Source organism: Pseudomonas protegens (assembly GCF_003363755.1).
Taxonomy (GTDB): Bacteria; Pseudomonadota; Gammaproteobacteria; order Pseudomonadales; family Pseudomonadaceae; genus Aquipseudomonas; species Aquipseudomonas danubii.
This window is the reverse complement of the sequence record NZ_CP031396.1, coordinates 3553649-3660000: the sequence shown is the minus strand read 5'-3', so window position 1 is coordinate 3660000 and position 106352 is coordinate 3553649. Positions and strand designations below refer to the sequence as shown.

At 62.7% G+C, this 106352-nt stretch carries 106 protein-coding genes (2 of these 106 running past the window's edge); 56 read left to right on the top strand and 50 right to left on the bottom strand.

What is annotated here, in order from left to right; all coding sequences use genetic code 11:
* Positions 1-699, bottom strand: partial view of an acyl-CoA dehydrogenase gene (locus DWF74_RS16580; RefSeq protein WP_077933165.1) — the 5' portion only. Its footprint begins 483 nt before the window's first position; the window shows 699 of its 1182 coding nt (coding positions 1-699); its start codon is at positions 697-699; its stop codon lies beyond the left edge, outside the window.
* A gap of 158 nt (positions 700-857) precedes the next feature.
* Between DWF74_RS16580 and DWF74_RS16575 the strand changes: the two genes are divergently transcribed.
* The 10 genes from DWF74_RS16575 (at position 858) to DWF74_RS16530 (ending at position 10818) form a co-directional block, all read left to right on the top strand.
* On the top strand, positions 858-1757 hold the full coding sequence (locus DWF74_RS16575; RefSeq protein WP_115581320.1) for a LysR family transcriptional regulator: 900 nt from the start codon (positions 858-860) through the stop codon (positions 1755-1757).
* A gap of 451 nt (positions 1758-2208) precedes the next feature.
* Entirely contained in the window at positions 2209-3330 is a 1122-nt protein-coding gene (locus DWF74_RS16570) for a Re/Si-specific NAD(P)(+) transhydrogenase subunit alpha (RefSeq protein ID WP_115581319.1), read from the top strand.
* Between the two features lie 15 nt (positions 3331-3345).
* Entirely contained in the window at positions 3346-3669 is a 324-nt protein-coding gene (locus tag DWF74_RS16565; protein ID WP_005783507.1) for an NAD(P) transhydrogenase subunit alpha, read from the top strand.
* Complete coding sequence (locus DWF74_RS16560) at positions 3669-5105, top strand: NAD(P)(+) transhydrogenase (Re/Si-specific) subunit beta (RefSeq protein WP_016963710.1); 1437 nt, start codon at positions 3669-3671, stop codon at positions 5103-5105. Before DWF74_RS16565 ends, DWF74_RS16560 begins: the two co-directional genes overlap by 1 nt.
* Positions 5106-5284: 179 nt before the next feature.
* Complete coding sequence (locus DWF74_RS16555) at positions 5285-6778, top strand: acetyl-CoA hydrolase/transferase family protein (protein WP_102862521.1); 1494 nt, start codon at positions 5285-5287, stop codon at positions 6776-6778.
* Between the two features lie 319 nt (positions 6779-7097).
* Positions 7098-7313 carry a DUF1127 domain-containing protein gene (locus DWF74_RS16550; protein ID WP_011058498.1) on the top strand — a complete coding sequence of 72 codons (216 nt, stop codon included), beginning with the start codon at positions 7098-7100 and terminating at the stop codon, positions 7311-7313.
* A 472-nt stretch (positions 7314-7785) separates the two neighbouring features.
* Entirely contained in the window at positions 7786-8103 is a 318-nt protein-coding gene (locus tag DWF74_RS16545; protein WP_115581318.1) for a DUF2388 domain-containing protein, read from the top strand.
* A gap of 115 nt (positions 8104-8218) precedes the next feature.
* Positions 8219-8512, top strand: a complete 294-nt coding sequence (locus tag DWF74_RS16540) for a DUF2388 domain-containing protein (RefSeq protein WP_430757472.1) — start codon at positions 8219-8221, stop codon at positions 8510-8512.
* 27 nt (positions 8513-8539) lie between these two features.
* Positions 8540-8860, top strand: coding sequence for a DUF2388 domain-containing protein (locus DWF74_RS16535; protein WP_115581316.1), 321 nt, complete (start codon positions 8540-8542; stop codon positions 8858-8860).
* Positions 8857-10818, top strand: a complete 1962-nt coding sequence (locus DWF74_RS16530) for a DUF4105 domain-containing protein (RefSeq protein ID WP_115581315.1) — start codon at positions 8857-8859, stop codon at positions 10816-10818. Before DWF74_RS16535 ends, DWF74_RS16530 begins: the two co-directional genes overlap by 4 nt.
* Before the next feature lie 23 nt (positions 10819-10841).
* On the opposite strand, the gene DWF74_RS16525 is transcribed toward DWF74_RS16530, so the two are convergent.
* Positions 10842-11243 carry a GFA family protein gene (locus DWF74_RS16525; RefSeq protein ID WP_102862516.1) on the bottom strand — a complete coding sequence of 134 codons (402 nt, stop codon included), beginning with the start codon at positions 11241-11243 and terminating at the stop codon, positions 10842-10844.
* 319 nt (positions 11244-11562) lie between these two features.
* Between DWF74_RS16525 and DWF74_RS16520 the strand changes: the two genes are divergently transcribed.
* From DWF74_RS16520 to DWF74_RS16480, 9 genes are all read left to right on the top strand, one after another.
* Positions 11563-12870, top strand: coding sequence for a CitMHS family transporter (locus tag DWF74_RS16520; protein ID WP_115581314.1), 1308 nt, complete (start codon positions 11563-11565; stop codon positions 12868-12870).
* A gap of 67 nt (positions 12871-12937) precedes the next feature.
* Entirely contained in the window at positions 12938-13705 is a 768-nt protein-coding gene (locus DWF74_RS16515; RefSeq protein WP_102862514.1) for a TerC family protein, read from the top strand.
* A gap of 216 nt (positions 13706-13921) precedes the next feature.
* Complete coding sequence (locus DWF74_RS16510) at positions 13922-15580, top strand: Na/Pi cotransporter family protein (RefSeq protein ID WP_102881460.1); 1659 nt, start codon at positions 13922-13924, stop codon at positions 15578-15580.
* 56 nt (positions 15581-15636) lie between these two features.
* Positions 15637-17022 carry a M16 family metallopeptidase gene (locus tag DWF74_RS16505; RefSeq protein ID WP_115581313.1) on the top strand — a complete coding sequence of 462 codons (1386 nt, stop codon included), beginning with the start codon at positions 15637-15639 and terminating at the stop codon, positions 17020-17022.
* Between the two features lie 94 nt (positions 17023-17116).
* On the top strand, positions 17117-18160 hold the full coding sequence (locus DWF74_RS16500) for a DUF5924 family protein (RefSeq protein ID WP_102862511.1): 1044 nt from the start codon (positions 17117-17119) through the stop codon (positions 18158-18160).
* Between the two features lie 54 nt (positions 18161-18214).
* Positions 18215-19363, top strand: a complete 1149-nt coding sequence (locus tag DWF74_RS16495) for an ABC transporter permease (protein WP_102862510.1) — start codon at positions 18215-18217, stop codon at positions 19361-19363.
* Complete coding sequence (locus DWF74_RS16490; RefSeq protein WP_115581312.1) at positions 19360-20163, top strand: ABC transporter ATP-binding protein; 804 nt, start codon at positions 19360-19362, stop codon at positions 20161-20163. Before DWF74_RS16495 ends, DWF74_RS16490 begins: the two co-directional genes overlap by 4 nt.
* Position 20164: 1 nt before the next feature.
* On the top strand, positions 20165-21103 hold the full coding sequence (locus tag DWF74_RS16485) for an MlaD family protein (RefSeq protein ID WP_102862508.1): 939 nt from the start codon (positions 20165-20167) through the stop codon (positions 21101-21103).
* The gene (locus DWF74_RS16480; RefSeq protein ID WP_115581311.1) at positions 21100-21729 is read left to right on the top strand and encodes an ABC-type transport auxiliary lipoprotein family protein; all 630 of its coding nucleotides are present in this window, start codon (positions 21100-21102) and stop codon (positions 21727-21729) included. Before DWF74_RS16485 ends, DWF74_RS16480 begins: the two co-directional genes overlap by 4 nt.
* A 64-nt stretch (positions 21730-21793) precedes the next feature.
* On the opposite strand, the gene DWF74_RS16475 is transcribed toward DWF74_RS16480, so the two are convergent.
* The 5 genes from DWF74_RS16475 to DWF74_RS16455 all read right to left on the bottom strand — a co-directional run bounded on the left by DWF74_RS16475 (position 21794) and on the right by DWF74_RS16455 (position 26287).
* Entirely contained in the window at positions 21794-23023 is a 1230-nt protein-coding gene (locus tag DWF74_RS16475) for a nucleoside recognition domain-containing protein (protein WP_102862506.1), read from the bottom strand.
* A 176-nt stretch (positions 23024-23199) separates the two neighbouring features.
* A complete protein-coding gene (gltP, locus tag DWF74_RS16470) occupies positions 23200-24531 on the bottom strand; it encodes a glutamate/aspartate:proton symporter GltP (protein ID WP_102862505.1) in 1332 nt (443 codons plus the stop codon).
* Positions 24532-25275: 744 nt separating this feature from the next.
* Positions 25276-25743, bottom strand: coding sequence for an inhibitor of vertebrate lysozyme family protein (locus tag DWF74_RS16465; protein WP_102862504.1), 468 nt, complete (start codon positions 25741-25743; stop codon positions 25276-25278).
* 2 nt (positions 25744-25745) lie between these two features.
* Positions 25746-25910 (bottom strand): DUF1328 domain-containing protein, encoded by a 165-nt coding sequence (locus tag DWF74_RS16460; RefSeq protein ID WP_003170804.1) that lies wholly within the window; start codon positions 25908-25910, stop codon positions 25746-25748.
* Between the two features lie 92 nt (positions 25911-26002).
* Positions 26003-26287 (bottom strand): hypothetical protein, encoded by a 285-nt coding sequence (locus DWF74_RS16455; RefSeq protein WP_102862503.1) that lies wholly within the window; start codon positions 26285-26287, stop codon positions 26003-26005.
* 440 nt (positions 26288-26727) lie between these two features.
* On the opposite strand from DWF74_RS16455, the gene algB reads away from it, so the two are divergent.
* Both algB and DWF74_RS16445 read left to right on the top strand, forming a co-directional pair.
* Complete coding sequence (gene algB, locus DWF74_RS16450) at positions 26728-28074, top strand: sigma-54-dependent response regulator transcription factor AlgB (protein WP_102862502.1); 1347 nt, start codon at positions 26728-26730, stop codon at positions 28072-28074.
* 10 nt (positions 28075-28084) lie between these two features.
* Entirely contained in the window at positions 28085-29869 is a 1785-nt protein-coding gene (locus DWF74_RS16445) for a KinB sensor domain-containing domain (protein WP_115581310.1), read from the top strand.
* A 4-nt stretch (positions 29870-29873) separates the two neighbouring features.
* Here the strand turns inward: DWF74_RS16445 and DWF74_RS16440 are convergent, their stop codons facing one another.
* The 7 genes from DWF74_RS16440 to DWF74_RS16410 form a co-directional block, all read right to left on the bottom strand.
* Positions 29874-31493, bottom strand: a complete 1620-nt coding sequence (locus tag DWF74_RS16440) for an EAL domain-containing protein (RefSeq protein WP_115582452.1) — start codon at positions 31491-31493, stop codon at positions 29874-29876.
* A gap of 76 nt (positions 31494-31569) precedes the next feature.
* Complete coding sequence (locus tag DWF74_RS16435) at positions 31570-32349, bottom strand: N-acetylmuramoyl-L-alanine amidase (RefSeq protein WP_102862500.1); 780 nt, start codon at positions 32347-32349, stop codon at positions 31570-31572.
* A 101-nt stretch (positions 32350-32450) separates the two neighbouring features.
* On the bottom strand, positions 32451-34658 hold the full coding sequence (locus DWF74_RS16430; RefSeq protein ID WP_115581309.1) for a GGDEF domain-containing protein: 2208 nt from the start codon (positions 34656-34658) through the stop codon (positions 32451-32453).
* Positions 34655-35533: an endonuclease/exonuclease/phosphatase family protein gene (locus DWF74_RS16425; protein ID WP_115581308.1), complete on the bottom strand. Its 879-nt coding sequence runs from the start codon at positions 35531-35533 to the stop codon at positions 34655-34657. Before DWF74_RS16425 ends, DWF74_RS16430 begins: the two co-directional genes overlap by 4 nt.
* Positions 35534-35544: 11 nt before the next feature.
* Complete coding sequence (locus DWF74_RS16420) at positions 35545-36174, bottom strand: thiol:disulfide interchange protein DsbA/DsbL (RefSeq protein ID WP_102862497.1); 630 nt, start codon at positions 36172-36174, stop codon at positions 35545-35547.
* Positions 36175-36370: 196 nt separating this feature from the next.
* Complete coding sequence (locus DWF74_RS16415) at positions 36371-36976, bottom strand: c-type cytochrome (RefSeq protein ID WP_102862496.1); 606 nt, start codon at positions 36974-36976, stop codon at positions 36371-36373.
* 45 nt (positions 36977-37021) lie between these two features.
* Entirely contained in the window at positions 37022-37312 is a 291-nt protein-coding gene (locus DWF74_RS16410) for a c-type cytochrome (RefSeq protein WP_016963939.1), read from the bottom strand.
* Between the two features lie 191 nt (positions 37313-37503).
* On the opposite strand from DWF74_RS16410, the gene yihA reads away from it, so the two are divergent.
* Positions 37504-38145, top strand: a complete 642-nt coding sequence (gene yihA / locus DWF74_RS16405) for a ribosome biogenesis GTP-binding protein YihA/YsxC (RefSeq protein WP_060836883.1) — start codon at positions 37504-37506, stop codon at positions 38143-38145.
* Positions 38146-38556: 411 nt separating this feature from the next.
* Here the strand turns inward: yihA and polA are convergent, their stop codons facing one another.
* Complete coding sequence (gene polA / locus DWF74_RS16400; protein WP_102862494.1) at positions 38557-41349, bottom strand: DNA polymerase I; 2793 nt, start codon at positions 41347-41349, stop codon at positions 38557-38559.
* A 74-nt stretch (positions 41350-41423) separates the two neighbouring features.
* On the opposite strand from polA, the gene DWF74_RS16395 reads away from it, so the two are divergent.
* Complete coding sequence (locus DWF74_RS16395) at positions 41424-41711, top strand: DUF2782 domain-containing protein (RefSeq protein WP_102862493.1); 288 nt, start codon at positions 41424-41426, stop codon at positions 41709-41711.
* 65 nt (positions 41712-41776) lie between these two features.
* Positions 41777-42727, top strand: coding sequence for a homoserine kinase (locus DWF74_RS16390; RefSeq protein WP_115581307.1), 951 nt, complete (start codon positions 41777-41779; stop codon positions 42725-42727).
* 85 nt (positions 42728-42812) lie between these two features.
* On the opposite strand, the gene DWF74_RS16385 is transcribed toward DWF74_RS16390, so the two are convergent.
* Positions 42813-43742, bottom strand: coding sequence for a zinc ABC transporter substrate-binding protein ZnuA (locus DWF74_RS16385; protein WP_102862491.1), 930 nt, complete (start codon positions 43740-43742; stop codon positions 42813-42815).
* A gap of 57 nt (positions 43743-43799) precedes the next feature.
* On the opposite strand from DWF74_RS16385, the gene zur reads away from it, so the two are divergent.
* From zur to DWF74_RS16365, 4 genes are read left to right on the top strand one after another with little or no spacing between them, the layout of a single operon-like run.
* Positions 43800-44282 carry a zinc uptake transcriptional repressor Zur gene (gene zur, locus DWF74_RS16380; RefSeq protein ID WP_060836879.1) on the top strand — a complete coding sequence of 161 codons (483 nt, stop codon included), beginning with the start codon at positions 43800-43802 and terminating at the stop codon, positions 44280-44282.
* A complete protein-coding gene (gene znuC, locus DWF74_RS16375; RefSeq protein WP_102862490.1) occupies positions 44282-45067 on the top strand; it encodes a zinc ABC transporter ATP-binding protein ZnuC in 786 nt (261 codons plus the stop codon). Before zur ends, znuC begins: the two co-directional genes overlap by 1 nt.
* Complete coding sequence (gene znuB / locus DWF74_RS16370) at positions 45060-45848, top strand: zinc ABC transporter permease subunit ZnuB (protein WP_102862489.1); 789 nt, start codon at positions 45060-45062, stop codon at positions 45846-45848. The genes znuC and znuB overlap by 8 nt, the downstream gene beginning before the upstream one ends.
* Positions 45849-45885: 37 nt before the next feature.
* Positions 45886-46605 (top strand): PA5502 family lipoprotein, encoded by a 720-nt coding sequence (locus DWF74_RS16365; RefSeq protein ID WP_102881442.1) that lies wholly within the window; start codon positions 45886-45888, stop codon positions 46603-46605.
* Between the two features lie 56 nt (positions 46606-46661).
* On the opposite strand, the gene katE is transcribed toward DWF74_RS16365, so the two are convergent.
* Positions 46662-48800 (bottom strand): catalase HPII, encoded by a 2139-nt coding sequence (gene katE, locus DWF74_RS16360; protein WP_115581306.1) that lies wholly within the window; start codon positions 48798-48800, stop codon positions 46662-46664.
* A gap of 270 nt (positions 48801-49070) precedes the next feature.
* On the opposite strand from katE, the gene DWF74_RS16355 reads away from it, so the two are divergent.
* The 3 genes from DWF74_RS16355 to DWF74_RS16345 all read left to right on the top strand — a co-directional run bounded on the left by DWF74_RS16355 (position 49071) and on the right by DWF74_RS16345 (position 51589).
* Positions 49071-50078, top strand: coding sequence for a methionine ABC transporter ATP-binding protein (locus DWF74_RS16355; protein ID WP_102862486.1), 1008 nt, complete (start codon positions 49071-49073; stop codon positions 50076-50078).
* Positions 50078-50752 (top strand): methionine ABC transporter permease, encoded by a 675-nt coding sequence (locus DWF74_RS16350; RefSeq protein ID WP_102862485.1) that lies wholly within the window; start codon positions 50078-50080, stop codon positions 50750-50752. The genes DWF74_RS16355 and DWF74_RS16350 overlap by 1 nt, the downstream gene beginning before the upstream one ends.
* Positions 50753-50815: 63 nt before the next feature.
* Complete coding sequence (locus DWF74_RS16345) at positions 50816-51589, top strand: MetQ/NlpA family ABC transporter substrate-binding protein (RefSeq protein ID WP_102862484.1); 774 nt, start codon at positions 50816-50818, stop codon at positions 51587-51589.
* Positions 51590-51756: 167 nt separating this feature from the next.
* On the opposite strand, the gene DWF74_RS16340 is transcribed toward DWF74_RS16345, so the two are convergent.
* Genes DWF74_RS16340 through DWF74_RS16320 form a run of 5 tightly spaced genes read right to left on the bottom strand, consistent with a single transcriptional unit; the run spans position 51757 to position 55665 of the window.
* Entirely contained in the window at positions 51757-52392 is a 636-nt protein-coding gene (locus DWF74_RS16340; RefSeq protein ID WP_102862483.1) for an SCO family protein, read from the bottom strand.
* On the bottom strand, positions 52389-53291 hold the full coding sequence (cyoE, locus tag DWF74_RS16335; RefSeq protein ID WP_102862482.1) for a heme o synthase: 903 nt from the start codon (positions 53289-53291) through the stop codon (positions 52389-52391). Before cyoE ends, DWF74_RS16340 begins: the two co-directional genes overlap by 4 nt.
* A complete protein-coding gene (locus DWF74_RS16330; protein ID WP_115581305.1) occupies positions 53279-54358 on the bottom strand; it encodes a COX15/CtaA family protein in 1080 nt (359 codons plus the stop codon). The genes cyoE and DWF74_RS16330 overlap by 13 nt, the downstream gene beginning before the upstream one ends.
* A gap of 10 nt (positions 54359-54368) precedes the next feature.
* Positions 54369-54959, bottom strand: coding sequence for a hypothetical protein (locus DWF74_RS16325; RefSeq protein ID WP_102862539.1), 591 nt, complete (start codon positions 54957-54959; stop codon positions 54369-54371).
* Positions 54925-55665 (bottom strand): SURF1 family protein, encoded by a 741-nt coding sequence (locus DWF74_RS16320; protein ID WP_102862480.1) that lies wholly within the window; start codon positions 55663-55665, stop codon positions 54925-54927. Before DWF74_RS16320 ends, DWF74_RS16325 begins: the two co-directional genes overlap by 35 nt.
* Before the next feature lie 70 nt (positions 55666-55735).
* On the opposite strand from DWF74_RS16320, the gene DWF74_RS16315 reads away from it, so the two are divergent.
* Positions 55736-55939 carry a twin transmembrane helix small protein gene (locus DWF74_RS16315; RefSeq protein ID WP_016967712.1) on the top strand — a complete coding sequence of 68 codons (204 nt, stop codon included), beginning with the start codon at positions 55736-55738 and terminating at the stop codon, positions 55937-55939.
* A 14-nt stretch (positions 55940-55953) separates the two neighbouring features.
* Here the strand turns inward: DWF74_RS16315 and DWF74_RS16310 are convergent, their stop codons facing one another.
* The 4 genes from DWF74_RS16310 to coxB form a co-directional block, all read right to left on the bottom strand.
* Entirely contained in the window at positions 55954-56841 is an 888-nt protein-coding gene (locus DWF74_RS16310) for a cytochrome c oxidase subunit 3 (protein ID WP_102862479.1), read from the bottom strand.
* A gap of 33 nt (positions 56842-56874) precedes the next feature.
* A complete protein-coding gene (locus DWF74_RS16305) occupies positions 56875-57432 on the bottom strand; it encodes a cytochrome c oxidase assembly protein (protein WP_102862478.1) in 558 nt (185 codons plus the stop codon).
* A gap of 99 nt (positions 57433-57531) precedes the next feature.
* A complete protein-coding gene (gene ctaD / locus DWF74_RS16300; protein WP_115581304.1) occupies positions 57532-59127 on the bottom strand; it encodes a cytochrome c oxidase subunit I in 1596 nt (531 codons plus the stop codon).
* An 82-nt stretch (positions 59128-59209) separates the two neighbouring features.
* Positions 59210-60337 carry a cytochrome c oxidase subunit II gene (gene coxB / locus DWF74_RS16295; RefSeq protein WP_102862476.1) on the bottom strand — a complete coding sequence of 376 codons (1128 nt, stop codon included), beginning with the start codon at positions 60335-60337 and terminating at the stop codon, positions 59210-59212.
* A gap of 369 nt (positions 60338-60706) precedes the next feature.
* Here coxB and DWF74_RS16290 point away from each other — a divergent pair, with 369 nt between their 5' ends.
* The gene (locus DWF74_RS16290) at positions 60707-61357 is read left to right on the top strand and encodes a hypothetical protein (RefSeq protein ID WP_102862475.1); all 651 of its coding nucleotides are present in this window, start codon (positions 60707-60709) and stop codon (positions 61355-61357) included.
* 65 nt (positions 61358-61422) lie between these two features.
* Here the strand turns inward: DWF74_RS16290 and DWF74_RS16285 are convergent, their stop codons facing one another.
* The 3 genes from DWF74_RS16285 to DWF74_RS16275 form a co-directional block, all read right to left on the bottom strand.
* Positions 61423-62958, bottom strand: a complete 1536-nt coding sequence (locus DWF74_RS16285) for a SulP family inorganic anion transporter (RefSeq protein WP_110652528.1) — start codon at positions 62956-62958, stop codon at positions 61423-61425.
* A gap of 91 nt (positions 62959-63049) precedes the next feature.
* A complete protein-coding gene (locus tag DWF74_RS16280; RefSeq protein WP_102862473.1) occupies positions 63050-63784 on the bottom strand; it encodes a carbonic anhydrase in 735 nt (244 codons plus the stop codon).
* Between the two features lie 242 nt (positions 63785-64026).
* Complete coding sequence (locus tag DWF74_RS16275; protein WP_115581303.1) at positions 64027-65085, bottom strand: PA0069 family radical SAM protein; 1059 nt, start codon at positions 65083-65085, stop codon at positions 64027-64029.
* A 193-nt stretch (positions 65086-65278) separates the two neighbouring features.
* Between DWF74_RS16275 and DWF74_RS16270 the strand changes: the two genes are divergently transcribed.
* A complete protein-coding gene (locus tag DWF74_RS16270) occupies positions 65279-65635 on the top strand; it encodes a hypothetical protein (protein WP_102862471.1) in 357 nt (118 codons plus the stop codon).
* A gap of 46 nt (positions 65636-65681) precedes the next feature.
* On the opposite strand, the gene DWF74_RS16265 is transcribed toward DWF74_RS16270, so the two are convergent.
* The 5 genes from DWF74_RS16265 to prlC all read right to left on the bottom strand — a co-directional run bounded on the left by DWF74_RS16265 (position 65682) and on the right by prlC (position 72321).
* A complete protein-coding gene (locus tag DWF74_RS16265) occupies positions 65682-66986 on the bottom strand; it encodes a c-type cytochrome (RefSeq protein WP_115581302.1) in 1305 nt (434 codons plus the stop codon).
* 12 nt (positions 66987-66998) lie between these two features.
* Positions 66999-68783 carry a GMC family oxidoreductase gene (locus DWF74_RS16260; protein ID WP_115581301.1) on the bottom strand — a complete coding sequence of 595 codons (1785 nt, stop codon included), beginning with the start codon at positions 68781-68783 and terminating at the stop codon, positions 66999-67001.
* Positions 68784-68785: 2 nt separating this feature from the next.
* Positions 68786-69538 carry a gluconate 2-dehydrogenase subunit 3 family protein gene (locus DWF74_RS16255; protein WP_102862468.1) on the bottom strand — a complete coding sequence of 251 codons (753 nt, stop codon included), beginning with the start codon at positions 69536-69538 and terminating at the stop codon, positions 68786-68788.
* A 429-nt stretch (positions 69539-69967) separates the two neighbouring features.
* On the bottom strand, positions 69968-70246 hold the full coding sequence (locus DWF74_RS16245; protein ID WP_047290196.1) for a YheV family putative zinc ribbon protein: 279 nt from the start codon (positions 70244-70246) through the stop codon (positions 69968-69970).
* Entirely contained in the window at positions 70243-72321 is a 2079-nt protein-coding gene (prlC, locus tag DWF74_RS16240) for an oligopeptidase A (protein WP_162884101.1), read from the bottom strand. Before prlC ends, DWF74_RS16245 begins: the two co-directional genes overlap by 4 nt.
* 87 nt (positions 72322-72408) lie before the next feature.
* Here prlC and DWF74_RS16235 point away from each other — a divergent pair, with 87 nt between their 5' ends.
* A complete protein-coding gene (locus DWF74_RS16235) occupies positions 72409-72954 on the top strand; it encodes a gamma carbonic anhydrase family protein (protein WP_047306753.1) in 546 nt (181 codons plus the stop codon).
* A 27-nt stretch (positions 72955-72981) separates the two neighbouring features.
* Positions 72982-73632, top strand: a complete 651-nt coding sequence (locus tag DWF74_RS16230) for an HAD family hydrolase (protein WP_115581300.1) — start codon at positions 72982-72984, stop codon at positions 73630-73632.
* 27 nt (positions 73633-73659) lie between these two features.
* Here DWF74_RS16230 and DWF74_RS16225 read toward each other — a convergent pair whose 3' ends face one another.
* On the bottom strand, positions 73660-74769 hold the full coding sequence (locus tag DWF74_RS16225; protein ID WP_115581299.1) for an aminopeptidase: 1110 nt from the start codon (positions 74767-74769) through the stop codon (positions 73660-73662).
* Positions 74770-75037: 268 nt separating this feature from the next.
* Between DWF74_RS16225 and DWF74_RS16220 the strand changes: the two genes are divergently transcribed.
* Positions 75038-75457 carry a hypothetical protein gene (locus tag DWF74_RS16220; RefSeq protein ID WP_102862464.1) on the top strand — a complete coding sequence of 140 codons (420 nt, stop codon included), beginning with the start codon at positions 75038-75040 and terminating at the stop codon, positions 75455-75457.
* Between the two features lie 6 nt (positions 75458-75463).
* Here the strand turns inward: DWF74_RS16220 and DWF74_RS16215 are convergent, their stop codons facing one another.
* Together DWF74_RS16215 and DWF74_RS16210 are read right to left on the bottom strand one after the other, a co-directional pair.
* Positions 75464-75697, bottom strand: a complete 234-nt coding sequence (locus DWF74_RS16215) for a DUF1161 domain-containing protein (protein WP_102862463.1) — start codon at positions 75695-75697, stop codon at positions 75464-75466.
* Positions 75698-75848: 151 nt separating this feature from the next.
* Positions 75849-76280 (bottom strand): OsmC family protein, encoded by a 432-nt coding sequence (locus tag DWF74_RS16210; RefSeq protein ID WP_102862462.1) that lies wholly within the window; start codon positions 76278-76280, stop codon positions 75849-75851.
* Between the two features lie 240 nt (positions 76281-76520).
* Between DWF74_RS16210 and DWF74_RS16205 the strand changes: the two genes are divergently transcribed.
* Positions 76521-77522, top strand: a complete 1002-nt coding sequence (locus DWF74_RS16205) for an LLM class flavin-dependent oxidoreductase (protein ID WP_102862461.1) — start codon at positions 76521-76523, stop codon at positions 77520-77522.
* A 66-nt stretch (positions 77523-77588) separates the two neighbouring features.
* Here the strand turns inward: DWF74_RS16205 and DWF74_RS16200 are convergent, their stop codons facing one another.
* Both DWF74_RS16200 and DWF74_RS16195 read right to left on the bottom strand, forming a co-directional pair.
* Positions 77589-77813, bottom strand: coding sequence for a DUF1161 domain-containing protein (locus DWF74_RS16200; RefSeq protein WP_102862460.1), 225 nt, complete (start codon positions 77811-77813; stop codon positions 77589-77591).
* Positions 77814-77947: 134 nt separating this feature from the next.
* Positions 77948-78163, bottom strand: coding sequence for a dodecin (locus tag DWF74_RS16195; protein WP_016965134.1), 216 nt, complete (start codon positions 78161-78163; stop codon positions 77948-77950).
* A gap of 158 nt (positions 78164-78321) precedes the next feature.
* Here DWF74_RS16195 and DWF74_RS16190 point away from each other — a divergent pair, with 158 nt between their 5' ends.
* The gene (locus DWF74_RS16190) at positions 78322-78648 is read left to right on the top strand and encodes a DUF883 family protein (protein ID WP_102862459.1); all 327 of its coding nucleotides are present in this window, start codon (positions 78322-78324) and stop codon (positions 78646-78648) included.
* Here the strand turns inward: DWF74_RS16190 and DWF74_RS16185 are convergent.
* Positions 78645-79538, bottom strand: coding sequence for a LysR family transcriptional regulator (locus DWF74_RS16185; RefSeq protein WP_102881425.1), 894 nt, complete (start codon positions 79536-79538; stop codon positions 78645-78647). The two genes, DWF74_RS16190 and DWF74_RS16185, sit on opposite strands and share 4 nt — an antisense overlap.
* Before the next feature lie 130 nt (positions 79539-79668).
* On the opposite strand from DWF74_RS16185, the gene trpB reads away from it, so the two are divergent.
* Positions 79669-80889 carry a tryptophan synthase subunit beta gene (trpB, locus tag DWF74_RS16180; RefSeq protein ID WP_102862457.1) on the top strand — a complete coding sequence of 407 codons (1221 nt, stop codon included), beginning with the start codon at positions 79669-79671 and terminating at the stop codon, positions 80887-80889.
* Complete coding sequence (gene trpA / locus DWF74_RS16175) at positions 80889-81701, top strand: tryptophan synthase subunit alpha (protein WP_102862456.1); 813 nt, start codon at positions 80889-80891, stop codon at positions 81699-81701. Before trpB ends, trpA begins: the two co-directional genes overlap by 1 nt.
* A gap of 89 nt (positions 81702-81790) precedes the next feature.
* On the opposite strand, the gene DWF74_RS16170 is transcribed toward trpA, so the two are convergent.
* Together DWF74_RS16170 and DWF74_RS16165 are read right to left on the bottom strand one after the other, a co-directional pair.
* Positions 81791-82117 carry a DOPA 4,5-dioxygenase family protein gene (locus DWF74_RS16170; RefSeq protein WP_115581298.1) on the bottom strand — a complete coding sequence of 109 codons (327 nt, stop codon included), beginning with the start codon at positions 82115-82117 and terminating at the stop codon, positions 81791-81793.
* 105 nt (positions 82118-82222) lie between these two features.
* The gene (locus DWF74_RS16165) at positions 82223-83221 is read right to left on the bottom strand and encodes a LysR family transcriptional regulator (RefSeq protein WP_102862454.1); all 999 of its coding nucleotides are present in this window, start codon (positions 83219-83221) and stop codon (positions 82223-82225) included.
* Positions 83222-83453: 232 nt separating this feature from the next.
* Here DWF74_RS16165 and ubiA point away from each other — a divergent pair, with 232 nt between their 5' ends.
* Positions 83454-84362, top strand: a complete 909-nt coding sequence (ubiA, locus tag DWF74_RS16160; RefSeq protein ID WP_115581297.1) for a 4-hydroxybenzoate octaprenyltransferase — start codon at positions 83454-83456, stop codon at positions 84360-84362.
* A gap of 53 nt (positions 84363-84415) precedes the next feature.
* Positions 84416-84877, top strand: a complete 462-nt coding sequence (locus tag DWF74_RS16155; protein WP_102862452.1) for a DoxX family protein — start codon at positions 84416-84418, stop codon at positions 84875-84877.
* On the opposite strand, the gene DWF74_RS16150 is transcribed toward DWF74_RS16155, so the two are convergent.
* Entirely contained in the window at positions 84843-85793 is a 951-nt protein-coding gene (locus tag DWF74_RS16150; protein ID WP_115581296.1) for a choline sulfate utilization transcriptional regulator, read from the bottom strand. The two genes, DWF74_RS16155 and DWF74_RS16150, sit on opposite strands and share 35 nt — an antisense overlap.
* A 114-nt stretch (positions 85794-85907) precedes the next feature.
* Here DWF74_RS16150 and betC point away from each other — a divergent pair, with 114 nt between their 5' ends.
* The 3 genes from betC to DWF74_RS16135 all read left to right on the top strand — a co-directional run bounded on the left by betC (position 85908) and on the right by DWF74_RS16135 (position 90052).
* Positions 85908-87422: a choline-sulfatase gene (gene betC / locus DWF74_RS16145; protein ID WP_115581295.1), complete on the top strand. Its 1515-nt coding sequence runs from the start codon at positions 85908-85910 to the stop codon at positions 87420-87422.
* A gap of 15 nt (positions 87423-87437) precedes the next feature.
* Complete coding sequence (gene choX / locus DWF74_RS16140; protein WP_102862449.1) at positions 87438-88355, top strand: choline ABC transporter substrate-binding protein; 918 nt, start codon at positions 87438-87440, stop codon at positions 88353-88355.
* A gap of 128 nt (positions 88356-88483) precedes the next feature.
* Positions 88484-90052 (top strand): SulP family inorganic anion transporter, encoded by a 1569-nt coding sequence (locus DWF74_RS16135; protein WP_115581294.1) that lies wholly within the window; start codon positions 88484-88486, stop codon positions 90050-90052.
* A 174-nt stretch (positions 90053-90226) separates the two neighbouring features.
* Here DWF74_RS16135 and aroE read toward each other — a convergent pair whose 3' ends face one another.
* Positions 90227-91048 carry a shikimate dehydrogenase gene (gene aroE, locus DWF74_RS16130; RefSeq protein WP_115581293.1) on the bottom strand — a complete coding sequence of 274 codons (822 nt, stop codon included), beginning with the start codon at positions 91046-91048 and terminating at the stop codon, positions 90227-90229.
* A 93-nt stretch (positions 91049-91141) separates the two neighbouring features.
* Positions 91142-92059 carry an oxygen-dependent coproporphyrinogen oxidase gene (gene hemF, locus DWF74_RS16125; protein ID WP_102862446.1) on the bottom strand — a complete coding sequence of 306 codons (918 nt, stop codon included), beginning with the start codon at positions 92057-92059 and terminating at the stop codon, positions 91142-91144.
* Positions 92060-92227: 168 nt separating this feature from the next.
* Here hemF and DWF74_RS16120 point away from each other — a divergent pair, with 168 nt between their 5' ends.
* Positions 92228-93205 carry an NADPH:quinone reductase gene (locus tag DWF74_RS16120; protein WP_102881414.1) on the top strand — a complete coding sequence of 326 codons (978 nt, stop codon included), beginning with the start codon at positions 92228-92230 and terminating at the stop codon, positions 93203-93205.
* Positions 93206-93269: 64 nt separating this feature from the next.
* On the opposite strand, the gene DWF74_RS16115 is transcribed toward DWF74_RS16120, so the two are convergent.
* Together DWF74_RS16115 and dprA are read right to left on the bottom strand one after the other, a co-directional pair.
* Positions 93270-93827: an L-threonylcarbamoyladenylate synthase gene (locus tag DWF74_RS16115; RefSeq protein ID WP_102862444.1), complete on the bottom strand. Its 558-nt coding sequence runs from the start codon at positions 93825-93827 to the stop codon at positions 93270-93272.
* Between the two features lie 54 nt (positions 93828-93881).
* Positions 93882-94988 carry a DNA-processing protein DprA gene (gene dprA / locus DWF74_RS16110; protein WP_115581292.1) on the bottom strand — a complete coding sequence of 369 codons (1107 nt, stop codon included), beginning with the start codon at positions 94986-94988 and terminating at the stop codon, positions 93882-93884.
* Positions 94989-95387: 399 nt separating this feature from the next.
* On the opposite strand from dprA, the gene def reads away from it, so the two are divergent.
* From def to DWF74_RS16085, 5 genes are all read left to right on the top strand, one after another.
* Positions 95388-95894, top strand: a complete 507-nt coding sequence (gene def, locus DWF74_RS16105; protein WP_102862442.1) for a peptide deformylase — start codon at positions 95388-95390, stop codon at positions 95892-95894.
* A 69-nt stretch (positions 95895-95963) separates the two neighbouring features.
* Positions 95964-96923 carry a methionyl-tRNA formyltransferase gene (gene fmt / locus DWF74_RS16100; protein WP_115581291.1) on the top strand — a complete coding sequence of 320 codons (960 nt, stop codon included), beginning with the start codon at positions 95964-95966 and terminating at the stop codon, positions 96921-96923.
* Positions 96920-98245 carry a 16S rRNA (cytosine(967)-C(5))-methyltransferase RsmB gene (gene rsmB, locus DWF74_RS16095; protein WP_110594144.1) on the top strand — a complete coding sequence of 442 codons (1326 nt, stop codon included), beginning with the start codon at positions 96920-96922 and terminating at the stop codon, positions 98243-98245. Before fmt ends, rsmB begins: the two co-directional genes overlap by 4 nt.
* A 22-nt stretch (positions 98246-98267) precedes the next feature.
* On the top strand, positions 98268-99641 hold the full coding sequence (gene trkA / locus DWF74_RS16090) for a Trk system potassium transporter TrkA (protein ID WP_102862439.1): 1374 nt from the start codon (positions 98268-98270) through the stop codon (positions 99639-99641).
* 106 nt (positions 99642-99747) lie between these two features.
* A complete protein-coding gene (locus DWF74_RS16085) occupies positions 99748-100065 on the top strand; it encodes a tetratricopeptide repeat protein (protein ID WP_115581290.1) in 318 nt (105 codons plus the stop codon).
* Positions 100066-100217: 152 nt separating this feature from the next.
* Here DWF74_RS16085 and DWF74_RS16080 read toward each other — a convergent pair whose 3' ends face one another.
* From DWF74_RS16080 to DWF74_RS16070, 3 genes are all read right to left on the bottom strand, one after another.
* Positions 100218-100457: a PilZ domain-containing protein gene (locus DWF74_RS16080; RefSeq protein WP_092318073.1), complete on the bottom strand. Its 240-nt coding sequence runs from the start codon at positions 100455-100457 to the stop codon at positions 100218-100220.
* 72 nt (positions 100458-100529) lie between these two features.
* The gene (locus DWF74_RS16075; RefSeq protein WP_102862437.1) at positions 100530-101417 is read right to left on the bottom strand and encodes a lysophospholipid acyltransferase; all 888 of its coding nucleotides are present in this window, start codon (positions 101415-101417) and stop codon (positions 100530-100532) included.
* A 43-nt stretch (positions 101418-101460) separates the two neighbouring features.
* Entirely contained in the window at positions 101461-102024 is a 564-nt protein-coding gene (locus DWF74_RS16070; protein WP_115581289.1) for a DNA-3-methyladenine glycosylase I, read from the bottom strand.
* 81 nt (positions 102025-102105) lie between these two features.
* Between DWF74_RS16070 and glyQ the strand changes: the two genes are divergently transcribed.
* From glyQ to DWF74_RS16050, 4 genes are all read left to right on the top strand, one after another.
* Entirely contained in the window at positions 102106-103059 is a 954-nt protein-coding gene (gene glyQ / locus DWF74_RS16065; protein WP_003177094.1) for a glycine--tRNA ligase subunit alpha, read from the top strand.
* Entirely contained in the window at positions 103056-105110 is a 2055-nt protein-coding gene (gene glyS, locus DWF74_RS16060) for a glycine--tRNA ligase subunit beta (RefSeq protein WP_102862435.1), read from the top strand. The genes glyQ and glyS overlap by 4 nt, the downstream gene beginning before the upstream one ends.
* A gap of 17 nt (positions 105111-105127) precedes the next feature.
* Positions 105128-105661, top strand: a complete 534-nt coding sequence (gmhB, locus tag DWF74_RS16055; protein WP_092318060.1) for a D-glycero-beta-D-manno-heptose 1,7-bisphosphate 7-phosphatase — start codon at positions 105128-105130, stop codon at positions 105659-105661.
* A gap of 82 nt (positions 105662-105743) precedes the next feature.
* On the top strand, positions 105744-106352 hold the 5' portion of the coding sequence (locus DWF74_RS16050) for a lysophospholipid acyltransferase family protein (RefSeq protein WP_102862434.1). It continues 162 nt past the right edge of the window; the window shows 609 of its 771 coding nt (coding positions 1-609); the start codon lies at positions 105744-105746; its stop codon lies beyond the right edge, outside the window.

Below are 106352 nucleotides of genomic sequence, written 5' to 3'. Positions count from 1 at the left end.
GTTCTCTTCCGGGACAAAAACGTTATCCATGACGATCTCGCCAGTGATCGACGCCCGCAGGCCCACCTTGCCATGAATGGCTGGAGCGCTCAGACCTTTCCATCCTTTCTCCAGAACGAAGCCACGGATATCACCAGCGTCATCCTTGGCCCAGACCACAAACACATCCGCGATCGGACTGTTGGTGATCCACATCTTGCTACCGGTCAGGCTGTAGCCACCTTCGACCTTGCGCGCACGAGTAATCATCGCGCCCGGGTCAGAGCCATGGTTCGGCTCGGTCAGACCAAAGCAGCCAATCCACTCGCCAGAGGCCAATTTCGGCAGGTACTTCTGCTTTTGCGCTTCGGTGCCGAACTCGTTGATCGGCACCATCACCAGGGACGACTGCACACTCATCATGGAGCGGTAACCCGAGTCCACGCGCTCCACTTCACGAGCGATCAGGCCATAGCACACATAGTTCAGGCCACTGCCGCCGTACTGCTCGGGAATGGTCGCGCCCAGGAGGCCGACTTCACCCATTTCACGGAAGATGGCCGGGTCGGTCTTTTCATGGCGGAAAGCTTCCAGAACCCGTGGTGCCAGCTTGTCCTGAGCGAACTGCTCGGCACTGTCGCGGACCATGCGCTCTTCTTCAGTCAGTTGCTGGTCCAGCAGAAGGGGATCGATCCAGTTGAAGCTTGCTTTGCCGCCCATGAGTGAATCCTCGTGAAGTAGGTCAACTATCGTGGGCTGATCCTAGGCCCAGCAGGAGCCTCCCGGCAAACGAGGATTTTGCATACTGTTGTGCTAATTTCTCACTTCGTGACGGCAAAAAGTGCCATCTACAGCCACCATTAGTGAGATAGCCGTACATGCGCAGAAAGATCCCCAGTACCGCCGCCCTGATCAGCTTCGAGGCCGCCGCCCGTCACGAGAGCTTTACCAAGGCGGCGCAGGAGCTTTCCCTGACCCAGGGCGCCGTCTGCCGACAGATCGCCAGCCTGGAGGAGTTCCTCAGCGTAGAACTCTTCCGACGCTCGCGGCGGGGGGTCAAACTGACTGAAGCCGGCCTTTCCTACAGTCGACGGATCGCAACTCAACTGGATGCCGTAGAGCGCGACACCCTTTCCGTGATGGGTCAGCAAGGCGCCAATGTCATCGAACTGGCAGTGGTACCGACCTTCGGCACTCAATGGCTGCTACCACGCCTCAAGGACTTCCAGAAACAACACCCCGAAGTCACCGTCAACCTGACCAACCGCACACGCCCCTTCCTCTTCGCCGACACCTCCTTCGACGCGGCCATCTACTTCGGTGACGCCGACTGGTCCGGTACTCAGTCCCATCGCCTGATGGGCGAGCATCCAGTGCCGGTGTGCAGCCCGGCCATACTGGGCAACCACCAGCAACTGAATGCCGAAACCATTGCCGAGCTGCCCCTGTTGCAGCAGACCACACGTCCCTACGCCTGGCGACAGTGGTTCAACTCACAACAAATGAGCATCCCCCGCGACATGACAGGGCCACGCTACGAGCTATTCTCCATGCTCGCCCAGGCAGCCATGCACGACATGGGCATCGCCCTGATTCCAGCCTTTCTCATTCAGCGCGAACTGGCGGAAAAACGCCTGGTGATTGCCAACCCTCAAGCACTCACGAGCATCAAGGCGTACTACCTGATGATTCCTGAGCGCAAGGTTGAATCAGCCTCTTTACGGGCATTTCGCGACTGGCTAGTAAACCAGGCGAACAGCTACAACCTTGGAAAATAAAGGCTACACGCCAATAACTGACCCCGTAGTCAACTAATTAAAAGCCCTACAGATATAACTATTTGTCGCATTTAGACAGACTGTACCGACACCTTGAACAATCGTTCTACAAGCGCCTAACCACGCGGCTTGTAGGGTTTATTTAGAGGCGATGTAAGACTATTCACACCACCGATGAGAAAAATCTTAATTTCATGTCTAAAGCCTTGAAAGGCGCGGCTTACAAGGGTTTAAGTCTGTACGTTGCGACATTCGGTCACGGGGTGACTTGTAGTTAATTTTCCGTCACTAGTCAGAATCCCTTGAAGGCCTCAAAGTTCGCCTGCAAAATGCCGCGCCCCGCTGTGATTTCAGCGGGATCGTGCTGATCGGCCGCCCCAGCCGCACCCTCCTCAGTGCGCTGGCCTTCTAAGAAAGATCGAAAGCAATAAGATCAAGCAGGAGATTTGACGTGCACATTGGTGTTCCTCTCGAAACCCAGACGGGTGAAACACGGGTTGCTGCAACCCCGGAAACCATCAAGAAGCTGATCGGCCAGGGTCATAAAGTCACTGTGCAAAGCGGCGCCGGCATTAACGCCAGCGTGGTCGACAGTGCCTATGAAGCGGCAGGGGCAACCATTGGCAACGCCAACGATGCCTTTGGCGCCGAACTGATCCTCAAGGTAGCGGCCCCCAGTGACAGCGAGCTGGCTCTGATCAAGAGCGGCACCGTGTTGGTGGGCATGCTCAATCCGTTCAGCAATGAAACCATCGCCAAGCTGGCCGAACGTGGCATTACTGCCTTCGCCCTCGAGGCGGCACCACGCACTTCCCGGGCCCAGAGCCTGGACGTGTTGTCGTCCCAGGCCAACATTGCCGGCTACAAGGCTGTGCTGCTGGCCGCCCACTACTATCCGCGCTTCATGCCAATGCTGATGACCGCCGCTGGCACCGTCAAAGCAGCCCGCGTACTGATCCTCGGCGCCGGTGTAGCAGGGCTGCAGGCCATCGCCACGGCCAAGCGCCTGGGCGCTGTGATCGAGGCATCGGACGTGCGCCCAGCGGTGAAGGAGCAGATCGAGTCCCTGGGGGCCAAGTTCGTCGACGTGCCTTACGAGACCGACGAAGAGCGCGAGTGCGCTGTAGGTGTCGGTGGCTACGCCCGTCCCATGCCGGCCAGCTGGATGCAGCGCCAGGCCCAGGCGGTCCACGAGCGTGCAAAGCAGTCCGATATCGTCATCACCACCGCGCTGATCCCAGGCCGCAAGGCACCGACGCTGCTGAGCGCCGAGACTGTCGCCCAGATGAAACCCGGCTCGGTGGTCATCGACCTGGCAGCAGCACAGGGCGGCAACTGCCCGCTGACCGTAGCGGATCAGGTCGTGGTCGAAAACGGTGTAACCATCGTCGGCCCGACCAACCTGGCCGGCGCGGTAGCTGCAGATGCCTCGGCGCTGTACGCCCGCAACCTGCTGGACTTCCTGAAGCTTGTCTTCACTAAAGAAGGGCAGTTCGAAGTCAACCTCGAAGACGACATCGTCGCCGCGTGCCTGATGTGCCGCGACGGCCAAGTCATCCGCAAAAACGCCTAAGCAGGGATTCAGACGATGGAAGAGCTTATCTCCCCCGGTATCTACAACCTGATCATCTTCGTGCTGGCGATCTATGTCGGTTACCACGTGGTCTGGAACGTCACACCCGCACTGCATACGCCGCTGATGGCGGTGACCAACGCCATTTCCGCCATCGTCATCGTCGGCGCCATGCTGGCTGCCGCCCTGACCGTGACCCCGCTGGGCAAGACCATGGGCACCCTGGCCGTTGCCCTGGCCGCGGTCAACGTGTTCGGTGGCTTCCTGGTGACCCGCCGCATGTTGGAAATGTTCAAGAAGAAAGCGCCCAAAGCCGTGAAAGAAGAGGTGCAGAAGTAATGAGTATGAACCTGGTAACAACCCTCTATCTGATTGCCTCGGTGTGCTTTATCCAGGCGCTCAAGGGGCTTTCGCACCCGACCACATCCCGACGCGGCAACCTGTTCGGCATGCTGGGCATGGCCCTGGCGGTACTGACCACCATTGGCCTCATCTATAAGCTCGGCGCAGAACTGGCCACCGCCGGCATCGGCTACGTCATCGTGGGCCTGCTGATCGGCGGCACCGCCGGTTCGATCATGGCCAAGCGCGTCGAGATGACCAAGATGCCGGAGCTGGTGGCCTTCATGCACAGCATGATCGGTCTGGCCGCAGTGTTCATCGCCATTGCCGCCGTGGTCGAACCGCAGTCTCTGGGCATCGTCAAACACCTGGGCGATGCGATCCCCGCTGGTAACCGCCTGGAACTGTTCCTCGGCGCGGCCATCGGCGCCATCACCTTCTCCGGCTCGGTGATCGCCTTCGGCAAGCTGTCAGGCAAGTACAAGTTCCGCCTGTTCCAGGGCGCACCGGTACAGTTCGCCGGCCAGCACAAACTCAACCTGGTGCTGGGCCTGGCCACCCTCGGCCTGGGCGTGACCTTCATGGCCACCGGCAACCTGGGCGCCTTTGCCCTCATGCTGGCCCTGGCCTTCGTCATGGGTGTGCTGATCATCATCCCGATCGGCGGCGCCGACATGCCAGTGGTGGTATCGATGCTCAACAGCTATTCGGGCTGGGCAGCGGCAGGGATCGGTTTCTCCCTGAACAACTCGATGCTGATCATCGCCGGTTCCCTGGTGGGCTCCAGCGGCGCGATCCTTTCGTACATCATGTGCAAGGCGATGAACCGTTCGTTCTTCAACGTGCTGCTGGGCGGTTTCGGCAACAGCGCCGATGCGGGCGGCCCGGCCGGTGCACAGGAAGCCCGTCCGGTGAAATCCGGCTCGGCTGACGATGCGACCTTCCTGCTGACCAACGCGGACACCGTGATCATCGTTCCCGGCTACGGCCTGGCGGTAGCGCGGGCCCAGCACGCGCTGAAAGAGCTGACCGAGAAGCTGACCCACCGCGGCGTGACCGTGAAGTACGCGATCCACCCGGTAGCAGGGCGCATGCCCGGCCACATGAACGTATTGCTGGCCGAAGCCGAAGTGCCTTACGACCAGGTGTTCGAGATGGAAGACATCAACTCCGAGTTCGGCCAGGCCGACGTGGTGCTGGTCCTGGGTGCCAACGACGTGGTCAACCCGGCGGCGAAGAACGATCCGAAATCGCCGATCGCCGGCATGCCGATCCTCGAGGCTTTCAAGGCCAAGACCATCATCGTCAACAAGCGCTCCATGGCCAGTGGTTATGCCGGCCTGGACAACGAACTGTTTTACCTGGACAAGACCATGATGGTCTTCGGCGACGCCAAGAAAGTCATCGAAGACATGGTCAAAGCCGTCGAATAAAGCTGCTGTAGCGCAATAACCCAAACCTCAGCCTTTAGTAGGCTGGGGTTTTTTATTTACACCATAAAGCCGACAGAAGGCTCTAGATCAGGGCCTTTCATTCGACCTTTGTCGCGGGGCGTTTTTTTTTGAAATCACTAGACTGCGCTTCTTGCTTCCGTTGCCCGAGATAACAATCCATGTACCGTGATCGTATCCGCTTGCCTTCGTTGTTGGATAAGGTGATGAGCGCCGCCGACGCTGCCGCCCTGATTGAGGACGGCATGACCGTCGGCATGAGCGGCTTCACCCGCGCCGGTGAAGCCAAGGCCGTGCCCCATGCCCTGGCCGAACGGGCCAAGGTGACCCCGCTGAAAATCAGCCTGATGACCGGTGCCAGCCTGGGCAACGACCTGGACAAGCAACTCACCGAAGCCGGCGTCCTGGCCCGGCGCATGCCGTTCCAGGTGGACAGCACCCTGCGCAAGGCGATCAACGCCGGCGAAGTGATGTTCATCGACCAGCACTTGTCGGAAACCGTCGAGCAACTGCGCAACCAGCAGCTCAAGCTGCCAGACATTGCAGTGATCGAGGCTGTCGCCATCACTGAGCAGGGCCATATCGTGCCGACCACTTCGGTGGGCAACTCCGCCAGCTTTGCGATCTTCGCCAAGCAGGTGATCGTCGAGATCAACCTGGCGCACAACCCAAACCTGGAAGGCCTGCACGACATCTACATCCCGACTTATCGCCCGACCCGCACGCCTATTCCCCTGGTCAAAGTCGATGATCGCATCGGCAGCACGGCCATTCCGATTCCTGCGGAAAAGATCGTCGCCATTGTCATCACCAATCAGGCCGATTCGCCATCCACCGTCTCCACCCCGGACAGCGAAACACAAGGCATCGCCAATCACCTGATCGACTTCCTCAAGCAGGAAGTGGATGCCGGACGCATGAGCAACAAGCTCGGCCCGCTGCAGGCGGGCATCGGCAACATCGCCAACGCGGTGATGTGCGGCCTGATCGAGTCGCCGTTCGAGAACCTGACCATGTACTCCGAGGTGCTGCAGGACTCGACCTTCGACCTGATCGACGCCGGCAAGCTCAGCTTCGCCTCGGGCAGCTCCATCACCCTGTCGAGCCGGCGCAACGCCGACGTGTTCGGCAATCTGGAACGCTACAAGGACAAGCTGGTGCTGCGCCCCCAGGAGATCTCCAACCACCCGGAAGTGGTGCGCCGCCTGGGCATCATCGGCATCAACACCGCTCTGGAGTTCGACATCTACGGCAACGTCAACTCCACCCACGTCTGCGGCACGCGGATGATGAACGGCATCGGCGGCTCCGGCGACTTCGCTCGCAACGCGCACCTGGCGATCTTCGTCACCAAGTCGATTGCCAAGGGCGGGGCGATTTCCAGCGTGGTGCCCATGGTCAGCCACGTGGACCACACCGAGCATGACGTCGACATCCTGGTGACCGAGATCGGCCTGGCAGACTTGCGTGGCCTGGCGCCACGTGAGCGGGCCCGGGTGATCATCGACAACTGTGTGCATCCGTCCTACCGCGACGCGCTGAATGACTACTTCACCAAGGCCTGCGCCCTGGGTGGTCACACACCACACATACTGCGTGATGCCCTGAGCTGGCACATCAATCTGGAAGAAACCGGGAAAATGCTCGCCGAGTGATTGATACAGTTGGCAGCTGACGCAAACACAGTTTCGTCAGCTCGCCAGCTCCCCACCAAAGCTCGACAAAAACTGTACTGCTGTACCGGTCTTTTCCTCGCCTAAAACCGTTAACTTCCAATCAAAAACCGCCTAAACGCACCAAAAAGGTGCTGACAGGTACAGTTGCGCCATTTACGAACAGTACAGCCTCTATAAACAGTTAACTGGTCCTTCACAATACAGGTGAACTGTATCTACAGAGTCTTGCGCGGGAAGAGGATCATGGGCACCAGTTAAACCACTACCTGATCCCGCCACAAGCGGAAGGATGTCAACCATGGAACGTACACTCAGTTCCGAACTGTTCTTCGAAGACAAAGCTGAAAAAACCCAGGCTTCCCTGCCTCTGCGCGTTATTGCCAACCTGATGCTGTGGCAGCGCCGCATCTCCAGCCGCCATCAACTGGCTCGTCTGGATTCGCGTCTGCTGGCCGATGCCGGGATCAGCGAAGCACAACGCTACGAAGAGCTGAGCAAGCCGTTCTGGCGCTAACTCAGCGTCGCTGGCCCTGACCCTCCGGGTCCACCGCCAGCACCCCGAATTGCACACACAAAACCCGTCGCAGGAAACTGCGACGGGTTTTGTCGTTCTGGGCCGATGGCAAACGTTCTGAGGTGAAGGATCGTCTGCATCAGACAACGATAGGTACAGTTATACCAAAACAAAAAACAATAGGTACAGTTAAAGTCCTAGCCTATCTGTCTCTTCGCCGATAAACCCAATAGCTTGATGCTGCAAGCCAATCGTTCGACGTCTCGACGAGGACGGCGTCATGAATTCATGGGCGGCAGCCTCCACCCCTGACACAGATCTGTGCGAATAGAACAGCTCAGCCTAATATCTGAAGTGACGTAACGACTTTCTTCCGAGTTGCGTCAGATCCATCAGACACAGCACCTCGCAGTGGCTGCCCGGCGTCTCACTCAGCGCCCTTAAATTGTCTGTTCATTCACAGGAGCTACCCATGTCCCGTCTTCGCCTGCTCAGCACTGCCGCACTGCTGGCCCTGGCTACCAATGCCCACGCCACCAGCCTGATCGTGACCACTGATGCCATTGTCGGTGCCCTCAAGGCCACGACCGATGCAACTTCCGACGTCACCTCCTCCCTGCGCGACAACAAGATTGTCCGCGCTGCCCGGGATGACGCCGCCAGCTTCGTCGCCACCGACGGCGCAATTCGCGGGGTAAAACTGGAAAGTGCCTTCGCCCACATCCGCCAACAAGCCCCTCAACTGCAGGCCACTGATACACAACTGGCTCAGGCAATCCTGGCGATCTGACCTGCCGCTACAGGTGCGTGTACGCACCTGAAACCCTCTGCACTGGCCCTGCCCGGGCCATTGCGCTAGCCTTGGCGCTGGTTTTCAGCTGTCGAGACTATTGGGTTTGTTCCGAATTTCGCTTTTCGCTCCACTATTGATCGCTGTCTGTTGGGCCTCCTCGGTGCAGGCATTTGACCTGACGACCCAGAGCTCGGTCATCACGGCATACGCTACAAGCCAGGTGACCTCGGCGCCCTTCGACCATAAACTGCTGCTCAACGCCCAGGATGACGCCGCCGCCTTCATTGCGACCGACGGCCAACTGCGTGGGGCACGCCTGGAGTCCGCACTGAAGTATCTGCGGCAACACCAGGCAAAACTTCATGCCAGCGACCTTGAACTGGCGCAGGCAATTCTCGTCCAATAGCCATCCCTGTTATTCCGGAGTCGTTCCATGCGTAGCCCGCTGATTGCCGCCACCCTTGGCCTGCTGTTGTTGGCCGACGTGGCCCAGGCACAAACCCTGGTGGCCACCAGTAATATCATCGTCCGCGCCTCTGGCCGCACGATCGATTTCACCTCGGACACCACCACCTCGATCCGTGATTCCAAAGTCGTGCGCGAAGCCCATGACGATGCCGCCAGCTTTGTCGCCAGCAATGGCGATATCCGTGGCGCACAACTGGAAGCCGCCTTCACGGCACTGCGCACCCAATTGCCGGAAGCCCGTGACGCCAGCGATCAGGTCCTCGCCGAAGCTATCCTCGCTCTGTGAAGCCAGTTTTCGCCTGGCTGCTGGCCGGGACCCTGGGGCTGCTCTGTGGCACCGCCCAAGCCGACTTGCAATTGCGCCTCAAGACCGATGGTTTGAGCCCGGCGCAACAACGCGCCAGCCAGGCGCTGCTGGATGAAGCGATGCAGGCACTGCCGCCGCGCTTCATCCAGCAACTGGATCGCACCATTGATGTCGGCTGGACCGACCAGATGCCCGACAATGCCTATGGCGCGGCATCCCTGGTTGCGGAACTGGACCTCAATCGTGCCCTGTTGCCCAGCCTGGCCGATGGCTCGGCTGCGACGCAGAAGACCAGTCGCCCCCATGGCACCGTGCGCCGGGAACTGCTCGCTACCGTACTTCATGAACTGACCCACATTTATGATCGTGCGCGTTTATGGCCCAGCGCCGAACGCAGCCTGATCCAGCGCTGCACCCGCAAGACCGGTACTTCCGGCCTGATCGGCCTGCCGGATGAGTGCCGGGGCCAGAACGATCGCCGCTTTACCCTCAGCGACGACCCGCGGCTGCTGGACCTGGCCGGCTGGCCGCAATATGTCGGTCGCCGCGGAGAGCGGGAACAGCACAACCGGCAGGTTGCCCGCAGTCCGGACCTCTACGAGATCACCAACCCGAAAGAGTTCGTAGCGGTGAACATGGAGTATTTCCTCCTCGATCCGAGCTACGCCTGCCGCCGCCCGGCGCTGTATCGCTACTACCAGGAACATTTCGCCTGGGCCCCTGCCGCCAAGGACAATTGTGCCCAGTCCTTTGCCTTCCTCAACGCCGGCAACGACTTCGCCAAGACGCCCCTGGGCAAGGTCGACCCGGAACGGGTCTACGCGGTGGACTACCTGCTGGCCGAGGCCAACCAGAACTGGGTCAGCCGCTGGGGCCACAGCATGCTGCGCCTGGTGATCTGTGCTCCGGGCCGCACCCGAGGCCCGGATTGCCGCCTGGACCTGGACCAACACCTGGTGCTGTCCTACCGCGCCTTTGTCGGCGACGTACAGCTGTCCAGTTGGGATGGCCTGGTGGGCAAGTACCCTTCGCGGTTGTTCGTCCTGCCGCTGTCGCAAGTCATCGATGAATACACCAAGACCGAACTGCGCAGCCTGGCATCCGTGCCCTTGAAGCTGTCACGCAGCGAGATCGAGGAAGTGGTGGAGCACGCCGCCGAGATGCACTGGAGCTACGACGGCAACTATTACTTCCTGTCCAACAACTGCGCAGTGGAGAGCCTCAAGCTGCTGCGCAGCGGCAGCAACAACAAACAACTGATCGGCCTCGACAGCATCATGCCCAACGGTTTGCTGGAAGTGCTCAAGGGCAGGGGACTGGCGGACACCAGCGTGCTCGACGATCCCCGGGAAGCGCTGCGCCTGGGCTATCGCTTCGACTCCTTCCGCGACCGCTACCAGGCGATGTTCGAAGTGATCAAAAAGCACCTGCCAATCAAGCAGGCCAGCGTCGAAGACTGGCTGTCATTGAGCGCTGCGCAACGCCGCCAGTGGTTCGACCGGGCCGACCTGCGAACCAGCGCGGCCTTGCTGCTCCTGGAGCAGGCCAGCTATCGCCGGCAACTGTTGCTGGCTCAGGACGAGGTCAAGCAGCGCTACCTGGGCGCCCGGGAACTGAAGAATGGCGGCATGGAAAAAGCCAACAAGACCCTGCAGGAAATTCTCGCCAACAGCGGCTTCCTCAGCCGACCGGCGGAACTGCTGGGCAGCAGCGGCTATGGCTTGCCCCAGCCCGGCGAATGGCAGCGCCTGGAGTCCGAAAGCAGCGAGCGGCAGAAACAGCTGCAATCGCTGACCGGCGAACTGGACAAGGAAGTACGGGCGTTGCTCGAACCAGCCCGGGCCGCCGAGATCGCCGCCAACGAGGCCAACCTGAAACAGGTGGGCGAGCATCTGCGGGCTCTGCACAAGGCCGCGGGTGGGTTGGAGCTACCTTGAAAGCTTCGCCGGCAAGCCGGTTCCTACAGAGTTTCCTCGGGTTCTTCCGGCAGTTGCTCGTCCAGGTGCAGCCAGGGTAGCCGGCTGTCGGTCCAGATATGCCGGTCCGCAGGCGCCCGTTCCGGGTGATCCAGAGTGGCAATGGTGACATCGATGCTGTCCGGGCTCAGGTGGGTAACCAGTGCCAAGTGAGCACCACAGTCAGCGCAGAAATAGCGCGCACAACTTGCAGATGAGTCGTAGCGCGCGGGAACGCCTTCCAGCCACTTGAAAGCGCGGGCGGGCAAAGTGATCCAGGTGGTCACCAGACCGCCGCTGACCCGGCGGCAGATAGAGCAATGACAGTGGGCGATATCCCGCAGTGGCCCGCTGAACTGGTAGCGCAGCCGCCCGCAGTGGCAGCCGCCGGTGTGCAACTCACTCATGTGCATTCCTCTTTTGGGCCCATGCCCGTCACTTTATGCCGCTGGTCGCCTGCCGCAACATCCACCGTTTCCTTTCAATGCCGAAAGCTGGCTGAAAGCTTCCCCGATTAGGATCGCCTCCACTACCGGCAAAAGACCGGTTGGCCACAGCGGGCGTTTCTGGCGCTCCCGGCCCTATTAACAACAACAATGGTGATTCTGATGTCCGCTCGTACCCGCCTGTTCGCTTCGACTCCTCCCGTACGCCTCGTGCTTGCCGTTCTGCGCTGATCCCACCCGGTTCGCCATTCCCTAGCCGCGCTACGCCTGGAGTATTCCCATGCTGACTTTCCTTGGCTTTGCCATGGTCATCACGTTCATGTTCCTGATCATGACCAAGCGCCTGTCCGCGCTGATCGCCCTGATCATCGTGCCGATCCTGTTCGCCCTGTTCGGCGGTTTCGCACCGGAGATCGGTCCCATGATGCTTGAAGGCATCACCAAGCTGGCGCCCACCGGCGTGATGCTGATGTTCGCCATTCTGTATTTCGCCCTGATGATCGACTCCGGCCTGTTCGACCCGGCGGTGCGCAAGATCCTCAAGCTGGTCAAGGGCGACCCGCTGAAGGTCTCGGTCGGCACCGCCGTGCTGGCCCTGGTGGTGTCCCTGGACGGTGACGGCGCCACCACCTACATGATCTGCGTGGCCGCCATGCTGCCGTTGTACAGCCGCATTGGCATGAGCCCGCGGATCATGGCGGGCCTGATCATCCTCGCCGGCGGGGTGATGAACATGACCCCCTGGGGCGGCCCGACCGCCCGCGCCGCCAGCGCTTTGCACGTGGACCCGTCGGACATTTTCGTGCCGATGATCCCAGCCATGCTGGCCGGCGTGGTGGCGATCCTGGCGATCGCCTATCTGTACGGCAAACGTGAGCGTGCACGCCTGGGCGAACTGCACCTGGCGGGCGATGAGATGGATCACAGTGAAATCAGCGTCTCGCAGTACCCCGACGCCCGTCGCCCGAAGCTGATCTGGTTCAACGGTGCCCTGACCTTCGCCCTGATGTGCGCGCTGATCGCCGGGCTGCTGCCGTTGCCCGTGCTGTTCATGGTGGCCTTCAGTATTGCCATGATCGTCAACTACCCCTGCCTGCAGCAGCAGAAGGACCGGGTCGCGGCCCACGCCGGCAGCGTGCTGGCAGTGGTCGGGCTGATCTTTGCTGCCGGTATCTTCACCGGCATCCTGTCCGGTACCGGCATGGTCGACGCCATGTCCAAGAGCCTGCTGGCAGTGATCCCTGAAGCCCTGGGGCCCTATCTCGCAGTGATCACCGCGCTGGTGAGCATGCCGTTCACCTTCTTCATGTCCAACGACGCCTTCTACTACGGCGTATTGCCAGTGCTGGCAGAAGCCGCCAGTCATTACGGCATCACGGCGGTGGAAATGGCCCGGGCGTCGATCGTCGGCCAACCGGTGCACTTGCTCAGCCCGCTGGTACCCTCGACCTATCTGTTGGTGGCCCTGGCTGGCATCGAGTTCGGCGATCACCAGCGCTTCACCCTCAAGTGGGCAGTGCTGGTCTGTCTGTGCATAATGTTCGCCGCTCTGCTGATGGGGATTTTTCCGCTGTTCAGCACGCTATAAAAGCAATGATTCTTCGCTCGGGCCGGCTTCCCGGCCCGGGCCATAACAACCGCTCAAAGGAATACACATGGAATGGCTGACCAACCCGGAAATCTGGGTTGCCTTCTTTACCTTGACCGCCCTGGAAATCGTCCTGGGCATCGACAACATCATCATGATTTCGATCCTGGTCAGCCGCATGCCCAAGCACATGCAGGCGCGCACCCGGATCTTCGGCCTGGCCCTGGCCATGGTCACGCGGATTCTGTTGCTGCTGTCGATCACCTGGGTCATGCGCCTTACGGCCGATCTGTTCGTGGTCTTCGGCCAAGGCATTTCCGGGCGGGACCTGATCCTGTTCTTCGGCGGCCTGTTCCTGCTGTGGAAAAGCTCCCAGGAGATGTACCACGCACTGGAAGGTGAAGACGAAACCCTGGATGAACCCAAAGGCAAGGGCGGCAACTTCATCTACACCATCATCCAGATCGCCATCATCGACATCGTCTTCTCCCTGGACTCGGTCATCACCGCAGTGGGCATGGTGTCCCATGTGCCGGTCATGGTGGCGGCGATCATTGTCGCGGTCCTGGTGATGATGCTGGCGGCCGGCGCCATCAGTGAATTCATCGACAAGCACCCGTCGCTGAAGATGCTCGCGCTGTCGTTCCTGCTGGTGGTCGGTACCGTACTGATCGCCGAGGCCTTCGAAGTGCACGTACCAAAAGGCTACGTCTACTTCGCCATGGCCTTCTCCCTGGCGGTGGAAGCCATCAACATCAAGATGCGTACCGCCATCGCGAAGAAGAAAAAACAGCAGGACCCGGTGAAACTGCGCAAGGACATTCCTGGTCAGTAAACCGCCAACGCGCTACAGAAAAAGGGGCTTACGAGCCCCTTTTTCACGGCTGCAGGCAGCTGTTTTCATGACAGTTTTGTTTCAATCACCGGTTTAGCTATGCGATGCTGGCGTCCTGTGCGTTAGCCAACTACAGCTTAAATACATAACGTAGAACCTCGCGCAACAACGTCCACTGGCCCCGCTTGGGGCTCTTCACCCCAGGGGGGCCCTCTCATGCTGACCCTGCTCAATCTGCTTTCCGCCGTGGCCCTGCTGATCTGGGGCACGCACATCGTCCGTACCGGCATCCTGCGGGTCTATGGCTCCAACCTGCGACACGTAATCGGGCAGAACATGGCCAGGCGACCGCTGGCCTTCGTCGCCGGCATCCTGGTAACCGCCATGGTCCAGAGCAGCAACGCCACGGCGATGCTGGTGACCTCCTTTGTCGGCCAGGGCCTGATGACCCTGACCCCGGCGCTGGCCACCATGCTGGGGGCCGATGTCGGTACCGCATTGATGGCTCGGGTGCTGACTTTCGACCTGTCCTGGCTGTCACCGTTGCTGATCTTCCTCGGGGTGATTTTCTTTCTGTCGCGCAAACAGACTCGCGCCGGCCAACTGGGCCGGGTCGGCATCGGCCTGGGCCTGATCATCCTGGCCTTGCAACTGATCGTCGAAGCCGCAGCGCCGATTACCCACGCCCAAGGGGTGAAGGTGCTGTTCGCCTCACTCACCGGCGACATCCTCCTGGATGCGCTGATGGGCGCGGTGTTCGCCATGGTGTCCTACTCCAGCCTGGCGGCGGTGCTGCTGACCGCCACCCTGGCCGGGGCCGGGGTGATCGGCCTGCCGGTGGCCATCGGCCTGGTGATCGGCGCCAACATCGGCAGCGGGGTGCTGGCCTTCCTCAGCACCAGCATGCAGAACACCGCCGGACGCCAGGTGGCGCTGGGCAGCCTGCTGTACAAGCTGATCGGCCTGCTGCTGATCATTCCGGTGCTCGACCCGCTGGCCCACTGGATGGACAGCCTGGACTTCAGCCCGCAGGAAGTGGTGATCGGCTTCCACCTGTTGTACAACACCGTCCGCTGCCTGTTGCTGCTGCCCACTGTCGGCCCCATGGCCCGATTCTGTGCCTGGCTGATGCCCGAGCGCCCCCAGGACAACGGCCGTGCACGACCACGGCACCTCGATCCCACTGCCCTGGCCACCCCGAGCCTGGCCCTGGCCAACGCCGCCCGGGAAACCCTGCGCATCGGCGACCTGATCGACAATATGCTGGAAGCCATGCGCGATGTGCTGCGTGGCAAGCAGACCGCCATTACCCAGGAAATGCGCGCCCTGAGCGAGGATGTAGAAGCGCTGTACAGCGCCATCAAGCTGTACCTGGCGCAAATGCCCCGGGAAGACCTCAGCGAGCAGGACAGCCGGCGCTGGGCGGAGATCATCGAACTGGCGATCAACCTCAAGCTGGCCAGCGACCTGATTGAACGCATGCTGCGCAAGGTCCAGCAGCAGAAGACGTCGCAACGCCGCTCCTTCTCCGAAGTGGGTCTGGAAGAGCTGACCGGACTGCACGCGCAACTGATCGCCAACCTGCGCCTGGGACTCTCGGTATTTCTCAGCGCCGACCCGGAAAGCGCCCGTCAATTGCTGCGGGAGAAACGCCGCTTCCGCGCCCAGGAACGGCGCCTGGCCCACGCCCACGTCAGCCGGCTGCAGCGCAAGATTGTCCAGAGCATCGAGACCAGCTCCCTGCACCTGGAACTGATCGCCGACATGAAGCGTCTCAACTCGCTGTTCTGCAGCAGCGCCTACGTGGTCCTGGAAACCTCGGACACCGGGGCGCTGGAAATCGAGAACATGGCTGACATCACCCATTCACCCTGAACGTCCAGAGTGATCTGAAGTCTCTAAAACTTACGCACGCCGTAAGGAAGCTTGTTATGCGTTGTCTGTTATTCGCCTGCCTGTTGCTGGGCAGTGCACAAGGATGGGCCCTGGATCGTTTCCAGGTCGAAGGCTACACCCTGCCCAACGGCCTGCAACTACTGCTCAAGCCCGGCAGCGAACGCGGCCATGTGGCGATCCGCCTGGTGGTGGGCGTCGGCCTGGACGATTTCGCCTGTGCCGACAAGGAACTGCCGCACCTGCTTGAACACTTGCTGTTCAGCGGCATCGACGCCAGCGGCGAAGGCGGCCTGGAAGAACGCATGCAAGCCCTGGGTGGCGAATGGAATGCCTACACCAGCAATGCCGATACCACTTTCGTCATCGAGGCCCCGGCGAGAAACCAGCGCAAGGTCCTCGACCTGCTGCTGTCGCTGCTGACCCGGACCCGCCTTGACGACCAAGCCGTGGCAGCCGCCAAACAGGTGGTGGAGCGCGAAGACGGCGGCCATTACTCGCACCTGCAACGCTGGCTCGACCGCCAGGACCTGGGCCACAAGGCCGGCAACCAGCTGGCGGTGGAACTGGGGCTCAAATGCGCCGAGCGCGCCGAAGTCGGGCACTTGACCCTGGCCCAGCTGGAGCAAGTGCGCAAAGACTGGTACGCCCCGAACAACATGACCCTGATCGTCGTCGGCGAACTGGATCGCCTGCTGCCGGCTTATCTGGAGCGCACCTACGGCGCACTCGAGCCGATAGAGCCCAGCGAGCACCGCGAGCTGCCACAGATCCAGGGCACGGCCGCCACCGAGCGCAATTTGATCCATGGCTGGGTAGGGCAGAGCGCACAATTGCACTGGCTGTTTCCCGAACCCCTGCTGGAGCAGCAGCACGACGAGACCTTCGACCTGCTCAAGGACTATCTGGACTGGGCGTTATACCGTCAGTTGCGCCTGGAGCATGAGCTGTCCTACGGCCCCTGGAGCGACCGTGAAGTGTTTGGCGGCGTCGGTTTTCTCAGCCTCAATGCCGACCTCGAACGCGATGACCTGCCCCAGGCCCGACAGGTGGTCGAGCAGCTCAAGGCCAAACTGCTCAAGGACGGTCTGGACCCTGCGACTTTCGAGCGCCTGAAGCAGGCCGCCATCGATCGCCAGGCTTGGGCAGTACAGGGCAACAGCGCCTTGGCGGATTACTACTGGAGTGCCCTCGGCGACTTCGACAACGGCCGCTTCAGCGACCCGGCCAAGCGCCTGCGGGCGGTGAGCCTGAAGCAGGCCAACCTGGCACTGAGGCAATTGCTGCAACAGCCGGGCTATGTGCGAATCGAAAAACCCCTGTTGGGGGACGAGCAACTGCTCTGGCTGACCGGCGGCCTGCTGGCCCTGATCGTCTTCGGCAGCCTGGGCGGCTACCTGCTGTACCGCCGGCGCACCCACTAGCCGGTGTGGCGAGGGAGCCTGCTCCCTCGCCACAGGCCGCGGCCAACAGGTATCCTGTCACGGTTTTTTCCTGCCAAGACTGTGACCCCGCCCGATGCCTAACCTGACCCACTCTATTCAGCGCGTTCTGGAACTGATGAAGCGCTACCCGGGGGTCATTGCGCTCGGCGGTTTCATCTCCGGAGTCGGCAGCTTCATCCTGGTGGACCGGCAACAGAGCCTGGCCTCGTGGATCGCCGTGATCCTGTTGGTGAGCTGGGTCTGGCTGATGCTGGAAAACAGCCTGACCCAACTGTTCACCAAGGTCTTCAAGCGCGAGATCCCACAACCGCTGCTGCGCTACGCGACACAAATGATCCACCAGGAAAGTCTGTTCTTCGTCCTGCCGTTCTTCTTCATCACCACCAGCTGGAACAGCGGCCAACTGGTATTCACCGGGCTGCTGGGGGCAGCGGCGCTGATTTCCATCACCGACCCGCTGTACTACAAGTGGCTGGCGCCGCGGCGCTGGCTGTTCCTCGCCTTGCACACCCTGACCCTGTTCGCCGCCTTGCTCACGGCCCTGCCGCTGATCCTGCACCTGACCACGGCCCAGAGCTTCAAGCTGGCCCTGGGCATCGCCATGCTCCTGTCCTTCCCGAGCCTGGCGTCGATCCTGCCGATCCGCAGCGTGCGCAGCGCACTGGCGGTGCTGTGTATCACCCTGGCCATTGGCAGCACCGGCTGGCTGCTGCGCTCCTGGGTGCCGCCGGCCACCCTGTGGCTGACCGAGGACGCCATCAGCACCCAACTCCAGGACCGCACGCCCGGGGACAGCCTGGAACAGGTGAGTGCCAGCCAGGTACGCAGCAGCGGCTTGTACGCCTACACCGCGATCAACGCCCCCCGGGGCCTGGACGAGCGCATCTATCACGTCTGGAAGTTCAACGGCAGCGAAGTGGATCGCATCGCCCTGGATATTCACGGCGGACGCAAGGAGGGCTACCGCGCCTGGTCCCACAAGCAGAATTTCCCCGGCAACCCGGCGGGAAAATGGCAAGTGCGGGTGATCACCGAGGACGGACAGGTGATTGGTGTGCTGCGCTTCGAGATCACCGACCCAGATCAAGATCCAGCCAAGAGCGGCGAGGCAAAGTAACGGGGATCGTGCTATTACGTAGCACTGCGCAATCGCCCCACAAGCTCGGAGCTTATGAATACCCGCATGACGCCCGGCACCGCTCAACTGGACAACGCCCACTCTCCGGCGCAACTGCGCATCGGCGGAGACTGGACGCTGGCCCACTACAGCGACCTCAAGCGCCTCTGCCAGAGCCTCAACGGCCACTACGACAGCAGCACCCACGTCGACCTCAACGGCCTGGGAGCCCTGGACACCGCGGGTGCCTCGCTGCTGGTAGAACTCCTGGGAGCCGAACGCCTGGGGCGATCCGCCGAACACCCTGATTGCACCCTGTCCACCGCCGACCGCGCATTGCTGCATACGGTCTATAGCTCGCTCAACGATTTTTGTGTACCGGTCAAGGAACCGGAGATTGCCGTCAGCGTGCAACTGCTCTCACGCATTGGCAGTGCGGTCTACACCGTCTGGCAGGACACCCTGAAGGTCCTGGGCTTTATCGGCCTGATCCTCGAAACCCTGGCCCGGGGCCTGCTGCACCCCAAGCGCTGGCGCATCACCCCGGTGGTGGCGCATATCGAGCAGACCGGCCTCGATGCCGCGCCCATCGTCGCCCTGCTGACCTTCCTGGTGGGGGCGGTGGTGGCCTTTCTCGGGGCCACGGTGCTGGCCAACTTCGGCGCCAGCATCTTTACCGTCGACCTGGTGGCGTTTTCCTTCCTGAGGGAATTTGGCGTGCTGCTGACCGCGATCCTCATGGCCGGACGCACCGCCAGCGCCTTCACCGCGCAGATCGGCTCGATGAAGGCCAACGAAGAGATCGACGCCATCCGCACCCTGGGCCTGGACCCGATGGAGTTGCTGGTGCTGCCCCGGGTGCTGGCCCTGCTGGTGGCGCTGCCGATGCTGACCTTCCTGGCGATGCTCTCGGGGATCATCGGCGGCGCCGTGGTCTGTGCCCTGTCCCTGGATATTTCCCCGGCGATGTTCCTTTCGCTGCTGCACTCGGACATCGGCGTTAAGCACTTTCTGCTGGGCCTGGTCAAAGCGCCGATCTTCGCTTTCCTGATTGCCGCCATCGGCTGCCTGGAGGGCTTCAAGGTCAGCGGCAGTGCCGAATCGGTGGGCGCCCACACCACGTCCAGCGTGGTGCAGTCGATCTTCGTGGTGATCGTCATCGACGCCGTGGCCGCGCTGTTCTTCATGGAGATGGGCTGGTGAGCCGCCCGACGCGCCCGCCCGCCGAGGCGGTGATCGAGGTCCGTGGCCTGTGCAACCGCTTCGGCAAGCAGAGCGTGCACGAAAATCTCGACCTGGACGTGTACAAGGGCGAGATCCTCGGCGTGGTCGGCGGCTCAGGTAGCGGCAAGTCGGTGCTGCTGCGCAGCATCGTCGGCCTGCGCCAACCCAGCGACGGCTCGGTGCGGGTCTTCGGCCAGGACCTGCCCAGCCTGCCGGAAAAGCAACGTTCCCTGATCGAGCGACGCTTTGGCGTGCTGTTCCAGAAGGGCGCGCTGTTCACCTCGCTGACAGTGACCGAGAACGTCGCCCTGCCACTGATCGAGCATGCGGGCCTGTCCCGCAGCGACGCCGAACACCTGGCGGCAGTGAAACTGGCACTGGCCGGGTTGCCCTTGTCGGCCGCCGACAAATACCCATCCTCGCTCTCTGGCGGCATGATCAAACGCGCAGCACTGGCCCGTGCCCTGGCCCTGGACCCGGACATCCTGTTTCTCGACGAACCCACCGCCGGCCTCGACCCGGTGGGGGCGGCAGCCTTCGACCAACTGATCCTGACCCTGCGCGATGCCCTGGGCCTGAGCGTGTTCCTGGTCACCCACGACCTGGACACCCTCTACACCATCACCGACCGGGTGGCGGTACTGGCACAGAAAAAGGTACTGGTGGCGGACGCCATCGATGTGGTCGCCGAAACCCCGGACGAATGGATTCACCAATACTTCCATGGCCCACGCGGCCGCGCGGCCTACCAGGCCGCTACACAGACCAACGAGGGATGACATGGAAACCCGAGCCCATCATGTACTGATCGGCCTGTTCACCGTGATCGTGGTGGCCGGCGCCCTGCTGTTCGGCCTGTGGCTGGCCAAGTCCAGCGTCGACAGCGCCTTCCAGGACTATCAGATTGTCTTCAATGAGGCGGTCAGCGGCCTGTCCAAGGGTAGCGCCGTGCAATACAGCGGCATCAAGGTCGGCGATGTGGTCAACCTGCGCCTGGACCCCAAGGACCCGCGCCGGGTACTGGCGCAGATCCGCCTGGGCAGTGAAACCCCGATCAAGGAGGACACCCAGGCCAAGCTGGCCCTGACCGGCATCACCGGCACCTCGATCATCCAGCTCAGCGGCGGTACACCGCAAAGCCCGCCCCTCAAGGGCAAGGACGGCCACTTGCCGACCATCATCGCCTCGCCATCGCCCATTGCCCGCCTGCTGAACAACAGCAATGACCTGATGACCGGGGTCAACCTGCTGCTGCACAACGCCAACAGCATGTTTTCCCCGGACAACGTGGAGCGGGTCAGCAACACCCTGGACAACCTGCAGAAAACCTCGGCCAGCATCGCCGGACAACGTGACGACCTGCGCCAGCTGATGCAGCAACTGGGCTCTATCAGCAAGCAGACCAGCGCCATGCTGGAACAGACCACCGCGCTGATGCGCAATGCCAACGGCCTGCTCAACGACCAGGGCAAGCAGATGTTCGGCAGCGCCGAGCACGCCATGCGCAACCTGGAGCAGAGCAGCGCCACCCTGAACAAACTGCTGAGCGACAACCAGGACTCGCTGAACAATGGCATGCAAGGGCTCAACGGTCTGGCGCCGGCGGTGCGCGAGCTGCGCGAGACCCTGAGCTCGCTGCGAGCCATTACCCGCCGCCTCGAAGCCAACCCCGGCGGTTACTTGCTGGGTAACGAGAAGAACAAGGAGTTCACGCCATGAAGCCTGTCTGTCATCTGCTGGCGCCACTGGCCCTGGGGACCGCCATGGCCCTGACCAGTGCCTGTTCGATCCTGCCCAAGGGCGAGCCATTGGATATCTATCGGCTGCCGGTGAGCCAGAGCACGCCCACCGCCACGGGCAAGGCACTGTCGTGGTCGCTGCAGTTGCTCAAGCCCCAGGCCGGCGACGCACTGAACAGCGCACGCATCGCGGTGATTCCCCAGGGCAACCTGATCAGCAGCTACAAGGCTTCGCGCTGGAGCGACCCGGCACCGATCCTGCTGCGCAACCGCCTGCTGGACGGCTTCCAGCGCGATGGCCGGGTGCAGTTGTTGAGCACCGACGACAGCAACCTGCAGACCGACCTGGCCCTGGGCGGCGACCTGCAAGCCTTTCAGACCGAGTACCAGGGCAACGCCGTCCAGGTGGTGATCCGCCTGGATGCGCGGCTGATTCGAGGTTATGACCAGAAGATCCTCGCCAGCCGGCGCTTCGAAATACGCCAGCCCCTGGAGCAGCCCCAGGTGCCGGGAGTCGTGACCGGGTTTGGCCAGGCCAGCGATGCGCTGACCCGGCAGGTAGTGGATTGGGCAGTGGGGCAGGGCAATCTGGCGCTGAAACAATGACTGGCCCGTCGCCGGCAATACGGCCGCTTGTAGCTGCCGGCTTGCCAGCGAAGAGCCGGTCAACTCAACCAAAGAACCAGTAGCAAACCGCAATCGCCGCCACCACCCCGGCGAATTCCGCCAGCAAGGCACAGCCCACCGCGTGCCGCACCCGCTGGATACCCACCGCACCGAAGTAGACCGCCAGCACATAGAAGGTGGTCTCGGTGCTGCCCTGGATGGTCGCTGCCACCAGTGCAGGGAAACTGTCCACACCCTGGGTCTTCATAGTCTCAATGAGCATCGCTCGGGCGGCACTGCCGGAGAACGGCTTGACCATGGCGGTGGGCAGGGCGTCGACAAAGCGCGTATCCCAGCCGGCCCAGGCCACCAGATGACGAATCCCGTCGAGGCCGAAATCCAGGGCCCCGGACGCCCGCAATACGCCGATCGCGCACAGCATGGCCACCAGGTACGGCAAGAGGTTCTTGGCGACGTCAAAACCCTCCTTGGCCCCTTCGACAAAGGCCTCGTAGACCTTGACCTTGCGCAGCGCACCGATCACCAGGAACAGCATGATCAGGCCGAACAGGGTGAGGTTGCCGAGGATCGACGACAGGGAGGCCAGGGCCGTGGCCGACAGAGTCGCCAGCAGCGCCATGAAGGCGCCCAGAGCCAGGGCTCCGGGAATCAGGTAGGCCAGCACCACCGGGTCCCAGAGACGCAGGCGCTGCATCACCGCCACCGACAGCAGGCCGACCAGGGTCGAGGCGCTGGTGGCCAGGAGGATCGGCAGGAACACCAGGGTCGGGTCCGCCGCACCTTGCTGGGCGCGGTACATGAAGATGGTCACCGGCAGCAGGGTCAGGGACGAAGCGTTGAGTACCAGGAACAGGATCTGCGCATTGCTGGCGGTGGTGGCGCTGGGGTTGAGTTCCTGAAGGGCGCGCATGGCCTTGAGGCCGATCGGCGTGGCGGCGTTATCCAGGCCCAGGCCATTGGCGGCGAAGTTCAGGGTGATCAGGCCCAGGGCCGGGTGCCCAGGCGGCACTTCCGGCATCAGGCGCTTGAACAGCGGGCCCAGGATCTTGGCCAGCCAATCGACGATGCCGGCCTTCTCGGCGATCCGCAGAAAGCCCAGCCACAGGGTCAGGGTGCCGAACAGCAGCACCATCACCTCCACCGACAGCTTGGCCATCGCGAAAATGCTTTCCACCATGGCGGCAAAGATCCCGGCGTTGCCGCCCACCAGCCACTGCGCCAGGGCGGACACGGTCGCTACGATAAAGAAGCCAAGCCACAGGCCATTGAGCATCGGTCATATCCCTCGGAAGATGCGGCGAATGATAGCGGGGCCTGTAGAAACGACAAACCCCGGATTACCCGGGGTTCGTTCGTTGCAGGAGGCGGCTTGTCGGCGAAGGCGCATCTGAGCCGTATAGAGGACCTGAGGGCCTCTGCGTCGGCAAGCCAGTTCCTACACCGAGGCGCTTAGCCTTTGGAAGCTTCGCCTGCTGGCAGCTTCTCTTTGCTGCGCCAGTGCGGCAGGGAGTTCCAGTAGCGCTGGCCCTTGGCATCGTCGTACATGCCCTCCCAACGGGCGATGACCAGTACCGCCAGGGCGTTGCCGATCACGTTCAGGGCGGTACGCGCCATGTCCATCACACGGTCGACACCGGCGATGAAGGCCAGGCCTTCCAGCGGAATGCCCACACTGCCCAGGGTGGCCAGCAGCACCACGAAGGACACGCCCGGAACCCCGGCAATGCCTTTGGAGGTGACCATCAGGGTCAGCACCAACAGCAATTGCTGGCTGATGGACAGGTCGATGCCGTACAGCTGGGCAATGAAGATCGCCGCGATGGACTGGTACAGGGTCGAGCCGTCGAGGTTGAAGGAGTAGCCGGTCGGCACCACGAAGCTGCAGATGGCTTTCGGCGCGCCGTAGGCTTCCATCTTCTCGATGACCCGCGGCAGCACGGTTTCCGAGCTGGCGGTGGAGTAGGCCAGCACCAGCTCATCCTTGAAGATGCGCATCAGCTTGAGCACCGAGAAGCCGAACAGGCGGGCGATCAGGCCGAGGATCACGAAGGCGAAGAAGGCGATGGCCACGTACACCAGGATCACCAGCTTGGCCAACGGCAGCAGGGAGGCGAAACCGAAGTTGGCGACGGTCACCGAGATCAAGGCAAACACACCAATCGGCGCGTAGTTCATGATCATGTGGGTGACTTTGAACATGCTTTCCGAGACGCCCTGGAACATCTTCACCAGCGGCTCGCGCAGATCGGACTGCAGGCTCGACAAGCCCAGACCGAACAGCACCGAGAAGAAGATGATCGGCAGCATCTCGCCACGGGCCATGGCCGCGAAGATGTTCGATGGAATCAGGTTGAGAATGGTCTCGATGAACGCATGTTCATGCTGCACTTCGGCAGCGGTGGCCTGGTACTTGGAAATGTCCACGGTACCCAGGGTGCTCATGTCGATGCCCGCGCCCGGATGGAACAGGTTGGCCAGCAGCAGACCCACGACGATGGCGATGGTGGTGACGATTTCGAAGTAGATGATGGTCTTCAGACCGATGCGGCCAAGTTTCTTGGCGTCGCCGACACCGGCAATGCCGACGATCAGCGAGGAGATGACGATCGGAATCACGATCATCTTGATCAAGCGGATAAAGATATCGCCTGCAGGTTGCAGAACGTTGCTGACCCACCAGGCCTTTTCAGCACTGAAATGATTGAGCAGCGCGCCAATTGCAATCCCCAGGACCAGACCGATGAGGATCTGCCAGGCGAGGCTTAATTTTGCCTTCTTCATATCATTACCCTTACTTCAGTTGGACTCGGGCTGATGCGCGAACTGGAACGCTCAATGGCGGAAAAGTTTGTGCATCGGCCCCCGTATAAGGTCATCCCGAACGAGCATTTACGGCTCTCTGCGGGCGAAAAAAGGCGCAACTATTCCGATGCTAGGGGGGCGCGTCTAATGCCGTAAACGCCTACCCTATGCCGAATCGGCATGAGTTTTTACAAACTAAACGGGCGTCCCAACCGGTTCGAATACGACATTTCGGCAGGCAGAAATACCGTGAAACGGCCATTTCAGGCGGCGTGCAGGCTTGTCGGAAGGGTCAGGAAAAGGTCTGAAAAAGTTTAGGATTACTCTGATTCGGGCGTTCGGAAAGGTTGCGCAATTGACGCAAAGTTTCTCGATATACGGTCGCAGAGAAACACCAGGAAACGTTTGACTGGAGTCAAAGGAAGATTTTTTCCTTGGGGAATCACTAAAAAGACGGACCGATGGCTCTAGGACAAGACTTTGCTCTTCAAGCACGCCGCAAGCTCGTCAAGTCGATGCTCGACCTGAGAGCTTACGCCGCTGCTCTTTCCTGACCCGGCCCTTGCGGAGGCACTCCCTGTACCCCTAGGTCACTCCGATCATCGGTGGATCAGAACGTCCCGGCCCCTTGGTCATGCACTCACCCTCCTCGGGTGGTGCAACAGTCGAAAGAGCCAGGGCGGCCCTTTCTTCTAGCTGTTATGCAAAATCGGCAATGCGCGCTCAGTACCAGTTCGGGTCTTTGCGCAACTGCTCCTGAAGCAATGCCCGCATTCCTTCATCGGGTTTGCCGAGAAAGCGGTAGCTCGCGTGACGGGTCGGTGACTTGTCCGCAGGCAAGCCCGCAGGCACCTCCACCAACATCGCGTAGGCATGCTTCTTGTCGAAACTGAAGGCCACGATCAGGCGCTGGTTCTGACAACTCTGCGCAGTCTCGCAGAGCGGTCCGACCAGGTACTGATCGCCGTCTTCAGTCACTGCGTTCATCTGTTGCTGAGCATCGCCCGACAGGTTCATCACCCATTCAGGCAAGCGCTCTTCCTTGTGCACAACCCCCTGCCAGGTGTCACGAAACTGCGGGTCCGAACCCAGCAGTTGGTTGGTACGTGCCTGGCCATCATTGGCCGCCGACGCCAGGGCGCTGACGCCCAGCAGCAACGTGGCAGCCAATGTTTTCAACGAAAGACTCATGATCAGCCTCGACCACGACGGCCAAAGAAGAACGAAGCGATGAACATCACCAGGAACACGACAAAGAGAATCTTGGCGATACCCGTGGCGGTGCCCGCGATACCACCGAAGCCCAGGACCGCAGCGACAATGGCAATGATCAGGAATGTGATTGCCCAGCTCAGCATGATGATTCTCCTTACTCTTCTATTAATAGTGCTCAGGGGTGCTGCCTATGGAGCCGGTCGTGCGCCGCCGAATGCGGCCCAGACCTTGGTGCCTAGAACACCCAGCGTTCCTGACGCGGAGCCTCAAGCGCCGGTTGTGCCTGGTCGACGGCCATCAGTTGCACTGGCGTTGCATCGTTGAGCTGACTGCTCACCGAACTGAAATGGGTCTGGGTGAAGTGATGAGTCGGCACGCGCGGGGCGGGTGCCTGGCTATCCTGCCAACGCTGGAACTGCTGTCCGGCGATCAAGGTGACCAGTAACGCCAGGCTGGCAAACAGGCCTTGCTGGAGATGCAGTGGCGCGATACGCAATTGGGCAAGACCTTGGCGATTCATCCTGAAACTCCTCCCACACTGGTGGTGATGTTGTTATGGAAGCCCTGACTTGCGCTTCACGATGAGAGGGATATTGCAGTCTGCATGCCAGCTTTTAATCATATAAATAATTCAATAAAATCAATTACTTACAACAACCCAAAGACACTCACTCACACGCATCCTGCACGATCCCCACCGGCCAACCGTGCGAAATGCACGATCGGACCGTTCCGAGTCCATGGCTTTTTGATCAGAGCGGGAACTTTGCCGAGCCGCAGACAGCCTGATACAGACCCACCCAGGGTCTAGCCTTGGCAAAAGATTAGGGATTTCAGTCTGTTAGCCATTTCCGGCGGAGATATCTAACCTTCAGGCCGTGGAATGGATCAGAATCAACCTTGCAACTTGCCCGATTTTTCTGGGACTAATTAAGATCATTCATTAAAGGAGCCTGGGAAATGGAGTCAGCGCCGGAGAATCAAGGTCGCATCCTGCTGGTGGATGACGAATCCGCCATCCTCCGCACCTTCCGCTACTGCCTGGAAGACGAGGGCTATACCGTGGCCACCGCCAACAGCGCGGCCCAGGCGGATACGCTGTTGCAACGCCAGGTGTTCGACCTGTGTTTCCTTGACCTGCGCCTGGGGGAAGACAACGGCCTTGATGTGCTGGCCCAGATGCGCACTCAAGCGCCCTGGATGCGGGTGGTGATCGTCACTGCCCACTCCGCCGTGGACACGGCGGTGGACGCAATCCAGGCCGGTGCCGCCGACTACCTGGTCAAACCCTGCAGCCCCGACCAACTGCGCCTGGCTACCGCCAAGCAACTGGAAGTGCGCCAGCTCTCGGCGCGCCTGGAAGCCCTGGAAGGCGAAGTGCGCAAACCCAAGGACGGCCTGGACTCCCACAGTCCGGCGATGAAAGTGGTACTGGAAACCGCCCGCCAGGTGGCCAGCACCGATGCCAATATCCTGATCCTCGGCGAGTCGGGTACCGGCAAGGGCGAACTGGCCCGGGCCATCCACGGCTGGAGCAAACGGGCGAAGAAGTCCTGCGTGACCATCAACTGCCCATCGCTGACCGCCGAGCTGATGGAAAGCGAACTTTTCGGCCACAGCCGCGGCGCTTTTACCGGGGCCAGCGAAAGTACCCTGGGCCGGGTCAACCAGGCCGATGGCGGCACCCTGTTCCTCGACGAAATCGGCGACTTCCCCCTGACCTTGCAGCCCAAGCTGCTGCGTTTTATCCAGGACAAGGAGTACGAGCGCGTCGGCGACCCGGTGACTCGCCGGGCCGACGTGCGCATCCTCGCCGCCACCAATCTCAATCTCGAGGACATGGTGCGCGACGGGCGCTTCCGTGAAGACCTGCTGTACCGCCTGAACGTGATCACCCTGCACTTGCCGCCCTTGCGCGAACGCAGCGAAGACATCCTGACCCTGGCCGACCGCTTTCTTGCACGCTTCGTCAAAGAGTATTCGCGACCGGCCCGAGGCTTCAGCGACAACGCCCGGGAAGCCCTGCTCAATTACCGCTGGCCGGGCAACATCCGCGAACTGCGCAACGTGGTGGAGCGGGCAAGCATCATCTGTCCCCAGGAACGGGTTGAAATCAGCCATCTGGGCATGGCCGAACAGCCCACCAACAACGCCCCGCGAATCGGTGCCGCGCTGAGCCTGGACGAACTGGAAAAAGCCCATATCGGCGCCGTCCTGGCCACCAGCGACACCCTGGACCAAGCGGCCAAGACCCTGGGCATCGACGCTTCGACCCTGTACCGCAAGCGCAAACAGTACAACCTGTGAGCATCACCCTATGAAGTTAGCGATGAAACTGCGGACCCGGCTGTTTCTGAGCATTTCGGCCCTGATCACCGTGGCCCTGCTGGGTCTGGTGCTCGGGCTGGTCAGCGTGATGCAGATGGCCAGTACCCAGGAATCGTTGATCCGCAACAACTTCATCACCCTGGATCTGGGGCTCAAGCTGCGCCAGACCCTGGGTGATCAGTTGATCATCATGCTCAGCAACAAGCCCGACTCCGCAGCCCTGGAAGCCTCGCGGCAGCACTACCTGGGCCTCCTCGACCAGGGCATCGCCCACGAACAGCAGAACCCGTCCGTGGGTGGTTTCAAGCAGGCCCGCAGCGACTACCTGAACTTCTACCAGGCCTTCGAGCACAGCAACACTGCCGCGAGCCTGAACAACAACGAGGCGCTGACCGAGCGTTTCAATACCTTGCGCAACGGCCTGATCAACGAACACAAGCGGGCCCTGGACAACATCAGCCAGGTGGAACGCCAGGCCCGGGACCGTGCCTTGCTGGTAGCCGGCTTGCTGGGCCTGGTCGGCCTGGCGGTGCTGATCATCGGCTTCATCACCGCCCACGCCATTGCCCGGCGCTTTGGCGGACCGATCGAAGCCCTGGCCAAGGCCGCGGACAAGATCGGCCAAGGCAATTTCGACGTCACCCTGCCGATCTCGGCCGCCGCGGAAATGAACCTGCTGACCCGCCGCTTCGGCATCATGGCCGAGGCCCTGCGCCAGCATCAGGCCACCAATGTCGACGAACTGCTGGCCGGCCAGCAGCGCTTGCAGGCGGTGCTCGACAGCATCGACGACGGCTTGTTGATGATCGACCGCCAAGGCCGCCTGGAGCACCTCAACCCCGTCGCCCAACGGCAGTTGGGCTGGGACCAGGAGCGCCTCGGCCAGGGCCTGGGCAGCGCCCTGCAACGCCCGGAGCTGGATGAACAGCTGCAGCTGGTTCTGCGTGGCGGCAACCTGGAGCGGGCCCCGGAAGACCTGGATATCGAGGTCGATGGCGAATCGCGCCTGCTGACCTACAGCCTGACCCCGGTGAGCCACACCCAGGGCCATATTCTCGGCGCGGTGATGGTGCTGCATGACGTCACCGAACAGCGGGCATTCGAGCGGGTACGCAGCGAGTTCGTATTGCGCGCCTCCCACGAACTGCGAACCCCGGTCACCGGCATGCACATGGCCTTCGGCCTGCTTCAGGAACGCCTGCACTTTGCCGAAGAGTCCCGGGAAACCGACCTGCTCAATACAGTCAACGAAGAAATGCAGCGGCTGATGCAACTGATCAACGACCTGCTGAATTTTTCCCGTTATCAGAATGGCCTGCAGAAACTCACTCTCGCGCCCTGCCCCCTGGAAGAGTTGCTGGAGCAGGCCCAGGGCCGCTTCAACGAACAGGCGCAGCGGCAGGACATCAGCCTGCTGCTGGAGATCCAGGCGCCACTGCCGCGCCTGCACGCCGACCGTCCGCAACTGGAACGGGTCCTGGACAATCTGATCGACAACGCCCTGCGCCATACCGCCAGTGGCGGCCAGATCCGCCTGCAGGCCAGGCGCCATGGCGAACGGGTGATTGTCAGCGTCGAGGACAATGGCGAGGGCATCGCTTACGGTCAGCAGGGTCGGATCTTCGAACCCTTCGTTCAGGTCGGACGCAAGAAAGGCGGCGCCGGGCTAGGACTGGCCCTGTGCAAGGAAATCGTCCAGCTCCACGGTGGACGCATGGGCGTCTACTCAAGGCCGGGGCAGGGCACCCAGTTCTATCTGGCCCTGCCGCTCTAGGGCTTCAGGCTTCATCATCCAGGCGCCGGGGCACCAGACGCCGGCCCCGGGTAATCAGCTCGGTAAACTGCAAGGCACTCAGGGCATGGGCGAACAGCCAACCCTGACCGAAGCTCACCCCCTCGCTGCTGAGCAGCGAAGCCTGGTCCTCGAATTCGATGCCCTCAGCGATAACCGTGAGATTCAAGGCGTGGGCCATGCGAATGATGTGGGGCGCCACGCCACTGCTGGCAGCATCGTGACCCAGGGCGTCGATAAAGGCCTTGTCGATCTTCAGGCAATCCACCGGCAGGCTTTGCAGATAGGCCAGGCTGCAGTAGCCGGTGCCGAAGTCATCGATCAGCACCTGATGCCCGACATCCCGCAAGGCCTGCAGGTTGTTGCGCGCCACCACCACGTCGATCAGGCCACGCTCGGTGACCTCGAAGGCGATCTGTCGCGCCGCCACCTTGTGCAAGGCCAGAAGCCGCGCCATGACCTGACCGATGCGCGGCACCATGACATCACAGGCCGCCAGGTTGACCGAGATATACAGCTGGGGATTGGCTCGCAGTACGTGCCCCAGTTGCTCCAGCAGACGCTGCAGGACGAAGTCGGTGATCTGGCGGATCTGCCCGGTGTTTTCCGCCAGCGGAATGAACAGATCGGGACTGGTCAGGGTGCCGTCCGGACGCCGCCAGCGCAGTAACGCTTCGGCCCCTACACAGAGCCTGCTGTTGAGGTCGAAGATCGGCTGGTACAGCACCTGCAGCTCACCGCGTCGCAGCGCCCCTTGCAGCTCTGCTCCCAACGACTGGCGCTGCCGCGCCAACTGATACACCAGCCCGCCGATAAACAGCGCCAGCAACAGACTGAACGGTAACAACCACCACCAGCCATCGAGTATTTCCGCCTGCAGGCTGGCCCGGGGCGTGATCAGCACCAACTGGTACTCGGGATTCTGGGTGGGCATGCGATAGATCAGCAGGTCAGGGGTGACCTGCAGCGGCTCCTCGCGACTGGCGCGCCAGGGCTCCACCGGCGGCCAGGAACGGGCCTGACCCAGTACCGGAATCGCCCGGGAGCCATGCTCGACCACCACCATCAGGCTGCCACCGGCCGGCAGGTCCACCACATCGGTCAAGTGCCCACGGGAGGTGGCCACGCGAAAATTGCCCCGCCCCAGCATCAGAGCAGCGAGGTTTTCATTGGGTTGGGTCGAGGTGTTGAGCCAGTAGCTGTAGGTCGGCCCGCGGATATCCGGAGCTCTGGGCGAGGGCAGGAGATTCTGTCGCGGCCAGTTTGAGCACGTCTGGGTGGCATCCATGTAGGCCGCTTCATAAATGAAGCGATAGCTGTAGCTGACCTGTTGCAGGGCTGCGATCAGCTCGGCGTTGCACTCGCGCAGCGGCTGGGCCTCCAGTACATCCAGGCCTTCACGCAGTTGCCCGAACAGTTGCTCCAGACGCTCCAGAAAACGCTGGCCCTGGGCGTTCATCTGTTGGCTTTCTCGCTGCTGGACCTGATGCATGGCCACTCCGGCACTGCCCAGCAACAACACCGCCGCGCTCAGCACAGCCGCCAGCGTCGCCAGCAACCAGGGGCGATGGAACCAGGTACGCAGGGTCTGGCGAGCAACCGGCATCATGAAAGATCCGAAGGATTACCAATGAGTTATAGCAACTGATTGAGCAATCGGCCCGAACCGTCCGGCGGCGTCATTATTTTGTCTGGTTGAGCACCTGCAGGATGGCTGCGCTTTCGGCGTCCGGGGTGCCGTCGAATCGACCCGGGCGATAGTGCATCTGGAAAGCCGCCAGCACGTGGCGGGTGGCCACATCCAGTTCGCCAGTCTGCGGCGTGGCATAGCCCAGGACCGCCAACTGTTGCTGGAACCAGCTGATGCTCGGCAGGTTGGCGGCAAAAAACGCCTGTTGGCGGGCCACTGCCTGAGCGTTTGGCCACAGGCCGAGTCCGGCGTCGGCCAGGCGCTTCCAGGGGAACAGCGGGCCCGGATCGAGCTTGCGCGATGGCGCGATGTCGCTGTGGCCAATGATGTGACGCGGGGAGATGTTGTTGCGCTTGCTGATGTCCTTGAGCAGCACGATCAGGTTCTGGATCTGCGCTTCGCTGTAGGGATACCAGAGCCGTCCGTTGGGGCCATCACGAAAGCCCGGGTTGACGATTTCAATGCCGATGGAGCTGGAGTTGAGCCAGGTCCGGCCCTGCCACTGGCTCTCGCCGGCGTGCCAGGCGCGGTATTGCTCGTCCACCAGTTTGTAGATCGTGGCGGACTTGTCGTCGCCGATCAGGTAATGGCTACTGACCTGACCCTTGGTCAGCAGGGCCAGGGAGCGTTCCAGGGATGCCGAGGTGTAATGAACGATGATGAACTGGGCGCGCTGGTCGTAATTGACCGAAGGGTGGCTGGTGTCAATACGCGGACCGCTGGCACAACCGGCGAGAACCAGGAGCGAAAAAGCAAGAGCAAGAAGTTTCATGGCAAAGGGCAGTACGCTGAAGAAAAGAATGCAACAGTGTAACGTACTGCTCCCAACGCCATGGGCAAAACCGAGGTTTCAGACAGGAATCGGCAAGCGTCTCAGCCTGCCTCTACCCGGTTGCGACCCGCATCCTTGGCCCGGTACAACGCCTGATCGGCTCTTTTGATCACCAGATCGCTGCGATCACCGGCCTTGAAGGCACTCAGTCCGACGGACACGGTAATGGTCACTGGCTCGCCCTTGAAGTGGAACGGACACGCCTCGACCGCCGCTCGCAGCGCTTCCACTATCCGCGCGCCCGCTGGCAACGGGGTATTGGGCATCAGCAGGACAAACTCCTCGCCGCCGAAACGCGCGATAAAATCGCTGCCACGCAGGCGCTTGCGCAACACGTTGGCGATGATCTTCAACACCTTGTCACCGGCCAGATGGCCGTAGTTGTCGTTGATCCGCTTGAAGTGATCGAGGTCGAGCATGGCCAGCAGCAAGCTGTTGCCATGTTGCCGCCATAGACCGACCTCGTGCTCCAGACGCTCGGTCCAGGCGGCGCGGTTGGGCAACCCGGTCAGCGGATCGATCAGGGCCTTTTGCCGCTGTTCCTCCAGGTGCTCACGGTAGCCCTGGGCCTCCTGCTCCATGCTCGAAACCCGCTCTGCCAGGCTTTGCAGACGGGCCGCCACTTCCTTCTCACGCTCATCGCGCTGCTTCTGGTGGTGATCCATGGTGCCCAGCAGGCCTTCCAGGTGGCTTTCCAGTACCTGCTTGAGGTCATCCAGATCTGCCGCCTCCTGCACGCTGCTCTGCAGGCCATCGACCTGCTCACGGATCTGGGTGTCCATGGCCCGTGCCGCCGAGCTGCTGTCGGCGTGGCCATCACTGGCCGCCTGCAGATTGCTCTGGAAGGCCTCAAGGCGCTCGTTAAGCTGTTTGAGGTACGTCTCGAACTCATGCTGGCCCGAATCGGTGATTGCCAGCATCAGTACCGCCAGATCATCGAGGATTGGCAGCAACTCGTACCAGTTCAGGCCATGTTGCAGACGATCACGCATGGCTTCGGCCTGAGGCCGATGGCGTTCCGGCAGACTCAGGTCATCGAGCAATCCCAGCAGGGTGTGTTCGATATGCTTGGCCACCGAGCTGTAGGAGGGCTCAGGAGAGTCCGGCAGGGCGTAAAGCACATCGTGCTCGGATTGCTCTGGATCGATGGCGGCCAAGGCCTCGGCCATCACTGGCGGCAAGGGCAGGCTGTCGAGCAGCACTGCCGGGGAAACCGCGGGAAGCGGCAACAGCTCATCGGGGTTGAGCGGAACGGGCTCGCTCTGAGGTGCGGCGGGTACTTCTGCCGGCGGCTGCAGAGGCGCTACCGGTAAAGCATCGACAGCGACAGAGGCCGGAGGCGCGACCTCGGCTGCAGCCGGAGCAGGCACTTCGATCGCGACCTGGGGCGCTGGCCCAAGGGACTCTTCCTGTGCCAGGACTGGTGGCACGAATGCCACCACCGACGACGGGGGCGGTACGCTGGCCGTTTCGGGCTCAATCTTGGCAGGGGCCTCGGAAACGGGCTGCGCAGCGGGTGTTGCCTCGGGCTCGGCCGGTGTCACGGCGACAGGTGCCGGAAGGACCTCAGCGACTTCCGGCAAATCCGTGGCCGGGGTCTGATAATGCTCGCGAACCACTTCGTCCGCTTCGCCAGCCTCTTCAACCTGGGGACGGGAGTTCACCGCAGGGACAGGAGCAGGCGCCGCTGGCGTAACCGCCTCAGCCTGGGGAGCATCGGCGGCGTCACGGGCCCCGAACAGGCGCTGCAACAGACTCGGGCGATCTGGTTCGGCGGGGGTTTCCAGCTGGCTCAGGGCCTTGCCCTGAAGATTGCTCAGCTCCCCCAGCAGCAAGGGGATCTCTCGCGCCTGACTGACCCGGCCATCCAGTTGCTTGGCGAAGGCCTTCAACGGGCGGCTGACTTCCCGGGGCAGGGGCAGGGACTGCAATTGGGTGACCAGGGCGGTCAAGGCACTGCTCATCTGGTTGACCCGGGTTTCACGCCGCTGCTCGGAGTCCAGCACGGCTTTTTCCAGACGGGGCAACAGCGCTGCAAGCCCGGCATCCATGTCGTCGGTGCGCACAACCTCGCGCATCTCCTTCATGCACTGGTCGACCGCACGATCGGTACCCTCCGCCGCCAGGGTGCTACGCACCAGGCCACGACGTAGCAAGTCCAGTCGAGCGGCCCATCGGCGCTCAAGCTTTTCCTGCTGCTCGATACTTTTGAGGTATTTCTCTTTCCAGCGTTGGGCGTCGTCGCTCATTCATCGGTTCCGCGAGGTGCAGGACTCAACGCGGGCAATGCATCGGCCGTGAGCGAACCCGGCAGACGAATCTCTACCGCGACCGGCAGGTGATCGGATATGGGTTGGGCCAGGACTTCGACTCGCTCCAGGGTCAGGCTGGGGCTGAGCAGGATATGGTCCAGGCAGCGTTGCGGACGCCAGCTGGGGAAGGTCGCCTGCAGTTGCGGCGCCAACAGGCTGAGGTCGCGTAAAGGAGAGTGCTCCAGCAAATCGCTGGCGTGGGTGTTCATGTCTCCCATCAGCACTTGATGCTTGTAGCCACCGATCAACTCGCGGATGTACGCCAGTTGCAGGGTTCGAGCCCGGGCGCCGAGCGCCAGGTGCATCATCACCACCACCAGCGCCTCGGGGCCTTCGCCAAATCGCACAAGGATCGCGCCGCGCCCCTTGGGGCCGGGCAGTGGATGGTCTTCGATGGCCCAGGGGCGCAAGCGACTGAGCACACCGTTGCTGTGCTGAGCCAGGCGTCCCAGGTTGCGATTGAGCTGTTGGTACCAGTAAGGGAAGGCACCCAGTTGGGCCAGGTGCTCCACCTGATTGACGTAGCCCGAACGCAGACTGCCACCATCGACTTCCTGCAGGGCTACCAGATCGAAGTCCCCCAGCAGATTGCCGATCTTCTGCAGGTTGTCCGCACGTCCGTTATGGGGCAGCAGGTGCTGCCAGCCACGGGTCAGGTAATGGCGATAACGCTCGGTGCTGATACCGACCTGAATATTGAAACTGAGCAAACGCAGGCGACTGTCCGCCGGCAGGCCGGTCGACGCCAAATGGTGCTCGTTGACCTGCGGATCATGCAGGCCAACGATGCGTTCAGAGCCCCAGCGCGGCATGGCGGCGGCGCTTACTTGGCTGCGCGCTCTTTGGCAATCAACTGGTCGGCGACGCTCAGCGCACCTTCAGGACCACCGGCGGAGCCCAGGTCGAAACGGTACTTGCCGTTGACCACCATGGTCGGTACGCCAGTGATCTGGTAGGCCTGAGCCTTCTTCTTGGCGTCTTCGACCTTGCCTTTGACGGCGAAGGAGTTGTAGGTGCTCAGGAATTTGTCCTTGTCGACGCCTTCGGCTACCAGGAATTCGGCCATCTCTTCTGGAGTGGCGAGTTTCTTGCCGCTATGGATGGCTTCGAACACGGCCTTGTGAACCTTGTGCTCGACGCCCATGGCTTCCAGGGTGATGAACAGTTGGCCATGAACGTTCCAGATACCGCCGAACATCGCCGGGATACGCACAAAGTTGACATCGCTAGGGAGTTTTTCAACCCAGGGATTGATGGTCGGCTCAAAGGCGTAGCAGTGCGGGCAGCCATACCAGAACAGCTCTACCACCTCGATCTTGCCAGGCACGGCAACCGGAACGGCGCTGCTCAACTCGACATATGTTTTACCGGCTTCAAGCGGCTCGGCGGCTTGAGCGGTCACGCCAAACAGGCTGGCGGTGACGAGAGCGGCGCTGAGAATCAGATTACGCATGCTTTACTCCTGGACAATTTTGGCGCCTCGCGCGACCTGAATTCAGACAGATCATGGCGGGCTTGAGTTCGCTAGTGTAGCGGCAGACGCCATAAAAAAGGGCGGCCTGAGCCACCCTTTATGCTTGCACCGTCAGATTAATCGATCATTAACGTTGCCGCGGCTCAACACCCTCGGCAACTTGATCGAGCCGGCCTTAGTGCAGGCCCTGAATATAGCTGGACACCGCCTCGATGTCTTTGTTGCTCAACTTGGCGGCGATGCTGCGCATGACCATGGTATCGCCGTCGTTGGTGCGGTTGCCTTCGCGGAAGTCAGTCAGCTGCTTGGCCACATATTGTGCATGCTGCCCACCCAGGTGAGGAAAGCCGGCCGCTGCGTTACCGGCGCCATTTGGCGCATGGCAGCCGGTGCAGGCTGGCATGCCTTGATCCAGCTTGCCGCCCCGGAAGAGTTCTTCGCCACGGGCCACGACTTTAGGATCAGCGGCGCCGACGCTGCCTTTCTGGCTGGCGAAGTAAGCGGCGATGTCAGCCAGGTCCTGATCGTTCAGATTGGTCAGCATACCGGTCATTTCCAGCACTTGCCGCTTGCCGGACTTGATGTCGTGCAGCTGCTTCTCCAGGTACTTTTCCCCCTGACCCGCCAGCTTGGGAAAGTTTGGCGCCATGCTGTTCCCATCAGGGCCGTGGCAAGCGCCACATACTGCGGTTTTCGCCTGACCGGCAGCAGCGTCGCCTGCGGCATGGGCGACACCTGTGATGCCCAAGGTCAACAGCAGACTCACGAGTAATTTGTTCATCAGCTAATCCAACTACGGCTAAGGGTTAAGAGTTATGGACCGGAATCACTCGCTCATCCAATGGATGATGGCTCGGTAATCCTCGGCACTGCAGTCCATGCACAAACCACGCGGCGGCATCGCCTTGAAACCCTGGGTCACGTGTTGCACCAGCGTCTCCATACCTTGCGCCAACCTCGGCGCCCAAGCTTCCTGGTCGCCCTTGCGGGGCGCCGTGGGTAGTTGGCCGGAATGACAAGCCCCACAAACACGGTTGTACACAGCTTCCGGATCCTGTGTAGCCTGAGCGCTGTAAAGCGGCATCAAGACACCGGCAGCTAGCAGCCATTTCGTCATAAAACGACCTTTTCAGGGTTGAGAGCGTGCTGCGTTCTAATGCGCATTCAAGGTTTATCGCTCTCGTGAACTTCATCCTACGCTGGGACAAAGCGCACACAAAATCTGCGGCATTATATACTGGCGTTACTGAAACGGAAACGACACCGCTCGCCGCGTCCACTCTCGGCATCGCCCCTATCGGAAATCCCATGCAACTCAAGAACCCCATCCTCGGTCTGTGCCAACAGGCTACGTTCATGCTCAGCGCCGCCAAAGTCGACCAATGTCCTGACGATGACGGCTTTGAAGTGGCCTTTGCCGGGCGCTCCAACGCCGGTAAATCCAGCGCCCTGAACACCCTGACCCACGCCAGCCTGGCACGCACCTCGAAAACACCGGGTCGCACGCAGTTGTTGAACTTCTTCAAGCTAGACGACGATCGCCGTCTGGTCGACCTGCCGGGCTATGGTTACGCCAAAGTACCGATCCCGCTGAAGCAGCACTGGCAGCGCCACTTGGAAGCTTATCTGGGCAGCCGCGAGAGCCTTAAAGGCTTGATCCTGATGATGGACATCCGTCATCCCATGACCGACTTCGACCTGTTGATGCTGGACTGGGCGGTCGCCAGCGGCATGCCGATGCACATCCTGCTGACCAAGGCCGACAAACTGACCTATGGCGCAGCCAAGAACACCCTGCTCAAGGTGCAGTCGCAGATCCGCAAGGGCTGGGGCGAAGCGGTCACCATCCAACTGTTCTCGGCCCCCAAGCGCATGGGCCTGGAAGAGGCCTACACCGTGCTGGCAGGCTGGATGGAACTGGCCGACAAAGGCGCCGAAACCGAGGCCTGAGAAAGAGTTTCAAATTGTCTGCGCGGTGATCAGGCAAGGCAAAAAGCGGCGGGAAAGCGGAGTTTAGGGGCCTAAATGAGCATTTCCCGCCGCTTTTTAACGCAGCATGGTCGCCGCGCAGGCAATTTTCAGGCAAAAAAAACCCCGGACTTCGTATGGGGAGGGGGAAGTTCGGGGTTCAAGTTCTAGACCGCTAGGGCGGGGTCCAGATATCTGCCAACACTTAACACAACATAGGAGCATCGAAGGGCTTCACCAGCCATTCAGTAACTCTGAGTGAGCTTTCACCGATTTAGTTCCGGCGGATTGCAAAAACTATTGGCAATAAACGATGAAATTTTCCGTGCTAATAGCCCCTGGCCAGCTTTTACCGCGACACTATGCCGCGGCAAAAACCGCTTAAAAGAGCCCTTAGTGGGCCTCATCCCAGTTATTTCCCACGCCGACTTCAACCAATAACGGCACATCCAGAGTTGCGGCACCGCTCATGTAGCCGCGAATCTCATCACGTACTTGATCCACCAGGTCCTCACGCACCTCCAGTACCAGTTCGTCGTGTACTTGCAGAATGACCCGGGCATCCAGCCCCGAGGACTCCAGCCAGTTGTCCACCGCCACCATGGCCTTCTTGATGATATCCGCCGCCGTGCCCTGCATCGGCGCGTTGATCGCGGTGCGCTCGGCCCCGGCACGCTCCTGCGGCTTGTTGGAGTTGATCTCCGGCAGGTACAGCCGGCGACCGAAGATGGTCTCCACATACCCTTGGTCCGCCGCCTGGGCACGGGTACGGTCCATATACTCGCGAACCCCCGGATAGCGGGCGAAATAGGTATCGATGTAGGCCTTGGCCTGCTTGGTATCGACGCCGATATCCTTGCCCAGCTTCTGCGCGCCCATGCCATAGATCAGACCAAAGTTGATGGCCTTGGCACTGCGACGCTGATCGGACGTAACGTCCTTGAGCTCCACCTTGAACACTTCGGCAGCCGTAGCGGTGTGCACATCCAGGTTGTTGCGGAAGGCATTGAGCAGGCCTTCGTCCCGGGACAAGTGCGCCATGATCCGCAACTCGATCTGCGAATAGTCCGCCGCCAGCAGCTTGTAGCCGGCCGGGGCGATAAAGGCCTGGCGAATACGCCGACCTTCCGCGGTGCGCACCGGGATGTTCTGCAGGTTCGGATCACTGGAGGACAGACGCCCGGTAGACGCCACAGCCTGATGATAGGAGGTGTGGATACGCCCCGTGCGCGGGTTGATCTGCTCGGGCAGGCGATCGGTGTAGGTGCTTTTCAGCTTGCTCATGGAGCGGTACTGCATCAACACCCGAGGCAGCGGATAGTCGTCTTCGGCGAGCTTGGCCAACACCTCTTCAGCCGTAGAAGGCTGGCCCTTGGCGGTCTTTTTCAGCACCGGCAGGCCGAGCTTGTCGTAGAGAATCGTCCCCAGTTGCTTGGGCGAGCCCAGGTTGAACTCCTCACCCGCGATCTCGAAAGCCTCGCGCTCAAGGGCAACCATCTTGTCCCCCAGCTCGATGCTCTGAAGCCCCAGCAGCTTGTCGTCCACCAGAGCGCCCTGACGCTCGATACGCGCCAGGACCGGCACCAGCGGCATCTCGATATCGGTCAATACGCTGGCCAGGCTCGGAATGGCTGTCAGCTTCTCGAACAGCACCTGGTGCAGACGCAAGGTCACATCGGCATCTTCAGCAGCATACGGCCCCGCCTGCTCAAGGGGGATCTGATCGAAAGTCAGCTGTTTGGCGCCCTTGCCGGCGATGTCCTGGAAGCTCACGGTGCTGTGGTCCAGGTACTTCTGCGCCAGGCTGTCCATGTCATGGCGAGTGGCGGTGGAGTTGAGCACGTAGGATTCGAGCATGGTGTCGAAGGCAATGCCGCGCACAGTGATGCCATTGGCCTGATCGCCACCTATGGCGCAATTGGCCAGGATGTTCATGTCGAACTTGGCGTGCTGACCGACCTTGAGCAGCTTGGGATCTTCCAGCAACGGCTTCAAAGCCAGCAGCACAGTGTCGCGATCCAGCTGCTCCGGAACGCCCATATAGGAGTGGGTCAACGGAACGTAGGCCGCTTCCCCGGCCTTGACCGAGAAGGACAGCCCCACCAGTTGCGCCTGTTGTGCATCGATACCGGTGGTCTCGGTATCGAACGCAATCAGCTTGGCGTTTTTCAGCTTCTCCAGCCAGACCGCAAAACGCTCCTGGTCGAGGATGGTTTCGTACTGCAACTCAAGTGGCGCCTGCTCCGCCGCTGCCGGTTGCTCTGCCACCGCCTCAGGCGCCTCGGCAGAGCTGAGCTCGACGCGCTTGGCGTCTCGCTGCAAATCATCGAGCCAGCTCTTGAATTCCAGCAGGCTGTAGAGCTCCGCCAGTTTCTCGCGGTCGGGCTCGCGCAAGTGCAGGTCATCCAGCCCCACATCCAGGGCCACGTCTACCTTGATGGTCGCCAACTGATAGGAGAGAAAGGCCATCTCCTTGTGCTCTTCCAGCTTGGCCGGCAAGGTCTTGGCGCCGCGAATCGGCAGGGTCGGCACGATATCAAGCTGCTCGTAGAGCTCCTTCAGGCCACCATTGACCCCGACCAGCAAACCGGAAGCCGTCTTCGGACCAATACCCGGTACGCCCGGAATGTTGTCGGAAGAATCGCCCATCAGCGCCAGGTAATCGATGATCTGCTCGGGAGCGACGCCGAATTTCTCCTTCACGCCTTCCACATCCATGCTGCTACCGGACATGGTGTTGACCAAGGTAATGTGCCCGTCGACCAACTGGGCCATGTCTTTGTCACCGGTGGAAATCACCACCGGGCGATCCGCCGCCGCGCTGCTGCGGGCCAGGGTGCCGATCACGTCATCGGCCTCGACCCCTTCCACGCACAGCAGCGGGAAGCCCAGGGCGATCACGCTGGCGTGCAGCGGCTCGATCTGCACCCGCATGTCATCGGGCATGCTCGGGCGGTTGGCCTTGTATTGGGCGTACATGTCATCGCGGAAGGTCCCGCCCTTGGCATCGAAGACCACCGCGAACGGGCTGTCCGGATACTGCTTGCGCAGGCTCTTGAGCATGTTCAGCACGCCCTTGACCGCGCCGGTAGGCAGGCCTTTGGAGGTGGTCAGAGGTGGCAACGCGTGAAACGCGCGGTACAGATATGAAGAACCGTCCACCAGGACGAGGGGGGCTTGGCTCATGAGCAGGATCAACCTTTTCGGCGGGTCCGGCGCTAGAATAGCGGGACCGTTGACGACAAAGGGACAAGGTTATCATGCGCACACTAAATCGCTTGCTGCTGGCCGGCTTGATTGCAATCGCTCCAATGGCCGTGATCGCCGCAGAAGATGCGCCGTCAGCGGACCCGGAAGTGACCATTCGCACGGAAGGCGACAAGACCATCCAGGAATACCGGCAAAATGGCTTTCTGTACGCCATCAAAGTCACGCCCAAGGGCGGTAAACCCTACTTCCTGGTGCGCGCCGATGGCTCCGACGGCAACTTCATCCGTTCGGATCAGCCGGATATGCTGATCCCTTCGTGGAAAATCTTTGAGTGGTAAACCACTCCGACTTCAACTCATTGGCGCTGGCTCGATAGCGGCGCCCGTACTGGCAGTTTTTAACCATGTCTGTGTTCACCCCCCTGGCTCGGCCCGAGCTGGAAACCTTTCTCGCCCCTTATGGGCTCGGCCGCCTGCTTGACTTCCAGGGGATCGCCGCTGGTAGCGAAAACACCAACTTCTTCATCAGCCTGGAGCAGGGCGAGTTCGTCCTGACCCTGGTGGAGCGCGGCCCGGTCCAGGAAATGCCGTTCTTCATCGAACTGCTGGACGTGCTGCACCAGGCCGACCTGCCGGTGCCTTATGCGCTGCGCACCACAGACGGCGTGGCCCTGCGGGAATTGGCTGGCAAACCGGCGTTGCTGCAACCGCGCCTGGCAGGCAAGCACATCAAGGAAGCCAACGCCCAGCACTGTGCCCAGGTGGGTGAGTTGCTCGGGCATCTGCACGTGGCGACCAAGGACAACATGATCAAACGCAAGACCGATCGTGGCCTGGACTGGATGCAGGAGGAGGGCACCCAGCTGTTGTCGCATCTCGATACTCCCGCTCAAGACCTGCTGCAGCGGGCGCTGGATGAAATCACCGAACAGAAGACCGGGATCCTTGCCTTGCCTCGGGCCAACATCCACGCCGATCTGTTTCGCGACAACGCGATGTTCGAAGGCACCCACCTGACCGGCCTGATCGATTTCTACAACGCTTGCTCGGGGCCGATGCTCTACGACGTGGCCATTGCCTTGAACGACTGGTGCTCCGACGCCGAAGGCGTGATCGACGGACCACGGGCCCGGGCGCTGTTGGGCGCCTATGCGGCGCTACGACCATTCACTGCGGCCGAGGCCGAACTCTGGCCGACCATGCTGCGGGTAGCCTGCGTGCGCTTCTGGCTGTCACGACTGATTGCCGCCGAGAGTTTCGCCGGGCAGGACGTACTGATTCACGATCCAATGGAGTTCCAGCAGCGTCTGGCACAGCGGCAACAGGTCAGCCTCACGCTGCCGTTCGCCCTGTAAAACGCTTCGCGGGCCAGCCCGCTCCTACAGGTGCACTCTGTAGGAGCGGGCTGGCCCGCGAAAGTCGTCCCACAACAATCTCTGCTTAAAGCTGCTCCAGACAGCCCGCCAGATCGTTCCCCAATTTCTCCAGCACCTGCTCATAGCCCTGAGCGGTTGCGGGCGTATAACCACCCAGCGCATCCAGCTCCGCCAGTTTCACCGGCAGCCCGGCCACCAGGGTTTCCGCCAACCGCGGACGCAGAGGCGGCTCGCTGAACACACAGGTCTTGCCCACCTGCTGCAAACGCGCGCGCATGGCCGCCACGTGCTGCGCACCCGGCTGCACTTCCGCAGCAACGCTGAACACCCCGGCGTGCTTGAGGCCATAAGCGTCCTCGAAGTAATCGAATGCCTCATGGAACACGAAGTAGGGCTTGCCGGCGATCCCCGCCAGACGAGCCTTCAAACGGGTATCCAGGGCATCCAGACGCTCATTGAATGCTTTCAGATTGCTCTGGTAACGGGCAGCGTTGGCCGGGTCGGCAGCACTCAAGTCCGCAGCGATGCGCGCCGCGATCACCCGGGCATTTATCGGCGACAGCCACAGGTGGGCATCCAGGGTTCCCGGGCGATGATCGTGATCGTGTTCGTCGGCTTCTTCGGCATGCGAGTGGCTATCTTCGGCGAAATGGCGAAGCTTCATGCCCGGCAGATCCTGCACCGCCACCGAGGGCAGGGTGCGTCCCTTAAGGACCCGCGGCAGAAAACCCTCCATGTCCGGGCCGATCCAGTACAGCAGGTCCACACTCTGCACCTTGCGTACGTCCGACGGACGCAGCGCATAGTTGTGCGGCGACGCACCCGGCGGCAGCAGCACCTCAGGAACCGCAACGCCGTCCTGCACCGCCGCCGCGATCAGTTGCAGCGGCTTGATGCTGGTGAGTACCCGGACTTCGGCCTGGGCCGAGCCGATCGCGAACAAGCTGAAGGTAAAAGCGACAAAAAGGCGAAAAAGTGTGGGCACGATGGACACTCGAAGAGGCGAGAACGGGTAACATAATAACGTCTCTCACAAACCTCGTCGCCGCTCATGCCTAAAACACCCCTTGCCAGCCGTCCACACGACCACTCTCACTGCGTACACAGCGCACTGTCTGAGGCCGACGCCCTGTGCGCACGGCAAGGCCTGCGCCTGACCGCCCTGCGTCGGCGGGTACTGGAGTTGGTGTGGCAAAGCCACAAGCCCCTGGGGGCTTACGACATTCTCGCCGTACTCAGCGAGCAGGACGGTCGTCGCGCCGCCCCGCCAACGGTTTACCGGGCCCTGGATTTCCTCCTGGAAAACGGCCTGGTACACCGCATCGCCTCGCTTAACGCCTTCGTCGGCTGCAACCACCCGGAACACGCGCACCAGGGCCAGTTCCTGATCTGTCGCGAATGCCACGCCGCCATCGAGCTCGAACAGAAATCCATCAGCGACGCCATCATCACCAGCGCCCGCGACGTCGGCTTCGTGGTCGAGGGCCAGACCGTCGAAGTGGTCGGACTCTGCTCGGGCTGCCAGGGGGCTTGATGAGCACTGCGTTGATCCGCCTCGAGCAGGTCGGGGTGACCTTTGCCGGGCAGAACGTCCTGGACAACATCGAGCTCAGCGTCGAGCCCGGGCAGATCGTGACCCTGATCGGCCCCAACGGCGCCGGCAAGACCACCTTGGTGCGCGCCGTACTGGGCCTGCTCAAGCCCGACAGCGGCAGCGTCTGGCGCAAGCCCAAGCTGCGGGTCGGCTACATGCCGCAAAAGCTCCATGTCGACCCGACCCTGCCCCTGTCGGTGCTGCGCTTTCTGCGCCTGGTGCCGGGCGTGGATCGCAGCCGAGCCTTGGCAGCCCTCAAGGAAGTCGGCGCCGAGCAGGTGATCGACAGCCCGGTGCAAAGCATTTCCGGCGGCGAAATGCAGCGCGTGCTGCTGGCCCGGGCATTGCTGCGCGAGCCTGAACTGCTGGTACTCGACGAGCCGGTACAAGGCGTTGACGTCGCCGGCCAGGCCGAGCTCTACAGCCTGATCACTCGCCTGCGGGACCGGCATGGCTGCGGCGTGCTGATGGTCTCCCATGACTTGCATCTGGTAATGAGCACAACCGACCAGGTGGTCTGCCTGAACCGCCACGTCTGCTGCTCGGGCCACCCCGAACAGGTCAGCGGCGATCCCGCCTTCGTCGAGCTGTTTGGCAAGAACGCGCCAAGCCTGGCGATCTACCACCACCATCACGATCACGCCCATGACCTGCATGGCTCGGTGGTCACCCAGCCCGCCTCGGGCCACCCCCATGTCCACGGAGAAAACTGCAAGCATGGCTGATTTTCTGCTCTACGCCCTGCTCGCAGGTTTGGCCCTGGCGGTGGTTGCCGGCCCCTTGGGGTCCTTCGTGGTCTGGCGGCGCATGGCCTACTTTGGCGACACCCTGTCCCATGCTGCGCTCCTGGGAGTCGCCCTGGGTTTCCTGCTGGATGTCAGCCCCGCCGTGGCCGTCACCGTAGGTTGCCTGTTGCTGGCGGTGCTGCTGGTGACCCTGCAACAACGCCAGCCTCTGGCATCCGACACGCTGCTGGGGATTCTTGCTCCCAGCACCCTGTCCCTGGGCCTGGTGGTACTAAGCTTCATGCATGAAGTGCGAATCGACCTGATGGCCTACCTGTTCGGTGACCTGCTGGCGATCAGCCCGGGCGATCTGGCGTGGATTCTCGGCGGCAGCGCAGCGGTGCTGTTGCTGCTGGTGGCACTGTGGCGGCCCCTGCTGGCAATCACCGTGCACGAGGAGTTGGCCAAGGTCGAAGGCCTGCCCGTGGCTTCGCTGCGCCTGGCGCTGATGCTGTTGATTGCCGTGGTGATTGCGGTGGCGATGAAGATTGTCGGGGTATTGCTGATTACCTCGTTGCTGATCATCCCGGCCGCTGCGGCACAGCGTCACGCCCGTTCGCCGGAGCAGATGGCCCTGGGCGCAAGCCTGCTGGGCATGCTCGCGGTGTGCGGCGGGCTGGCGCTGTCCTGGTTCAAGGACACCCCGGCCGGGCCGTCGATCGTGGTCACGGCCGCCGCATTATTTCTGCTGAGTTTTGTTCTGCCCCGTCGAGGGGTGTAGACTTGCTCGCTTTTTGCGCAATTAGAGAGTCGCAGGAATGAAGCCGTTCGCCTCCCGTTATCTGCTCCTTGTCGCATTCTCCCTGCTGCTGGGGGCCTGCCAAAGCACGCCACCGGCGACCACCCAGGTCCCCGATGCGCGGGCCTCGGCCATCGCACAGCTGGAACAAAACATTGCCAGCAGTGAGCTGGCCACCGCTGAAGACCAACTCAGTGCGCTGCAGGCACAAACGCCTGACGACCCACAGTTGGTGCAATACCAGCGGCAGATTGCCGAAGCCTATCTGCAGCGCAGCCAGATCGTCCTGCAAAAGGGCGATGTGAATGCCGCGGCCACAGCCCTGAGTCGGGCTCGGGCGCTGATGCCCAAGGCGCCGGCGCTGACCGGTGGTGTCAACAACGCCATTGCCCATGCACGCAAGGCCGAGCTGGACCAGGCCGAAGCCGCCCTGAAGGCTGCCGAAGCGCGCCCAGCGGCCAAGCTGATCGATCCTGCGGCCCAGAGCACCACCATCGCCTTGAACGTCACCGATATCCGCAAGCTGCGTCATCAGCTCGATGCGCTGGCCACCGATGTGGTGAATTATCAGTGCGACGTGAGCATCCAGGTGCCGCGCACCGAGGATTATCCCTGGCTGTCGACCTTGCTCGGCAAGCGGGTGAAGAAGCTCGACCCCGACTTTGAACAGAAGATCAGCCGGCAGATCGTGCGCCACGTACCGGCGCAGATGGTCTTGAGCCCGCGCAAGGCGCAGTAAAGCCTTCGCCGGCAAGCCGGCTCCTACCGGGAGCGGGCTGGTCGGCGAAAGTTTGTTCAGGCCGGGATTGCCTTGGCCTTTTCCTCTCGATCCCAGACCCGATGCTGCCCAATGGCGGCAAAGAACGCTTTGAATGCCTTGGCATCTCCTCCAACGATCAAGCCCTTGTCCGCTTCCAGCTTGAGCACCGCCAGCAGCTCCCGGGCTTCGCCGTGCAAGGCGATGGCCTTGAGATGTTTGTAGGCCTCCAACAGGTAATGCAGCGCCACACCATTGCCGCTCAGGGTCTTGATCGACTGCGCGCCGCCCGGCACGAACACCGCGTCGAACGCCACTGACGGCAGGCCCTCCATGGAAGCATCCACCGGCAAACGCTTGCCGTCCGCGGTGGTGACCGGTGCCGAGGTCGGCCCCAACAGCTTAGCGTGCGCCCCTTCGGCCTTGAGAGCCTTCTTCAACGCGTCAATCGCTGCACCATCAACGCCGTTGGCCGCAAGAATCGCCACTTTCCGCGTTTTGATATGACCCGGCAGCAGGTTCGCCTGGCTCAGGGCCGGCGAGCGTGTCAGCGACGTCTTGCGCTCAGCCACAGTGGCCTTCTTCGGCGCCGCCAGGCCCAGGTTCTCGGCCACACGAGCGGCCAGGTGCAGATCGATGTTGGCGAGAATTTCGTTTACCTGCCGCTCACGGATCCACTGCCGCTCGACCTTGCCCAGCTCGAAGCTGTAGGCCGCGATGATGTGTTCCTGCTCGTGCTTGCTCATGCTGTTGAAGAACAGCCGTGCCTGGGAGAAATGATCGCCGAACGACTCGCTGCGCTGGCGGATCTTGTGAGCATCGATGCGCTCGTTATAACTCTCGAAACCACCATCCTGGGCCGCCGGCGGGGTTTCTTTCGGCCAGCCACCATCAATGGAGTTCGGCTCGTAGGCAGCCCGCCCCTTGTCGATGGTGCTGCGGTGCATGGCGTCGCGCTGACCATTGTGCAAAGGGGTCAGCGGTCGGTTGATGGGCAGCTCATGAAAGTTCGGCCCACCCAGGCGACTGATCTGCGTATCGGTGTAGGAAAACAGCCGCCCTTGCAGCAACGGGTCGTTGGAGAAATCGATCCCCGGCACGATGTGCCCCGGGCAGAAGGCGACCTGCTCGGTTTCGGCAAAATAATTGTCGGGGTTGCGGTTGAGCACCATCTTGCCCAGGGGCGTGATGGGCACCAGTTCCTCGGGGATCAGCTTGGTGGGGTCGAGAATGTCGAAGTCGAAATTGTGTTCGTCTTCTTCGGCGATGATCTGCACGCCGAACTCCCACTCCGGGTAATCCCCGGCTTCGATGGAGTCCCACAGGTCACGGCGATGGAAGTCGGTGTCCTTGCCGGCGAGCTTCTGCGCCTCGTCCCAGACCAGGGAACAGGTGCCCACCGTCGGCCGCCAGTGAAACTTGACGAAGCTTGCGCGCCCCTCGGCGTTGATCAAACGAAAGGTGTGCACGCCAAAGCCCTGCATGCTGCGCAGGCTTTTCGGAATGGCCCGATCGGACATGGCCCAGATCACCATGTGCGCCGATTCCGGCTGCAGGGAGACGAAGTCCCAGAAGGTGTCGTGGGCCGAGCCGCCGGTGGGGATCTCATTGTGGGGTTCGGGTTTCACCGCATGCACGAAGTCGGGGAACTTGATCGCGTCCTGGATGAGGAACACCGGCATGTTGTTGCCCACCAGGTCGAAGTTGCCCTCGTCGGTGAAGAATTTCACTGCAAATCCCCGGACATCACGCACGGTATCGCCGGAACCTCTTGGTCCCTGGACCGTGGAAAAGCGCACGAACACCGGGGTCTTCTTCTGCGGATCGCGCAGGAAACCGGCCTTGGTCAGCGCCGAATGATTGTCGTAGCTCTGGAAGTAACCATGGGCGCCAACACCCCGGGCGTGGACGATGCGCTCGGGAATCCGCTCATGGTCGAAGTGGGTGATCTTCTCCCGCATGATGAAGTCTTCCAGCAGCGAAGGACCACGAGCGCCCGCCTTGAGGCTGTTCTGGTTGTCAGCGACCTTCACCCCCTGATTGGTCCGCAGGGCCTGGCCCGTGGCGTCGGAGCGGAACGGCTCCAGGCTCTGCAACTTGGTGTTGCTGTTGCCCCGGTCCAGGGTATCGGTCCCGGCCATCTGGCTTTTCGGGGCATTGGGTTTTTTCGTACTCATCAGACAAAAACTCCTCGTTGGCGAAGTCCCTGGCACGCCGGGGCTTCGTGAACACAGGCCCGCAGGCACGGCACCTGGGGCTTCTCGAGTGGTTTAAGTAGTGACTGACGAGAAACTGCGAGCGTTCCTTTTTTATGACCTTTGATCGCGTTATTGCCAAATGGCAGGATGATTGCGAAATAAATGCTAAGAACCTCTATACGGACAGGCTAAAATGCGCGCCCGGCTAACCGCTGATCCTTTTCTAACGCGCCCCACAAGGTTCGCTACGTGATCGAGTTTCAAAACGTCCATAAAACCTACCGGGTCGCCGGTAAGGATATTCCCGCCCTGCACCCGACCAGTCTTCGGGTCGAGAATGGTCAGGTGTTCGGCCTGATCGGTCATTCCGGCGCGGGCAAAAGCACGCTGCTGCGCCTGATCAACCGCCTGGAAAACCCCAGCGGCGGCACGATCATCGTCGACGGTGAAGAAGTCACCGCGCTGGACGCCAACGGCCTGCGCCGCTTCCGCCAACAGGTCGGGATGATCTTCCAGCACTTCAATCTGCTGTCCTCCAAGACTGTGGCTGACAACGTCGCCTTGCCCCTGACCCTGGCCGGCGAGCTGTCGCGCAGCGACATCGAACGCCGTGTGGCTGAGTTGCTGGAGCGGGTCGGCCTGTCCGACCACGCCAAGAAATACCCGGCACAACTGTCCGGCGGCCAGAAACAGCGCGTCGGCATCGCCCGTGCCCTGGCCACCAAGCCAAAGATCCTGCTGTGCGACGAAGCCACCAGCGCCCTCGATCCGCAGACCACGGCCTCGGTCCTGCAACTGCTGGCCGAGATCAATCGCGAGCTGAACCTGACCATCGTTCTGATCACCCACGAAATGGACGTGATCCGTCGCGTCTGTGACCAGGTGGCGGTCATGGACGCCGGCCAGATCGTCGAACAGGGCTCGGTGGCCGAGGTGTTCCTGCACCCCAAGCACCCGACCACCAAACGCTTCGTCCAGGAAGACGAGCAGATCGACGAGAACGAGCAACGCGACGACTTCGCCCACGTACCGGGGCGTATCGTGCGCCTGACTTTCCAGGGCGATTCCACCTACGCACCGCTGCTGGGCACTGTGGCCCGGGAGACCGGGGTCGACTACAGCATCCTCGCCGGACGCATCGACCGCATCAAAGACACCCCTTACGGGCAACTGACCCTGGCCATCACCGGCGGTGACATGGAAGCGGCCTTCGCCCGCTTCACCGCGGCGGATGTCCACATGGAGGTGCTGCGCTAATGAGCGGCTTACTGCATTACTTCGACAACGTTGACTGGGCCGATATCGGAGTGGCAACCAGCGACACCATGGTCATGCTCAGCACGTCCCTGGTATTCACCGTACTGGTGGGCCTGCCGCTGGGGGTCTTGCTGTTCCTGTGCAGCCCAAGGCAGTTGCTGGAACAGAAAAATGTCTATTCGATCCTGGGCTTTGTGGTCAACGCCATCCGCTCGCTGCCGTTCATCATCCTGCTGATTGTGATGATTCCGACCACTATCCTCATCACGGGCACCTCCCTGGGTGTGGCGGGCGCCATCCCTCCGCTGGTGGTGGGCGCTTCCACCTTCTTCGCGCGCCTGGTGGAAACCGCTCTGCGTGAAGTGGATCGCGGCATTATCGAGGCCACCCAGGCCATGGGCGCCACGACCCGGCAGATCATCATGAACGCCCTGCTGCCCGAGGCCTGCCCCGGTATCATCGCGGCGATCACGGTCACCGCCATCGCCCTGGTCGGCTACACCGCCATGGCCGGTGTCGTGGGTGCAGGCGGCCTCGGTGACCTGGCCATTCGTTATGGTTACCAGCGTTTCCAGGACGATGTGATGGTGGTGACCGTGGTAATGCTGATTGTGTTGGTTCAGGTTCTGCAAACCGTTGGCGATAAGCTGGTGGTGCACTTTTCCCGCAAATAATTGCAATCGCCGGCCCCGGCCGGCAGGCGCCCGGGGTCGGGCGACTTACAAGGAGCTTGTTCGATGAAAAAACTACTCGTCGCTTTCGCAGCCGTTGCCGCGTTCTCCGCGCACGCCGCCGAAACCCTGACCGTGGCCGCCACACCGGTGCCCCACGCCGAGATCCTGGAATTCGTCAAACCGGCCCTGGCCAAAGAAGGCGTGGACCTGAAGGTCAAGGTCTTCACCGACTACGTGCAGCCCAACGTGCAAGTGGCCGAAAAACGCCTGGACGCCAACTTCTTCCAGCACCAGCCATACCTGGATGAGTTCAACAAGGCCAAGGGCACCAAGCTGGTGAGCGTGGCCGGCGTGCACCTGGAACCCCTGGGCGCCTACTCCAGCAAATACAAGCAACTCTCCGAACTGCCAGGCGGCGCCACCGTGGTGATCCCCAACGACGCCACCAACGGCGGTCGCGCCCTGTTGCTGCTGGACAAGGCCGGCCTGATCAAGCTCAAGGATTCCAACAACATCCTGGCCACCATCAAGGACATCACCGAGAACTCCAAGGACCTGAAGTTCCGCGAACTGGAAGCCGCCACCATCCCCCGCGTGCTGACTCAGGTCGACCTGGCCCTGATCAACACCAACTACGCCCTGCAGGCCAAGCTGGACCCTTCCAAGGATGCCCTGGTGATCGAAGGCAAGGATTCGCCTTACGTGAACATCCTGGTCGCCCGTCCTGACGACAAGGACTCGGACGCCATGAAGAAACTGGTCGCCGCCCTGCACAGCCCAGAAGTGAAGCAATTCATTCTCGAGAAGTACAAAGGCGCCGTGCTGCCAGCGTTCTGATCGGTTGCAGAAATACAAACGGGGCGCCTTGGGCGCCCCGTTTTGTTTGTAGCCGCTGCCGAAGGCTGCGATAAGGCGCGAAGCGCCTTCCGAGGGCCTCAAGCACGCGTCCTCTTCGAGGCCGATCGCAGCCTGCGGCAGCGGTTCAGCGGTTCAAGCATGCCGCGTTATTGGCGCTGCAACATCACCGGCAACTGGGCCACCAGCTTCTGGTTGTTCAACGGTGCGCGGATAAAGCCACGCTGGTGACCGTCCGGACCGATCACCGCGAGGTTGCCGCTGTGGTCCACGGTGTAATTGGGCTTGCTGGTGTCCGCCGGAATGAAGGGAATGCTCACCGCGTTGGCCAGCTTCTGCAGGTCTTCCACCGAGGCGGCGGTCAGGCCCTTGAAGTCCTTGTCGAAATAGCCCAGGTACTGCTTGAGCTGTTGCGGCGTATCGCGGTTGGGGTCGACGCTGACCAGGATCACCTGCAGCTTGTCCACCGCCTCCTTGGGCAGCTCACTCTTGATCTGCCGCAGTTGGGCCAGGGTGGTGGGGCAGATGTCCGGGCAGAAGGTATAGCCGAAGAACAGCAGCGACCACTTGCCCTTCAACTCATCGATCACCACGGGCTGGCCGTCCTGGTCGAGCATCTTCACCGCAGGCAGGGTACGGCTCTGGGGCAGGAGGATGATGCCGGCGTCGATCAATGCGGTGGGATCGCCCTGACCCTTGCCGGACAGTACTTTGTTGACGGTCAGCCCCAGGATCAGGGCCACCAGCGCAACGAGAATAAAGACGGTTTTCTGAGTTCGAGTCATAGGTTCAACAATAGGTAGTGGTCTACGAGCAGGGCGATGAACAGCAGGAACAAGTAGTAAATAGAGTACTTGAAGGTGTTGATCGCCGCGTGCGGCCGAGTGCCACGGTACAGCACCCAGGCCCATTGCAGGAAGCGCCCGCCCAGAAGCAAAGCGCACACCAGGTACAGCACGCCGCTCATGTGGATGGCATAGGGCAGCAGGCTGACCGCCAGCAGGGCAAAGGTATAGAGCAGGATGTGCACCTTGGTGTAGTGCTCACCGTGGGTCACCGGCAGCATCGGGATATCGGCCTTGGCGTATTCCTCCTTGCGATGGATGGCCAGGGCCCAGAAGTGCGGCGGGGTCCAGGCGAAAATGATCAGCACCAGCAGCAGCGGCTCGGCGCTCAAGTGCCCGGTAGCAGCAACCCAGCCCAGCAGCGGCGGCGCCGCACCGGCCAGCCCGCCGATCACGATGTTCTGCGGCGTCGCGCGTTTCAGAAAGCCGGTGTAGACCACCGCGTAGCCCAGCAGGGACGCCAGGGTCAGCCAGGCCGTGAGCGGATTGGTGAACGCCAGCAGCAGCGCTTGCCCGGCCAACGCGAGGCACAGGGCGAACGCCAAGGCCGCCCGGGGTGAAACCCGGCCTTGGGCCAGGGGCCGTTTGTGGGTCCGGGCCATCAGCGCGTCGATGCGCCGGTCCACCACATGGTTCACCGCCGCCGCGCCACCCGCACACAGAGCAATGCCCAGGTTGCCGAACACCAGCACCGTCCACGGCACCCCCGCGCGGGTGGCGAGGAACATGCCCACCAGGGAGGTGATCAGCATCAGCACCACCACCTTGGGTTTGGTCAGTTCCAGGTAATCGCGCCAGATGGCCTGGGGATGCTGACGTTCGCTGATCAGAGTCGCCATGGCATCTCTCCTTTGATGGTGATGGGACCCGCCATCTGTTTGCGCGGGCTCAGACGCCAGCCCAGGGGCAGGCGATCCCGGGCCTGCACCAGGCTGGTACGGGCGTGATAGTTGACCAGCACCAGGGTCAGCAGCAGCGCCGCGCCCCCGGCGTTATGCGCCACCGCCACCGGCAGCGGCAAATGGAACAGCACGTTGCTGATGCCCAGGCTGACCTGCGCCGCCAGCGCCACCAGCACCAGCCCGGCCAGACGGGTCATGCCGGTTTGCCGCAACTGCCAGGCCAGCCCCAGCAACACCAGGGTCACCAGCACCGCGCCGACCCGGTGGGTCATGTGGATGGCGGTGCGGGCGTCGCTGTCCAATTGTCCGCCCAGGTAGTTGGGGCCGATGTGCTGGGTCAGATGAAAGCCGTTGGCAAAATCCATGTTCGGCCACCACTGGCCATGGCAGGTGGGCAGGTCGATGCAGGCCACGGCGGCGTAGTTGGAGCTGACCCAGCCGCCCAGGGCGATCTGCCCGACCACCAGCACCAGCCCGGCCGTTGCCCAGTACTGCAGGCGTCGCGGCACAATCAGCGCCGGCAGCACGCCGGACAGGCGCAAGGTCAGCAGGAACAGCAGGCTCAAGGTGGCGAAGCCCCCCAGCAGGTGCGCGGTGACCACTTGCGGCCAGAGCTTGAGGGTGACCGTCCACATGCCGAAGGCCGCCTGGGCAAACACCACCACCATCAGGAACAGCGGCAGCTTCAGGGGCTGCCCGGGATGCCGGCGATGGGTCCAGGCCCGGGCCGCCAGCAGCACGATCAACAGCCCCAGGGTGCCGGCGAAATAGCGGTGGATCATCTCGTTCCAGCCCTTGTGGGCTTCCACCGGGGTGTCGGGAAAATGCAGTTCGGCATGGGCCAGTTGGGCTTCGCTGTTCGGCACGCTGATAAACCCGTAGCAGCCGGGCCAGTCCGGGCAGCCCAGGCCCGCGTGGGTCAGCCGGGTGTAGGCGCCCAGCAGCACCACGATCAGAGCCAGCAAAGTGGCAAACAACGCGAGGCGAAATCCAGGTTTGGCCATGACGATGCCCTTATCCGATGTTCGACAGTTTCAGCAGGTGCCGCAGGTCGTTGAGCAGGTCCTTGCCCTTGACCCGAGCGTCGTAGCGCAACACCAGATTGCTGTGGGGATCGACGATCCACAGCTGCGGCGCGTCCTTGTCGTTGACGCCTTTGGCATAGGTCGCCAGGTCCAGGGGGTAGCGTTGCAACTGCGGGTACTCGCGCTGCAGCCTGGCTTGGTATTCGGCGCTCAGCGGCTGGGCGCTGGCCAGGGCATGGCTGGCCCGCGAAGCATCACGGCCCAGGGCCACCTGGATCTGCCGCGCCAGGTACACCAGTTGCTGGCAATCGGCATCACACGCCTTGGGGGCCGTGACCAGGATCTGCCAGCGATCCTCCTCGGACTGCACGCCGATCTGCGCCCGGGTCTGGCCATTGCCGATCAGTTCACCGTGATAGCTGCGGCTTTCCGGCACCCAGAACTGCAGCTTGTACATGCCGGTGGCGAGGATCATCGGACCGATCACCATCAGCAGGATCAGGATCAGTTGCCAACGGCCGCGGCGCCGGTTGGGCACCTGGGCGTCAGAGATGTTGGGTGGATTCATGGCCGTTCCCATGGCGGTTCTCCCGTGCGTTGTGCCAGCCGAAATAGAGATAGAGGAGCAGCAGGGCCAGGGCCATGGCGAACCACTGCACGGCATAGCCCAGGTGTTTTTCCGGCCCCATGGCCACCACCGGCCAAGCCGTCAGGTAGGCGCCAGCACCGGACTCCTGACGCACTTCATGCTTGAAGCCGCTGCGGCCAAGCTCGGCCCAGAGAGCCTCCGGGTTCACGGCGGTGATCAATCGTGGCCAGCGCGCAGCCGCCGGGTCGGCCTGCAGTTGGAACGCCGCGCCCGGAGAAACGTAGACCCAGGCATCCAGACTCAGGCTCTGTTCCGGGGTGCTGAATGCCGCAGGCGTGCGCCGATCGGGCCAGGGCAGCCAGCCACGATTGACCAGCAACCAGCGCCCGCTGGCCTGATCGAGGAAGGGTTGCAGCAGCTCGACCCCGACCTGGCCGTCGTGCAGGCGGTTGTCCAGGAGCAGGCTGTGATCGGCATCGAAATGACCGTGCAGGCGCACCCGGCGAAAGGCCGGGTCCTCGACCGCCAGCAACTCGAACAACGACACCGGCTCGGCCGCGCGGCGCTCGGCGTAGCTGGTCAGCAATTGGCGCTTCTGCTCGCCACGGCTCAGTTGCCAGAAGCCCAGGGAAACCAGCGCAGGCAGCAGCAACAGCACCACCAGGGTCGGCACGACTCCCGGCCGGAAGCCTTTCATGACCGGCCCGCAAGGCTGAGAAATCCACTCGCTATACTGCTGTACATCGCGTTTCCCCCGGAGTCCCACCATGCTCAAAGCAGCCATCGTCCTGATGCTGATTGCCACGGTTATCAGCCTGTTCAGCGGCCTGTTCTTTCTGGTCAAGGACGACAGCCAATCCAAACGCCTGGTGACCGCCTTGAGTATTCGGGTATGCCTGGCCGCGATCACCGTGGGCTTGATCGCCTGGGGTTTCTTCAGCGGCCAGCTGGTGTCCCACGCGCCCTGGTAGGGCGCAGCAGGCCCTCAGAGCACGTAGACAAAAACGAACAGGCCGATCCACACCACATCGACGAAGTGCCAGTACCAGCTGGCTGCTTCAAAGCCGAACTGATGTTCGGCGTCGAAATGCCCACGCATGATGCGCATCAGCATCACGAACAGGATCAAGGTGCCGATGGTCACGTGGGCGCCGTGGAAACCGGTGAGCATGAAGAAGGTGGCGCCGTAGATCCCCGAGCCCAGAGTCAGGCCCAGCTCGCGATAGGCGTGGATGTACTCTTCGGCCTGGAAGCCGAGGAAGGCGCACCCCAGCAGCACGGTCAGCGCCAGCCAGATCTTCAGCGCTCCACGATGGCCTTTCTTCAGGGCATGGTGGGCGATGGTCACGGTGACACTGGAACTGACCAGCAGCACAGTGTTGAGCAGCGGCAAGCCCCAGGGGCTGATGGTGCCCGTGGGCGATGGAAAGAGTTTCGGATCGGGGTTGTTGAGCAGGGGCCAGACGAACTCGAAGTTCGGCCAGAGCATATGGGCGATGCCCTTGTTCCCCTCACCGCCGAGCCAGGGCCCGGACAGGTGTCGCACATAGAACAGCGCGCCGAAGAAGGCCAGGAAGAACATCACTTCGGAAAAGATGAACCAGCTCATGCCCCAGCGGAACGAGCGGTCCAGCTGAGCACTGTACAAGCCGGCGCGGCTTTCCTTGATCACCGCGCCAAACCAGCCGAACAGCATGTAGGCCAGCAGCAGGCTACCGACGAAAAAGATCAGCGGGCCATGGGATTCCGGGCGCGCCGCCTTGAGGTCGTTGAACCAGGTCGCCAGGCCGAACACGGTGACGAACATGCCCACCGTCGCAATGATCGGCCACTTGCTCTGGGCAGGAACGTAATAGTGCTCATGAGTCGCCATGGGTTGTTCTCCTTATCGGGCACGCCAGATCGTCTATCCACCGGTCTTGGCGGCAACCGCCACCGGTGGATGACGCGCGGTGATATCGAACAGCGTGTAAGCCAGCGTCAGGTGCTTCACATCCTTGGGCATGTCGCGGTCAACGATGAAACGCACCGGCATCTCGATCTTCTCCCCGGGCTGCAGCACCTGCTGGGTAAAGCAGAAGCACTCGGTCTTGTGGAAATACATGGCCGCGCTGCTGGGGGAGATGCTCGGGATGGCCTGGGCGCTCATCGGGTGATCGCTGGGGTTGCGGGCGATGAAGACCATCTCGTTCACCGCCCCCGGATGGACCACGATGTCATCGGACTTGGGATAGAACTCCCAGACCATGTCGATGGCATTGGTGGACAGGAACTGCACCCGCACCTGGCGCGAAGCGTCGATCTGCTGCCCCTGGTCCGCGTACTGCCCGCCGGTCTTGCCATTGATGCCCAAGGCCTTGCACATCACGTCGTAGATCGGCACCAGGGCAAAACCGAAAACGAACATCGCCGCCACCACCAGCAACAGGCGGGTCACCAGCTTCTTCAGCGAGATCTCGGCCATCTCAACGTCCCCCCGAACCTGTATGAGCCGGCTTGCCGACGAGCAGGGCACCACCTTCTGGCGCCTTCGCGAGCAAGCTCGCTCCTACAACACAGCTGTTCATTTCACTTCCGGTGGCGTGACGAAGGTGTGGTACGGCGCCGGCGATGGAATGCTCCACTCCAGCCCTTCGGCCCCTTCCCACGGCTTGGCCGGGGCCGGTTTGCCACCGCGAATGCACTTGATGACGATGAACAGGAAGAAGATCTGCGTCGCGCCGAAGGTGAAGGCACCGATAGAGGACACCATGTTGAAGTCGGCGAACTGCAGGTTGTAGTCCGGAATCCGCCGCGGCATGCCCGCCAGACCCACGAAGTGCATAGGGAAGAACGCCAGGTTCATGCCGACGAAGGACAGCCAGAAGTGCAGCTTGCCCAGGGTTTCGTCGTACATGTACCCGGTCCACTTGGGCAACCAGTAATAGGCCGAGGCGAAGATCCCGAAGATCGCCCCCGGCACCAGCACGTAGTGGAAGTGCGCCACCACGAAGTAGGTGTCCTGGTACTGGAAGTCCGCCGGGGCGATGGCCAGCATCAACCCGGAAAAGCCGCCAATGGTGAACAGAATGACAAAGGCCACGGCGAACAGCATCGGCGTCTCGAACGTCAGCGCGCCCTGCCACATGGTGCTCACCCAGTTGAACACCTTGACCCCGGTGGGCACGGCAATCAGCAGGGTGGCGTACATGAAGAACAGTTCGCCCACCAGCGGGATGCCCACCACGAACATGTGGTGCGCCCAGACGATGAACGACAGGAAGGCAATGGCTCCGGTGGCATAGACCATCGAGGTGTAGCCGAACAGCGGCTTGCGGCTGAAAGTGGGGATGATCGAGCTGACGGCGCCGAAGGCCGGCAGGATCATGATGTACACCTCGGGATGGCCGAAGAACCAGAACACGTGCTGGAACAAGACCGGGTCGCCGCCGCCGGCGGCACTGAAGAAGCTGGTGCCGAAGTGGATGTCCATCAGCATCATGGTCACGCAGCCGGCCAGCACCGGCATCACTGCGATCAGCAGAAAGGCAGTGATCAGCCAGGTCCAGACGAACAGCGGCATCTTCATCAGGGTCATGCCCGGGGCACGCAGGTTGAGGATGGTGGCGATCACGTTGATCGCCCCCATGATCGAACTGATACCCATCAGGTGGATGGCGAAAATGAAGAAGGTCACGCTTTCCGGGGCGTAGGTGGTGGACAGCGGGGCGTAGAAGGTCCAGCCGAAGTTGGGCCCGCCGCCGGGCATGAATAACGTCGAAACCAGCATCAGGAAGGCCGCCGGCAACAGCCAGAAGCTGAAGTTGTTCATCCGCGGCAGGGCCATGTCCGGGGCGCCGATCATCAGCGGAATCATCCAGTTGGCCAGGCCGACGAAAGCCGGCATCACCGCGCCGAAGACCATCACCAGGCCATGCATGGTGGTCATCTGGTTGAAGAACGCCGGCTCGACGATCTGCAGCCCGGGCTGGAACAGCTCGGCGCGGATCACCATGGCGAACGAGCCGCCCAGCAGGAACATCGCGAAGCTGAACCACAGGTACAGGGTGCCGATGTCCTTGTGGTTGGTGGTCAGTATCCAGCGCATCAGGCCCTTGGCGGGACCATGGGCGTGGTCATCATGGCCGGCGTGGCCGTGGTCATCGATCACTGCACTCATGCCCTGTCTCCTGCAAACGGGTGGGCTGGACGCTCAGGGACACTGCACCCCGAGCGGTTGCGGAAATACCCAATAAGCCGGCTCATTTGCTTTCCGCCTGTTTCAGCGCCAGCACTTCTTTTGGCGTGACCATGTCGCCCTTGTTGTTGCCCCAGGCGTTGCGCTCGTAGGTCACCACCGCAGCGATGTCGACTTCCGACAACTGCTTGCCGAAGGCCGCCATGGCAGTCCCCGGTTTGCCGTGAAGGACGATATTCAAGTGATCGCCCTTGGGCCCGGTGGCGATCTTCGAGCCCTTGAGGGCCGGGAACATCGGCGGCAGGCCCTGGCCTTCCGCCTGGTGACAGGCGACGCAAGCGGTGTGGTAGACCTTATCGCCACGGGCCACCAGCTCATCGAGGGTCCATTCCTTGCTGGTCAGCTCCTTGAGCTTGGCGGCCTCGGCCTTGCGCTCGCCCATCCAGGTGTCGTAGTCGGCCTGGCTCTTGACCTCGACCACGATCGGCATGAAGCCGTGGTCCTTGCCGCACAGCTCGGCGCACTGGCCACGGTAGATGCCGGGCTTGTCGACCCGGGTCCAGGCTTCGTTGACGAACCCCGGGATGGCGTCACGCTTGACCGCAAAGGCCGGCACCCACCAGGAGTGGATCACGTCGGCGGCGGTCACCAGGAAGCGCACCTTGGCCCCCACCGGCAGCACCAGGGGCTGGTCGACTTCCAGCAGGTAGTGCTCGCCCTTGACGCTCTTGTTGTGGATCTGCTCGGCGGGGGTGGCCAGGTTGCTGAAAAACTCCACATCCTGGCCGAGGTATTTGTAGTGCCACTTCCATTGGTAGCCGGTGATCTGGATGTCCACATCCGGCTCGCTGGTGTCGTACATCTTGATCAGGGTCGCCGTCGCCGGGACGGCCATGGCCACCAGGATCAGGAAGGGGATGATGGTCCAGAGGATTTCCACGGTGGTGCTTTCGTGGAACCGGGCCGGGACCTGGCCCGTGGAGCGACGGTGAACGATCATTGACCAGAACATCGCGCCGAAGACGATGACGCCGATCACCACACAGATCCAGAAGATGGTCATGTGCAGGTCGAATACCGCGTGGCTTATCTCGGTAGCCCCAGGCGTCATATTCACCGTCCAGGCGGCTTGCGCCTGGCTGAATATCGACAACAACAGGAGGCCCATCCAGACATGTGGATGTCGCATCATTGCGGGTTCCCCTTATCGTTCTTGTTATCCCGCCGGCTTAACACCTGCGGCAAGGGAGCGGCTGCCTAGACTACGAACTTAAACCGGCCGGGCCTCGCTGCATCTGCAGTCGGGCGTCATCAGCTAACTTCACACAATGGCGAGTATAGACAGCGACTCTGACCTCGCAACGCGAGGGCGTAAATCAGCTGAAACACTGGAAAGCAGGTTTGCAGGCCACGGCACAAAAGGGGTCGAGTGCCCGGGATGGCAGAGCGATATAACCCCGCCGTCTAAGCATGAAATAATTATGACAAATGCGTCTTAAGCATTTTCGTAAGCAGGCTAACTTATGTGCTCCCTATTCATGTCCTTGTCCCTGGAGTTTTCATGAACACCGCCGCATTGCGCGAGCAGATCCAACTGGCCCGGCAACACGAAGCCAGCACAGGCCTTCTGACCCGTCAGTTGGAAACGCAACTGCCTCACCTGCACCCTGCCATCCAGCTGCCCGAAGTCGACGCCAAGGACGTCATGACCCGTTTCGTCAGCGCCTACATCGACCAGGTTCCGGACCTGCTGGACGCCGCCAATGCGGTGGCCCGTGAAGCCGGAATCGAATCGCAGATCAAGCCGGTACTGAAGATCGCCGAGCAATTCTTCCTCCAGCCGCCGGCCATCATGGACGGCCACGTCGGCCTCGACAGCCTGCTGGACGAAGCCTACCTGGCCCTACGCCTGGTGGAAGAAGTCAACGACCTGTACATCAAGCACTTCGGCCGTCCACTGATCCCCCTGGACATGACGGTCGCCAACCTCATCGCCCACCAACTGATCGGCGAAACCTTCGCCAACCAACTGGACGAAGCGGTGCACCACGCGGTCGACGCCATGCTCAACGAAGAAAGCTTCGCCCTGGAATCCGTGGAAGCCTACCGCGACACACTCAATAGCCCGGACACCGAGGCCGCGTGGAAGCGCTGGCCCTGCCTGTCGCGTCAGCTGGGCGTGGAGCTAGAGCTCGACCAGCCCGCCGCCTGAACCCACTCCTCGCCAGCAAGGCTCGCAACGAGCCTTGTGGCGAAGGGGCAGCCCATTCCCTGCCATCAACTTCTTGCTGACGCCACTCCAATCCCACCACCACTGCTCAAGCGTCCTTCCAGGCGTCGCTTCAAGCCCCGCGCCTCAATCATCAACCGCGAACCCTTGGCCTGATTGGCCCGGGTCCATTCCTCCAGCAGCTCCAGGCAGGCGTGATCGATGTAACTGAGGTGGTTGAGAGGCACATGCACCGTTGTCGCCGGTGGAATGCTCGCCAGAACCCGAGTCAGGGCCGGCACTTTGAGAAAGGTCGCGGCCCCCATCAGTCGCAGCTCCATCTCGCCAGCGGCTGGAAGGTCGATCAGGCTGATCTTCAAGCGCGAGGCCTTGAACGCCAGCTTGGCCAGCGTCAGGGCAAAACCTATCAGCACACCGGTCAGCAGATCGCTGAAGACAATCGCCAGGGCCGTCACCGCGTAGGTCAACATCGGCATCCGCCCGTAGCGCCCCAGGCCGCGAAACACCTTGAGGTCCACCAGCTTGAAGCCGGTGTAGACCAGCACCCCGGCCAGGCTCGCCACCGGAATGCTCTGCAGCACGCTGGACAGCAGCAACACGAAACCCAGCAGCCACAGACCATGGAAGATCGTCGAGAAACGGGTCTGGGCCCCGGCCTGGACGTTGGCCGAACTGCGCACGATGACCCCGGTCATCGGCAAGGCCCCAAGCAGGCCGCAGAGCATATTGCCCACGCCCTGGGCCGACAGTTCACGGTCGAAGTCCGAACGCACGCCGCTGTGCATGCGATCCACCGCAGCGGCAGACAGCAAGGTCTCGGCGCTGGCAATGAAAGCCACGGCGAAGGCCGCGATCAACAGGTTGGGGTCCGCCAGATTGAGCAGGTCGGCGGGGCGCAGCCAGTCGATGGCCTCACTCAGGTTGGCCGGCACCTCGACCCGCTTCACCTCCAGGGCCAGGACCAGGCTGGCCAGGGTCGCCAGGCCCACCCCCAGCAAAGCCCCCGGAATGAAGCGCAGCGATTGTGGCCGCCACTTGTCCCACCCCCACATCAGCGCGATGGTCGACAACCCCAGCAACCCCGCCTGCCAACCCAGGCTCGGCAAGGCCTGGGCCAGCGCCTGAGGGAAGCCGACAAGGTTAGCCAGCCCCGAGGCCTGGGGCGCGGCATCAAGCATCACATGCACCTGGGACAGCACGATCAACACACCTATGCCCGCCAGCATGCCGTAGACCACCGCCGGCGCCGTGACCCGGAACCAGCACCCCAGGCGCAGACGCCCGGCCAGCAATTGCAGCAGCCCGGCCAACAGCAGGATCGGCCCGAGCATGGCCACACCGTGCTGGCGCACCAGTTCGAACACCAGCACCGCCAGCCCGGCAGCCGGACCGCTGACCTGCAAGGGCGAGCCCGCCAGCCAGCCCACCACCAGCCCGCCGATGATCCCGGTGATCAGGCCCTTGGCTGGCGGCAGGCCCGAGGCAATGGCGATCCCCATGCACAGGGGCAGGGCCACCAGAAACACCACCACCGAAGCCAGCAGCTCCCGTGGCAGGACACTTTTCAACTGTGCTGCACGCATGACAGTTCTCCTGACTTTTGTTCAGGCGTGGCAAAGCCGGACCGCCAAACGGCGGCCCTGGCTACAACCACTCAGGTGTATTTAGGCGGGATTAGAAGCGCGCTTTGGGCGTCGCCACGGGGATCGGATGAGTGCCATCGAGCGGCAGGAAACAGCCCTTGTCCGCGTCGTAGGCCTTGATCGAACTGGTCTCGATGTCGTAGACCCAGCCATGGATGAACAATTGGCCGTTGGCCATGCGCGAAGCCACCGAAGGGTGGGTGCGCAGATGCTGCAACTGGGCGATGACGTTCTCCTCGGTCAGCACATGCATGCTGGAGGACTCATCGGCGCAATCGCAGTTCTCGTGGACCATGGTCCGCGCCACTTCGGCGTGCCGCAGCCAGGCCTTGACCGTAGGCATTTTCTCCAGGCTTTGCGGATTGAGCACCGCCCGCATGGCGCCGCAGTCCGAGTGCCCGCAGACGATGATGTGGTGCACCCCAAGGGCCAGCACCGCGTATTCGATCGCCGTGGAAACACCCCCGTTCATCTGCCCATAGGGCGGCACCACGTTGCCCACGTTGCGGGTCACGAACAGGTCGCCGGGAGAGCTCTGGGTAATGAGTTCGGGAACGATGCGCGAATCCGCGCAAGCAATGAACATCGCCCTTGGCCGCTGGGCGGTGGCGAGTTTCTTGAACAGTTCTTCCTGCTGCGGGAAGACTTCATGATGAAAATGCAAAAAGCCGTCAACGATATGCTGCAGCGCTGCATCGGCGGTTTCGGCAACCTCGGTGGGTGCGGGAGCCGACGCAGCCAACGGCTGTTTATCCTTGTCACTCATGATTCAGCCTCTCTGTCGGATTTGGTGAATTTTCCAGAATTATCCGGCACGACGCCAGTAATCGATTAAAAAATAACCGGGGCGCCGACCGCGACCCGTCGGTCACTTGATGGGCAAGGTAGCGCTAAAAACTTAACTCAAACTGAATGGAACGCTCTAGAACGCCACTATGGGCGATGTCAAAAGGTGACCAGCGGACCTCCGTCAGCAACATCCGCTAGGCAACCATAGGCCAATGCTTCTCACAGCAACGACATCTGCCCCCCCGGCGGACAGAAGGCCGAGCAATCAAGATCGAAGCCCGCGCGCCGATCGAGCCCCAGGCGCTTGAGCGCCTTGGCGAAACGCTGGGCCAACAGGTCGGCGAAGGGTCCCTCACCGCGCATGCGGCTGCCGAAACGGCTGTCGTAGAGCTCACCACCCCGGCTCTGGCGGATCAGGCTGAGCACATGGGCGGCCCGCTGCGGGTAATGCGCCGCCAGCCACTCCTCGAACAGCGGCGCCACCTCCAGGGGCAGGCGCAGCATCATGTAGGCCGCGCTCTGCGCCCCGGCGGCATGGGCCTCGCTGAGCAGGCTTTCCAGCTCGCTGTCGTTGATCATCGGGATCATCGGCGAACACAGCACCCCCACCGGAACGCCCGCTTCACGCATCACCCGGATCGCCCGCAAACGCGCCTTGGGCGCCGCCGCCCGGGGTTCGAGAATGCGCTTCAACTCATCGTCCAGGGTGGTCAGGCTGATCATCACCGCCACCAGCCGCTGCCGGGCCAGCTCGGCCAGCAGGTCCAGGTCCCTCAGGATCAGCGAGCCCTTGGTGACGATGGTCACCGGATGCCGATAGCGCAGCAGCACTTCCAGGGTGCGTCGGGTCAGTTGCTGCTCACGCTCGATGGGCTGGTAGGGGTCAGTATTGGACCCCAGGTTGATCGGGGCACAGCGATAGCCGGGCTTGGACAGTTGCTGCTCCAGCAGCGCGGCGGTGTTGCTCTTGGCGATCAGCTTGGTTTCAAAATCCAGCCCCGGGGACATATCCCAATAGGCATGGCTGGGCCGCGCATAGCAATAAATGCAGCCGTGCTCACAGCCGCGATAGGGGTTGATCGAGCGATCGAAGGGCAGGTCAGGCGAGGTGTTGCGGGTAATGATGGATTTCGCCGTTTCAAAACGCACCTCGGTGCCCTGGGTCAGCGGCACTTCCTGGTACCAGCCGTCGTCCTCGGCCACCGAACGATTGGGCGCGAAACGATTGTGCGGATTGCTCGCGGTACCGCGACCACGGGGAGGCAGGGGGGTGAACATGGGAGCGCTCCATTACTGTATGCATACACAGTAATGGAGCCGGATTTATCTGACCAGCACCGCCGGACCGAAACCCACCCCCTGCAAGTGAACGCTCCCCAGCGCACACAGGCCGCACCTTCGCCGGCAAGCCGGCTCCTACAGGTTTGTGCCGTTGGGGTATAAGGCAGGCTCAAAGAACAGGAGCGCAAACATGCCCAGGACACCTGGCAGGCTGGAAAAGATCTTCTACGCAGCGGATGCCTACCTCCCCAGCTACGAACAAGGCGCCGACCTGATCATCGTCAGGGCGCCCGATGGCCAGCTCTGGGGCGTGGCCTGCGAATTCGAGCTGTGCACCCAGGACATCGAAAAGGCCGCGGTGAACAACCAGCAACCTTTCGATGAAGCGGACCCGAAGTTCGCCGCGGTGCGCTGGAGCGCCCACCACAATGGCATCGGCCTGCTCCCCGCAAGCTGGGAAGACCTGATGAACGCCGGACTGGCGGACTGCATCGCCGGCTATCAACTGGAAAGCCGCTTGGGCATCCAGCGCTTTACCCAGGACTGAACAGCCACCGCCGGACCGACGCCCGCAGCGGGCGCCGGCCTCGACGCTAGCGACCAGTGAACGGCCCCAAATCATCGTTGGACGTGCTCTGCAGGTCGCCATTGCGCAACGCCGCCACGTCCCCGGCCTTCACCGCCGACGCCTGGTTGCCCCAGCTGCCGCGGATGAAGTTGACCACATCGGCCACCTCCTGGTCCGACAGGCGCCAGGCGAAAGGCGGCATGGTGAAGGTCGACGGCGCGCTGTGGGTGGCCGGCAAGGTGCCGCCCTTGAGCACGATGTGAATCAGCGAGGTGGCATCCGCCGATTGCAGCACCGGATTGCCCGCCAGCGCCGGGAACACCCGGGTGTAGCCCTGGCCGTCGGTGCGATGGCAGGCTGCGCAGTTGTCGATGTACACCGCCGCACCGGGCTGGCTGTCGTCACCTTTCCACAAAGCCTCAGCCACCTGCTGGTCATACGAGTGCGGCTGATCCTTGGGATCATTGGCCGGCAGCGACTTGAGGTAGCGGGCAATCGCCGTCAGGTCGGCCTCGCTCATGTACTGCATGCTGTGCACCACCACATCGCTCATGCCGCCAAACACCGCGCTGCGATCGCTGCGGCCGGTCTTGAGGAACTGCACCAACTGCTCTTCGCTCCAACTGCCCAGGCCATCCTTGTGGTCACCGCGCAGGCTCTTGGCGATCCAGCCCTCCAGCGGCGCACTGCCGGACAGGAAAGCACTGCCGTCGCTGGCGCTCAGGGCCTTCTCCTGCATGGTCAGGGCCCGGGGCGTGTGGCAGGCCCCACAGTGGCCCAAGCCCTCCACCAGATAGGCACCGCGGCTGATCACCGGATCGCTGCCGGTCGCGAGCGCCGGGGTCTCCACGCTCGGGGCGAACATCCAGCGCCAGATCGACAGCGGCCAGCGCATGCTCAGGGGCCAGGGAATGTCGCTGTCCTGGTTGTCCCTGGCCACCGGCGCCACGCCCTTCATGAAGTAGGCGTAGAGCGCCTGCATGTCGGCGTCGCTGACCCGGGCATAGGACGGGAAGGGCATGGCCGGGTACAGGGTACTGCCGCCCTTGGCCACGCCATGGCGCACGGCCTGGTCGAAGTCCTCGAAGCTGTAGTCGCCGATGCCGGTCTTGTCCGGGGTGATGTTGGTGGAATAGATCACCCCGATGGGGGTTTCCATCGGTAGCCCGCCGGCGAACGGCTGGCCGTCCTTGGCGGTGTGGCAGGCCACGCAGTCTCCGGCGCGGGCCAGGTATTCGCCCTGTTGCACCAGGGCCTGCTGATCCGCTTCGGCGGCGCTGACCGAGGCGCTGCCCAGCAGCGCCAGGGTGGCGATAACGAGTGCTTTCATGGTCATCGCTCCTTATGCCTGCACCAGCGGGCCGGGGTTCTTCAGGTACTGCTCGCGGATCGCCCGGGCCGACCAGTAGGTCAACGCCGCCACCAGGCCGGTGGGGTTGTAGCCCAGGCCTTGAGGGAAGGCCGAAGCCCCAGGAACGAAGACGTTGTGCACGTCCCAGCTCTGCAAGTAGCGGTTCAGGGCACTGGTCTTGGGGTCGGTGCCCATGATCGCGCCACCGTTCAGGTGCGTGGTCTGGTAGGACGCGGTGTTGAAGTGCTCCCCTACCTGCTTGCCCAGCCGGGCAATGGCCTTGGGATTCATCGCCTCAGCGATCTTGCCCATCTTCTCGACCATGAAGCGGTTCATCTTGATGTCGTTTTCCTGCCAGTCGAAGGTCATCCGCAGCAGCGGCAAGCCGTAGGCATCGCGGTACACCGGGTCCAGATCCAGGTAGTTGCCACGGTAGGACTGATGCGCGCCGTGGGCGTCCATGGATACCTGGTGGGTGTAGTAATCGGCAGTGGCCTTCTTCCAGGCGCTGCCCCAAGTCGGGGTGCCCGGTGGGTTCGAGGTGCCGGCAATCGGCCGGCTGCCGGCCTGGTTGACCCACATCGGCGAGCCGCCGACGAAACCGTGCGGGCCGTGGTCGAAGTTATCGGCGTTGAAGTCGTCCACCGCCACACCGTTGCCGCCAGCGCCGATGAAGTTGTTGGTGTGCACGTCCTTGTCGAAGTAGGCCTTGATGGTGGCCATGTTCTGGTAGGCGAAGTTCCTACCCACCACGCCTTCGCCGCTGATCGGGTCGTAGGGTTTGCCGATGCCCGACAGCAGCATCAGGCGCACGTTGTGCAACTGGAAGGCGCCGAGGATCACCAGGTCCGCCGGCTGCTCGATCTCCCGGCCCTGGCCGTCGACATAGGTGACGCCGGTGGCGCGGGTCTTGCTGCTGTCGAGGTTGACCTTGAGCACGTGGGCGTTGGGGCGCAACTCGAAATTCGGCAACGGCTTGAGGGCCGGCAGGATGTTCACGTTGGGCGAGGCCTTGGAATACATGTAGCAGACGTAGCCGCTGCAGAAGCCGCAGAAATTGCACGGGCCCATTTGCGCGCCATAAGGGTTGGTGTAAGGCCCTGAGGTATTGGCCGACGGCAGGTTGTAGGGCTTGTAGCCCACTTCATGGGCGGCTTTCTGGAACAGCTGTGCGGAATAGGTGTTTTTCTGCGACTCCAGGGGGAAGTGGTCCGAGCGATCCGGTGCATAAGGGTTGCCGCCCTTGCCGTCGCCCACCAACTGGCCCTTTACGGTCCAGGCCTGGCCTGAGGTGCCGAAGACCTTTTCCGCGAAGTCGAAGAACGGCTCCAGCTCTTCATAGCTGACGCCGAAGTCCTGGATGGTCATGTCCTTGGGGATGAAATGCTTGCCGTAGCGCTCTTCGTAATGACTGCGCATGCGCAGTTCGATGGGGTCGACGCGAAAGTGCACGCCAGACCAGTGCAGGCCGGCACCGCCCACGCCGTTGCCCGGCAGGAAGGCGCCCAGTTGCCGGTTGGGCAAGGCCACGTCGTTGACGCTGTGGCGAATGGTCACCGTTTCTTTGGAAATGTCCTGGAAGAGTTTCTTGCGCACGCTGTAGGTGAGCTCGTCGATCACCTGGGGATAACTGCCGTCAGGGTAGGTGTCCTGCATTGGCCCGCGCTCCAGCGCCAGCACGTTGAGCCCGGCTTCGGTCAGTTCCTTGGCCATGATCGCGCCGGTCCAGCCGAAACCGACGATCACTGCGTCGACCTTCTTCATCACTGTTGCCATGCTCAAGCCCTCTGGCCGCGAATCGATACTGCCGGGAAGGGGTATTGCTCGTTGCGCTCCACCCAATCCATGAAATCGGCGCGTGCGCCGGGAAAGCCGATCAGGGTCCAGCCCACCAGGCCTTGGTTGCCACCGTGGATCGGATCGCTGAAGAAGCCTTCCTTGGTGTTTTGCAGCAGCAGATTGAAGAAAAGCTTGGCCGGGACCGCCTCGAACTGCGGGGTTCCGGCCTCCAGCTGCTTGAGCAAAGCGTCTCGGGTAGCGCTGTCTTGCGCAGCAAAAACTTGACCCTTGAGGTCTTTGCACCATGCATCCACAGCGGCAATGCCCAGGCGATAGATCTCCTTGGGCACCAGCTTGCTCTGCCAACCCATCTCCGGTGCGGCGTCGGCCTTGAACGGACCTTGCATGTACCACAGGGCGCCGGCGGCGTAGGGGGTGTTCATTTGGCGGTCGATGTACTCCGGCACCCCGGCTTCCAGGGCACCTGGCCCCATTTCGTCCGCCGGGATCAGGCGCTCTACCGCCGCCTTGATGAAGGCCCACTCTTCGGCGCTGAAGTAACTGGGCTCATAGTTCTGGCTGCCGCTGGGCAGCTTGCTCGGCGCCGCCGGCCTGGCAGGGGCGGCCGTCTCGGGCGCGGCCGCCAGCATGGAACTGCCCAGGCCGGTACTGGCGACAGTGACCACAGGGATCAAGGTCAAGGATTTACGCAAAAACTCACGCCGCGGGTTGTCTCGATCTTGATCAGACATGGGTGCACCTCATCAGGCATTGATGGAAAGGTCAGCCGCGTCATGGCGCGACTTTGTGTTTTGGCAACGCAGAAGGCCGGGCAAGACCCGGTTTTTATGAGCACATCAGCAAAATTTGGTTACAAATGGTAGCAGGCTAAGCATTTGGATGAACCGTTTCAGGCGAAAAAAAGATCAGAAGCGGCGGAAAATTACGTATCAGCTTCACGTTTCTCTGACAGTTGGCTCACGGGGCTTTGCTGGCCAATGGCGGCTGCAGCACCCGTGTGTTCGCCACCTGCTCGGTGAAAAGCTGGTTCGAAACGGTGGGGGTCAGGAGGCCGCGTAGGAGCGAGCTGGCTCGCCAAAGCCCACGGGGCGAAGGAAGGATGGCGAATCGTTTCGCCGGCAAGCCGGCTCCTAACAGGGAGCCGGCTTTGTCTGGCGTGGTCAGTCGGTTTTTTTCTTCAACTTGGGGTTGGGGAAGAACTGCACCGATTGCACCTTGGTGTCGGCCACCTTGGGCGTCGCGCTGTTGACCCGGGTCCCGAGTTCCTTGGGCACCGACAGGCCCTGCTCGTTGAGGGTGTCGGAGTAGCCACAGGCCACGCACTCGCGATGGGGTACGTCGTCCTCACTCCACATCATCAGCTTGTCCTGCTCACTGCACGCCGGGCACACCGCACCGGCGATAAAGCGTTTCTTGGTCTTCACGGGTGCGTCACTCATGCTGCCGCGTCCTCGCTGAGGCCGCTGTGGCGCAAGAGTGCGTCAATCGACGGCGCCCGTCCGCGGAAATCGACAAACAGCACCATCGGCTCCTGGGAGCCGCCACGGGCCAGGATCGCCTCGCGGAACGCCCGCCCGGTGGCCGGGTTGAGCACGCCGTCTTCCTCGAATTTGGAGAAGGCATCGGCCGACAGCACTTCCGCCCACTTGTAGCTGTAGTAGCCCGCGGCATAACCGCCGGCAAAGATGTGGGCGAAGCTGTTGGGGAAACGGTTGTAGGCCGGCGGACGCATCACCGAGACCTCGTCACGCACGGTTTCCAGCACTTGCAGCACGCTGCGGCCATCGCCGTGGGTGGCATGCAGTTCGAAGTCGAACAGCGAGAATTCCAGCTGGCGCACCATCATCAGCCCGGACTGGAAGTTCTTCGCCGCCAGCATCTTCTGCAGCAGGTCCTGGGGCAGCGGCTCGCCGGTTTCATAGTGACCGGAGATCAGCGCCAGGCCTTCCGGCTCCCAGCACCAGTTCTCCATGAACTGGCTCGGCAGCTCCACCGCGTCCCAGGCCACGCCGTTGATACCGGAGACCCCGGCATGCTCGACCCGGGTCAGCAGGTGGTGCAGGCCATGGCCGAACTCGTGGAACAGGGTGGTGACTTCGTCGTGGGTCAGGAGTGCAGGCTTGCCGCTGTCGGCCGGGGTGAAGTTGCACACCAGGTTGGCCACCGGGCTCTGCAACACACCGTCAACGGTGCGGCGACGGTCGCGGGCACCGTCCATCCAGGCACCGCCACGCTTGTTGGAGCGGGCGTAGAGGTCGAAGAAGAAACGGCCGACGTGCTGACCGTTTTCCTTGATTTCGAACAGGCGCACGTCCGGGTGCCAGCTGTCGAAGCCCTGCTGCTCGGCAATCTCGATGCCGTACAGGCGCTGGACAATGGCGAACAGGCCGCCAAGTACCTTGTCGATGGGGAAGTAGGCGCGCAGGGCTTCCTGGGACACGCTGTAACGCTGCTCGCGCAGCTTCTCTCCATAGAAACCGCTGTCCCAGCTTTGCAGGTCGGGGCAGCCCTGTTCGGCGGCATAGGCCTTGAGCTGTTCCAGGTCCTGAGCGGCAAAGGGTTTGCTGCGCTTGGCCAGGTCCCGCAGGAAGCTCAGCACCTGATCGCTGGACTCGGCCATCTTGGTGGCCAGGCTCAGCTCGGAAAAGCTGGCAAAGCCCAGGAGCTTGGCCAGTTCCTGACGCAGGTCGAGGATCTCTTCCATCACCGGGCCGTTGTCGTGCTGACCGGCATTAGGGCCTTGGTCCGACGCCCGGGTGCAGTAGGCGGCATAGACCTCTTCACGCAGGGCACGGTCCTGGGCGTAGGTCATCACCGCGTAGTAGCTGGGGAATTCCAGAGTGATCAGCCAGCCGTCCAGGCCTTTGGCCTGGGCCGCGGCGGCCATCTGCGCCTTGGCCGAGTCGGTCAGGCCGGCCAGGGCCGCTTCGTCGGTAATGTGCTTGGTCCAGGCCTGGGTGGCGTCCAGCAACTGGTTGGAGAAACGGCTGGCCAGCTCCGAGAGCCGGCTTTGTACCTCTGCGTAGCGCTGCTGCTGCTCCGGCGGCAGGTCGATGCCCGACAGGCGGAAGTCCCGCAGGGAGTGCTCGAGGATGGTTTTCTGCGCCACGTCGAAACCGGCGGCTTCGGGGCTCTTGGCCAGGGCGTCGAAAGCCTGGAACAGCTCGCGGTTCTGGCCCATTTCCGTGGAGTAGGCGCTCAAGGCCGGCAGACAGGCCTCGTAGGCTTCACGCAGTTCGGCGCTGTTGCACACCGCGTTGAGGTGGCTGACCGGGCTCCAGGCCGCACTCAGGCGGTCATTGAGCTCGTCCATGGCCAACACCAGACCGGCCCAGGTGGGCTGGGTGGCTTGGGTCTTGAGGATTTCAGCGATGGCGGCGCGGTTGTCAGCCAGGATCTGTTCGATGGCCGGTTGCACATGCTCGGCGCGGATCGCCGAGAACGGCGGCAGGTCGTAGGGCTGCAGAAGAGGGTTGTTCACACTCACGGTGGGCACCTTGGCTGGAAGAAACATGCAGGGAAACGTAGCACCATCTTAATTACAATGAGCAGCCACCGCAGCTATAGCCCCCATTAATAAATCTCAGAGAGGCATTCGCACTTGGCCATTCGCAGCTATCAGAACCACACCCCGAGCCTGGGCGAACGGGCCTTTGTCGACCACTCGGCCGTGGTCATCGGCGACGTCGAGATCGGCGCCGACAGCTCGGTCTGGCCCCTGACGGTGATCCGCGGCGACATGCACCGCATCCGCATCGGCGCGCGCACCAGCGTGCAGGACGCCAGCGTGCTGCACATCACCCACGCCGGCCCCTTCAACCCCGACGGCTTCCCGCTGCTGATCGGCGACGACGTGACCATCGCCCACAAAGTCATGCTCCACGGTTGCCGCATCGGCAGCCGGGTGCTGATCGGCATGGGCAGCATCGTCATGGACGGCGCGGTGGTGGAAGACGACGTGATCGTCGGCGCCGGCAGCCTGGTGCCACCGGGCAAGCGCCTGGAAAGCGGCTTTCTCTACGTCGGCAGCCCGGTGAAGCAGGCGCGCCCGCTGACCGACAAGGAGCGCGCCTTCTTCACCTACAGCGCCGCCAACTACGTGAAGCTCAAGGACCTGCACCTGGCCGAAGGCTACGACCGTCCCTGATCTGCTACTGACTGCCGAGGAATTGCCATGCATTACCAAACCGTCCTGTTCGACCTCGACGGCACCCTGACCGATCCCCGCGAAGGCATTACCCGCTCGATCCAGTTCGCCCTGGGCAAGCTGGGGATCGACGAGCCGGACCTGACCCGGCTGGAGCACTTCATCGGCCCGCCGCTGTTACAGGCTTTCATGCAGTTCTACGGTTTCGACGAAGCCCGGGCCTGGGAGGCGGTGAACTTCTATCGCGAACGCTTCAAGGTCACCGGCCTGTATGAGAACCGGGTCTTCGACGGGGTCGCGCCGCTGCTGGAAACACTCGGTGGGCAAGGGCGCCAGCTGTACATCGCCACCTCCAAGCCCTGGGTGTTCGCCCGGGAAATCGCCCGCCACTTCGACTTCGCCCGGCACTTCAGGGTGATCTACGGCAGCGAACTGAACGGTACCCGCACCGACAAAGTGGAGCTGATCGCCCATTTGCTGGAGCAGGAACAGCTGGACCCGGCCAGCACCCTGATGATCGGCGATCGCAAGCACGACCTGATCGGCGCCAAGCGCAATGGCCTGGACGCGGCGGCGGTGGGGTATGGATTCGGCAGCCGTGAGGAGCTGAGTGCCGAAGCTCCGGCCTATCACTTCGAGACGCTGGCCGAGTTGCATCAGGCGTTTTTGCGGCGTTAGAACCGCTGTTCGCCGGCAAGCCGGCGCCTACCGGTCAGGGGTGGGATCCGGCTTGGTGGATAAGGCGCTCTGCAGCCTGAGCAAATCAGCCTTGCGCTGCTCGGCCGGCAGGCGCCCCAGTTTCTCCACTGCAAGGAAGAACGCCGGCCAGTCGCCATTGACCTCCTTGAACAGCGCGGCAAACGCCGGCACCCATTGGTCGTACAGACCGAAGGGCAGCAGCCGGGCGTTGTTCAACGGTGCGTTGATCCAGGCGTCATAGCGCTTGGAACCGGCCCACTCGCGGTCCCGCAGCTGCCGATAATCCCGGCGCAGCACTTCGAACTCCTGGGCCTTGCGCTGGCGCATCTGCTCGGCGGACAAGGGTTGGGCATACAACTGCTCCAGGCGTTTGCGAGCATCCAGCAACAGCTGGATGAACTGATCCCGTTGACGGACATCAGCGTTGTCCTGAGGCGGCAACCCACGATAGGCCCGCCACTGGCGGGTGCCTTCCTGCTCGACGAAAGTGGCGAAGGACTCATTGAACTCGGTGTCGTCCTTCACATAGAAGCGCTGGTGCGCCAGCTCGTGGAAGATCAGGGTCGCCAGACGCTCATCGCCCCAATGCATCATCGAACTGATGATCGGGTCATCGAACCAGCCCAGGGTCGAATAGGCCTCCACCCCGCCGATCGCCACGTCCATGCCTTTTTGCCGCTGCAGCGCCGCCTCGCCCCGGGCGGCGCCCTGGCTGTAGTAGCCGCGGTAGGCCACGCAACCGGCAATGGGGAAGCAATGGGTCTGCGGGCTCAGGGAAAACTCCGGGGTCGCGAACACGTTCCACACCACATAGGGCCGGCCGATGTCGACGTACAGCCGGTAGCTGTTGTTATCCGGCAGGTGCAGATGCTGGCTGGCAAAGGTACGGGCCCGTTGCGACTGGGCCAGATGGGCCCGCAGGGTCGGGTCGCGGGTAGGGTCGGCGACCACCTGGGCCACCGGCGTGCGAGCCCGCAACAGGTGCATCTGGCCGCTGGCCAACTGGCTGTAGTACGCAACGCTGCTGCAACCGTTGAGCAGCAAAATCGTCAGGGCCGCAAACAAAAAGCGCAAAAGAGGATCAAGTAACCCATGGCTTGAACGCGGCCTATTCAATTGGAATCATCCACAGAGAGTCTGCCCGCAAGACTATCTCGCCAGCCTGGAGTTTCGCCATGTGCGTGTTACTGCCGACGGCCGTACTCTTGTCTTTCGCCGGCGGCGCCGGACTGCCCGAACCGGCCCCGGCGCAAGCCAGGATCGACCTCGAGCCCCCCGGGACCGCCACCTGCTGGCTGATGAGCAACACACCCTGCTAGCAGCGGGCTGCCAGCGCAATTGATCGGCGCTATGCTGAGGGCCTTTCGCTTATTCGGCCTCCGTCATGCGCCCACTTCTGTTGATCCTTGCCCTTGCCACCCTCAGTGCCTGCAGCACACCCCTGCCCAGTGTCGATCCGCAACAGGCCTGGATCGACCTGGCCACGCCGACGCCGGGGGGCAAGCTGGTCATGGCCGAACGCCTGGACAACCAGCGCCTGCGGGACGGGCGTTTCTTCCAGGTCAGCCCCGGCAGCCACGAGCTGATGGTGCGTTTCGACTTCGAGGTGTTCGGTGGCGGCATGGGGATGACCACCGATCCCCAGGAGCGACTGTGCTACCTGAGCCTGCGCTACGACCATTTTGAGGCCGGCCAGCGCTATCGCCTTGAGGCGCGCAACCTGGCCTTCACTCCCAGCGCCCGGCTGTACAACGCCAAGCGCGAGATCGTCGCCGAGGAGCGCCTGATCAACTGCGTGCCGTGAGCCGGCTCAGCGATCGTTCTTCTGATAGATGATCTTCTTCGTGCCGTTCTCACAGCTGCCGACCACCATGTTGTTGTCGTGGACCTCGTCGTTGGTGACGATTTCCAGCGTGTAGGAGGCAACGCCCTGGGCCTGGATCTTGGCTTCGATCTCAGCCTTGAGTTCCTCGCAGGGCTTGGGGGCGGCGAAGGCCGATGTGGCCAGCGCACAGCAAACAACCGCCAAGGCAAAACGTTTCATGATCTCAAGCTCCCTTGCTACGGCGCGCACGAACGTGCGCTGAAGCCGCAGTCGCGTATTCGACCACAGGTTCTTGTCCGCCGCACAGACGCATTCACCGGCATGCCGGCTCCTAGCAACCGAAGCAGGAGCTGGCTTGCCGACGCAACGCTCAACCCAGCAGCGTCGCTTCCAGGCTGATCTTGGCATTGAGCACCTTGGACACCGGACACCCTTCCTTGGCCTTGTTGCTCAGTTCCGTGAACTGCTGCTGGCTGGCGCCGGGGATCTTCGCCTTGAGGATCAGGTGCACCGCCGTGATGGCGAAGCCGCCGTCCACCTGATCCAGGGTCACTTCCGCCTGGGTATCGATGCTGTCAGCCTTGAGCCCGGCATCACCGAGAATCATCGAAAACGCCATGGAGAAGCAGCCCGCATGGGCCGCACCGATCAACTCTTCCGGATTGGTGCCCTTGCCACCTTCAAAACGTGCCTTGAAGCCATAGGGCGCCTCACGCAACACCCCGGTTTCGGTCGAGATCGAGCCGATGCCGGTTTTCAGATCACCTTCCCAATGAGCCGAAGCCTTCTTTTTGATACTCATCTCTTTCTCCTCAAGAACCGGGTGCGAAGGGTCGCACCGCACTTGTTTCTGTTGCCTAAGGGTTCTGAGGATAGATCCGGCGGCAAAGTTCAGCCGGTGTGCGCGACGTCTATTTACCCGACAAATTCACTCTGACTATTGAAACTCGGGTATATGCCCACATTGCATGAGTCTGACTTACAAATTTCGGCAGGTTTTGGCTCATGACAAAGGCCTGCACCCCTATGGAGAAGCAGGCCTATGAAACCGCTGTCCGCTGTTAAATTCTCGACCCTCGATCTGGTGCCCGTGCGTGAAGACGGCAGCCCGGCGCAATCCCTGCGCAATTCCCTGGACCTGGCCCAGCACGTGGAAAAGTTCGGCTACACCCGCTTCTGGGTCGCCGAACACCACAACATGGATGGCATCGCCAGTTCCGCCACTTCGGTGTTGCTGGGTTATCTGGCCGGTGGGACATCGAGCATTCGCGTCGGCTCCGGCGGGGTCATGCTGCCCAACCACGCACCGCTGGTGATCGCCGAACAGTTCGGCACCCTGGAAAGCCTGTACCCGGGACGCATTGACCTGGGCCTGGGCCGCGCCCCGGGTTCCGACCAGATGACCGCCCGCGCCCTGCGCCGGGAACGCTCCGGCAGCGCCGACGATTTCCCCGAGGACGTGGCGGAACTGATGGCCTACCTCGGCCCGCGTACTCCGGAACAACGGGTGATCGCAGTACCGGGCACCGGCACCAACGTACCGGTGTGGCTGCTGGGCTCCAGCCTGTTCAGTGCGCAATTGGCCGGGGAACGGGGTTTGCCTTACGCCTTCGCCTCGCATTTCGCACCGCGCTACATGCATGAGGCGATTCGCGTCTATCGCAATCACTTCAAGCCTTCCGCGGTGCTCGACAAACCTTACGTGATGCTGGGCGTGCCTCTGGTAGCCGCGGATACCGATGAACACGCGGATTACCTGGCCACCTCGGTGTACCAGCGGATTCTCGCCCTGATGCGCGGCCAGAGCCTGGTCCAGCGCAAGCCGGTCAACAGCATGGACGGGCTGTGGCTGCCCCATGAGAAGGAGGCGGTGTCGAGTTTCCTGGGGTTGGCGATGATCGGCAGCCCGGCGAAGATCCGCGCCAAGCTGGAGGTGCTGATCGAGCAGACCGGCGCCGACGAACTGATCTTTACCTGCGACCTGTACGAACACGCCGATCGCCTGCACTCCTATGAGTTGCTGGCCCAGGTGATGAAGGGCTAAGGCTGCTTTCGGGCACAAAAAAGCCGACGCTGATGCGTCGGCTTTTCAATGGGTTTCCACAAAGGCTCAACCGCGCTTGTAGACAATCTCCTTGGTGCCGGCTTCGCAGGAGCCAACCACTTTGCCGTCAGCCGCCGCGCCTTTGTCGACCACTTCCAGCGAATAGTGGGTGGCGCCTTTGGCATCGATCTTCGCGGCGATCTCGCTTTTCAGCTCTTCGCACGGCTTGCCGGCGGCAAGGGCAGTTCCCGCAAGACTCAACAAAGCAGCAGCTAATACTAGTTTTTTCATCGGTCACATTCCCTGGTCGGATCAAAAGAGGCGGCGTTGCAGCCAGCCTGACAGAGGCTCAAGACAGTTGTAGCGCTTTGCCACTTCCTATGGCACTCGGCCAGCGCACAAGTTCCAGAGCCTAGCCCAAGCTTTCAACTATTGGCAATCCGGAAGCCTACCTTGAGGGTGACCTGGAAATGCGCCGCTTTACCGTCCTTGATATGACCCCGGGTTTCGGTCACTTCGAACCACTCCAGGTGCTTGATGCTCTTGTGCGCCTCGGCCAGCGCGTTGTTGATTGCCTCTTCGATGCTGTTCGGCGACGAACCCACCAGTTCGACTTTCTTGTAGGTGTGATGATCGGTCATGGCGCTCTCCTTTTTTGCTGTGAAATACAGCCTAGCAGTGATTTTTCTTATTACTTGGGGCGCCAGTGCCAAGGGGTAAGTTCAGATTTTCTGCACTTTCCCAACAGGCCGCAGTCGGAACCTACACAGCCTATTCATCACCCCGCAGGAGAGCCGACATGGCCAACACCTCGTTACGCAAAGCCTCACTGGAAAGTATGGAAGCCGAGATCGAAAGCCTGCTCAAATCCCTGGAAAGCCTCAAGGACGATGCGACTGACGAATCGCGCAAGACCCTCAAGGCCCTCAAGAGCAATGCCGAGAATGCGCTCAAGCATTCCCGCAGCCTGATCAGCGATGCCTATGAAGAAGTCAAAGTCAAAACCCGCGAAACCGGGATCGCCACTCGCGACTACGCCCAGGAACACCCCTGGACCACCGCGGGTGTGGCGGTAGGCGCCATTGGTCTGCTGGCCGCCTACCTGCTGTGCAAGCGCGGTAACTAAAGCGCCTGGCGCAGTTCGTTTTTCAACCACTGCGCCAATTGCCGGGCGCGCCCATCGGCGGCGCGCTTGGGTAACCACAGCGCCAGTTGCCCCGGGGTGTCGGAAAACCCCCACGGGGCAACCAGCCTGCCCGCCAGCAAGTCCTCGGCCACCAGCGGCTCTGGAGCGATTGCCACGCCCAGCCCGGCCACGGCCGCTTCCAGCAAGTAATACAAATGCTCGAAACCCTGCCCGTACTTCAGCGCCTCGGCGCTGATGCCGTTGTGCCGTGCCCAACTGGGCCAGGCCTGGGGACGCGAGGTGGTGTGCAGCAGCGATTCTGCCGCCAGGGCCGCCGCTGGCGCTTCGCGCAAATGCGAGTAACCGGCATAGCGCGGGCTGAGCACCGGCCCGATTCGCTCGCTGGCCAGCTCATAGACCTGCATGTCCGCCGGCCAGGGGGGCTCGGCAAACACCAGCAAGGCATCCAGCCCCGGGCGCCGGGGGTCCAGATCGCCTTCACCGGCGGAAAGGTGCAGGCGCAGGTCCGGCAAGTCGGCATTCAGGCGCCCCAGGCGCGGAATCAGCCAACGCGCCAGCAGGCTGCCGGAGCAGCCGAGCACGAAGGGCGCATCGGCACTGCCCCGGGTCAGTTCGCCACAGACGTCCCGCAGGCGCTCGAAGGCCTCGCTGCTGGCATCGCGCAGGCGAACCCCGGCATCTGTGAGTTTAATGCCACGGCCATCCTTGACGAAAAGACTCAGGCCCAGGTGTTCTTCCAGCACCTTCAACTGCCGGCTGACTGCGCCGTGGGTCACGTGCAGTTGTTCAGCAGCCTGGCTGACGCTGTTGAGCCGGGCAGTGGCTTCGAAGGCCCGCAGGGCGTTCAGGGGGGGCAGGTCGCGGCTCATGGGATAGGTGAGTTTTCCTGACAGGTTGCGGCGATCTTATCGGTTTTCAGGCTCCAGTGTCAGGGGTAGAGTGGGCTCCATTGTCCTTCCACGAATCTGTCATTCCACACACTTCCCCGGGAGCGCTCCAATGACCCAGTCCCAATTGCGTAATGGTCCTGACGACAACGGCCTGTTTGGCGCGTTCGGCGGCCGTTATGTGGCAGAAACCCTGATGCCGCTGATCCTCGACCTGGCCCGTGAATACGAAAAGGCCAAGGAAGATCCCGAGTTTCTCAAGGAGCTGGCCTACTTCCAGCGCGACTACGTCGGCCGTCCCAGCCCGCTGTACTTCGCCGAACGCCTGACCGAACACTGCGGCGGCGCGAAGATCTACCTCAAACGCGAAGAGCTGAACCACACCGGCGCGCACAAGATCAACAACTGCATCGGCCAGATCCTCCTGGCCCGACGCATGGGCAAGAAACGCATCATCGCCGAGACCGGCGCCGGCATGCACGGCGTGGCCACCGCCACCGTGGCCGCGCGTTTTGGCCTGGATTGCGTGATCTACATGGGCACCACCGACATCGAGCGCCAACAGGCCAACGTGTTCCGCATGAAGCTGCTGGGCGCCGAAGTGATCCCGGTCGTCGCCGGCACCGGCACCCTGAAAGACGCGATGAACGAAGCCCTGCGTGACTGGGTAACCAACGTCGACAGCACCTTCTACCTGATCGGCACCGTGGCCGGCCCGCACCCGTACCCGGCCATGGTCCGCGACTTCCAGGCCGTGATCGGCAAGGAAACCCGCGAGCAGATGCAAGCCCAGGAAGGCCGCCTGCCGGACAGCCTGGTGGCGTGCATCGGCGGCGGCTCCAACGCCATGGGCCTGTTCCACCCGTTCCTCGACGACAAAAGCGTGCAGATCATTGGCGTTGAAGCCGCCGGCTACGGCATCGAGACCGGCAAGCACGCCGCCAGCCTGAACGGCGGCGTACCGGGCGTGCTGCACGGCAACCGCACCTTCCTGCTGCAGGACGACGACGGCCAGATCATCGACGCCCACTCGATTTCCGCCGGCCTCGACTACCCCGGCATCGGCCCGGAACACGCCTGGTTGCACGACATCGGCCGCGTCGAATACACCTCGGTGACCGACGACGAAGCCCTGGCCGCGTTCCACCAGTGCTGTCGCCTGGAAGGCATCATCCCGGCCCTGGAAAGCGCCCACGCCCTGGCCGAAGTCTTCAAGCGCGCACCGACCCTGCCCAAGGATCACCTGATGGTGGTCAACCTCTCGGGCCGCGGCGACAAAGACATGCAAACCGTCATGCACCACATGCAACAGTCCCAGCAGGAGAAACACTGATGAGCCGCCTGCACACCCGCTTTGCCAAGCTCAAGGAACAGAACCGCGCCGCCCTGGTGACCTTCGTCACCGCCGGCGACCCGAACTACGACACTTCCCTGGCGATCCTCAAGGGCCTGCCCGCAGCGGGTGCCGACGTGATCGAACTGGGCATGCCCTTCACCGATCCGATGGCCGACGGCCCGGCGATCCAGCTGGCCAACATCCGCGCCCTGGGGGCCAAGCAAAACCTGGCGAAAACCCTGCAGATGGTCCGCGAGTTCCGCGAAGGCAACCACGAAACGCCGCTGGTGCTGATGGGCTACTACAACCCGATCCACCATTACGGCGTGGCGCGCTTCATTGCCGACGCCAAGGCATCTGGTGTGGATGGCCTGATCGTGGTGGACATGCCGCCGGAACATAACAGCGAGCTGTGCGACCCGGCCCAGGCCGCCGGCATCGACTTCATCCGCCTGACCACCCCAACCACCGACGACGCGCGCCTGCCCAAGGTGCTCGACGGCAGTTCCGGCTTTGTCTACTACGTTTCGGTAGCCGGGGTGACCGGTGCCGGCGCCGCCACCCTGGAACATGTGGAAGAGGCCGTGACCCGCCTGCGGCGCCACACCGACCTGCCCATCAGCATCGGTTTCGGCATCCGCACCCCGGAGCAGGCCGCCGCCATCGCTCGTCTGGCAGACGGCGTGGTCGTGGGCTCGGCACTGATCGACCACATCGCCAACGCCGAGTCTTCCGAGCAAGCGGTGGATGGCGTCCTGAGCCTGTGCGCAGCCCTTTCCGAAGGCGTACGCAAGGCTCGGGTCAGCTGAAGGTAAAGACCAGACCGCAAGATCAGGGGGGCGCAACCAAAGGTTGCGCCCCCCTTTTTGCATGGTGTGCACGAGCAACCACCGGCTCCTTAGAACCCCGTCAGATCCAGCGGCCGCATGGCCCCCATCCAGATCGCATGATCGGTGTGATCGAGCAAATCGTCCCCGGTATCCGGGTGCAGGAACACCACCAGCCCCCGGCGATTGAGAGCCAGCCACGGCACTACCTGGGCAAACACCTCAGGGGCGAACGCCAACTGGCAACTCCAGTCCGGATGGGGCCCCACCGGCCGCTCGTGGACCCGACCCATTTTCAGGTCAAACAGCTGCGCGGCCTGCTCGCACAAGACCCGCGCCTGGTCGATGGTACTGGCGTCGAAGTAGACGTGGGCGTGATAGCCCTTGATCCGTTGCATGCAAACCCTCGCGATAAAAGACCAAGCCTCAAGGCTCGTCACAGAGGCTGAGCACCCTCTGTGGAAAAAACACCGGCCCCATGAAAACACCGAAAGCCGAGCAGCTCAAAGCGGTTGCGCCAGCGCGCCTGCCACCTCCAGCAACTGCTGGCGCAACCAGAGATGGGCCGGGTCTGCCGTGTTGCGTCCATGCCAGATCGCCAACAGCGACGACGCTTCAACCGCCAGTGGCAGCGCCCGCTGACACAGGCCAAAGCGCTGTTCGAAAGCCCGGGCCAGCGGCCCCGGCACAATCGCCACCAGCCGCGACTGTTCCAGCAACTGCGGCAGCACCAGGGCATGGGGCAGGGTGACCTTGTACTGGGGACTGCGGCCAATCGCCGCCAGCGCCTGCTCCAGGCGCTGGCGATCGAACATCTCCGACTGCCGGGCAATACCGCGCTCAAGAATGTAGCCGTTGACCGCGCCTTCCTCCTGCCCGCCTACCGACAGTGTGATCAATGGCTGGTCCGCCAGGACCTCAAGGGTCAACTCGGGCAGGTCGAGCAAGGGATGCTCGGGACACATCAGCAACACATCCTGCTGCTGCCAGAGACGGGCGCTGTGCACTCGCTGCGGCAGCTCGGCAAACACCCCCACGGCCAGGTCGATGCGCCCGACGTCGATCTGCTCGGCCAGATCCAGGCGGGTCGCCGGGCGCACCACCAGGTCCACCCCCGGAGCTTCCTGGGCCAGGCGCCGCAATAGCGGTGCCAGCAGCACCGAACTCAAATAGTCATTGGCGGCAAGGGTGAAGGTCCGCGTTGCGCTGGCGGGGTCGAACGCCTCCACGCCCACGGTGCGCTGAATGGTCAGCAGTGCTTCGCGCAGCGGGCCGGCAATGGCTTCGGCACGGGCCGACGGCTGCATGCCCTTGGCGGTGCGAATAAACAACTCGTCTTGCAGGGACTCACGCAACCGGGTCAAGGCATGGCTGACCGCCGACTGGCTCAGATGCAGGCGCTTGCTGGCCAGCAGGATGCTGCGGTCCTCATAGACGGCATCGAAAACCCGTAGCAGGTTGAGGTCGATACGCGGGACGCGGGGCACTTCATCACGGAGCATATTGCATATCCTGCAGGAGGCTATTGCGGATTGTTCCCTTGCCCCAAGGGGCGGGCGCGGGCAACTTTAGCGCATCCGACAAGCGAGCAGATGGCACTGAAAATCAAACCGTGCGATCACGGCCACGGCTTGCCCGAAGTTCAGTGAACGCAACTGACCTGAGTGTTTTTCGACCCCTTTAAACCTCGTCCTCAGTTGCGATCAAGACCGTGCTCAAGTTCAGGGAACGAAGATGCCCGCAAGCCCCGACCTCAATGACATTCGCGCCCACGATTGGGTCGCCACCCGGCTGCCCCGCTCCTGGCAGGCCTACGCCCGCCTGATGCGCCTGGACCGGCCCATCGGCACCTGGCTGACCCTGCTGCCGGCGCTGGCCGCGTTGATCCTCTGCGCCGGACGTATTCCGCAGGTCGGCACCGTGCTGGTGTTCGCCCTCGGCGCCCTGCTGATGCGCAGTGCCGGCTGCTGCATCAACGACATCCTCGACCGACGCTTCGACGCCCAGGTCAACCGCACCCGCCAGCGGCCCCTGGCCAAGGGCTCACTGAGCCTGAATCAGGCCCTGGCTTGCCTGGTCGTACTCTTGCTGCTGGCGGCCGCATTACTGCCAATGCTGCAACCACTGACGGTACTGCTGGCCCTGGGCTGCGTGCCGCTGACCCTGGTCTACCCGCTGTTCAAACGCTTCACCCACTGGCCCCAGGCGTTTCTCGGCGCGGTGTTCAACTGGGGCGTGCTCATGGCCAGCGTGGAAACCACCGGCAGCCTGCAACCCAGTGCGCTGGCGCTGTGGCTGGGCTGCCTGTTCTGGCAGTTGGGCTACGACACGCTCTATGCCTACAGCGACCGTGAGGACGACCTGAACATGGGCCTGCGCTCCACCGCGACGCTGTTCGCCGAACGGGGCAAGACCTGGATCGCCGGGTTCTACGCCATGACCCTGCTGTGCTGGTGCGGCGCGGGCCTGCTGGCCGGTGCCAACCCGGGCTTTTTCATCGTGCTGCTGCCGATCGCCTTGTCCCTGGCCTACCAGCTCAGCCTGTTCAGTCCGGACCACCCGGAGCCCTGCAACGACCTGTTTCGCAGCAACTTCCACGTCGGCGTGCTGCTACTGGCCGGCGCCTCGGTGGCCATCGTTTAACCGCTGAACACTCAGCAATCGGCAACATTCCCAACCACACAAGGACTTGTCATATGCCTGCCCGCTCAATCGCATCACCACTCTCGGCACCGGAACAATGGGCCGCTCTGTTCCTGCGCCTGGCCCTGGGCGCCATGTACATCGCCCATGCGCTGTTCAAAGTCCTGGTCCTGGGTTGGCCGGGCACCCTCAAGCTGTTCGGCGCCACCGGCATGCCCGAGTGGCTGACCTACCCGGCGGTGTGCGCCGAGCTGGTGGGGGGCTTGTTGCTGATACTCGGGGTCGGCGTGCGCTGGATCGCTCTGGGGCTGCTGCCGATGCTGCTGGGGGCGATTGTCTTCGTCCACGGCGCCCACGGCTGGATCTACACCAGCCCGGGCGGCGGCTGGGAATACCTGGCCTTCCTGGCGGTGGTGTCGGTGTCGCTGGTGTGCCTGGGCAACGGCGCACTGTCCCTGTTGAGCCTGTTCAAGGCGCCGCCTACAGGGCAATGGACGGCAACGACAGCCCCTTGAGGGATTGAGCGCTGCCGGCTTGCTCGGCCATCAGCCAGTCGACGAAGCGCTGGATCAACGGTCCGCGACGCTTGCGCGGCGGCAGCACCACGTAGTAGCCGTAGGCGGACAGCGCACTCTGGGCGATCGGCCGGCACAACAGCCCCTGTGCCAGCAGATCGTCCACCAGATGACGCCAGCCGATGGCCACGCCCTGGCCGCCGATGGCCGCCTGGATCAGCAGGGTGTAATTGTCGAAACGCAATTGCCCGGGGGGCGGGGCGCCAGCCAGGCCCAGTTCGCGGAACACCCCGCTCCAGTCGAACCAGTGGCTGGCGTTTTCACCCCGCAGGTGCAGCAGCGGCATCTCCAGCAGGGCATGGGCGGGCAGGGGAGCCAGACGCTCCTTGAGCAGCAGCGGGCTGCACACCGGAAATACTTCCTCGCTGAACAGCCAGCGACTTTCGCCATGCTTGAAACGCCCGTCGCCGAACAGCACCGCCACGTCGATATCGCTGCGCAGCATGCTGTGGCTGCGTTCACTGGTCACCAGGCTGACGTCCACCTGGGGATTGGCCTCATGAAAGCGATGCAGGCGCGGCATCAGCCAATAGGCGGCGAAGGCGAAGTCCGTGGCCACCTGCAGCACCTCGTGCTGATGCTGTTGGCTCAGGGCACTGAGGCCAGCATCGATGCTCTGCAAGCCAATCTGCACCTGTTCCAGTAACAAGGCGCCGGATTCGGTCAGTTCGATACCGCGGTAGATCCGGTCGAACAGGCGCACGTTCAACCGCTCCTCCAACCGTTTGATCTGCTGGCTGATGGCCGGCTGGGTGGTCCCCAGTTCCACCGCCGCGGCGGTGAAGCTGCGCAAACGGGCCGCTGCTTCAAACACCCGGAGCAGGTCCAGAGACAGGTCGCCAAGGGCTTCATACATAAGCTGTGCTTATCCTAGTCATTGCCGTGCATGGGCTTTACCGCCAAAGACATGGAATCCATGCTCGATCGCAGCACTTTCGCATAACCATCGACTATGGAATGCCGCGAATCCATGAAGCGCAAGAACATTCTTTTCATCATGGCCGACCAGATGGCCGCGCCCTTGCTGCCGTTCTACGGTTCATCGCCGATCAAGCTGCCTCACCTGAGCCGCCTGGCCGCCCAGGGCGTGGTATTCGATGCTGCCTACTGCAACAGCCCACTGTGCGCGCCGTCGCGCTTTACCCTGGTCAGCGGGCAGTTGCCGAGCAGAATCGGCGCCTACGACAACGCTGCGGACTTCCCCGCCGACGTGCCCACCTACGCTCACTACCTGCGGCGCCTGGGCTACCGCACCGCGCTGTCGGGCAAGATGCACTTCTGCGGCCCGGATCAGTTGCACGGCTATGAAGAGCGCCTGACCACCGACATCTACCCCGCCGACTACGGCTGGGCGGTGAACTGGGATGAACCCGAAGTGCGTCCCAGCTGGTACCACAACATGTCCTCGGTGCTGCAGGCTGGGCCCTGCGTGCGCACCAACCAGCTGGATTTCGATGAAGAGGTGGTGTTCAAGGCCCAGCAGTACCTGTTCGACCATGTCCGCGAAGCCGCCGACCAGCCGTTCTGCCTGACGGTGTCCATGACCCACCCCCACGATCCCTACACCATTCCCAAGGCCTTCTGGGACCTGTACCGCGACGACGAAATCCCACTGCCCCAGACCCCGCCGCAGAGCGAACTGGACCCGCATTCCCAGCGCCTGCTCAAGGTCTACGACCTGTGGGACAAGCCGCTGCCTGTGGATAAGATCCGCGATGCACGACGGGCCTACTTCGGCGCCTGCAGCTACATCGACAGCAACGTCGGCAAGCTGCTGCAGACCCTGGAAGACACCGGGTTGGCGGACGACACCCTGATCGTGTTTTCCGGCGACCACGGCGACATGCTCGGCGAGCGCGGCCTCTGGTACAAAATGCACTGGTTCGAAATGGCCGCCCGGGTGCCGCTGTTGATCTGCGCGCCGGGGCAGTTCGCCGCCGGGCGAGTCAGCGCGGCAGTCTCCACCGCCGACCTGCTGCCGACCCTGGTGGAACTGGCCGGCGGCCGGGTGGAAGCGGACCTGCCCCTGGACGGCCGCTCCCTGGTCCCCCATCTGCTGGGGCAGGGCGGCCACGATGAGGTGTTCGGCGAATACATGGCCGAAGGCACCATCAGCCCGCTGATGATGATTCGTCGGGGCGCCTACAAATTCATCTACAGCGAAGACGACCCCTGCCTACTCTTCGATGTAGCCAACGACCCTCAGGAACACCGCGACCTCAGCCAGTCGGCCGAGCATCGAGCGCTGTTCGACGCCTTCCTCGCCGAAGCCCGGGCCAAGTGGGACATCCCCACCCTTCACCAACAGGTCCTGGCCAGCCAGCGCCGTCGCCGCCTGGTGGCCGACGCCCTGGGCCGGGGCACACGCAAGAGCTGGGATCACCAGCCACTGGTAGACGCCAGTGCGCAATACATGCGCAACCACATCGACCTCGACGATCTGGAGCGCAAGGCGCGTTACCCACAACCCTGCCAACACCAATAATCCAAGGGGAAGAGCATGCAAAAGTTATCCACAGCGCTGGCCGTCGGGTTCCTGGCTCTGGGCAGCACAACCGCCTGGGCCGACTCGTGCGCAACCGTGAAGATGGCCGATCCGGGCTGGAGCGACATCGCCGCCACCAACGCCATCGCCAGCTTTCTACTGGACGGCATGGGCTACAAGGCCAAGATCGACACCCTGGCGGTGCCGATCACCTACGGCGGCCTCAAGGACGGCCAGGTGGATGTGTTCCTGGGCAACTGGATGCCGGCGCAACAGGGCTTCTACGACAAGTTCGTGGCCAATGGCGAGGTGATCCAGCTGGCGAAGAACCTGGAAGGCACCGAGTTCACCCTGGCAGTTCCAGACTACGTGTGGGACGCCGGGGTGCACGACTTTGCCGACCTGAGCAAGTTCGCCGACAAGTTTGACCAGAAGATCTACGGCATCGGCTCCGGTGCCCCGGCCAACCTGTCGCTGCAGGAAATCATCAAGAACAACGAGTTCAGCCTCGGCCAGTGGAAGCTGATCGAGTCCAGCGAGCAGGCGATGCTCGCCGAAGTGTCCCGGGCCACGAAAAAACAGCGCTTCGTGACCTTCCTCGGCTGGACCCCGCACCCGATGAACGTGCAGCTGAACATGCATTACCTGACCGGGGGCGAGAAGTACTTTGGCGCCAGCGGCAGCGTCTACACCCTGACGCGCAAAGGTTATGCACAGGCCTGCCCGAACGTCGGCAAGCTCCTGACCAATCTGCGGTTCACCCAGGACATGGAGAACGCCATCATGGCCGAGGTGGTGAACAAGAAGGTCAGCAACGCCGACGCCGCCAAGGCCTGGATCAAGGCCAACCCGGCGGTGCTGGAGCAATGGCTGGAAGGGGTCCGGACCATTGATGACAAAGAGGCCCTGGCGGCGGTGAAGGCCAAGTTGTAGCCCGAGGTGCGCCGGCCATTTGCCGGCAAGCCGGCTCCTGGGGGATCAGGGGCCGGCCTCGGCACATGCCCAAGACCGGACAATGCTTTACCCTGGCCCCCCCTGAATCTACCCACCCGTGAGGAACCATGGCCTGGCCCAACCGCCATTCACTCCTGCCTTTCCTCGGCTGGCTGCCACAGCAGACCCGGGCCAGCGTTGGCCGGGATCTGCTGGTGGGCCTGAGCGGCGCGATCCTTGCCCTGCCGCAATCGATCGCCTATGCGCTGATCGCCGGCCTGCCGCCGGAGTACGGCCTGTACGCGGCCATAGTCCCGGTGCTGATCGCCTGCCTCTGGGGTTCGTCCTGGCACCTGATCTGCGGGCCCACGGCAGCGATCTCCATTGTTCTGTATGCCAGCGTCAGCCCTCTGGCCGTGCCGGCATCCGAGGACTACATCACCCTGATCCTGCTGCTGACCCTGCTGGCCGGGGTCTTTCAGTGGCTGCTGGGGGTGCTGCGCTTCGGCGCCCTGGTGAACTTCGTCTCGCATTCGGTGGTGCTGGGTTTCACCCTCGGTGCCGCGGTGGTGATCGCCCTGGGGCAATTGCCCAACCTCCTGGGCCTGGACCTGCCGAACCAGGCCACCGCCCTCAATAGCCTGAGCTTGCTGCTGGAACACCTGGACGCTGTGGACAAGCCTTCGCTGTTGCTGGGGCTGGGCACCCTGATCGTCGGCCTCGGCCTGAAGCTGCTGGCGCCGCGCTGGCCCAGCCTGTTGCTCAGCCTGGTCCTCAGTGCGCTGGTGGTCTGGCTGCTGCCGGGGGTGTTCGGGCACGTCAAATTGGTCAGCGCCTTCGTGGGCCGGCTACCGCCCTTGAGCCCGTTGCCACTGGACCTGGATCTGGTCCTGCGGCTGCTGCCCAGTGCCGTGGCGGTGGGGATGCTGGGGCTGGTCACCAGCCTGTCGATTGCCCGCTCACTGTCGGCACGTTCGGAACAACTGCTCGACGCCAACCAGGAAGTCCGCGCCCAGGGCTTGTCGAACATGGTGGGGGCGTTTTTCTCCGGCTACCTGTCCTCCGGCTCCTTCACCCGCTCGGGCTTGAGTTATGAAGCCGGTGCCCGCTCGCCCCTGGCCGGAGTGTTCTCGGCGCTGTGGGTGGCACTGTTCGCGGTGGCCGGCGCCGGGCTGATCGCCCATATCCCGATTCCGGCCATGGCCGGGAGCATCCTGCTGATCTGCTGGGGCCTGGTGGATCATCGGGGCATCCGCGCGCTGTTCCGGGTCAGCCGCGCCGAATTTGTGGTGATGAGCCTGACCTGCATCGCCACCTTGCTCCTGGAGTTGCAGACGGCGATCTATGCCGGGGTCCTGGCGTCGCTGTTCTTCTACCTCAAGCGCACCTCCCAGCCACGGGTGCAGCACTCCAGCGAGGGCGATGCAGACATCCTGCGGGTGGGTGGCTCGATCTTCTTTGGCGCCAGTCATTACCTGCAAGTGCGCATGCAACGCTGCCACGCACCGAAACTGGTGATCGACGCCCGGCAGATCAACTTCATCGACTATTCAGGGGTGGCGATGCTGCACCAGGAGGCGCGCCGGCTGAAACGCCAGGACCGCAGCCTGACCCTGCGCCGGGCACGGCAGACGGTGAAAGAGGAATTGATCAAGCTCGAAGGACCGGAGCACTGCCCGATCCGCTTCGAAGACTGACCCCAAGGTTTGAGGGAGACACCACCTGTGGCGGGCGAGCTTGTTCGCGCTGGCTTGCGCAGCAAGCCCAAGGCCGGCTTCCCGGTTTTGCCTGTTGCTGCGCGATAGCCGGTTTACGACCGCTGCGCGCCCGAGCGGGAGCAAGCTCCCTCGCCACACATAATCTTCAGGGGTTTACAGGGCCAACTGGCGGCGCAGTTCGGCCAGCACCGGGGCGCTGTCCGGGCGCACGCCGCGCCACAGATAGAAGGCTTCCGCCGCCTGTTCGGCCAGCATGCCCAAACCATCAAGCACCAGCGCCGCGCCATGTTCACTGGCCCAACGGCAGAACGGCGTCGGCTCCTTGGCGTACATCATGTCGTAGCACACCGTTTTGCCCGGCTCGATCAGGCTGCTGGCAATCGGTGGCAGTTCACCCGACAGGCTGGCGGAAGTGGCATTGATGATCAGGTCCACCGACTCCTGCAACCAGTCGAAACCACTGGCCGACACCGGCCCCAGGTCGGCGAACAGTTCGGCCAGCAACTCGGCTTTTTCCACGGTGCGATTGGCGATCACCACCGACGCCGGCCGCTGCGCCAACAGGGGTTCCAAGGCTCCACGCACGGCGCCCCCGGCGCCCAAAAGGAGGATGCGCTTGCCCTTGAGGCTGACCCCGGCGTTGACCGTCAGGTCACGCACCAGTCCGGCGCCGTCGGTGTTGTCTCCCAGCAGAGTGCCGTCCGCTTGCTTGCTCAGGGTGTTCACCGCACCGGCCCGCTGGGCGCGCTCGGTCAGGCTGTCGCACAGGCGATAGGCGTCTTCCTTGAACGGCACGGTGACGTTGGCACCGCGGCCCTGGGCGAAGAAATCGCGGGCGGCACCGGCGAAATCGTCCAGAGGCGCCAGCAGGGTGTTGTATTCCAGTTGCTGGCCGGTCTGCTGGGCGAACAGCCGATGGATCAAGGGTGATTTGCTGTGGCCGATCGGATTACCAAAGACAACGTACTGATCCATCTCTCATCCCATTTGCTCAACACACTGGCAGGAACCGCGTCCGCCTTGAAGGCCTCTTCACCGGCAAGCCGGCTCCTGCGCAGTGGGTGCGGTTTAGTTGCTGGCGGCCAGCCAGTCGCGGTCTTGCAGGAAGTATTCGGTCAGGCGCGCTTCTTCGCTGCCCGGCTCGGCCTTCCAGTCGTAGCCCCAGCGCACTTGCGGCGGCAGCGACATGAGGATCGACTCGGTGCGACCACCCGATTGCAGGCCGAACAGGGTGCCACGGTCGTAGACCAGGTTGAACTCCACATAGCGACCGCGACGGAACTCCTGGAACTCGCGCTGCTGCTCGGTATAGGCGTCAGCCTTGCGGCGCTGGACGATGGGCAGATAGGCCTCGATGTAGGCATCGCCGATGGCGCGCATGAAGGCGAAGCTGGTGTCGAAGTCCCATTCGTTGAGGTCGTCGAAGAACAGGCCACCGATGCCCCGCGGTTCGTTGCGGTGCTTGATATGGAAGTAGCTGTCGCACCAGGCCTTGTAGCGCGGGTAGACGTCCGGGCCAAAAGGCGCACAGGCGCGCTCGGCAACCCGGTGCCAATGCACGCAGTCTTCTTCATTGCCGTAGTAGGGGGTCAGGTCGAAGCCGCCGCCGAACCACCAGACCGGCTCTTCCCCTTCCTTCTCGGCAATGAAGAAACGCACGTTGGCGTGGGACGTCGGCACATGAGGGTTGTGTGGGTGAATCACCAGGGACACGCCCAGGGCCTCGAAACCCCGGCCGGCCAGTTCCGGACGGTGGGCACTGGCCGAAGGTGGCAGGCCGCTGCCGAACACATGGGAAAAGTTGACCCCACCCTTTTCGATCACTGCGCCGTCGCCGATCACCCGGGTGCGACCGCCACCGCCGGCAGGGCGGGTCCAGGCGTCCTCGATAAAGCGTGCGCCACCGTCTTCGGTTTCCAGTGCAGCGCAAATGCGGTCTTGCAGGTCGAGCAGGTAGGCTTTTACGGCCTCGGTGCGGGTAGTCATGGCATCACCTTGAATCGGGCAAAGCTACGCGGCGCTAGGGATGGAGCAGGGGACGCGCGCAAATGGGCGCGTAGCATAACACCGCGTCGGGGCGCTCCGCAGTTGACGAAGGTCAAGCACAGGAGTCCGATAGAGCACTTTCACGACACGACCAAGGAGAGAGTGCAGATGGCCAAACGTATCCAGTTCCGTGCCCATGGCGGCCCCGAAGTACTCGAGTATGTGGATTACCAGCCCGCCGAACCTGGACCACAGCAGGTTCGCGTCAGCAACAAGGCCATCGGCCTGAACTTCATCGACACCTATTTCCGCAGTGGCCTGTATGCCCCACCAGCATTGCCATCCGGCCTCGGCGCCGAAGGCGCCGGGGTGGTGGAAGCGGTGGGCAGCGCTGTGACGCGCTTCAAGGTAGGTGATCGTGTGGCCTATGGCAGCGGCCCACTGGGCGCCTACAGCGATGTGCATGTACTGCCGGAAGCCAATCTGGTGCATCTGCCAGAGGCCATCAGCTTCGAGCAAGCCGCCGGGGTGATGCTCAAGGGCCTGACCGTGCAGTACCTGCTGCGTCAGACTTATGAACTCAAGGGTGGCGAAACCGTACTGTTTCACGCCGCAGCGGGGGGCGTCGGTTCCCTGGCCTGCCAATGGGCCAAGGCCCTTGGGGTCAAACTGATCGGTACCGTCAGCTCGCCGGAAAAGGCCGCCATTGCCAAAGCCCTCGGCGCCTGGGAAACCATCGACTACAGCCATGAAGACGTCGCCAAGCGCGTGCTGGAACTGACGGATGGCAAGAAGTGCCCGGTGGTGTATGACGGTGTCGGCAAAGACACCTGGCTGACCTCCCTGGATTGCCTGGCACCGCGCGGGCTGATGGTCAGCTTCGGCAATGCCTCGGGAGCGGTGGACGGGGTGAACCTGGGGATTCTCTCGGCCAAGGGCTCGCTGTACGTGACCCGGCCGACCCTGGCCAGCTACGCCAACAATGCCGAGAACCTGCAGCTCATGGCCGACGACCTGTTCGGCATGATTGCCAGCGGCAAGCTGAAGATCGAGATTGGCCAGCGCTTCGCTCTGGCGGACGCGGCCAAGGCCCATATCGAGTTGTCGGCCCGGCGTACTACCGGCTCGACCGTGTTGTTGCCTTAAGCGCTTTCGCCGGCAAGCCGGCTCCTACGGATGTTCATAGGAGACGGCTTGCCGGCGAAGCGGTTCAGGAAGGCCGCACCACCTTGCCGGTGGCCAGATCCCGAATCAGGCTCGGGTTCTTGCGCCCGCCCAGGCTGCCGGTGAGCACCAGGTCCAGTTGTCCACGGAAGTACTGCTCGATGCGCAGCCGCGTACGCGCTGCCGGCCGCCCCTGGGGATTGGCCGAAGTGGAAATCAACGGCCCCACCAAGGCACAGAGTTCACGGACCAGCGGATGGTCGCTGACCCGCAACGCCACCGTGTCATGCACCCCGGTCACCCACTCCGGCAGCAGGTTCTGATGGGGCACCAGCCAGGTATTGGGCCCCGGCCAGGTACTGGACATGCGCTCGATCCAGGTATCCGGGAAATCCTCGAAGAGGAAATCGAACTGGTGGATGTTGTCGGCGATCAGGATCAGGCCCTTGTCCACCGACCGTGACTTGATTGCCAGCAGGCGATCCACCGCCTCTTCATTCCACGGATCGCACCCCAGGCCCCAGACCGCTTCGGTTGGATAGGCAATCACCGCCCCTGCGCGAATCTCTCGTGCGGCTTGCTGCACACGCCAACTGCTGACCATTGCCGAATCTCCAGATAAAAGCTGTGCGCAGTTTACCGATCCTGCCTATAAAACCTAGCTCAGACGCGCAAACCAGCGGCCGTTTTCGTTGACGGCCCGCGCCTCGATTTCCAGCTCGGTCAGTGCCGCCAGCACCCGGGGCAGGGACCAGCCGCTGGCAAGCGCCAGGGCCTCGCTGCTGTGGGGGGCCGCCTGAAGCAGCGCCAGCAGCGGATGCTCGCTGGCCTCCAGCGGCGCTGAGGCAGGCGGCGGCAGGTGTTGCCAACCTCTCAGGGTTTCCAGGATGTGCTGCACGCTTTCCACCAGCACCGCGCCGTCACGGATCAGTTGATGACAACCCCGGGCACCGGGGTGATGAATCGAACCGGGGATCGCGTATACCTCGCGGCCTTGCTCGGCCGCCAGGCGGGCGGTGATCAGCGAGCCGCTGGCGACACTGGCTTCCACCACCAGCACCCCCAGGGACAAGCCACTGATGATCCGGTTGCGCCGGGGGAAGTGCTCCGGACGTGGGCCAGTGTCCAGGGGGAACTCGGAAATCACTGCGCTGCCCTGCTCGATCATCGCCCTGGCCAAGGCCCGATGCCGCTGTGGATAACATTTTTCCAGGCCCGTGCCCAACACCCCCACGGTACGCCCACCCACGTCCAGGGCCGCCTGGTGCGCAGCGCCATCGATGCCCAGCGCCAGGCCGCTGGTGATCACGAATCCGGCGGCGGCCAGACTCCGGGAAAACGCCGCGGCCGTGTCCAGTCCCGGACGCGAAGCCCGACGGCTGCCCACCAGCGCCAGCTGCGGCCGTTGCAGAATCGACGGATCGCCGGCCACGAACAACAGCGGTGGCGCATCCTCCAGTTGCGCCAACAGCGGGGGATAGTCGGGCTGGTCCCACATCAGCAAATGCTGGGCCTGGTTGTCTATCCAGGCCAGTGCGCGGCGGGCGCCTTCCCGGACTTCGACACTGCGCCGGGCATCGGTACAGGCCGTCGGCAGACCCAGGGAGTGCCAGGCATGGGCCGGGGCACTGAGGGCCTTGGAGGCTGAACCGAAGGCCTGGAGCAAACGCCCAAAGCGCATGGCGCCCAGGGCCGGCAGGCCATGCAAACGTAAACGGGCTTCCAGTTCCGCGGGGGAAATGGCAGCACTGATCGAGTGCGACATGGATCATCCTTGATCGTCATCGGTCCGGCGAAAGCCGGAACAAGCTGTGGATAAGTCTGTTGGTAACTTGTTGAGGAAAGGTTTCCTGCTGCGCCAGGGAGATGCCCTGCCGAGGTCGGCCATGCGCTGCCCAACCACCCGTGCAGCCAACCGCAAGCACGCCAATCAGGCCTGACGCAACCGCTTGCAGGTCCGACCGATGGCGGTCCAGCCCAGTAGCAGCAGGGCGAACAGACATTTCCTCAGGGGCTGAATCCCTTTATTATGTGCGTTCGCGTAAAACGCCAGAGCCTGCGCGGCTCGCTCCTTTGCAGAGCACGTTTTGCATCGGCGGCCCAGGTCCAGGACCTGACAGGACGCCGACTCCGCCCTTACTTCACACGTGTAGCAATTACGCTTATGGCCATTTTAAACATCCTCGAATTCCCCGATTCGCGCCTGCGCACTATCGCCAAACCCGTGGCCGTAGTGGACGACGAAGTGCGTCAGTTGGTCGATGACATGTTTGAAACAATGTATGAGGCCCCAGGCATTGGTCTGGCGGCGACCCAGGTCAACGTGCACAAACGCGTCGTGGTCATGGACCTGTCCGAAGATCGCAGCGAGCCCCGGGTGTTCATCAACCCCGAGTTCGAAGCCCTGACCGACGAGATGGACCAGTATCAGGAAGGCTGCCTTTCGGTGCCGGGTTTCTACGAGAACGTCGACCGTCCGCAGCGCGTCAAGATCAAGGCCCTGGACCGCGACGGCCAGCCCTATGAGCTGATCGCCGAAGGTTTGCTGGCGGTGTGCATCCAGCACGAATGCGACCACCTCAACGGCAAGCTGTTCGTCGACTACCTGTCCACGCTCAAGCGTGACCGGATCAAGAAGAAGCTGGAAAAGCAGCATCGCCAGCAGGCTTGATGACCGTCTTGCAAAGGCTTGCCACGGCAAGCCTTTTTCTTTTCCGCATGTTTAACATCGAGAATTCCCATGACTGAGCCACTGCGCATCGTCTTTGCCGGCACCCCCGAATTCGCCGCCGAACACCTCAAGGCCCTGCTCGACAGCCCTCACCAGATTGTCGCGGTCTACACCCAGCCGGACCGTCCGGCGGGGCGCGGGCAGAAGCTGATGCCAAGCCCGGTCAAACAGCTGGCCCTGGAGCACCAGATCCCGGTGCTGCAACCACCCACCCTGCGCAATGCCGAGGCCCAGGCCGAACTGGCGGCGCTCAAGCCGGACCTGATGGTGGTGGTGGCCTACGGCCTGATCCTGCCTCAGGTGGTGCTGGATATTCCGCGCCTGGGCTGTATCAACAGCCACGCCTCCCTGCTGCCGCGCTGGCGCGGTGCCGCGCCGATCCAGCGCGCCGTAGAAGCCGGCGACGAGGCCAGCGGCGTGACCGTGATGCGCATGGAAGCCGGCCTGGACACCGGGCCGATGCTGCTCAAGGTCAGCACCCCGATCAGCGCCCAGGACACCGGCGGCAGTCTGCACGACCGCCTGGCCGAGCTGGGCCCGCCGGCAGTGCTGCAAGCCATCGAAGGCCTCGCCGCCGGCACCCTGGAAGGCGAAATCCAGGACGACAGCCTGGCCACCTACGCCCACAAGTTGAACAAGGATGAAGCGCGCATCGACTGGAATCGCCCGGCCGTGGAGCTGGAGCGCCTGGTCCGGGCCTTCAATCCCTGGCCGATCTGCCACAGCACCCTCAATGGCGAAGCCCTGAAAGTCCTGGCAGCCACCCTGGCCGAAGGCCGTGGCGCCCCGGGCGAGATCCTCGGCGCCAGCAAGGATGGCCTGGTCGTCGCCTGCGGTGAGCAGGCGCTGTGCCTGACCCGCCTGCAACTGCCCGGGGGCAAGGCGCTGAACTTCAGCGACCTGTTCAACAGCCGCCGCGAGAAATTCGCCATCGGCACCGTCCTCGGCCAGACGGCGGACGCCCAATGAACCCGCGCCTGGCCGCCGCCAAGGCCCTGACCGCGGTCCTCAACGGCAAGGCCTCGCTCAACAGCTCGCTGCCGGTCCAGCTGGACAAGGTCGAGGTCCGGGACCGCGGCTTCACCCAGGACCTGGCGTTCGGCACCGCGCGCTGGCAGCCGCGGCTGTCGGCGCTGGCGGCCAAGCTGCTGCAGAAGCCGTTCAAGGCCGCCGATGCCGATGTCGAGGCGCTGCTGCTGGTGGGTCTCTATCAGTTGCTCTACACCCGGGTGCCGGCCCACGCCGCCATCGGCGAAACCGTGGGCTGCGCCGACAAGTTGAAAAAGCCCTGGGCCAAGGCTCTGCTCAACGCCGTGCTGCGCCGCGCCCAGCGTGAAAGCGAGGCCCTGTTGGCCGAGCTGGAACATGATCCGGTGGTGCGCACCGCCCACCCACGCTGGCTGCAGAAGTCCCTCAAGGCCTTCTGGCCCGAGCAATGGGAAGCCATCTGCGCCGCCAACAACGCTCACCCGCCGATGATCCTGCGGGTCAATCGCCGTCATCACTCCCGGGATGCCTACCTGAAGCTGTTGAGCCAAGCGGGGGTTGCGGCCAAGGCCTGCGTCTACAGCCAGGACGGCATCGTCCTCGACGAAGCCGGTGATGTGCGCAGCCTGCCGGGCTTTGCCGAAGGCTGGGTCAGCGTCCAGGACGAAGCCGCACAACTGGCTGCCGATCTGCTGGAACTGGCCCCGGGGCAACGGGTGCTGGATGCCTGCTGCGCCCCGGGCGGCAAGACCTGCCACATCCTCGAAGTGCAGCCGCAATTGGCTGGCGTGGTGGCAGTGGACCTGGAAGCCAAGCGCCTGGTGCGAGTGCGAGAAAACCTCGACCGCCTGGGGCTCGATGCCCAGCTGATTGCCGCCGACGGCCGGGATACCCAGGCCTGGTGGGACGGCCAGCCGTTCCAGCGCATCCTGCTGGACGCTCCCTGCTCGGCCACCGGGGTGATTCGTCGCCACCCGGATATCAAACTCACTCGCCAAGCTGAAGACATCGCCGCCCTGGCGCAATTGCAAGGCGAACTGCTGGACGCCCTGTGGCAGACCCTGGAAGTGGGCGGCATCCTGCTCTACGCCACCTGCTCGACCCTGCCCACCGAGAACACCGAAGTGATCGAGGCCTTCCTGTCCCGCACCCCGGGAGCTCGTGAGTTGGACATCGGCGGCCAACTGGGGCAGCCTGCGGCCGGCCTCAAGCAGCCCCACGGACGCCAGTTGCTGGCACAAGAGGGCGGCCACGACGGCTTCTATTACGCCAAACTGATCAAGATCGCCGCAGCTCGCGGCTAAACGGTTTTAAGGGAGTGACTGGATGAAGATCATCATCCTCGGCGCCGGGCAAGTGGGCGGCACGCTGGCGGAACACCTGGCCAGCGAAGCCAACGACATCACCGTGGTCGACACCGACGGCGAACGCCTGCGCGACCTCGGCGACCGCCTGGACATCCGCACCGTGCAGGGCCGCGCCTCGTTCCCGACGGTGCTGCGCCAGGCCGGCGCCGACGACGCCGACATGCTGGTGGCGGTGACCAACAGCGACGAAACCAACATGGTTGCCTGCCAGGTCGCCCACACCCTGTTCCACACCCCGACCAAGATCGCCCGGGTGCGCGAAGCCGCCTACCTGACCCGCGCCGGGCTGTTCGACAACGACGCGATCCCGGTGGACGTGCTGATCAGCCCCGAGCAGGTGGTGACCAACTACATCAAGCGTTTGATCGAACACCCCGGCGCTCTGCAGGTGATCGACTTCGCCGAAGGCAAGGCACAACTGGTGGCGGTCAAGGCCTATTACGGCGGTCCGTTGGTGGGCCAGCAGCTGCGTCAGTTGCGCGAGCACATGCCCAATGTCGATACCCGGGTGGCGGCGATCTTCCGCCGCGACCGGCCGATCATGCCCAAGGGCGATACGGTGATCGAGGCCGACGACGAGGTGTTCTTCATCGCCGCCAAGGCCCACATCCGCGCGGTGATGAGCGAAATGCGCCGCCTGGAGGAATCCTACAAGCGTATCGTCATCGCCGGTGGCGGGCAGATCGGCGAGCGCCTGGCCGAGGCCATCGAAAGCCGCTACCAGGTGAAGATCATCGAGATGAACCCGGCCCGCTGCCGCTACCTGTCCGACACCCTGGACAGCACCGTGGTGCTGCAGGGCAGCGCCTCGGACCGCGATCTGCTGCTGGAAGAGAACATCGCCGACGCCGACATCTTCCTGGCCCTGACCAACGACGACGAGGCCAACATCATGTCCTCGCTGCTGGCCAAGCGCCTGGGGGCGAAGAAGGTCATGACCATCATCAACAACCCGGCCTATGTCGACCTGATCCAGGGCGGCGATATCGACATTGCCATCAGCCCGCAACTGGCCACCATCGGCACCCTGCTGGCCCACGTGCGCCGCGGCGATATCGTCAGCGTGCACTCCCTGCGCCGTGGCGCAGCGGAAGCCATCGAGGCCATCGCCCACGGCGACGCCAAGTCGAGCAAGGTGATCGGCCGCGCCATCGAGAGCATCGGCTTGCCGCCGGGCACTACCATCGGCGCGATCATTCGCGACGAGGAAGTGCTGATCGCCCACGACGACACGGTGATCGAAGCCGGCGACCACGTGATCCTGTTCCTTGTGGATAAAAAGCACATTCGCGACGTGGAAAAACTGTTCCACGTCGGCCTGAGCTTCTTCTGATCAACCACTGTGTAGCCGCTGCCGCAGACTGCGATCGACTGCACCGCAGGCGCTGCCCTTGCACAGCCTGCGGCAGCGGCTACATGAGCCCACAGGAGTGACAACGATGCTTGAATCGCTGGAAAAAATGCTCGCCAAGGGTGTGGATAACGCCTTGCTGCGCTTTGGCCTGGGCAAGGGCTATCTGGACCAGGGCGATTTCGCCAGGGCCGCCGAGCACCTGCAGCACTGCGTGAGTTTCGATCCCAAGTATTCAGCGGCCTGGAAGCTGCTGGGCAAGGCCTGTCAGGGGCAGGGCGATCTTCAAGGGGCACGCCAGGCCTGGGAACAGGGCCTGGAAGCGGCCCGGGGGCATGGCGACAAACAGGCAGAAAAGGAAATGACCGTGTTCCTGAAAAAACTCGACCGCCAGTCTCAAGGCTGACCTCTATCCCCTGTAGCCGCTGCCGAAGGCTGCGAACGGCCCGCAGGGACGCAAAGATCTTGAGACGACACAGGTTCGGCTGGAGATCGCCAAACAAGGCCCTTCGGTCCTTTTCCCAGCCTCGCGGGCTCGGCAGCGGCTACAGGACGATTTCACAGGTAGCGCAGGGCGATCCCTTCCGCGTCCGCCTGGACCACTTCCATGCGCACCCTGGGCGCCGCCGCCGGCAAGCCCTGCACCTGGCCATAGACCACCGCGCCCTTGGGCAATTGCGCCAGGACCGGGCTTTGCACATAGACGCCACTGGCAGACAGGTTGCGAGTCTGCCCCAGGCATTCGCCTATGCTCTCGTGGGAAATCTTGATGCGAAACGACTTGCGGTGCTCGGACATCTTCTGCGCCCTTGTTGTGTGTGCTGTGGATAACGCCCTACGCGAAGTTATCCACAGATCGTGCCAGCTCGGTCAGTACCAGCGTGCCTCACCCGGCGGGCGCTTCTTGAAGCGTTTCATGCTCCACATGTACTGGCTCGGATACGCCCCGACATAGCGCTCGACCACCTTGCTCATGGCCGCACAGGAGGTTTCGGTATCGGTGCTGTACATCTCTTGCGGCGCCGCTTCGAGGATCACCTTGTAGCCCGAGCCATCGGGCAGGCGCAGGGCATGGAGGAACACGCCCACGGCCTTGCCGCCGGCCAGCATGTTCGGCACGAACTTACTGGTCAGCGCCTGGGTGGCGAAGAAGGGCACGAAGATCCCGGCGGATTCGGCCGGTTCCGGGTCGGCGGGAATGCCCACCGCACCGCCTTTGCGCACTTCCTTGATGACGCTGAGGATGCCTTCCTTGGTGGAGGCCGCCACGCGGTTGCCCAGTTGCACCCGCTGCTTGCGCAGCAGTTCGTCCACGGCCTTGAGCTTGGGCGGACGGTAGAAAATGATCGGTTTGCACTGGCTGCAATAGAAGTGGTTGAGCACTTCCCAGTTGCCCAGGTGGCTGGTGATGCCGACCACGCCCTTGCCCGAGGCCAGGGCGTCCTTGAGTACGTCCAGGCCCTCGACCTCCCGCACCAGAGCAATGGAGCGCTCCGCTGGCCAGATCCAGGCGCAAGCGCTTTCGGTCAGGGACTTGCCGATGTCTTTCAGGCTCTGTCCCACCAGACGCTCGCGCTCGGCGGGGTCCATCTGTGGAAAACATTTGGCCAGGTTGATGCGCACCACGTCGCGGGAGCGATTGGGGGTCTTCCACATGATCCAGCCGATGGCCGCGCCGACCGCCTGCACCGCGCGCCAGGGCAGCAGGGCAAACAACCGCAGAGCGCCCACCAGCAGGGCGCCTTTGAACTTATCCACAAATGACTCCTGATCTGTCGGTCTGAAGCGTGTCGCGAGCCGGCTATTCTAACCGCGCGTTGGTGAGGATGGCGTAACGATCACAGTCGCGGGTGTGATCCATGACCATGCCCGAAGCCTGCATCAGCGCGTAGCAGATGGTCGGGCCGACGAAGGTGAAACCGGCTTTCTGCAGGCCGCGGCTCATGGCTTCGGCCTCCGGGGTCACCGCCGGCACTTCGCTGCGGTCCCGGAAATGATTGATCTTGGGCACACCACCGACGAAGGACCAGAGAAAGGCCACCGGGTCTTCCAGCTCCAGCCAGGCCTGGGCATTGCGCCGGGCGGCGTTGAGCTTGAGGCGGTTGCGGATGATGCCGGGGTCCTGCATCAGGTCCTCGATCTCGGCGTCGCTCATCTGCGCCACGCGCTGCACATCGAAGCCGAACAGCACCTGGCGATAGCGCTCGCGCTTCTTCAGCACGGTGATCCAGGACAGCCCGGCCTGGAACCCTTCGAGCAATAACAACTCGAACAGACGCTGCGCATCGCGCAGCGGCACGCCCCACTCCTGATCGTGATAAGCCATGTACAGCGGATCGTCGGAACACCAAAAGCAGCGTGGCATAAGGCTCCAGGGGGCGTGCGCAGGACTGAATCGGGTATACTCCCGCTCCTTAAATCGCAGCCCAAGTAACAGGTGAATTTCGTGAGCCAGCCTACGCCAGCCGTGCGTACCTTCCAAGACTTGATCCTCGCCCTCCAGCAGTACTGGGCCGAGCAAGGTTGTGTGGTACTTCAGCCCTACGATATGGAAGTAGGCGCCGGCACTTTCCACACCGCTACATTCCTGCGGGCCATCGGCCCGGAAACCTGGAACGCCGCTTATGTGCAGCCCAGTCGTCGCCCGACTGACGGCCGCTACGGCGAAAACCCCAACCGCCTGCAGCACTACTATCAGTTCCAGGTGGTCTTGAAGCCCAACCCGGAGAATTTCCAGGAGCTGTACCTGGGTTCCCTGAAGCACGTGGGCCTGGACCCGCTGGTGCACGACATCCGTTTCGTCGAGGACAACTGGGAATCGCCGACCCTGGGCGCCTGGGGCCTGGGCTGGGAAGTCTGGCTCAACGGGATGGAAGTGACTCAGTTCACCTACTTCCAGCAGGCCGGTGGCATCGAGTGCTACCCGGTGACCGGCGAGATCACCTACGGCCTGGAACGCCTGGCCATGTACCTGCAGGGCGTGGACTCGGTATACGACCTGGTGTGGGCCGACGGCCCGTTCGGCAAGGTCACCTATGGCGATGTGTTCCACCAGAACGAAGTGGAGCAGTCGACCTACAACTTCGAACACGCCAACGTCGAGAAGCTGTTCGAACTGTTCGATTTCTACGAAAGCGAGGCCAAGCGCCTGATCGAGCTGGATCAGCCGCTGCCGCTGCCGAGCTATGAAATGGTCCTCAAGGCCTCGCACACCTTCAACCTGCTGGATGCACGCCGGGCGATCTCGGTGACTGCGCGTCAGCAGTACATCCTGCGTGTGCGCACCCTGGCGCGTTCCGTGGCGCAAGCCTACCTGCTGGCCCGGGCCAAGCTGGGCTTCCCCATGGCGACCCCGGACCTGCGTGATGAAGTGTTGGCTAAGTTGGAGGCGGCACAATGAGTGCGCAAGATTTTCTGGTTGAACTGGGCACTGAAGAACTGCCACCCAAAGCCCTGAACACCCTGGCCGAAGCCTTCCTGGCCGGCATCGAGAAAGGCCTGCAGAGCGCCGGCCTGAGCTTTCAGGCCAAGCACGTGTACGCCGCGCCACGGCGCCTGGCGGTACTGATCACCCAGCTGGACACCCAGCAGCCGGATCGCAGCATCAACCTCGACGGCCCACCACGCCAGGCGGCCTTCGACGCTGAAGGCAACCCGACCCAGGCGGCCCTGGGTTTTGCCAAGAAGTGCGGCGTCGAACTCAGCGAGATCGATCAGAGCGGCCCGAAACTGCGCTACAGCCAGAGCATCAAGGGCAAGCCGACCGCCAGCCTGCTGCCGACCATCGTCGAAGACTCGCTGAACGACCTGCCGATTCCCAAGCGCATGCGCTGGGCCGCGCGCAAGGAAGAGTTCGTGCGTCCGACCCAATGGCTGGTGATGCTGCTGGGTGACGACGTTATCGACTGCACCATCCTGGCCCAGAAGGCCGGCCGCGATTCCCGTGGCCATCGCTTCCATCATCCGCAAAGCGTGCGCATCACCTCGCCGGCCAACTACCTGGCCGACCTGCGTGCCGCCTACGTACTGGCCGACGCCAACGAGCGTCGCGAGCTGATCAGCAAGCGCACCGCGGAACTGGCGACCCTGCAGGAAGGCACGGCGATCGTCCCGGCGGACCTGCTGGACGAAGTGACCGCCCTGGTGGAATGGCCAGTGCCACTGGTGTGCTCGTTCGAGGAGCGGTTCCTTGAAGTGCCTCAGGAAGCCCTGATCACCACCATGCAGGACAACCAGAAGTACTTCTGCCTGCTGGACGTGGACGGCAAGTTGCTGCCGCGTTTCATCACCGTGGCCAACATCGAGAGCAAGGACCCGCGCCAGATCATCGAGGGCAACGAGAAAGTCGTGCGCCCACGCCTGACCGACGCCGAGTTCTTCTTCAAGCAGGACAAGAAGCAGAAGCTCGAAGACTTCAACCTGCGCCTGCAGAACGTGGTCTTCCAGGAAAAACTCGGCAGCGTCTACGACAAGGCCGAGCGGGTGTCCAAGCTGGCCGCCTTCATTGCCCCGCGTATCGGCGGCGACGCCCAGCGCGCCGCCCGTGCCGGCCTGCTGTCCAAGTGCGACCTGGCCACCGAAATGGTCGGCGAGTTCCCGGAGATGCAAGGCATCGCCGGCTACTACTACGCCCTCAATGACGGCGAGCCGGAAGATGTGGCCCTGGCCCTCAACGAGCAGTACATGCCCCGTGGCGCCGGCGCCGAGCTGCCAAGCACCGTGACCGGTGCCGCCGTGGCCATCGCCGACAAGCTGGACACCCTGGTGGGGATCTTCGGCATCGGCATGCTGCCCACCGGCAGCAAGGACCCCTACGCCCTGCGTCGCGCGGCCCTGGGCGTGCTGCGTATCCTCATCGAGAAGAAGTTCGACCTCGACCTGAACGACGCCGTGGCCTTTGCCGTCAGCGCCTTCGGCAGCAAGGTCAAGGCCGCCGGCCTGGCCGACCAGGTGCTGGAGTTCATCTTCGACCGTCTGCGTGCCCGTTACGAAGACGAAGGCGTGGATGTGGCCACCTACCTGTCGGTACGTGCCCTGAAGCCGGGCTCGGCCCTGGACTTCGACCAGCGCGTGCAAGCCGTGCAGGCCTTCCGCAAGTTGCCGGAAGCCGCCGCCCTGGCCGCGGTGAACAAGCGCGTGTCGAACCTGCTGAGCAAGATCGAAGGCAATGTGCCGACCACCGTCGAAGCCAAGTACTTCGACAACGCCAACGAGTTCTCCCTGTACTCGGCGATCCAGCAGGCGGACCAGGCCGTACAGCCGATGGCCGCAGCGCGTCAGTACAGCGAGACCCTGGCCCGCCTGGCCGCCCTGCGCGAGCCGGTGGACGCCTTCTTCGAGGCGGTGATGGTCAATGCCGAGGACGCCAAGGTGCGGGCCAACCGCTATGCGCTGCTGGCGCGTCTGCGGGGCCTGTTCCTGGGTGTGGCGGACATTTCGGTACTGAGCTGATCAGGTAAGGAACTGCTGTGAAACTGCTGATACTCGACCGTGACGGCGTGATCAATCACGACTCCGATGCCTACATCAAATCGGTGCAGGAGTGGATTCCAATCCCCGGCTCGATCGAAGCCATTGCGCAGTTGAGCAAGGCCGGCTGGACGGTGGCGGTCGCCACCAACCAGTCCGGCATCGCTCGCGGCTACTACGACCTGGCCACCCTCGACGCCATGCATGCGCGCCTGCGCGAGCTGGTGGCGGAGCAGGGCGGCGAGGTCGGGCTGATCGTCTATTGTCCCCACGGCCCCGACGAAGGGTGCGCCTGTCGCAAACCGAAACCGGGCATGCTGCGGACCATTGCCGAGCATTACCAGGCAGAACTGACAGGTCTATGGTTTGTCGGTGACAGTCTCGGTGACCTGGAGGCCGCAAAAGCCGTCGACTCTCAGCCAGTATTGGTAAAGACCGGGAAAGGCGAAAAGACCCTGGGGAAAACCCTGCCGGTAGGCACCTTGATTTTTGACGACCTGGCGGCCGTTGCCGCTGAACTTATCCACAATTAGGCCCCTTCTGGCATCCTGACCAAGGACTGTTCGGGAGAGCGCTTTTTAACAGGCGGGCATGCCCGCAATGGTAAATGCCGCTATGTCGATCCTGCAGGCCATCAGAACCTTCTTCTTTTACCTGCTGTTGGGCACCAGTTCCTTGCTGTGGTGCTCCCTGAGCTTTTTTATCGCGCCGTTCCTGCCCTTCAAGGCGCGCTACCGCTTTATCAACGTCTACTGGTGTCGCTGCGCGCTGTGGCTGACCAAGGTATTTCTGAACATTCGCGTGGAAGTGAAGGGCGCGGAAAACGTCCCCGAGCGGCCCTGCGTGATCGTCTCCAATCACCAGAGCACCTGGGAGACCTTCTTCCTCTCGGCCTATTTCGAGCCTTTGAGCCAGGTCCTCAAGCGTGAGTTGCTGTATGTGCCGTTCTTCGGCTGGGCCATGGCCATGCTGCGCCCCATCGCCATCGACCGCGACAACCCCAAGGCCGCGCTCAAGCAGGTGGCGAGCAAGGGCGACGAACTGCTCAAGGACAATGTCTGGGTGCTGATCTTTCCGGAAGGCACTCGCGTGCCCTATGGCACCGTCGGCAAGTTCTCCCGCAGTGGCAGTGCCCTGGCGGTAAACGCCGACCTGCCGGTGCTGCCAGTGGCCCACAACGCCGGCAAGTTCTGGCCGAAGACCGGTTGGGCCAAGCGGCCCGGT

Coding starts and splice junctions, on each gene's coding strand:
- DWF74_RS16575 (WP_115581320.1), top strand. CDS start 858: ATGCGCAGAAAGATCCCCAGTACCGCCGCCCTGATCAGCTTCGAGGCC.
- DWF74_RS16565 (WP_005783507.1), top strand. CDS start 3,346: ATGGAAGAGCTTATCTCCCCCGGTATCTACAACCTGATCATCTTCGTG.
- DWF74_RS16560 (WP_016963710.1), top strand. CDS start 3,669: ATGAGTATGAACCTGGTAACAACCCTCTATCTGATTGCCTCGGTGTGC.
- DWF74_RS16555 (WP_102862521.1), top strand. CDS start 5,285: ATGTACCGTGATCGTATCCGCTTGCCTTCGTTGTTGGATAAGGTGATG.
- DWF74_RS16550 (WP_011058498.1), top strand. CDS start 7,098: ATGGAACGTACACTCAGTTCCGAACTGTTCTTCGAAGACAAAGCTGAA.
- DWF74_RS16545 (WP_115581318.1), top strand. CDS start 7,786: ATGTCCCGTCTTCGCCTGCTCAGCACTGCCGCACTGCTGGCCCTGGCT.
- DWF74_RS16535 (WP_115581316.1), top strand. CDS start 8,540: ATGCGTAGCCCGCTGATTGCCGCCACCCTTGGCCTGCTGTTGTTGGCC.
- DWF74_RS16525 (WP_102862516.1), bottom strand. CDS start 11,243: ATGAGTGAGTTGCACACCGGCGGCTGCCACTGCGGGCGGCTGCGCTAC.
- DWF74_RS16520 (WP_115581314.1), top strand. CDS start 11,563: ATGCTGACTTTCCTTGGCTTTGCCATGGTCATCACGTTCATGTTCCTG.
- DWF74_RS16515 (WP_102862514.1), top strand. CDS start 12,938: ATGGAATGGCTGACCAACCCGGAAATCTGGGTTGCCTTCTTTACCTTG.
- DWF74_RS16510 (WP_102881460.1), top strand. CDS start 13,922: ATGCTGACCCTGCTCAATCTGCTTTCCGCCGTGGCCCTGCTGATCTGG.
- DWF74_RS16505 (WP_115581313.1), top strand. CDS start 15,637: ATGCGTTGTCTGTTATTCGCCTGCCTGTTGCTGGGCAGTGCACAAGGA.
- DWF74_RS16500 (WP_102862511.1), top strand. CDS start 17,117: ATGCCTAACCTGACCCACTCTATTCAGCGCGTTCTGGAACTGATGAAG.
- DWF74_RS16495 (WP_102862510.1), top strand. CDS start 18,215: ATGAATACCCGCATGACGCCCGGCACCGCTCAACTGGACAACGCCCAC.
- DWF74_RS16485 (WP_102862508.1), top strand. CDS start 20,165: ATGGAAACCCGAGCCCATCATGTACTGATCGGCCTGTTCACCGTGATC.
- DWF74_RS16480 (WP_115581311.1), top strand. CDS start 21,100: ATGAAGCCTGTCTGTCATCTGCTGGCGCCACTGGCCCTGGGGACCGCC.
- DWF74_RS16475 (WP_102862506.1), bottom strand. CDS start 23,023: ATGCTCAATGGCCTGTGGCTTGGCTTCTTTATCGTAGCGACCGTGTCC.
- gltP (WP_102862505.1), bottom strand. CDS start 24,531: ATGAAGAAGGCAAAATTAAGCCTCGCCTGGCAGATCCTCATCGGTCTG.
- DWF74_RS16465 (WP_102862504.1), bottom strand. CDS start 25,743: ATGAGTCTTTCGTTGAAAACATTGGCTGCCACGTTGCTGCTGGGCGTC.
- DWF74_RS16460 (WP_003170804.1), bottom strand. CDS start 25,910: ATGCTGAGCTGGGCAATCACATTCCTGATCATTGCCATTGTCGCTGCG.
- DWF74_RS16455 (WP_102862503.1), bottom strand. CDS start 26,287: ATGAATCGCCAAGGTCTTGCCCAATTGCGTATCGCGCCACTGCATCTC.
- algB (WP_102862502.1), top strand. CDS start 26,728: ATGGAGTCAGCGCCGGAGAATCAAGGTCGCATCCTGCTGGTGGATGAC.
- DWF74_RS16445 (WP_115581310.1), top strand. CDS start 28,085: ATGAAGTTAGCGATGAAACTGCGGACCCGGCTGTTTCTGAGCATTTCG.
- DWF74_RS16440 (WP_115582452.1), bottom strand. CDS start 31,493: ATGCCGGTTGCTCGCCAGACCCTGCGTACCTGGTTCCATCGCCCCTGG.
- DWF74_RS16435 (WP_102862500.1), bottom strand. CDS start 32,349: ATGAAACTTCTTGCTCTTGCTTTTTCGCTCCTGGTTCTCGCCGGTTGT.
- DWF74_RS16430 (WP_115581309.1), bottom strand. CDS start 34,658: ATGAGCGACGACGCCCAACGCTGGAAAGAGAAATACCTCAAAAGTATC.
- DWF74_RS16425 (WP_115581308.1), bottom strand. CDS start 35,533: ATGCCGCGCTGGGGCTCTGAACGCATCGTTGGCCTGCATGATCCGCAG.
- DWF74_RS16420 (WP_102862497.1), bottom strand. CDS start 36,174: ATGCGTAATCTGATTCTCAGCGCCGCTCTCGTCACCGCCAGCCTGTTT.
- DWF74_RS16415 (WP_102862496.1), bottom strand. CDS start 36,976: ATGAACAAATTACTCGTGAGTCTGCTGTTGACCTTGGGCATCACAGGT.
- DWF74_RS16410 (WP_016963939.1), bottom strand. CDS start 37,312: ATGACGAAATGGCTGCTAGCTGCCGGTGTCTTGATGCCGCTTTACAGC.
- yihA (WP_060836883.1), top strand. CDS start 37,504: ATGCAACTCAAGAACCCCATCCTCGGTCTGTGCCAACAGGCTACGTTC.
- polA (WP_102862494.1), bottom strand. CDS start 41,349: ATGAGCCAAGCCCCCCTCGTCCTGGTGGACGGTTCTTCATATCTGTAC.
- DWF74_RS16395 (WP_102862493.1), top strand. CDS start 41,424: ATGCGCACACTAAATCGCTTGCTGCTGGCCGGCTTGATTGCAATCGCT.
- DWF74_RS16390 (WP_115581307.1), top strand. CDS start 41,777: ATGTCTGTGTTCACCCCCCTGGCTCGGCCCGAGCTGGAAACCTTTCTC.
- zur (WP_060836879.1), top strand. CDS start 43,800: ATGCCTAAAACACCCCTTGCCAGCCGTCCACACGACCACTCTCACTGC.
- znuC (WP_102862490.1), top strand. CDS start 44,282: ATGAGCACTGCGTTGATCCGCCTCGAGCAGGTCGGGGTGACCTTTGCC.
- znuB (WP_102862489.1), top strand. CDS start 45,060: ATGGCTGATTTTCTGCTCTACGCCCTGCTCGCAGGTTTGGCCCTGGCG.
- DWF74_RS16365 (WP_102881442.1), top strand. CDS start 45,886: ATGAAGCCGTTCGCCTCCCGTTATCTGCTCCTTGTCGCATTCTCCCTG.
- katE (WP_115581306.1), bottom strand. CDS start 48,800: ATGAGTACGAAAAAACCCAATGCCCCGAAAAGCCAGATGGCCGGGACC.
- DWF74_RS16350 (WP_102862485.1), top strand. CDS start 50,078: ATGAGCGGCTTACTGCATTACTTCGACAACGTTGACTGGGCCGATATC.
- DWF74_RS16345 (WP_102862484.1), top strand. CDS start 50,816: ATGAAAAAACTACTCGTCGCTTTCGCAGCCGTTGCCGCGTTCTCCGCG.
- DWF74_RS16340 (WP_102862483.1), bottom strand. CDS start 52,392: ATGACTCGAACTCAGAAAACCGTCTTTATTCTCGTTGCGCTGGTGGCC.
- cyoE (WP_102862482.1), bottom strand. CDS start 53,291: ATGGCGACTCTGATCAGCGAACGTCAGCATCCCCAGGCCATCTGGCGC.
- DWF74_RS16330 (WP_115581305.1), bottom strand. CDS start 54,358: ATGGCCAAACCTGGATTTCGCCTCGCGTTGTTTGCCACTTTGCTGGCT.
- DWF74_RS16325 (WP_102862539.1), bottom strand. CDS start 54,959: ATGGGAACGGCCATGAATCCACCCAACATCTCTGACGCCCAGGTGCCC.
- DWF74_RS16320 (WP_102862480.1), bottom strand. CDS start 55,665: ATGAAAGGCTTCCGGCCGGGAGTCGTGCCGACCCTGGTGGTGCTGTTG.
- DWF74_RS16315 (WP_016967712.1), top strand. CDS start 55,736: ATGCTCAAAGCAGCCATCGTCCTGATGCTGATTGCCACGGTTATCAGC.
- DWF74_RS16310 (WP_102862479.1), bottom strand. CDS start 56,841: ATGGCGACTCATGAGCACTATTACGTTCCTGCCCAGAGCAAGTGGCCG.
- DWF74_RS16305 (WP_102862478.1), bottom strand. CDS start 57,432: ATGGCCGAGATCTCGCTGAAGAAGCTGGTGACCCGCCTGTTGCTGGTG.
- ctaD (WP_115581304.1), bottom strand. CDS start 59,127: ATGAGTGCAGTGATCGATGACCACGGCCACGCCGGCCATGATGACCAC.
- coxB (WP_102862476.1), bottom strand. CDS start 60,337: ATGATGCGACATCCACATGTCTGGATGGGCCTCCTGTTGTTGTCGATA.
- DWF74_RS16290 (WP_102862475.1), top strand. CDS start 60,707: ATGAACACCGCCGCATTGCGCGAGCAGATCCAACTGGCCCGGCAACAC.
- DWF74_RS16285 (WP_110652528.1), bottom strand. CDS start 62,958: ATGCGTGCAGCACAGTTGAAAAGTGTCCTGCCACGGGAGCTGCTGGCT.
- DWF74_RS16280 (WP_102862473.1), bottom strand. CDS start 63,784: ATGAGTGACAAGGATAAACAGCCGTTGGCTGCGTCGGCTCCCGCACCC.
- DWF74_RS16275 (WP_115581303.1), bottom strand. CDS start 65,085: ATGTTCACCCCCCTGCCTCCCCGTGGTCGCGGTACCGCGAGCAATCCG.
- DWF74_RS16270 (WP_102862471.1), top strand. CDS start 65,279: ATGCCCAGGACACCTGGCAGGCTGGAAAAGATCTTCTACGCAGCGGAT.
- DWF74_RS16265 (WP_115581302.1), bottom strand. CDS start 66,986: ATGAAAGCACTCGTTATCGCCACCCTGGCGCTGCTGGGCAGCGCCTCG.
- DWF74_RS16260 (WP_115581301.1), bottom strand. CDS start 68,783: ATGGCAACAGTGATGAAGAAGGTCGACGCAGTGATCGTCGGTTTCGGC.
- DWF74_RS16255 (WP_102862468.1), bottom strand. CDS start 69,538: ATGTCTGATCAAGATCGAGACAACCCGCGGCGTGAGTTTTTGCGTAAA.
- DWF74_RS16245 (WP_047290196.1), bottom strand. CDS start 70,246: ATGAGTGACGCACCCGTGAAGACCAAGAAACGCTTTATCGCCGGTGCG.
- prlC (WP_162884101.1), bottom strand. CDS start 72,321: ATGTTTCTTCCAGCCAAGGTGCCCACCGTGAGTGTGAACAACCCTCTT.
- DWF74_RS16230 (WP_115581300.1), top strand. CDS start 72,982: ATGCATTACCAAACCGTCCTGTTCGACCTCGACGGCACCCTGACCGAT.
- DWF74_RS16220 (WP_102862464.1), top strand. CDS start 75,038: ATGCGCCCACTTCTGTTGATCCTTGCCCTTGCCACCCTCAGTGCCTGC.
- DWF74_RS16215 (WP_102862463.1), bottom strand. CDS start 75,697: ATGAAACGTTTTGCCTTGGCGGTTGTTTGCTGTGCGCTGGCCACATCG.
- DWF74_RS16210 (WP_102862462.1), bottom strand. CDS start 76,280: ATGAGTATCAAAAAGAAGGCTTCGGCTCATTGGGAAGGTGATCTGAAA.
- DWF74_RS16205 (WP_102862461.1), top strand. CDS start 76,521: ATGAAACCGCTGTCCGCTGTTAAATTCTCGACCCTCGATCTGGTGCCC.
- DWF74_RS16200 (WP_102862460.1), bottom strand. CDS start 77,813: ATGAAAAAACTAGTATTAGCTGCTGCTTTGTTGAGTCTTGCGGGAACT.
- DWF74_RS16195 (WP_016965134.1), bottom strand. CDS start 78,163: ATGACCGATCATCACACCTACAAGAAAGTCGAACTGGTGGGTTCGTCG.
- DWF74_RS16190 (WP_102862459.1), top strand. CDS start 78,322: ATGGCCAACACCTCGTTACGCAAAGCCTCACTGGAAAGTATGGAAGCC.
- DWF74_RS16185 (WP_102881425.1), bottom strand. CDS start 79,538: ATGAGCCGCGACCTGCCCCCCCTGAACGCCCTGCGGGCCTTCGAAGCC.
- trpB (WP_102862457.1), top strand. CDS start 79,669: ATGACCCAGTCCCAATTGCGTAATGGTCCTGACGACAACGGCCTGTTT.
- trpA (WP_102862456.1), top strand. CDS start 80,889: ATGAGCCGCCTGCACACCCGCTTTGCCAAGCTCAAGGAACAGAACCGC.
- DWF74_RS16170 (WP_115581298.1), bottom strand. CDS start 82,117: ATGCAACGGATCAAGGGCTATCACGCCCACGTCTACTTCGACGCCAGT.
- DWF74_RS16165 (WP_102862454.1), bottom strand. CDS start 83,221: ATGCTCCGTGATGAAGTGCCCCGCGTCCCGCGTATCGACCTCAACCTG.
- ubiA (WP_115581297.1), top strand. CDS start 83,454: ATGCCCGCAAGCCCCGACCTCAATGACATTCGCGCCCACGATTGGGTC.
- DWF74_RS16155 (WP_102862452.1), top strand. CDS start 84,416: ATGCCTGCCCGCTCAATCGCATCACCACTCTCGGCACCGGAACAATGG.
- DWF74_RS16150 (WP_115581296.1), bottom strand. CDS start 85,793: ATGTATGAAGCCCTTGGCGACCTGTCTCTGGACCTGCTCCGGGTGTTT.
- betC (WP_115581295.1), top strand. CDS start 85,908: ATGAAGCGCAAGAACATTCTTTTCATCATGGCCGACCAGATGGCCGCG.
- choX (WP_102862449.1), top strand. CDS start 87,438: ATGCAAAAGTTATCCACAGCGCTGGCCGTCGGGTTCCTGGCTCTGGGC.
- DWF74_RS16135 (WP_115581294.1), top strand. CDS start 88,484: ATGGCCTGGCCCAACCGCCATTCACTCCTGCCTTTCCTCGGCTGGCTG.
- aroE (WP_115581293.1), bottom strand. CDS start 91,048: ATGGATCAGTACGTTGTCTTTGGTAATCCGATCGGCCACAGCAAATCA.
- hemF (WP_102862446.1), bottom strand. CDS start 92,059: ATGACTACCCGCACCGAGGCCGTAAAAGCCTACCTGCTCGACCTGCAA.
- DWF74_RS16120 (WP_102881414.1), top strand. CDS start 92,228: ATGGCCAAACGTATCCAGTTCCGTGCCCATGGCGGCCCCGAAGTACTC.
- DWF74_RS16115 (WP_102862444.1), bottom strand. CDS start 93,827: ATGGTCAGCAGTTGGCGTGTGCAGCAAGCCGCACGAGAGATTCGCGCA.
- dprA (WP_115581292.1), bottom strand. CDS start 94,988: ATGTCGCACTCGATCAGTGCTGCCATTTCCCCCGCGGAACTGGAAGCC.
- def (WP_102862442.1), top strand. CDS start 95,388: ATGGCCATTTTAAACATCCTCGAATTCCCCGATTCGCGCCTGCGCACT.
- fmt (WP_115581291.1), top strand. CDS start 95,964: ATGACTGAGCCACTGCGCATCGTCTTTGCCGGCACCCCCGAATTCGCC.
- rsmB (WP_110594144.1), top strand. CDS start 96,920: ATGAACCCGCGCCTGGCCGCCGCCAAGGCCCTGACCGCGGTCCTCAAC.
- trkA (WP_102862439.1), top strand. CDS start 98,268: ATGAAGATCATCATCCTCGGCGCCGGGCAAGTGGGCGGCACGCTGGCG.
- DWF74_RS16085 (WP_115581290.1), top strand. CDS start 99,748: ATGCTTGAATCGCTGGAAAAAATGCTCGCCAAGGGTGTGGATAACGCC.
- DWF74_RS16080 (WP_092318073.1), bottom strand. CDS start 100,457: ATGTCCGAGCACCGCAAGTCGTTTCGCATCAAGATTTCCCACGAGAGC.
- DWF74_RS16070 (WP_115581289.1), bottom strand. CDS start 102,024: ATGCCACGCTGCTTTTGGTGTTCCGACGATCCGCTGTACATGGCTTAT.
- glyS (WP_102862435.1), top strand. CDS start 103,056: ATGAGTGCGCAAGATTTTCTGGTTGAACTGGGCACTGAAGAACTGCCA.